We start from the raw sequence: 115,343 nt of genomic DNA, 5'->3' as shown, positions 1-115,343 counted from the left end.
GCTGATCCTCGTGAAGTCGGTGCTCGCGCTGCTGCAGCAGTGGTTCGCGACACGTCGGTTCGCATCCTTCGAACTCGAGATCGGCCGTCAGCTGTTCGATTCGTACATCAAGTCGCCCTGGACCCACCGGCTCGCCCGCAACACGTCGCAGATCGTCCGGATCGCGGACGTCGGGATCGCCAACGCCACAACCGGCTTCCTCCTGCCGATCATCCAGCTGCCCGCGCTCATCGTGAGCTTCGTCCTGATCCTCGCCATCATCGTCGTGGCGCAGCCGCTGACCGCTCTCATCACGGTCGCGTACCTCGGTGGCATCATGGCGCTCCTCTACTGGGTCGTGTCTGCGCGGTCCGTGCAGGCCGGTCGCGTCTCGCGCGACTACTCCCTCAAGACGGTCGCACTCATGACCGAGATGATGCAGGCCCTCAAAGAGATCACCCTCCGCAACAAGATCTCCGAGGTCGCCGACGTCATCCAGTACAACCGGTCCTTCAGCACGCGCGCCCGCGCGAACATGAACTTCCTCGGATCGCTGCCGTCGTTCGTGCTCAACGCCGCCCTCGTCGGCGGATTCCTCCTCGTCGGCGCCCTCGGCTATCTCACGGGCGGCATGCAGTCGGCCATCGCCTCGGTCGCGCTGTTCGCCGTCGCCGGATTCCGGCTCGTCCCGTCGCTCACGGGCTTCCAGTCGATCGTCGTGACGACGACCGCCAACGTCCCGCATGTGCAGGCCGTGATCTTCGACATCAAGGCCTCGCAGATCCACATCGCGGCGGCCGAGAAGCTCGGGCGCGAGCCCATCGTCGGTGAGCCCACGCACCTGCGCCTGCGCGATGTATCGTTCGGCTACCCCGGGCACGAGGACACCCCGGCCGTGCACGGCATCGATCTCGACATCCCCATCGGAACCTCGCTCGCGCTCGTGGGGTCCTCGGGCGCCGGCAAGTCCACGCTCGTCGACGTCCTCCTCGGGCTTCTCGTCCCCCAGCGCGGCACGATGCGCGTCGACGACCAGGACCTCGTCGACGTCCTCGCTGCGTGGCGCGCGCGGGTCGGCTATGTTCCGCAGGAGGTCGCCCTCTTCGACGGCACGATCGCGCAGAACGTCGCGCTGTCGTGGGAGGACGACGACATCGACTTCGACAAAGTCCGCGCTGCTCTCGAGAAGGCTCAGCTGTGGGGCACCGTGGAAGCGCGCGACGGCGGCATGCGCGGTCGGATCGGCGAACGCGGACTCGCTCTGTCGGGCGGTCAGCGGCAGCGGCTCGGGATCGCCCGCGCCCTCTACAGCGACCCGCTCATCCTCGTCCTCGACGAGGCCACGAGCGCCCTCGACACCAAGACCGAGTCGCTGGTCACGGCATCCATCCGCGGACTCAAGGGCGAGGTCACGATCATCTCCGTCGCGCACCGCCTCTCGACGATCCGCGACAGCGACCAGATCTGCTTCCTCCAGGACGGCACGATCGCGGCGCGGGGGACATTCGAAGAGCTCGTGGCCGCGGTGCCGAACTTCGCCGAGCAGGCCCAGCTGGCCGGGCTCACGTGATGCCGTTCGTCGATGTCGTGATCGCGTGCCACGACCCCTCGCGTCCGCTCGAGCGCGCGGTGCGATCCGTGCTGGCCGACCCCGACGTGCGTGACGACGTGCGGGTCACGGTCGTCGCGCACGGGATTCCGGGGGAGCCCCTCGCCGAGCGACTCGCGGGCATCGACGGTGCCTGGCGCGTCGAGGAGTTCTCCGACGGCATCCGCAGCCCGGCCGGCCCATTCAACCGCGGGCTCGACCTCGTCGATGCGGAGTACTGCTCGGTGATGGGGTCGGACGACTTCCTCGAGGCGGGGACGATGTCGCGATGGGTCGCCCACGCGCGTCGAGAGAGTCCGGATGCGCTCATCGGGGCGATCCGCATCGACGGTCTGCCCGTCATGCCGAACCCGCTCGCACGACTGCGACGCCGTCGCCGCCTGGACGCCGCGAAAGACCGGCTGTTCTACCGCACGGCCCCGCTCGGCCTCATCCGCACGGCGACCATGCGCGCGATGGGGCTCCGGATGACGGAGGGCGTGCGCGTCGGCGAGGACTTCGAATTCGGGATCCGCCTCTTCGCGCAGTCGTCGAGGGTCGATCGTGCACCCGGATCGCCGTGCTACGTGATCGGCGTGGACGCTGCCGAGCGCACGACCCACGCGCGGCTGACGATCGAGGAGACGTTCGCACCGATCAGCCGACTGCTCGACGAGGGCGTCGCCGCGAGCCTCGGGGCCGCGCATCGCCGCGCGCTCGCCGTGAAGCTGATCAGGGTGAGCGTCATCGGCTACGCGCGTGCCCGACCGAAGCCCGAGGACTGGGACGGGGATGCCGAGGTGCGCTCCCTTGCAGACCTGCTCGCGCGGCTGCAGGCGCTTGCGCCGCGGACGCTCGCCCCGTTCAACATCCAGGACCGCGGCATCCTCGACACTCTTCGCGACCACCCCGACGTCGTCGGGGTGGTGGATGCTGTCGCCCACGCCGCCCGCGCGGGCCGGCGTGAGCGCTGGTTGACGCCCGACCTGATCCACAGCTTCGCGCGCGAGTCCACGCTGCGCCGCTATGTTCTCTACGTTCTGAATCGCGAACGAAAGGCCACCCGTCCATGACGCGACGACCGACGATGCTGATTCTGTCCTACTCGCCGATCGCGCGCGATGCCCGCCTGCTCAAGCAAGTCGCCCGCTTCACGCAGGACTACGACGTCACGACGTGCGGGTACGGTCCGGCTCCCGAAGGCGTCGTGGAGCACATCGAGATTCCGATCGAAGAACGCTACAACGACCTCGACGGCAAGCTCATCACGCTGAAGCGGTACCGGAAGGTCTATTGGAAGCTCTCGGCGGTGGTGTGGTCCAAAGCCCACCTCAAAGGGCGCAGATTCGACGTCGCGATCGCCAACGACGTCGAGGCCGTCCCGGTCGCGGTGAAACTCCGGCCGCGGCACGGCGTGCTCGCGGATCTGCACGAGTACAGCCCCCGCCTGCACGATGACAATCCGGCCTGGTTCGAGCGGATCACGCCGTGGTTCGAATGGGTCGTGCGGCGATACGTCACGAAGGCCGACGCGTGGTCGACGGTGAGCCGCGGGATCGTCGACGAGTACGAGAAGAACTTCGGCTTCCGCGCCGAACTCGTCACCAACGCCGCGCCGGGGCACGACTACACGCCGGGATCGGTGAACGAGCCGATCCGCATCGTGCACAGCGGTGCGTGCCTGCGCAACCGCAACCTGCACATCATGGCCGAAGCCGTCGAGGCCGCCGCCAACGACGTCACGCTGGACTTCTACCTCACGGCGAACGACCCGCCCTACCTGCAGGAGCTGAAGGACTTCGCCGCCCGTTCGCGCCGCGTGACCGTGCACGATCCCGTGCCGTATGCCGAGTTGGCCGACACGCTCAATGAGTACGACATGGGCATCCACGTCCTGCCGCCGATCAACTTCAACAACAAGCTGGCGCTCCCGAACAAGCTGTTCGACTACGTGCAGTCGCGCCTCGGAGTCATCATCGGGCCCTCGGTCGAGATGGAGTACTACGTCGATCAGTACGGCATCGGCGAGGTCGCAGCGGACTTCACGCTCGAGGCGACGACGGCGGCGATCGAGCGGCTGAGCGTCGAGTCCGTCACGCGGTTCAAGGCGAACGCGAACGACTGTGCGCCGGAGCTCGCCGGCGAACGGCAGGTCGACGTGTGGGAGCGCCTCATCGACGGGCTCATGGCACGCAAGCGATGACGTCGCGGCTCCTGCTCTTCACGAACGATTACCCGTATGCCTCGGGTGATGCCGTTTTCGTCGAGAAGGAGATCCGAGATCTCGCGGCGACGTTCGACGACGTCGTCGTCTTCTGCCACGCTCGCGACACCTCGGCGGGCGTCGTCGAGATGCCGGGCAACGTCGCCCTGGGCGGCAACCTCTTCGTCCCCGTACCGGAGGACCGGATCTGGACGCCGCTGACGCCGCGCTACCTGGGTCTCATCGCACGTGCGGCCTGGGCGGAGCTGCGCGCGGGGCGACTGCTGCGCCACGCACGGCTCTTCCTCATGGCGGCGCGCGTCGGCGTGACGCAGGCGAATCGGCGCGCCGTGCGCGATGCGGTCGCCGGCGCCGACCGCATCGTCGCGTACGGCTTCTGGGGGATGGGCGGCGGTCTGGCCGTGCCCTGGGTGCGGGGGGTGGATGCCCGTGTGGTGCGCGTCCACGGGTACGACCTGTACGAGTACCGATCGGCGAGCGGGTACCTGCCGTTCCGCCCTTTCCTGTTCGACCGGGCGGATCGCATCCTGACGATCTCGCAGGACGGCGCGCGCTATGTCGCCGAGCGCCACCCGCAGCGCGGCGTCGCGGCGAAGATCCGCGTGAGCCGCCTCGGTGTGCCCGGACCGCGCGTGCTCGAGCGGTCGCCGCGAGCGGGGGAGCGGCTCGTCGTCTCCTGCTCCGCCGTGTCGGACCTCAAACGTGTCGGACTCATCCTCTCGGCGCTCAAGGTGCTTCCGGGGCTCTCAGCCGACCGACCCGTGCGGTGGGTGCACTTCGGTGACGGGCCGCTTGCGGACGAGCTCGCCGCGGCGGCCGCAGAGCTCCCCGAGGGACTGACCGTCGAGCTGGCGGGCCGTACGCCGAACGCCGCCGTCACCGACTTCTATGACACGACCCGCGTCGACGTGTTCGTCAACGCCAGCACGACCGAGGGCGTCCCGGTGAGCATCATGGAGGCGATCGCCCGCGGCATCCCGATCGTCGCGACGTCGGTCGGGGGGACGCCCGAGATCGTCGGACCGGACCTGGGAACCGGAGAGCTCGTGCCCCGCGAGGTGTCCGCCCGCGCTCTTGCGGAAGTGATCCGTGCGGTGCTGGATGCCCCGGACGACGCGTACCGACCGCGGCGCCTGTGGGAGCGCGAGTTCGACGTGCAGGTGACGGGACCCCGCGCGGCGGAGCTCGTGCGGACGGCGGGAGAAGCATCGTGACGATCGCGCGCTGGTAGCGTCGGACGGTGCCCAGTCCCGACGCGCGCTCGCGAGTGCTGATCCTCTCCTTCTCGCCGATCGCGTCGGATGCCCGCGTCCTCAAGCAGGTCGCGCTGCTGCGGGACGAGTACGAGGTCACGACGTGCGGGTACGGCGAGGCGCCCACGGGCGTCGCCGACCACGTCCGCATTCCGGACGAGTTCGCGATCTGGCGATATCCGCGCCTCGCGGTCGTGCTGCGCCAGTACCGCTGGGCATATCGCAAGAATCAGGCGATCGCGTCTGCAGCCGGGCAGCTCGCCGGGCGCCGGTTCGACGTCGTGCTGGCCGACGATGTGGATGCCGTCCCCCTCGCGCTGTCGCTGGCACCCGTCAAGGGCGTGCACGCCGATCTGCACGAGTACTCGCCGCGGCAGCATGACGAGTCGCCGCGCTTCCGCTGGTTCGTGCGTCCGTTCATCGAGTGGATGACGCGACGATACGTCGCGCGCGCGGCTTCCTGGACCACGGTCAGCAGCGGGATCGCGCGGGAGTACGAGCGAAGGTTCGGGTTCCTCCCCGAGATCGTGACGAACGCGGCGCCGTACGCGGATGCCGAGCCGACGCCGGTCGGCGAGCCGCTGCGTCTCGTGCATTCCGGTGCGGCGCTTCGCAATCGCCATCTGGGCACCCTCATCGACGGGGTCGTCGGCGCGGCGTCGGGCGCCACTCTGGATCTGTATCTCACGCCGAACGACGAGGTGTATCTCGCCGAGCTGCGGGAGTCCGCCGCGCGGGCGGGCGGTCGCATTCGGCTCAACGCGCCCGTGCCGTACGCCGAACTGGCTGAGACTCTGCGGCGATTCGACGTCGGTGTGCACGTCCTGCCGCCCGTCAACTTCAACAACCGGTGGGCGCTCCCGAACAAGATCTTCGACTACGTGCAGGCGCGGCTGGCGGTGCTCGTCGGACCATCGCCCGAGATGGCCGACTACGTCCGCCGCTACGGCATCGGCGCCGTGGCGTCGGACTTCACGGCGCCTGCGCTGAGCGAGGCGATCGACGCGCTGACGGCCGCGTCCGTCGCGGCGATGAAGGCAGCGTCGCACGCGTCGGCGCGCGAGCTGTCCAGCGAGAGCCAGGTGGCCGTCTGGAAGCGGGCGATCGACGCCCTCGCGGCTGCCTGAACGCGCTCAGCTCATCTGCAGCGCCGATGCCGCGGCGAACCGCACGGGGCCTTCCCGATGCAGCAGCCGCGACAGCGATCGGGGGACGAGCGACCCCAGGTGCGCGAACTGCCGTCGCAGGGTCGCCGCACGGATGAGCCGCTCCGCGGGGATCGAGGGATCGAGCGCGGCGTCGAGCAGATCGCGGTCGCGCCGCGACAGCACCCGCTCGATGCCTTCGCCCGCGGCGAGCATCGCCACCGCGGTGGCACGCAGCGTCGTCCGCTCCGACGGTGTCCACGCGGCGGGATCGAGGCGCTGCGTGATGGCGCCGAAGAGATGGATGCGGATGAACTTCACGATCACGGACTGCCGGGACGCTGTGGGCAGTTCACCGAACCACGGATCGTCCAGCACCGCGGGGAGGAACGCGAAGGTCTCGGCGAGCGGACGGGGAGCGAAGGTCGTCCGCCCCGCGGCGTCGTCGTGGATCAGGTAGGCCGGCCCGGTGCGGTCGTACGAGATTCCCGCCCCCGAGAACCACAGTCGCGTCACGTAGGGCAGATCTTCGCCGACGGGGATGCCGGCGGCGAAGCGCAGCCCACCGAATCGGGCGCGTGAGACGAGTCCGAGCGGTGCGGAGCGATAGCTCAGGCGATCCCGCACGGGATCGAGGGCCGCGCGCGACCGCGGTCGGGTCGGCGGGGTCGGGACAGCGGCACCCGCCGCGTGGCGCAGTCGCGAGATCACGACGTCGGCGCGGTCGCGCTCGGCGCGCCGCAGCCACGAATCGATCGCTCCCGGCGCGAGGGTGTCATCGGAGCCCATGACCGATGTGAACCGGGCGGTCGCGGCATCCAATCCCGCGTTGAAGGGGCCGGCGGGGCTCGGGATGCCGTCCGCGAAGCCCAGCACGCGGACGTCCGGCCGCGCTGCGAGAGAGCCGAGAGCGCCCTCGACATCGCCGGGTTCCAGGCCATGGGCGACGACGCTCACCCGCACGTCGGCGCCCGTCGACAGCACCACCGACCCGACGGCGCGCGCGACGGGACGCGAGAGGTCGTGCACGGGGATGACGACGTCGACGGCCGGATCGCTCATGCCGGAACCCCGATCGAGCGATAGACGCGTTCGATGCCTTCGCGCACCGTGGTCGGAGTGAAGGCATCCGCCACGGTCGCCGAGACGTCGTGCGGAGTCATCGCTGACGTGGCGGTCAGAAGGTCCTCGATCGCGTCGGCGTACGCCCGCGGCGTCTGCACATCGACGAACCTGCTCACGGAGGGATGCGAATAGTCGACCGCTCCCGTCGCTGCGCCACTGACGATCGGGCGCCCGTGGGTGAGCGCCTCGGCCGTGGCGACGCAGAAGTTGTCGCCCTGCGTCGGGAGCACGAACAGACGCGCTTCCGCGAAGGCGCGCTCGACGTCGGCGGACGGCAGAGCGCCGGTGAGGCGCAGGGCACCGGAGACGCCGAGCCGCTCCGCCTCGGCGTGCGCGCTCTCGCGCTCGGGGCCTTCGCCGATCCACGTCAGGGTCGCCGGACGCCCGCGGGCGATGAGCGCGGCGAGCGCGCCGACGGCGAGCAGCGGTCCCTTGCGGGGGATGAGGCCGCCCACGGCGAGCAGGCGGTCGCCCTGCGGCCACGCGACGGCGGGCGCGGCGGGGACGACGCACGGAACGATCTCGACGGTGCCGTGCCGGTGCGGGCGGATCGCCGCGGCGAGGCGTCGGCTCTCGGCGATCACGGCCTCGGGGCGAGCGAGCACGCGTCGAAGGGGGCGCAGCAGCATCCGCTCCCCGACGCCGAGCGTCTCGGGGGCTGTGAGGCCCGACCAGTGCTCGGAGTGCACCCACGGGCGGTCGGCGGGCCTCCCGCGGAGCCAGGGCAGCAGACCCGTGAGAGCGTGGGTGTGCACGACGTCCGCTCCCGCAGCCGCCTCGCGCACGAGTCGCCGCGCGCGCGCGAAGTCGGCCGGGCGGGTGCGACGCAGGGAGACGCGCGACACATCGAGACCCACGGCAGCGGTCTCGGCGTCGGAGGCCCCGGTCCAGTCGAGGTGGAGGACGTGGACGTCGTGCGCCTCGGCGAGCGCGTGCGCTTCGCGGGCGACGAAGAGCCCGGACGCGGGTGACCGATCCGTCGGGAACCACGGAGTCACGACGAGGATGCGCACCGGTTCACGTTATCAATCGGGATGCGGGCGGCCGACTACCATGGTGCCTCGTGTCCACTCCTCGCACGAGCGCCGACTCTCCGGCCGTCGCGCGTCAGCCGTCGCTCGACGTCCTGCGCATCCTGGCGGTGCTCGGCGTCGTCGCGATCCACGTCTTCGGCGCGATCGTCACGAACGACGCCGTGCGCGGCGGCAAGACGTGGTGGACGGCGGTCGCGATCGACCTCGGATTCGTCTGGGTCGTGCCGGCGTTCGTGATGGTCAGCGGCGCCCTGGTCCTCGCGCCACGCCTGCAGGCTGCGGGGCCGGGGCAGTTCTACCGTCGTCGCGTGCTCCGACTCGGCCCGGCGGTCGTGTTCTGGCCGATCTTCTACATCCTCGTCGTGAGGATCATCCTGAGCGGACACGACCTCGGTCCGACGCAGATCGCGGCGCTTCTGCTTCAAGGGCACCCGTACACGCACCTGTACTTCCTGTGGCTCATCGTCGGGCTCTATGTGGTGGCCCCTGTGCTCGCGGCCTTCCTCGCTCAAGGCGGCCAGCGGCGGGCGCTGATCTTCGCCGGGGTGGTCCTCGCGGCATCCGTTCTCGCTTACAGCACATCGGGGCTGCTCGCGTTGGCAGGGCAACCGCGCCCGATCGCGCTCAACGCGTTCACCCAGTGGGTGCCCTACGTCGGGTACTTCCTCGCCGGCTGGGCGCTGAAGGACGTCGTCCTGCGCCGCCGCGGTGTCGTGATCGCGGCGCTCGTGGCGGTGCTGTGCCTGGCCGAGGTCGTCGTGCAGTACGGCCTGACGCCGGCGTTCCCGCTCCTGCGCGCGGTCGCCCCCGCCGGTTACCTGGGGCCGTTCACGGCGATCGCGACACTGTGCATCTTCGTCGTGGTGCGCTCCGCCCTCGCCGCGTGGACGCCGCGTCCGCGCACATCGCGGTTCCTGCAGACGATCTCGGACGCGGCTTTCGGGGTCTTCCTCGTGCACTTCGCCTTCATCGTCGTCCTGCGCATGGTCTTCCCCGCATTCGCCGAGGCGGCGAGCAGCACCCTGTGGGGCGCGGGAGCGATGTGGGCGGCCGTCGTCGTGCTGTCCTTCGTCGTGACGGTCCTCGCGCGACGTGTCCCGTTCGTGCGGCGCGTCTTCTGACACGGCGGGCCGCGGTCGCGAACGTAGACTGGGGTCCCGTGAAGATCGTCAGCGTCGTCGGCGCGCGCCCCCAGTTCGTCAAGCTCGCTCCGATCGCACATGCGGCGGCCGCGGCTGGTGTGAAGCACGTCATCGTCCACACGGGCCAGCACTACGACGCGATGCTGTCGGATGTGTTCTTCGAGGACCTCGGCATCCCCGCGCCCGACGTGCACCTCGGGGTGGGCAGCGGCAGTCACGGCGTTCAGACGGGCTCGATGCTCGCGGCCCTCGACGCGGTGTTCGACGAGCATCAGCCGGATTGGGTGCTCGTGTACGGCGACACGAACTCGACCGTCGCCGCGGCACTGAGCGCGGTCAAGCTCCACTTCCCCGTCGCGCACCTCGAGGCGGGACTGCGTTCCTTCAATCGCCGGATGCCCGAGGAGCACAACCGCGTGCTCACCGACCATGCGGCCGACCTGCTGCTCGCCCCGACGCAGGTCGCGGTCGACCATCTCGCGCATGAGGGTCTCGCGGAGCGGACGATCCTCGTGGGCGACGTCATGACCGACGTCCTCTTCGACGTGCGGGACGGCCTCGCCGGCGCCCCGTCGGTGCTGGTGGAAGAGCTCGGGCTCGAGCCCGAAGGCTTCTACGTCGCGACGATCCACCGCGCCGAGAACACCGACGATCCGGAGCGCCTGCGTGCGGTCGTCGAGGGTCTCGCAGGTCTCGACCGCCCGGTCATCCTCCTCGCTCATCCGCGCGTCGTCGCGAAGGCCGCTGCGCACGGAATCGATCTGACGCAGGGTTCGCTCCACGCGCATGCGCCGCTCGCGTATCCCGATCTCATCGCCGCCGTGCAGGCGAGTGCCGGCGTCGTCACCGACTCGGGCGGCCTGCAGAAGGAGGCCTTCCTGCTGCGCGTGCCGTGCACGACGGTGCGCACCGAGACCGAGTGGGTCGAGACGATCGAGCTGGGGTGGAACGTTCTGGCCGACACCGCGGCGGAGATCGCGGCGGGCGTCTCGCGTCCGCGTCCCGCCGACACGGACGAGACGCCCTACGGCGACGGACACGCGGCGGAGCGCGTCATCGAGGCTTTGACAGCGGGCTAGCTCTTGACGGGCGCATCGGCGCCGACTACCTTCTGCGCAACGGCATTGCTGGGGCAGCCGCGATCAGGGGGTGGGGATCCTCATGAATCGTACGTCGGTGCGGGTGCGGTTCCTGGTCTTCGGTGTCCTCCTCGCGCTCGTGCTCGCATTGGTCCCTGTGGTCCCGCCGGCCGCTGAGGCGGCGTTCAACCATCCGCAGCCGGCGAACGGTGCGGGCGAGCTCGTCGACAGCTTCAACCAGGACGACGCGATCTTCGTCATCGGACTGTCCGACCTGGGCGGCGGGCGGGTGTGCATCATCCCGGCGGGTGGGGCGGCCGATTGCGACGATCCCGCGAACATGGGGCCGCCGAACGTCCTGATCGGGATCGGCACCGTGTACTCGCTCATCGCGGGGCCACGGCTCCTGCCGGGGGACTGGCAGCTGCTGAGCGAGTCCGGCTCGTCGGGCAACTGGAGTCCGAACCACGTATCGGACGTCTTCACGGTCTTCCCGTGCGAACCCGGCGCGTGCCCCCCGTCGACGGGCGCGGAGGACGCGGAACGGTTCAAAGCCGCGTCCCGCGAGGCGACCCGGGGCGCGAGCGCCGTATGCACCGCCTTCAACGTGCGCGACGTGGCGACGGCCGGGCGCGACTACGTCAAGAAGTCGACCGTCCGGAACGGCGTGACACTCATCGAGACGGTCCGGACCGCTCTCGGCGACGATTCCGGTGGCTCGTCCGGGGATTTCGGCGTCGACATCCCACCGCCGCCGCTGTGGGAATGGATGCTCCGGGGAATCGCGTGCAACGTGCAGCAGATGCACAAGGACATCGAGCTCGACCCGCCCGACCCGAACTTCACCTCGGTCGAGCAGCCGCAGTTCCAGACCGTGCCCGCTGGGCTCGGCAGCCCGGCGCTCCAGGAGTATGTCGAGGCGATGGAGGAGCAGCGTGCCTATGGCCGGGCGATCCTGCGCGCATACGAGCGGTATCAGGGGGCTCAGGCTGCGAACTCACTCGAGTACGAGGCTATGCAGATCCGCGCTGTCTCCGACTTCAGTCGCGACTTCGAGCGGGCCCTCGTACGGTCGGCGGATGCCTCGGCGGCGCTCGCCGGTGATGGTGACGCCGCGTCGCGCGCGTGGACCGATCCCGTCGTCTTCCCGACGACCGAGGGCCGCGACGGGTATGCGGCGTTCGCGCGCCGCGTCGCGGCATCGGGCTATACACCTGCCGAGGAATCGCTCGCGCTCGCCGCCGGGTGGACCGAGGAGCAGATCGCCGAAGTCGAGCGCAGCTACCTCGACTTCGAAGAGGTCGCTCATGCCCCCGGCGCCTCGAGCGCGGCGACGCTTCGCTATCAGGCGGAGCAGTTCCGCGAAGCCGCGATCGGCGTGGACCAGTTCGGTCGCGACACCGACGCGGTCGCGAACGGACTCGAGGGTGCGCTCGCGCCGCCGCTGGACGCGAGCGTCGCGTCGATCGATCTCACAGCGTCTGACGAGACCGCCCGTACGGGTGACGAGGTGTGTCTGGAGGCGGTCCCGCGCAGAGCAGACGGCAGTGCGATCGGCGGCGGGCCGATGACAGTGCGGCTGGACAGCACAGGCGATCTCGACTTCGACCAGACACGACCCAACATGTACAACCACTATGGGACGGTCATGACGGAGTGCTTCACCTTCGGTCATGAAGTCGACGTCACGTTCCGCGTTCGCGTGGGATCGGCTGCCGATTCGGTCACGGTGACGTGGCGTGACCCGGCCGCAGGCGATCACGCACCGTGGACGCAGCGAACGAGCGTCGAGGTGAAGCCGGGGGAGTCGACGCCCATCATCCTCTCCGGCGGCGACGATGAGGGTCATCCGCTGACGTGGCAGGTGACGTCGTCACCGCAGTTGGGCACGCTCTCGGGTGAGGCGCCGAACCTCGTCTACACGGCCGACGCCGAGCCTGAACGCAACGGCGAGGTGATCCGCTTCCGTGTGTCCGACGGCACGCGCACGGTCGACGGCGACGTTCAGGTCTATGTCGGTGCGGATGCCGTGGCGCCGGGCCTGCCGGTCGTCTCGGTCGACGCCAAGGGCGCGACGACGGGGAGGCTCCCCTACCGGCAGCCGGCACCGGAATCACTGCGCGACGAGGACATCATCGATGTCGCCGGTGGCGGCCAGAGCGGCTCCTTCGCGCTCGATGCCGACGGCGACGTGCACGCGTGGGGCGGCTACGACTGGATGAGCGGCCCCGGGGTGACTCCTGAAGTGATCGCAAGGAACTGGGTCGTGCCCGAGCGCATCGCCGCCCTCGACGTCGCGGCGATCCGATCGGATGGCAGCGGCTACAACGTCGCGATCGCCGACGACGGCACGCTGCACGCATGGGGCGACTGCCTCAACGACATCCCTCGCTCGCTGCTGGGCGTACCGGTCGACGACGTCGAGGTGAGTGTCTCGAACGGCATCGCGCTCCTGACCGACGGTTCGCTCAGCGTGTGGAATCGCGGCTGGTACGGCGGCCACGGAGACCCCGACAGCACGTGTGCGCTGGGCGAAGTGCCCGTGCCGCCGCGCTTCGCGACGAGCGACTTCGTCGCCGTGGACTCCGGCGGGCTGCAGGCGACGGCCCTTCGTGGCGATGGCGAGATCGTGTCGTGGTTCGTCCAGCACGGCGACTACGCCTATCCGTGGGCGACGATGACCTCGACCGACCCGTTCGTCACGGTCGACGCGGATCTCTACGAGGTGTGGGCGACGACGGCGTCGGGGTCGTTCTTCGGCTGGGCGGGAAACCTCAGCGGCACGCACAACTTCGCCGGCAGTCGGCGGCTCGCCGGCGACGCGGTCGCGCGCATCGAGTCGGGTTTCGGGCACGCTGCGCCGCTCTTCGGGTTGGCGGAGGACGGGTCCCTGCGCACCCTGCGATTCGAGAGCCCGGCGGGCGTCTACTATCCCGACAACTCGGGGGGACTCCCGCAGGAGCTGCTCGGACGGCGCGTGACCGACATGAGCTCCGCCCAACTGGGCGGGCTGGCTCTCGCCCCCGCGATGACCGTCGAGCGCCATGCGGGGCGCGATCGCTATGCGACGGGCGTCGAGATCTCCAAGGAGGGTTTCGGTCCCGGCGTGCCGGTCGTCTACCTCGCGACGGGCGCGAACTACCCCGACGCACTCTCGGCCGCGCCCGCGGCGGCGATAGAAGGCGGGCCGCTGCTGCTGACGGCACCGACCGCACTCCCTGCCGCGGTCGCCGCCGAGCTCGATCGACTCGAACCCGACCGCATCGTCGTGGTCGGCGGCTTCGGCGCGGTCTCTCGCGCTGTCGAATCGAGGCTCGAAGAGTATGCGCCCGTGGTCGACCGCATCGCCGGAGCCGACCGTTACGCGACATCCCGCGCGCTCGTGTCCTCCGTCTTCGACGACGTCGACGATGTCTTCCTCGCGACCGGGCGCGACTTCCCGGACGCGCTGTCGGCGAGCTCTGCGGCCGCCACCGCCGGCGCGCCCGTCCTGCTGGTCGACGGCAAAGGTGCAGGGGTGCCCGAGCCGCTCGGCGCGCTGGTCGAAGAGCTCGGGGCTCAGCGCGTGCTGATCACGGGCGGCACGGGTGCCGTGAGCGAGATGGTGGCGGATGCCGCGGCCGAGATCCCGGGCATCCAGACGGTCACGCGCCTCGCCGGAGCGAGCCGCTACGCGACCTCCGTCGCGATCAACCGGCATGCGTTCGCCGACTCCGAAGAGCTCTTCCTCGCGACGGGGACGGGCTTCGCCGACGCCCTCGCGGGCGCGGCGCTCGCAGGAGCCCGACAGGCGCCGCTGTACGTCATCCCGAAGACGTGCGTGCCGGCCGACGTCGCGGGCGAGGCGCTGAGGCTCCGCGTCCTGACGTCGCGCGTGCTGGGCGGAACGGGAGCGCTCGCCGCGCCGGTCGAGGAATGGCAGATGTGCCCGGGGTGAGGTCGGCGCGGATGGCCCGGCGGCCCTCGTAGACTGGAATCCATGCGCATCGCCGTCGTGGCCCTCGGAAAGATCGGGCTCCCGCTCGCAGTCCAGTTCGCCGACTCCGGGCACGAGGTGATCGGCGTCGACGTCAATCCCGCAACGGTCGACAGCGTGAATCGGGGGGTCGAGCCCTTCCCCGGCGAGGACCACCTGCAGGACAAGCTCACCGAGCTCGTGCCGACGGGGCGCCTGCGCGCGACGACCGATTACGCCGAGGCGATCCCCGGCGCCGACGCGGTCGTCCTCGTCGTCCCGCTCTTCGTCGACGACGCGACCTGGGAGCCCGACTTCGCGTGGATGGATGCCGCGACCCGCTCGCTCGCGCAGCACCTCACGCCCGGAACCCTCGTCTCGTACGAGACGACTCTGCCGGTCGGCACGACCCGCGGTCGCTGGAAGCCGATGATCGAAGAGGTCTCGGGCTTGGTCGAAGGTCGCGACTTCCACGTCGTGTTCTCACCCGAGCGCGTGCTCACCGGCCGTGTGTTCGCCGACCTGCGCAAGTACCCGAAGCTCATCGGCGGGCTCTCCGAAGAGGGCGCGCGCCGCGCCCGCGAGTTCTACGAGGCAGTGCTGCAGTTCGACGAGCGCGACGACCTCGCGCGCCCGAACGGCGTGTGGGACCTCGGCAGCGCCGAGGCATCCGAGATGGCCAAGCTCGCCGAGACGACCTATCGCGACGTCAACATCGGACTCGCGAACCAGTTCGGCCTGTTCGCCGCGGAGCACGGCATCGATGTCTACCAGGTCATCGAAGCGTGCAACTCGCAGCCGTACAGCCACATCCACAGGCCCGGAATCGCCGTCGGCGGACACTGCATCCCGGTCTACCCGCGGCTGTACCTCTCGACCGATCCCGACGCCGACATCGTCCGCACCGCGCGACTGCTGAACGCGTCGATGCCCGAGCGGCTCGTCGCCCAGGCCGCCGGCATCCTCGGCTCGCTCGAAGGGCTTCGTGTCGTGATCCTCGGGGCGGCGTACCGCGGGGGAGTCAAGGAGACCGCCTTCTCGGGCGTGTTCCCGACCGCCGCCGCGCTGCGCGAACGCGGGGCCGAGGTCTTCGTCCACGACCCGCTGTACAGCGATGACGAACTGCGCAGCCTCGGCTTCGAGCCCTACGCGCTCGGCGAGCCCGCCGATGTCGCTGTTCTCCAGACCGACCACGCTCTGTACCGCACCCTCGCGCCGACGGATGTGCCGGGCATCCGTCTCCTCGTCGACGGACGGAACGCGTCGGATGCCGCGGCCTGGGCCGGCACGCCGAGGATCGTCGTCGGCGCCGCCTGACACCATTCCGCCGCGCTCGCGGTGCACGTCGGCACGAACATGTCGTTGCGCGCATGCGCGCGCATACAATACGTTCGCTTCTACGGCTGTGTGCCGAGTCCGACTGTGCTCCGTGGGGGAGGCCGGGGGCGCGGATCTGGGAGTTGTCGATGAGCGTTACTCGTCGTGTGTGTTGGGGACGATGGACTGCGGGGGTTGCGATCGCGACGCTCGCTCTGAGCGCGCTGGTGGCCCCGGCAGCCGCGGCGAGCCCGCAGTACGACCTGTGGCAGGGGCAGCCCTACCACACGAACCCCTCGGCCTTCGTCGAGGTTCCCGTCAACGACATTCTCGAGCTGAATGCGAGCAACCCGCTGGAGCATGCCGTCGTCTTCGTCGTGCACACCACGATCGGCGGCGCCGCGTCGGAGCACCCGGTCGAAGTCCCCGCGTACTCGTATCGCAACGACGTGTTCCTTGACATCGACGGCGTCCACACGCCGGGCACGACGATCGTCGTCCTGCTCGAGACGACGTCGGGCACAGGCCTGGGGTATGCCGACCTGCCGAGCTTCACGGTGTCGTCCACGGTCCGATCGGGCGGGACCACCATCGGCATCGGTGGCACGATCTTCCAGCAGGCCGGCGTTCAAGCGCTGGGCGACATCGCCAGCATCACGGTCAACTTCCGCGATCTCAACGGGGGAAGCTCGATGCTCGCGAGGCCGCAGATCTACAGCATCCTCCTCGGTGCCGATGAAGAGATTCCGGGCGACATCATGGATCCCCGCCTCGTCGAGTTGCGTGAGGACACCTCGCTGGGGTCGCCGGCGACCGGGCAGGTCACCGCGGAGGTCCAGATGACGGGGGATGCCGGCAAGATCGCGATCCTCACGCCCAGCATGTACGCGTGCGACTGCATGCCGGCGCTGCGGCCCTTGTACGTCACGGGTTACGACAAGCTCGATGTGCCGAGCGCCGTCGAGCGGCTCTCCGGCGCGGGCCGGTACCACACGTCCGCCGCGATCAGCCGTGACACGTTTTCGCCCGGAGTCCCCGTCGCGTACATCGCCAACGGGATGAACTTCCCCGACGCGCTGTCGGGCGCCGCGGCCGCAGGCTTCGAAGGTGGTCCGGTGCTGCTGACGGCGACCGCCGAGATCCCACAGGTGATCAAGGACGAACTGACACGCCTGCAGCCCGCGAAGATCGTCGTCCTCGGCGGCAAGGGCGCCGTGAGCGACGCCTTGATCCCGACGCTGCAGTCCTACATCGTGGGATCGGGCACAGTCGAGCGGCTCTCCGGTCCGGGGCGTTTCGACACCTCCGCAGCCATCAGCGCAGCGACGTTCGCACCAGGAGTGCCCATCGCGTACGTCGCGAACGGGATGAACTTCCCGGACGCGCTGTCCGGCGGCCCGGCTGCGGGATACACCGGCGGCCCCGTGCTGCTGGTGACCCCCACCGAGATCCCGGCGGCCATCCGCGAAGAGCTCGAGAGGCTGAACCCGCAGAAGATCTTCGTCCTCGGCGGCAAGGGAGCGGTGAGCCTCGACGTCCTCAAGGAACTCGGCACCTTCGTGCCGTCGACATCGGCCGTGTCCGTGCCGAGTGAGGCGACGAGCGACGACGGCACCGTGCGGACGTACGACACGACGGCCGAGCCGATCACCGCGTGGTGGGGCGACAGCATCACCGTCACGGCGGCGCCCGGGTTCTTCACAACCGGACCCGACGGGGACTGGACGGGTGATCGCGGGTTCGAGTACTCGTTCATCCGCGAGAACATGTGCCCGATCGGCGATACCGAGGGCTTCGGGTTCCAAGAGGGGCCGCAGTCGACGACCGTGTCGCCGGACGGCTCGACCCTGACGTTCGAGCTGCCCGACCAGCCGTTTATGGAGGCGGTGTGGAACCTCGCTCGCACACCCTCGATCACGATCGTCGGCTACGCGCAAGCGCCCGCGAGCCCGCCGTTCCCGTGCCAGCTGACGGGTGAGCGGTTCGAAGTCGTCATCGATCTCGACATGGCGGCCGGGCGTCTCTCCGGACAGGGGCGCTACGACACGTCGGCGGTCATCTCGGCCGAGACGTTCACGCCGCCCGTCGACGTGGTCTACATCGCGAACGGCCTCACCTTCCCCGACGCACTCTCGGCCGCTCCGGCCGGAGGAGTGAACGCGGGGCCGGTGCTGCTGACCGACAAGGCCGCGCTCCCGCAGGCGACGAAGGATGAGCTGACGCGTCTGCAGCCGCGGTCGATCCGCGTTCTCGGCGGAACGGGCGCCGTGAGCGCGGCCGTCATGGCGGAGCTCGAGGAGTACGTGGTCGTTTCGGCAGATCAGTAGGCAACCGCTGACGTCGGCGGGCGCGTGTCGTGCGCGCCCGCCGACGTAAGCTGGTCGTCATGCCCACGCCCGACGACACAGCGCTGTCGCCTGCGTCGGGCACGGAGCCCGAAGCGCCGCCCGCGAAGCCCTCGCGTCACAACACGTTCCGGATCGCGAGCCTCGATTGGGCGCGCGGATGGATGCTGATCGCGAGCGTGTCGGTCAACAGTCTCCTCCTCACGCCGTCGTGGTTCGGCCACGCTCCGTGGGAGGGCGTCAACCCGATCGACGTCATCTTCCCCGTCTTCGTCACCCTCTCGGGCTGCGGTCTCGCCTTCGCGATGGCGCGCACCGTGAAGGTCGGCCCCCTGTTGCGGCGGGTTGCGGTCCTGTTCGCCCTGGGCCTCGTCTACAACGCGATCGTCGAGTGGTCGCTCGACGTCTTCACGTGGCGCGTGACGGGCGTCCTCCAGCTCTATGCGGTACTCGTCGCACTCATCGGGCTGCTCCATCTCGTCACCAAGACCTGGCGCGGATGGGCGATCATCACCGTCCTGCTCGCCTTCGTGCACACGACGATCCTGACCGTCTTCGCGACACGCTGCACCGCCGGCATCCTGACCAAGGAGTGCAATCCGTCGGGTGCTCTCGACAGCCTCGTCTTCGGTGCCCACATGTATGCGGGTGGCATCGCAGGGCACGATCCCGAGGGCATCGTCGCGATTCTCGGCGCGATGATCTCGGCCTCGGCGGGGGCGACGCTCGGACACCTCATGCTCGCCACACGCAGACGGTCGCTCGCGACGGGACGCGGACCCGAGGTCGCGATCGTCCCGATGCTCGCGGCGTGCGTCTCGTTCGTCGCGCTCGCGGCGCTCACGTTCCTCACGCTCCCGATCCTGCTCGGCGTCGAGCTGCCGATCATGAAGCGGCTGTGGACGGCGCCGTTCGCACTCGGAATCGCGGCGATCACGGGTGTCGTCCTGCTGATCGGGCATCTGCTTCTCGATCGGGCTCACCCGTGGCGTCCGATCGAGGTCGCGTCCTATCCGCTGCTAGCGCTCGGACGCAACAGCCTCCTGGTCTACTTCGGCTCGCACATCCTCACGAGCCTCCTCCATCACCCCGGCCCGTCGGGTGTGCCGCTCTCGCATTCGATCGCCGAGGCGATCCCCTTCCCCGGCCCGCCCCAGCTCGTGTGGACGATCCTGCTGCTCGTGTTCTGGACGGGCCTGGCGATGATCCTGCATCGACACCGGATCTACGTGCGCCCGTGACCGCCGGCATCCCTCCCCTCACGCGCGGGATCATCGCGTGGTCGATCCTGCTCGCCGTCGTCGCCGGAGGCACGGTTGCGCTGCTGGCCATCGCGATCGCCCGGACTCCGGTCGAGCACACCGCCTCGATCGTCGTGGTGCCGCATCCGGACGACGAGTTCCAGACATGGTCGCTCGTCGAGGACACCCCCGACGAGTACAAGATCTTCGTCTCGCTCACTCGCGGCGACGAGACGGGCTTCTGCGAACCCGACATCCGCGAGACGTCTCTGCAGGCAGACCTCGGCGAGCGGGCGCCCGACCCCGATCCGCCGGGCCGCTGGACGCCCGAATGCATGGAGGCGCGGCAGAACTCGCTGCTCGGCTACCTCACGCAGATGTCGGAATCCGATCCGACGATCCCGGGCGACTTCGGCGCGATGACGGAGTACACCGACCTCCCGGCCGAGGGCGTCGAGATCTGTCACGACGACGACGGTGTGCGCGACTGCGACGCGTCCCTGCGGACGGCGAGGGTGTGGAAGGATGCCGCGGGCCGCGGCGCGGTGGTGTTCTTCGACCTCGGCGACGGCGACCTCACGCAGGACGAAGCGGCGTGGGCGCTGCAGACGCTCATCGCGAATCGCGACACGTGGGGGCTCGACCCGGCGCGGGTCGGCGCGATGATCGGCGCCTTCGCCAATGAAGGGCATTCCTGCTACTCGTATCCGCATCCGGATCACGTCGCGGTGCACCAGGTCCTGTGGAACGTGGACTTCGGCGTCGGCCCCCAGGTCGGTGCGACCTGCTTCCTCGATCCTCGCCAGCGGATGTCGGCCTTCGTGAGCCCGGAGTCCGCCGCCGCGGCGTTCGCGCTCGGTCCGAACGGCGAGCGTCTCGGCGCACACGGCAGGAACTACGGCTGGCTCCACGACGATGCGTTCCCGCTCGCCGGCATCCGTCAGAACGACCTCTTCATGAGCTTTCAGTCGTTCTGGGTCCGCTTCAACTGAACTTTCCACAGGAGGTCAGAAAACTCCCAGGAAATGCTTAGGATGAACCAGCACCGCTGGGGATGCTGGTGCTCTGGGACGCCGGGAGGCAAGGATGCACGCTGGTCGAGCACGCACGTGGCGAGGAGTTGCCGGCGTCGTCGCCGCATCCGCGCTCATCATCACCACGATGGCGGCAAGCCCCGCCGTCGGCGAGGTCGGGGCGACCGCAGCGCCGACGCAGGTCGAGCTGACGGGTGTGCTGCGGGTCATCCCCGCCGAAGCGCGCCCGGTGCACATGTCAGCGCACGACCACGCGGCAGCTGAACCCGAGATCCACCACGAGGGCTCTGTGGCGCTGCTCACCGACGACGGGGCGATGGTCGAACTCACCGACGTGGATGCTGCGGGCCTGGCGAGCGGGCAGGAATACACAGCGACGGTCGACGTCCCCGCCGACGTGCAGGTCGCGGTCGAGCAAAGAGTGGACGACCTCGCAGAGCTGAGTTCCGCCGAGGTCGCGACGGCAGTCGCGCTGGCAGCCGAGGGCGAAGGCGTCGCACTTCCTGTTGTCAGCGCGTTCGCTGAGCCTGTCGTTGCTGCGGCGGTGTCGCCACGGGCGCACACGCTGGACATCATCGCGTACACGGAGAACGGCAGTGGATCGGTTGCTCCCTCGGCTAGCGAGATCAGCGCGGCAGTAGGCCGTTTGAGCGAGTTCTGGGGAAGCCAGTCTGCCGGTCAGATCTCGTCCATCACGGCGACCTCCGTACGGTCGCAGACCGTCTCGTGGGACGTGTGCGATGAGCGCACCGCCTGGAACAATGGCGCGGCAGCGTTCGGCATGGGGTCGATCGATAACGGTGCGTACTGGTACGGCCAGACGAGCCGGCACCTCGTTGTGCTCGTGGACGAGAATTGGTGCGGCGGCGGTGGCCTGGGCACGCTCGGTACGACCCTCTACGACGGCGGTCTGATCCACGCTCAGATCCCTATCGCGAGCCCCGCCGACTGGGACCAGGTTCTGTTCCATGAGTTCGGCCACAACATCACGCTCAACCACTCCAACGTCCGCGAGTGCACGGCGCCCAAGGTCGACAGCGCGCGCAAATCCGCAACGCGGCAGCCCGCCGACCCCGCCTGCGAGGACTACGAGTACTGGGACACGTTCGACGTCATGGGCGGAGGGTTCATCTCGCCGAGCGGCAGCCTCGCCACGACCCGCAACATCGCCGCGCTGAGCGCGACCCAGAAGGTCAAGCTGGGCGCGCTCTCCGTGGCGAACGGACTTCAGGAGGTGAAGACTTCGGGCGGCCTGCTGCAGACCTACACAGTGGAGGCGATCAGCGCGACGGCGGGCACCCGCGCGCTGCAGGTCACTGACCCGACCAACGGTGAGAAGCTCTTCGTCGAGTATCGTTCGGCCACCGGGCGTGACGCCAATGCGATGTACGCGCTGTGGTCCAGTAATGAGGCCAACGACGACTACGGCCCGGGCGTGCGCGTCATGCGCCTCTACGAAGACGAGTGCATCGGCAATTGCGACTACTACTGGCCCGGCTACTCGCTCGCTCTCTCGCGTCACGTCACTTCCGGTGTCGGTCACACTCACGCGATGCATTTCCGTGCCGGCGAGCAGATCAAGACGTACACCAACAACGTGACGGTGCGGGTCGTGTCGACCACCGCGACGACGGCGACGGTCGAAGTGGGCTTCTACACGCCGTACACGACCGTGCCGACGGCATCGAGCGTTTCGGTCAACGGCGGCGGCGACCCGTATGTCGGCAAGACGCTCACGGTGAACGGCGTCGGGACTTCGGCATGGGCACCTGTGCCGACCTCGGTGAACTACCAGTGGCTGCGGAACGGGTCGGCCATCGCGGGAGCCACGAAGTCCACGTACCAGCTGCAGGGCGCCGACAAGGGTGCCTCGATCTCGGTCCGTGCGACGCCTGTTCGTCCGGGGTACCGCAACATCGCGGTGGTCTCGCCGGTGGTCTCGCCCGCACCCGGGGGTCCCGCGCCGACCGAGCGCATCAGCGGAGCATCACGCTACGACACAGCGGTGAAGGTATCCGAGCGCGCCTTCCCCGGAGAAGAGGACGCCGCCGAGATCGTGTACATCGCAACGGGGCTCAATTACCCCGACGCGCTCGGCGCGGCGCCGTCTGCGGCCTACCTCAACGGGCCTCTTCTCCTCGTGCCCCCGACGGGAGCGCTTCCGGCATCCGTCGCCGCCGAACTCGCGCGGCTGAGCCCGGAGCGCGTCGTCATCGTCGGCGGCCTCGGCGCCGTCTCCGAAGCGATGGCCGACCAGGTCGCCGACGCCGCGACGGTCGAGGAGGGCATGCCGCCCGAGGTCGATCGCAAGCGCGGTGCCAGTCGCTACCACACGGCCCGCGCTCTGGTCGAGGATGCCTTCGCGGCGGGCTCGGTGTCGCAGGTCTACATCGCGACGGGGCGCAACTACCCCGACGCGCTGTCCGCGTCGGCGGTCGCGGGTGGAAAGGGCGCGCCCGTCGTGCTCGTGGACGGGGCCCTCGCGACCCTCGACGCCGACACGATCGCGCTGCTCGCCGAGCTGAAGGCCGACGCGGGTATGAAGGCGTGGGTCATCGGCGGCACGGGTGCTGTCAGCGCCGGCATCATGAGTCAGCTCTCGACCCTCGGCTACACGCCTGAGCGTCTGTCGGGCACGAGCCGCTACGAGACGAGCGCCAAGATCAACGAGCAGGTCACGGGCGCCGTGTCCGAGGTGTTCCTCGCCACGGGGACCGGATACGCCGACGCCCTCGCGGGTGCCGTGCTCGCGGGGGTGAACGGCGCACCCCTGCATGTGACGCCGCCCACGTGCGTCTCGGCGGGAGCGGGTGCGCAGATCGGCGCGAACGCCACCGGTACGGTCACACTGATCGGCGGGTCCGGCGCGCTCAACGCCAACGTCGCCGCCCTCGGGATGTGCCCGTAGCCACGCGCTCGTCGCGGCCCTGCGCTGTCTGCGTCAGCAGCGGCGCAGGGCCGCGACGTCCGCAGAGAGGGCGCCGGTGCCGCCGAGCAGCGTCACGGTCGTCGGCCGCAGCCGGGTGATGGCCGCGTCGGTCTCGGCGACGAGGCACGAGGACGCCGTGGTGAACAGCGGGATGCCGGACGCCCCGGCGATCGCGGCCCCCGAAAGCGCATCGGCGAAGCTCGTCCCCGCAGCCAGATAGACGGTGCTCTCGGACGCGAACGCCTGCGCGTTGATCGCCGCAGCGGTGCCGTAGCGCGACGTGCCCGACAGTCGTTGGACCGGTGCTCCCGCCGACGCCAGACTCCGGGCGACGGCCTCGCTCACGGCACCGGTGCCGCCGACGACCCGGATCGACGTCGTCCCCAGTCCGCGCAGAAGGCTGAGGGTGTCGGGCGACACGTCGGACGCACGTCCGTCGACGAGGAGCACCGGAGCGCCAAGGGCACCCGCAGCGGCTCCGGCGGTGAGAGCGTCGGGGAAGTCGGTGCCGGTCGCCACGTACGCGGTCGATGATCCCGTGAAGAACGCGTCCACCAGCGCGCGGGATGTCGCATACCGGTCGCCGCCGCCGATCCTCGACGTCGGCGCGATGTCGCCGAGGGCGTCTTCGACCTCGGGTGAGACGGCACCCGTGCCGCCGACGACGACGATCCGCTCCGGTGCGAGGGCCTCGAGCGCGGCGCGCGTCGCGTCGCCGAGCCGATCGGGATCCGTCAGCAGCACCGGGGCATCCGCTGCTGCTGCGGCCGGCGCGGCGCTCAGCGCGTCCGGGAAAGCCGTTCCGGACGCGACGAAGACGGTGTCAGCTCCTGACGGATAGCCCGCCCGAGCGATGGCGGCCGACGTCGCGTATCGGTCCCCGCCCGACATCCGCGTCGTCGTGGCGCCGCCGGTCACCGGCCGCGTTGCGGCGGAGGTGGATGACGCGGGGAAGTACGACGGATGCGAGCCCGTCACGCGGGCGCTGATGCGCTTGCCGCTGTCCGAGATCGTCGGCGAGTAGCGCGACGCCGTCGCGCCGCTGATCGCGCGGCCGTCGGAGAGCCACTGCCACGCCAGGGACGTGCCCGCCGGCCACCCGCTCGAAGACGCCGTGAGCGTCGCGCCGATCGCGTTCGTGCCGCTGACGGCCGCGGGCCGTGTCGCGAGCGCCGGCTTGGCGATTCCGAAGATCTGCACCCAGTAGGTGCGGTAGCAGGTGCCGGTCGCGTAGCCCACGCCGAGACCCGTATAGCTGCGATTGAGGATGTTCGCGGCATGCCCGGGCGACGCCATCCATCCGCCCATGACATCGGCCGGAGTGAGGTAGCCGGCCGCGATGTTCTCGCCCGACGCAGCCCACCCGGCCACGTCGATCCGCGAACTGCGCCACTCGGACGAGCTGTGCGTGAACGTGCAGCTCTTCGCGAGATAGCGAGCCCATTCGCCGGCTGCCGCGTCGAGGGCGGGGTCGCTGACAAGCGCCGGAAGACCCGCGCTCGCGCGCTGGGCGTTCGTGCGATCGAAGACCTCCGCCGCGGCCCCCGTGGCCGCCGACCCGGGGGCGGGTGCGGCGGCGAGCGCGAGCGATGCGATCAGGGTTGTGACGACAAGCAGGCCGACGGGGCGGACGAGTCGATGGATGACGCTCTGGGGGGCGAGTGGCACTCTCGAGACGATATCGATGTGAGGGGTGTCCCCGCCAATCGACAGCGGGCGCCCCCGTGTGCGCGCCGCTAGGATCATGATCGTCTCCTCGATCAGCGGAGGCGACGAGGGAGACATCATGAACCAGCCCGCTCCGGCGCGCATCGTCGACTCCGCCGATGTCTCACCGCAGGCATCCGTCGGCGACGGATCGTCGATCTGGCACTTGGCCCAGGTGCGCGAGAACGCCTCGCTGGGTCAGAACTGCATCATCGGCCGCGGTGCGTACATCGGCCCGGGAGTGGTCCTCGGCGACAACTGCAAGGTCCAGAACTACGCCCTCGTCTATGAGCCGGCACGGCTCGCCGACGGCGTCTTCATCGGGCCGGCGGTCGTTCTGACCAACGACACCTACCCCCGTGCGGTGAATCCCGACAGCACGCTCAAGAGTGCGCATGACTGGGAGCCGGTCGGGGTTCAGATCCGCGAAGGGGCTTCGATCGGCGCCCGGGCGACGTGCGTCGCCCCCGTCACGATCGGCGCCTGGGCGACGGTCGCCGCCGGCGCGGTCGTCGTGAAGGATGTCCCCGACTTCGCGCTCGTCGTGGGGGTCCCCGCACGCCGCATCGCCTGGGTGGGCAAGGCGGGCGTTCCTCTGACAGAGACCGGGCCCGGTTCGTGGGAGTGCCCGCAGACGGGGGCGCTCTATCGCGAATCCGACGGGGTGCTCTCCGAGGCCTGAGCACGAAGGCTCGTGACGTAGCGAGCGAGCGAAGCCGCGGCATCCCGCGGTTCGAATCCCGCAGCCTCGATCTTCGTGAGATCCAGCACGCTGTTGCGGGGTCGGGGGGCTACCGGTCCAGGCGCGCCCGCGAAGTACTCGTCCGTGGAGACGCCCGTCACTCGCGCTGAATCGTGTCCGGAGAGGGCGAACACCTGCCGCGCGATCTCCGCCCACGACGTGGGCGCTCCCGCGCCGGTGAGGTTGTAGGTCCCCGCGGGGGCGTCGTCCGCGAGCAGATGCAGGATGCCGCGGGCGATGTCCTCGGTGAAGGTCAGGCGGCCGATCTGATCGTCGACCACCTTCGGATCGATGCCGCGTTCGGCGAGGGACACCATGGTGCCGACGAAGTTCTTGCCCTCGCCGATGACCCACGACGTGCGCACGATGTAGTGCCGCGGCACCGTCGCGGCGATCGCGTCCGCCGCCGCCTTGGTCTGGCCGTAGACACCGAGCGGGCAGACCACCGCGTCTTCGGCGTAGGAGCCCTCGGCGCTGCCGTCGAAGACGTAGTCGCTCGAGACGTGCACGAGGGTGAGGCCGTGCGCTGCGGCGATCTGCGACAGTCGGCTCACTCCCGTGACGTTGGCGGCCCAGGCATCCACCCGTCCGTCCGCCGTCTCGGCGAGATCGACCGCGGTGTACGCCGCGGCGTTGATGATCGTGCCGTAGTCGCGCCAGCGCCGCGCCGTCGCGAGGTCGCTCGACATCAGATCCAGATCCTCGCGCGCTGCGTACTCGACGTGTGCGGCGTCGCCGAACTCCGCTCGCAGGGCGCGACCGAGCTGTCCGTTCGCGCCCAGAACGAGTGTCTTGCGCGGCGCCATCGGCACGACGTCCGCGAGGCGCGGGTGTGCGAGGTCCTTCGCCGAGATCTCGACATGGGCGAGCGGGATCGGCCACGCGATCGCAGCGGTCTCGTCGGCGAGGTTGAGGAAGGTGTACGCGGCGTCGGGGGACCAGTGGTCGTTGACGAGATAGGTGTACGCGGTGTCGGGCTCGAGGGTCTGATAGGCGTTTCCGACGCCACGGGGGACGAGGATCGCACGCGAAGGATCGATCTCGGCCGTGAACACTGCGCCGAAGCTCGGGCCCTTGCGCAGATCGACCCATGCGCCGAAGATGCGGCCTGTGGCGACCGAGACCCACTTGTCCCACGGCTCGGCGTGGATGCCACGGGTCGTTCCGACGGCGTCGTTGAACGACACGTTGTTCTGGACGGGGCCGAAGTCGGGGAGCCCTGCGGCGAGCATCTTCTCGCGCTGCCAGTTCTCTTTGAACCATCCGCGGTTGTCACCGTGGACGGGCAGCTCCCAGAGCACGAGACCGGGGATGGGCGTCTCGATCCGCTCGAGTGCCTTGCCGAACGTCGTCATCACTGGCCCTTGGACGCGTAGAACGCCTCGACGCCGTCCTTGGACGGTGCCCACCACGACTCGTTGTCGCGGTACCACTGGATCGTCGCCGCGAGACCCGCCTCGAAGTCGCCGTAGGTGGGCGCCCACCCGAGCTCGGTGCGCAGCTTCGTCGAGTCGATCGCGTAGCGCAGGTCGTGACCGGCGCGGTCCGTGACGTGGTCGTAGGCGTCGGCCGGCTCGCCCATGAGCTCGAGGATCAGCTCGACGACATCCTTGTTGTTCTTCTCGCCGTCGGCGCCGATGAGATAGGTCTCTCCGATCTCGCCCCGGTCGAGGATCGTGAGCACGGCCGACGAGTGGTCGTCGGCGTGGATCCAGTCGCGCACGTTCTCGCCTGCGCCGTAGAGCTTGGGGCGGATGCCGCGGATCACGTTCGTGATCTGGCGGGGGATGAACTTCTCGACGTGCTGATACGGCCCGTAGTTGTTCGAGCAGTTCGAGATCGTCGCGCGGACCCCGAACGAGCGCACCCAGGCGCGCACGAGCAGGTCGGAGCCGGCCTTCGTGGACGAGTACGGGCTGGACGGGTTGTACGGAGTGGACTCGGTGAACCGGGCCGGATCGTCGAGCTCGAGATCGCCGTACACTTCGTCGGTCGAGATGTGGTGGAGCCGGCGGTCGTGGCGGCGTGCCGCCTCGAGCAGCGTGTACGTGCCGATGATGTTCGTGTCCAGGAACGGCCGCGGGTCGTGCAGCGAGTTGTCGTTGTGCGACTCGGCGGCGTAGTGCACGACCGCGTCGACCTGCGAGAACAGCGAATCCACGAGCTCGGCATCCGTGATGTCGCCCTTCACGAACGTCACGCGGTCCTCGGGCAGCCCTGCGAGCGAGTCGAGGTTGCCGGCGTAGGTCAGGGCGTCGAGCACCGTCACGTGGTGATCGGTGTGCGCGACGACATGGTGCACGAAGTTCGAGCCGATGAAGCCGGCGCCCCCCGTCACGAGCAGCTTCGACATCAGAGACCTCTCTCCAGGACTTCGAGCAGATAGCTTCCGTACCCGGACTTGACGAGCTTCTCGGCGCGGGCACGCAGCTCGTCGTCCGAGATGAAGCCCTGACGCCAGGCCACCTCTTCGGGGACGCCGATGCTCAGGCCCGTGCGGCGCTGGATCGTGCGCACGTACTCTGCGGCATCCGTCATCTGATCGAACGTCCCGGTGTCGAGCCACGCCGTGCCGCGGGGGAGGACCTCGACCTGCAGCGCGCCCCGCTCGAGGTACTCGCGGTTGACGTCGGTGATCTCGTACTCCCCGCGCGCGCTCGGCGCCAGGTTGCGCGCGATCTCGATGACGTCGTTGTCGTAGAAGTACAGACCCGGCACGGCGTAATTGCTCTTGGGCGCGGCCGGCTTCTCTTCGAGCGAGATAGCGGCGCCGTTCGCGTCGAACTCGACGACGCCGTACGCCGCCGGCTCGGCGACCCAGTAGGCGAAGATCGCGCCGCCCTCGATGGCCCGGAACCGCGTGAGCTGCGAGCCGAGGCCGGGCCCGTAGAGGAGGTTGTCGCCCAGCACGAGGGCGACGCTGTCGTCGCCGATGAACTCGGCACCGATCGTGAACGCCTGCGCCAAGCCGTCGGGCGAGGGCTGCTGTGCGAAGGACAGACGGATGCCGAACTGCGATCCGTCACCGAGGAGGCGCTCGAAGAACGGCGCGTCGTGCGGCGTCGTGATGACGAGGATCTCGTCGATCCCCGCGAGCATGAGCGTCGACAGCGGGTAGTAGACCATCGGCTTGTCGTAGACCGGGATCAGCTGCTTCGACACGCCCAGCGTGATGGGGTGGAGGCGTGTTCCCGATCCGCCCGCGAGGATGATGCCTTTCACGACCCCATCCTGTCACGGCTGCGGGCCGGGCCGAGATCAGGCACGTGCGGCGAGGAAGTCCTCGATCGACCGACGCCAGCCGATCGTCGGCTGCCAGCCGAACTCGCTGCGAAGCCGTGATGCATCTCCGACGATGCGCGCCGGGTCGTTCGGTCGCAGGCGGGCCGGATCGACCTCGAGCGGGGGAACGTCGCGACCGAGCCCGCGCGCGATCTCCTCCAGGATCTCGCGACCGGAGTGCGCCTCGCCCGACGCGACGTTGTACACGTGGTGGCGATGGTCGTCCGCGAAGGCGAGGAGGAGATACGCCCGCGCGACGTCCCGGACGTCGGTGAAGTCGCGTGCCGCGTCGATGTTGCCCACCTGGACGGCCGTGCCCGACGGCGCGGACTCGATCGCCAGTGCCAGGTCGGGCACGAGGAAGCCCGGCGACTGGCCAGGGCCGATGTGGTTGAACGGGCGTGCGACGACGGTGTCGAGGCCCCGGCGGGCGTAGTAGTCCGCCTGAGTCTCGACGAGGATCTTCGCCACGGCGTACGGCGAGCCCGGCACGAGGGGGTCGTCCTCGGAGACACCGCCCTCGCCGTCGGGCGGCGAGTAGACGGCGCCCGTGGACACCACGACGACCCGCGGCGCAGTGGTCGCGGTGCGCAGCGATTCGCTCATCGTGGTCATGATCGCGCTGTTGACGGTGAGGTACTCCTGCGGACGGTCGAACGACGGACCGACGGCCGCCAGCCCGGCGAGGTGGACGACTGCCGTGGGGCCCTCGGGTGCGGGCCATTCCTCAGCCAGATCCGCCTGGTAGTAGCGCGAGGCGTACGGAGCCAGTTCCGGGCGCGGCGCGTCCTCGCGCGCGATCGCCCACACTTCGGCACCCGCCTCGGCGGCGAGCGCCGCGACGTGTGCGCCGACGAAGCCGTTCGCGCCGGTGACGGCGAGGACGCGACGGCTCACGCGGACGGCAGGCTGAGCTGACGGGACTGGACGGCCAGATCGTGCGCCACCATGAGGCTCACGAGACCCGGGAAGTCGACCTCGCGACGCCAGCCCAACTCGTTCTCGGCCTTCGTCGGGTCGCCCAAGAGGATGTCGACCTCGGCGGGGCGCATGTACGCGGGGTTCTGGACGACGTAGGGCTTCCAGTCGTCGATGCCGATCTCGGCGAACGCGAGGGTCAGGAACTCCTCGATGGAGTGCGTCTCGCCCGTCGCCAGGACGAAGTCGTCGGGGACGTCGTGCTGCAGCATCCGCCACATCCCGTCGACGAAGTCACCCGCGTATCCCCAGTCGCGCTTGGGCCACAGGTCGCCGAGTTCGATGTGCGGCTGAAGGCCGAGCTTGATGCGGGCGACGGCGTGGGTGATCTTGCGCGTGACGAACTCGACGCCGCGGCGCTCGCCTTCGTGGTTGAAGAGGATCCCGCACGAGACGAACATGTCGTAGCTCTCGCGGTAGTTCTTGGCGATCCAGTGGCCGTAGAGCTTCGCGACGCCGTAGGGACTGCGCGGGTGGAACAGCGAGTTCTCGTTGTAGCCGGCACCGGGGCGGTTGTAGTCGAGGCCGCCGAACATCTCGGAGGTGGATGCCTGATAGATGCGGGTCGTCTGAGCTCGGCCCGTGACGCGCACGGCCTCGAGCACGTTCAGGACGCCCTTGGCGGTCACGTCGGCGGTGAGCGTCGGGTTCTTGAACGAGTAGCCGACGTGGCTGATCGCCGCGAGGTTGTAGAGCTCGTGGGGATCCGAGGTCTCGACCGCCCGCACGAGGGAGGTGGGGTCGGTGAGGTCGCCCTCGATGAGGGTGACGTAGGGCATGTCGGTCTCGACCTCGACCCGGCGCGGGTTGTTCTGACCGCGGATGAGGCCGAAGACCTCGTACCCCTTCTCGTGGAGCTGCTCGGCGAGATGCCCGCCGTCCTGCCCCGTGATTCCAGTGATCAGTGCGCGTCGACGTTCCGTCATGAGTTCCTCCAGCACGTTGCTTCGTTCATTCTCTGCCGCCTGATGCGGGATCTCAGGCGGCGAGGACCCCTCGGAAGTACTCGATCGTGCGCTCGAGCCCGGCACGGAGCGCGACGCGGGGTTCCCAGTCCAGGTTCTGCTTCGCCAGGGTGATGTCGGGCTGACGCTGCTTGGGGTCGTCCTGGGGGAGCGGGCGGTGCTCGATCTTCGAGTCGCTCCCCGTCAGCTCCAGGACGGCGGTGGCGAGCTCGAGCATCGTGAACTCGCCGGGGTTGCCGACGTTGATGGGACCCGTCACCGCGTGGTCGGTGTTCATGAGGCGCACCATGCCGTCGACGAGGTCGTCCACGTAGCAGAACGAACGCGTCTGCGAGCCGGTGCCGTAGATCGTGATGGGCTCACCGCGCAGCGCCTGGACGATGAAGTTCGAGACGACCCGGCCGTCGTTCGGGTGCATGCGCGGACCGTAGGTGTTGAAGATCCGGATGACCTTGATCGAGAGGTCGTGCTGCCGGCGGTAATCGAAGAAGAGCGTCTCGGCCGCGCGCTTGCCCTCGTCGTAGCAGGACCGGGGGCCGATCGGGTTGACGTTGCCCCAGTAGTCCTCGGTCTGCGGGTGCACGGAGGGATCGCCGTAGACCTCGGACGTCGAGGCCTGCAGGATCGGTACGCGAAGGCGCTTCGCGAGACCGAGCATGTTGATCGAGCCGACGACGCTCGTCTTCGTGGTCTGCACGGGATCGTGCTGATAGTGCACGGGCGAGGCGGGGCAGGCGAGGTTGTAGATCTGATCGACCTCGACGTAGAGCGGGAAGGTGACGTCGTGGCGGATCAGTTCGAAGCGCGGATTGTCGAACAGGTGCTCCACGTTGCGTCGACTGCCGGTGAAGTAGTTGTCGACGCAGACCACTTCGTTGCCCTCTGCGAGAAGCCGCTCCGAGAGATGCGAGCCGATGAAGCCGGCGCCGCCGGTGATCAGAATCCTGTGTGACACCGAGCAATCATAGCCGAGCGACTCGTTCGCCCCCGTCCTGGCGGGAGGTCAGCGGACAGCCGAGAGCAGCTGCCGATCGCCGAACGTGCGGCCGAGCATCCCTTCGAGGCGTCCCACGAACATCGGCCATCCGTCGGCGAGCGTGATCGGCGCCGCATTTCGCACACCGTACAGCAGGCCCGCGCCCGTGAAGGCCAGCCGCCACCACAGCGGATAGCCGTGCGTCGCCATCGCTCGTCCGGTCCCGCGGCCGTAGGCGCGCATCTTGCGACGGCGCTCCGCCGTCGTCAGCCCGAACGCCGTCGAGATGCCGTCGACGCGCACGTCGTGCGGCAGCCAGACGAAGGCGGCGGCTGCGTTGGGATGCCGCGCCACGACTCGAAGCAGGAGGTCGGTGCCTTCGGCGACCTGCCAGGGGGTCGTGGCTCCCGGTCCGAGGTTCTCGTCGAACCCGCCCACCTCGTCGAACGCCGTGCGGCGCAGGAGGATGCCCATCTCGATCACGGACCAGACGTTCCACCGGTCCAGCGGCGTGCCGGGTGCGGGAAGGACGGTCTTGGCGCCCTTCTCGTCCCAGCAGGAGAACCCGCCGGCGACGAACGCGGGATCCGCGACAGCTGCGCGGAGCGCCGCGATCGTCTCGGCGGGGAACACAGAGGTGTCATTGGGGAAGTTGACGACGAAGTCTCCCGGCGGCAGCGCCGCGACGCCGGCGTTGCGACCGCGGGAGGCGCCTCGGGCCGAGGTCGTGGCGATGACGGGCAGGCCCCGATCCGCGAACTCCTCTGCGAGCAGCTCGACGGCATCCTCCTGCCCCTGCGCGACGAGGACGATGCGATCGCCCTCGGCCATCTGCCCCTCGAGCGAGGTCAGCAGCGCGCGCAGCGGATCGATCCGACCCAGAGTCGTGACCACGAGTCCGAGATTCACCATGTCATTGTCTCCCGTCATCCGTTCCGCGTCTGTCACGCCAGCTCGTCGAACGCGACCCACGCCGGTGAGGGCGCATCGCGTCCGATCCGCCATCCGGCCAGGACGTACTTCGCGCCGCGGATGTCGCCCTTGAGCGCGGTGAGGACCACCTTCAGCAGCAGACGCGCATAGCCGAGGACCCGCGTCGAGCCCCCGTGCAGCCGCAGGAGATGACGGAAGCCTTCACTCGAGTAGGCGAGGATGCGGGAGCCGGCACGGGAGTGCGACGACGAGACGGCGTGCACGAGGCGCGCCGAAGCGACCTCGGTGAAGGAGATCCGGTGCGCCGTGAGCCGTAGCCCGAACTCGACGTCCTCCCAGTACATGAAGAACCGCTCGTCCAAGAGGCCGGCCGACTCGAAGACCGACGGGCGCGCCAGGATGCAGGCCCAGGTCAGGAAGTCGGGCTGCTCGCCCTCGCGAGGTTGGCGCAGACTCCACGTGAACCGATTGAGCATCCCGCCGGCCGAGAAGTGCGCGCCCTCGGGCGTGACGATGCGGGGCCCCACCGCGCCGAGCGACTCATCGTCCACGAGCCTCGCGACGAGCACGTCGAGGTCGGCGGGCGTGAGGGTCGCGTCGTTGTTGATGATGAGGAGCTGGTCGATGTCGGGGTCGTCCAGCAGATCCCGGATGCCGGTGTTGACGCCGACGGCGAAGCCGGTGTTGTGAGCGAGTTCGCGGAATCCGATGCGCGGCTCCGGCTCGAAGGCATCGGCGATCGTGCCGTCGGCCTCGTTGTCGACCACGATGACGCGCGTGATGAGCGGACTCGCGAGCAGGTGCTCGACGCAGGCGACGGTCTGGACGCGGTCGCGCCACGTGAGCACGACCGCGCCGACGCGCGGCGCGGGAGGTACCTGTTCAGGCATGGGGATCTCGATCCTCGGGGGTGATGGAAATGGGGACGGTTTCGGCGACGGCGCGCAGCGCCGATACGCACGGCCGCCACAGCAGGAGCGTCGCGGCGCCTTCGGTGAGCGCATAGCCGATCGCGGCGCCGAGCGGACCGATCAGGATTGCGAGTGCGATCATCACGGGGACGCCGACGGCGGTCGCGACGAGGGTGGCGCGCATGACGACGGCCGTGCGTCCGGCCGGGAACATGACGTGGCGGGTCATCGACGTGCGCAGCGACAGGAAGGCGAAGACGACGCCCATCGCGACCAGGAGGTCGAAGCCCGCTGCCGCTTCGTCGCCGAACATGACCCGGCTCACCCACGGCCCGAACACCGCGAGGACGATCCCACCCAGGACGCCGAAGCCCGCGTGCGCGGCGAGGGCCATCCGCATCCGCCGAGCCCGTGCCGTGGCGGTCACTTCCGCGATCCAGCTCTGCAGGGCGTTGGCGAGGGTGAAGGGGAGGACCGCGCCGAGTTTGAACAGCTTGTCCGCCGAGGCGAACCCGGCGGCCGCGAGCGGCGGCGCGGTGACGTTCACGAGCGGCGCGGGGACGCTCGAGTACGCGCTGAGTGCCGCGTCGTTGAGGGCCACGGGCAGGCCGCGACGGAAGAGGCCGCCGATCGAGGAGCGCGTCGGCCAGGGGCCGGGGTTCCGGCGCAGGAGCCGCAGCGAGAAGATCCCCGTTCCGATGAGAGTGACGGCGATGCCGCTGAGCGGGAAGATCTCCACGATGCCGGTCGCCGCGATCGCGATCGCCGACGCTGCGGCGGCCAGCAGCCGCGGGATCGCGTCGTACACCACGATCGTGCTGGGGCGTCCGACGCCGGCGCTGTACCACGTGAAGGAGAGCGCGATGAGGGCGCCCTGGACGCCCATCAGCACCGTGAGCCATTCGGCCCCGGGGCTCGCGACGAACCAGCAGGCGACCGCGAGCACGGGGAGCGTCGCGGCGGCGATGAGCAGTCGTACGACCAGTGACTCCCGGTAGAGGCGCGCGCGTTCCGCGCCGTCGGCTGCGATGGAGACGAGCGCCGGCCCGATGGCCACCCATCCGTAGCCGACGACGATCGCCGCGAACGTGCCGATCGACTCGCCGGCGATCGCACTCGCCCATCCGCCGGGGCCTGCCGAGCGTGCCACGAGGGGGAGGACGAGCAGCGGCGACACCGCGGCGAGCGCCGGCAGCAGCATGAAGCCCAGCAGGCGGCGGTGCAGGCTCCGATCTCTCATCCCGCTCCCTGCGACGCCGCGCCCGCGAGCACGGATGCGGTGCGTTCCGCGGAGCGTTCCCACGTGAATTGCGAGGACCACGCGAGGCCCTCGGCGCGGCGCTCGTCGCGCATCGGATCGGCGAGCGCGCTTTCGATGGCCTCGGCGAGGATCGAGGGGTCGCGCGCATCCGCGTAGCGCGCCGCGTCGCCGCCGACTTCGCGCAGGACCGGGATGTCATTGGCCAGCATGAGGCAGCCGCGGCGCATCGCATCGACGACGGGCAGCCCGAACCCCTCGGACAATGACGTGCACACGTACAGGTCCGCAGCGCCGTAGAGGGCCTCCAGCTGCGCCGAAGTGACCCACCCCGGAAGGAGCACATCGGCGTCCAGGCCGAGTTCCTTGCGCAGGCCGATGAGCGGGTCCTCGGGTCCGCCGCCGGGGATGACGGTGAGCGGTCTGCGATCTGCCGGCATCCGGGCCACCGCACGCAGCAGGCCCTCGAAGTTCTTGTGCGGCAGCCGGTTCCCCGTGCTCAGGACGAGCGGGCGGTCGAGCTCGTCGATGCCGATCTCGCGCAGCGCCGCTGCGGGGTCTGCGGGAGGCCGCGGGTCGGTCGTGCCGTGCGGGATGACGGTGAGCCGCTCGGGGTCGAGCGCGATGTAGCGGAGGATGTCGTCGCGCGCGGCCTCCGAGCCGGTGATCGCAGCGCGCGAGCCGAGCGCGGTGCGCTCCATGAGCCACGCCGTGAGGCGGGCGACGAAGCCGCGACCCGTGGAGTGGTAGATCACGTCGTGGACCGTCGTCACGCGGGGCGCGCGGCGGCCGATGGGACCGAAGTTGGCGGGGCACCAGATGACGTCCGCACCGACGCGTCGGCGGACGCGCTCCGCCGCGAGGAGTTCACCGGCGGCCCAGGATGTGCGGCCCGAGCCCACCCACGACACCGTCACGACATCGCCGGGGAAGAACGCGCGCACGCTCTCGGCGCCCGCCCGACCGGTCAGGGCGACCAGCCTCGAGCCGGGCGGAAGGAATCGGGGGAGTCGCACGCTGATCTGGCGGGCGTAGGTCTCGGTCCCCCCGCGTCCGCCGGTGTACGACAGCAGATCGATCAGGATCGTGGGTGGCATGCTCACGCCTCGATGACGGCCTCGGCCTTGGTCTCGCGCCGGGGGATCGTGAGGACGCCCGAGAAGACGCTCATCATCATGGTCTGGAAGCCGAGCATGATCGCGAGCGCGCTGGGCACGGCGATGCGCACGGCTTCGGCCGCGTTCTGCTCGCCGAAGTCGAGGTTGCCCCACCGGAAGACCTGGACGATCGCGATCACGATTCCCAGCACGAACAGTCCGAGGCCGATGAGGAGTCCGCGCTCGGCCGTCCATTTCGCGACGATCGAGCGATAGCGCGGGCTCGTGGGCAGGAAGCCTTCCTGCGTGGCGTAGAGCTTCGTGAGCCAGAAGAAGAGGAGCGACTGGTACCCGATGACGCACAGGGCGCTCGCGTAGACCATGGTGGTCACGTCGAAGCCGACGGCGCCGATCTGGATGCCGCCGAACGCGAGGACGCCGACTCCCAGAGCCCCGAGGACGAACGCGAAGATGCCGGGGTAGACGAACAGCCAGCGCGGGGCGAACAGGAACAGGAATCGCAGGTGACGCCAGCCGTCGTGCCAGCTGCGCAGGTGCGGGGGCCGGGACCGGCCGTCCTTCTTGAGCGTCGTCGGCACCTCCTCGATGCGGTAGCGGGCGAGCGACGCCTTGACGACCATCTCCGAGGCGAACTCCATCCCCGTCGTCTGAAGACCCAGTTCGCGGATGCGGGCGGCGTTGAAGCCGCGCAGGCCGCAGTGGAAGTCGCGCACGCCGGGCTTGAAGAACAGCTGGCCGATCGCCGAGAGCACGGGGTTGCCCAGGTACTTGTGGAGGGGCGGCATCGCTCCGGGGGCGATGCCGCCCTGGAAGCGGTTGCCCATGACCAGGTCGGCGCCGGCGCGCAGGCGCTCCACGAACGGCTCGAGGTTCTCGAAGTCGTAGCTGTCATCGGCGTCGGCCATGATGATGTACTTGCCGCGCGCCACCTCGATGCCGTTGATCAGGGCGGCGCCGTAGCCGCGCTGCGGAGCGTGGGACACGCGCGCCCCGAGGCTCGTCGCGATCTCCTGCGAGCCGTCCGTGCTGCCGTTGTCCGAGATGAGGACCTCGCCGACGACGCCCGAGCGGGCCAGGAAGCCCTGGGCCTTCGTGATGCACACGGCGAGTGTCTCGGCCTCGTTGAGGCAGGGCATGAGGATCGTCAGTTCGACGGACTCCTGCGGTTCGGAAGCGTTCACGAGTGTCCTTCTCTCGACCTGCTGCGGCGAGCGGTGTCGCCGGAATCGTTCTGTTCGTCGAGCGCGGCGAGGATGCCCTCGACGGTGCGCTCCACGGTCCGTGTCGTGACCGCCTCGTCGTACCACGCGCGCGTCTTCGCACGCAGAGCGGGGCCGCCGCGGACGGCGCGGACGATGGCGTCCGCGAGGTCGTCGGGGCGCTCGGATGCCGCGATGAAGCCGTTCACGCCCGGCTCGACCAGTTCTGTCGCGGCGTTCTCGTCGTGGTCGACGAGGACGACGGGGGTTCCATGGGCGGACGCTTCGACCACGACCAGACCGTACCCCTCGCGCCGGGAGGGATTGACGAGGCAGGCCGCATGAGCCATCAGCCCGTCGAGCTCCTCCTGCGACACGAAGCCGGGACGCTGGGTCCACTCCTGGCCCGAGACCTCCGCGACGGCACGCAGCACGTCATCGGTCGACGGCCCGCTGCCGAGTACGACCAGCCGGAGGCCGGGGACGCTCTCTCTCGCGCGAGCGACCGCCGCGGGGAGGACCTCGACCTGCTTGTCGGGGATGTGGCGTCCGGCGTACAGCACATAGGGAGGTTCGGCGGCCGAGGCCGTGGCGGCGTGCTCACTGCGGCCTTCGATGAGCCCCGGGCTCACGAGCAGGCGTCCGCGGAGTCCCTCCGCGCGAAGCTGGCGAGCCGTCAGTTGGGAGTGGCAGGTCGCGATCGGTGTCAGTGCGACGGCGAGACGCTGCAGCATCCATGCGATCGTCCCCGTCACCACGCCGGCGTAGCGCACCCACTGGTCTCGTCCCCACACCTCGAGATAGTCGACGACGAGAGGTGTGCCCGACCCTGCGAGCGCGGCGCGCGCGGCGAACACGTTGAGCACCGGAAGCCCGCTTACGAGCACCGCGTCATACGCGCCTCGTCGCCGCGCGAGCCCGCGGAAGAGCGACCATGCGAACGCGAGTGCAGCGGGTGTGCGCCGTACTCCCTCACGGTCGTAGAGGCGGAGTCGTCCGCTGATCGCCGCGATCGTGAACGGCTCGCGAGCGGGCCGCTCCTCCCACTGGACGGCGGTGAGGTAGTCCACGGCCGCGCCGCGGCGCGCGAGGATCTCGGCGTACGACCGGTACAGTCGCTCGCCCCCGCCCGTCGAGTACGGGTAGAGGCAGTCGTAGGCGATCGCCATGCGTCGTCGCGTCACGTCAGCAGCCCTCGATGCGGAAGAGCCGTGCCGAGGGGCCCTCGGAATCGACGAGGACGAGGTGCTCGGAAGGCACGAGGTTGTTGAGTCCCGCCTGGAGCGCGGTCGCGTCACTGGCGAAGACGGCCTGGTCGCCGAAGTCGAGGACGTGTGTGACGCCGATCCGGTCGACGGCGGCGCACACCTCGGGGTCGCTGTCGATGTCGCGCAGGTGCAGGTCGAGGAACGTCTCGTCCTCGTCGCGTGCGACGTAGACGTGCTTCTGCACGACATCCCGCTCGCTCAGCGCGTACGCGAGCGATGTGCCCGTCCAGGGGTTGCCGAGGATCAGGGCGTCGTCGGGCGTGTTCTCGTCGAGGCGGGACAGCAGAGCGGATTCGTCCGTCGACAGGAGCCAGCCGGTCGAGAACTGATAGGACGATCGCCACTGTTCGGCCGTGGCGGTGACGTTCGGACCGAAGCCCACCAGGAAGAGGGCGACCGCGGCGACGGCGCCGATCGCGGTCGCGAAGGAGGAACGCACGCTCCACCGGCGCAGGAGGCCGCGCGCGGCATCCACGATCGTCACCGCACCGAGCGTGGCGAGCGGGATCCCGGCGATCGGCAGGAGCGCGGCCAGCCGGAAGGAGTCGTTATACCAGGGATTCGTGATCGCGTCGCGCCAGAAGGTCCCTGCCGGTACGCCGGAGGCGACGACGAACAGCAGGCCCGCGACGGCGAACGGGATCGCGATGACGATGAGGCGCGGACGGCGGGCGATCGCGACCACCCCGACCAGCAGCAGGACAGCGGTCACGATCGTCACGGGCTTGGCGCCCGGAGAGATGAGGAGCGCTTCCCCGAAGGCCTGCGCGCCGCTCTGCCAGGCCGCCCACTGCGACATCCCCGAGCCGGTGCGCCAGAAGGCCCACAGCAGGGCGCCGACGACGAGCAGGACACCGACCACCGCCGCGTTCACGACCCATACCCGTCGTGACTTCGCCCGCAGGGACTGGTCGAGCAGGATCGCCGCCGTGAGGAAGGACCCGAAGGCGAAGAGCGACAGGAAGGCGTTCGGATGCCCGAGCAGAACGCCCACGGCGATGACGACGAGCAGGACGCCCTGCCGGACGCGGGTGGCGGGAGTCGTCGCGCGAAGGAGCAGGATGACGGCGGCGACGCCGGCCGCGACGATCGAATAGCCCATCGTGTTCGGGTAGAGCACGCCGAAGGACAGCAGCAGGATGGGGAACGCGCCGAACGCCGTCGAGATCGCGGCGGAGGAGAGCAGCGCCGCAGCGCGTTCGCGGAAGAGCGTCGCAGCGAGCGCCATGGCCGACAGCGGCCATACGACGGCGCCCACGGCGAGATTCGTCGCGTTCACCGCGAGCGGGACGCTCACACCCGTCAGCTGCGCCGTCAGGGTCGTGAAGCTGTGCCACGCATTGGGGTAGAAGCCGATGTCGGACGTGCGCCCGATGCCGACCGCGGACGCATCGGCGTTGTCGAGGGCGAAGCGGATCGAGTTGAGGTGGACGATGTTGTCGAAGGTCTGCGAGATGTTCTCGGGGGCGCCGAAGAGGTGGGTGAGCTGGATGAGCAGCACGACCATCGCCAGCAGGAAACCGCCGACGGCGGCCGCGATGCGCCGCGCAGACGGGCGCGGGACGTCTTCTCCACCGACCCAGCGCCGCAGCCCCCACGCGGCGACGGCCGCGATCACGGTGACGACCGCGACGGGGACAGGCGACCAACTCACGCCGACGATCCCGGCGACGTTGGATGAGACCGCGACGATGGCCACCGACACGGCGGGGACGAGGAAGTACGGGGTGAGCGAGCGGGCGCTCCACCCCGCCAGTCGGACGATGAGCCCCGGTACGACGAAGAAGGCGGTGGCGACGAGGAACGGCGGCACAGCGATGAGCCATTCGCCGTTCATGCAGGGTCCCGTCTCTCGCTAGGCAACAGCATGCCATCGTAACCGAGGCACCTGGGGGAATGCCGCGGCGGGGGCGGGCCCGAGAGAGGGCCGCCGGTAGACTGTCGAGGGCGATCGGATCCTCGTACGGGTGGGATCCCGCCCCGATACCTAAGGATCTCGCAGCACATGGATCTCCTCATCGTCGGCTCCGGATTCTTCGGCCTCACGATCGCCGAGCGCGCAGCGTCCGCCGGTCGCAAGGTCGTCGTCATCGACCGCCGTCACCACATCGGCGGCAATGCGTACAGCGAGGACGAGCCCGAGACGGGCATCGAGGTCCACCGCTACGGGGCCCACCTCTTCCACACGTCCAACCCGACGGTGTGGGAGTACGTCAACCGCTTCACGACCTTCACGGACTACGTCCACCGCGTGTACACGAACCACAAGGGAGTCGTGTTCCCGCTGCCGATCAACCTCGGCACGATCAACCAGTTCTTCCAGAGCGCCTACTCGCCCGACGAAGCCCGTGCCCTCGTGCACGAGCTCGCCGGCGAGTTCGACCCCAAGACGGCGCAGAACCTCGAGGAGCGCGGGATCGGGCTCATCGGGCGCCCGCTCTACGAGGCGTTCATCCGCGACTACACGGGCAAGCAGTGGCAGACGGATCCGAAGGACCTCCCGGCCGAGATCATCAGCCGCCTGCCCGTGCGCTACACGTACGACAACCGCTACTTCAACGACACGTGGGAGGGCCTGCCCACCGACGGCTACACCGCGTGGATCGAACGGATGGCCGACCACCCGAACATCGAGGTCAGGCTCTCGACCGACTTCTTCGACGAGTCGCAGCCCTTCAACAAGACGGCGACCGTCGGGCAGGTGCCGATCGTCTACACCGGCCCCGTGGACCGCTACTTCGACTACGCAGAGGGAGCCCTCAGCTGGCGCACGATCGACCTCGAGCAGGAGGTCCTGCCGGTCGGCGACTTCCAGGGCACGTCGGTCATGAACTACGCAGACGCGGACGTCCCGTACACGCGCATCCACGAGTTCCGTCACTTCCACCCCGAGCGCGAAGACCGCTACCCGAAGGACAAGACGGTCATCATGCGCGAGTTCTCGCGCTTCGCGGACCGCGACGACGAGCCGTACTACCCGATCAACACCGCCGAGGACCGCAACGGTCTGCTCGCGTACCGCGAGCTCGGCAAGGGCGAGAAGGACGTCCACTTCGGCGGTCGCCTCGGCACGTACCAGTACCTCGACATGCACATGGCGATCGGCTCGGCGCTGTCGATGTGGAACAACCAGCTCGCCTGAGCACCGCGACCCTAGACTCGACCTCGTGACCACAGCCACCGTCGGCGCGCCGGGCTCCCCGCAGCGCTACCTCCACTCGCTGTGGCTGCTCTCGGCACGCGATCTGCGGGTGCGCTATGCGACGAGCGCGCTGGGGTACCTGTGGTCGATCCTCGACCCGCTCGTCATGAGCCTCATCTACTGGTTCGTCTTCACGCAGGTGTTCCAGCGCACGGTGGGTCACGAACCGTACATCGTGTTCCTCATCACCGCGCTGCTGCCGTGGGTGTGGTTCAACGCCTGCGTGTCGGACTTCACGAGAGCGTTCAACAAGGATGCCCGGCTCGTGCGCTCGACGGCGATCCCGCGGTCGATCTGGGTCAATCGCATCGTGCTGAGCAAGGGGATCGAGTTCCTCTGCTCCCTGCCCGTGCTCGCCGGCTTCGTCCTCGTCGCGGTGTTCACGAGCTCGACTCCCGTCACGATCGGCTGGGGGTTGCTCCTGTTCCCCGTCGCACTCCTGCTGCAGACGATCCTGCTCGTCGGGCTGGGCCTGCTCGTCGCGCCCCTGTGCGTCCTGTACTCCGACCTCGAGCGCACGACGAAGCTCATCCTCCGAGTGCTCTTCTACGCGTCGCCCATCATCTACTCGGTCTCGGATCTGCCGAGCTGGGCCGAGCCGATCGCCGCCTTCAACCCGCTGTCGGGCATCTTCACCCTCTACCGCGTCGGGTTCTTCCCCGAGGTGTGGGACACCCCGAGCGTCGTGATCGGTGCCGTCATGAGCATCCTCTTCCTCGTCGCCGGCGTCCTCGTCTTCCGCAGGCTCGAGCGCCCCGTGCTGAAGGAGCTGTGATGACTGCGGGTGACCTGGCGATCGAGGTGCGCGATCTCGGCGTGCGGTTCCGCCGCAACCGGCGCGGGCGACGCAGCATCAAGGACCTCTTCGCGGACTCGTCGCGCCGCAGTCGTCCGGGGGAGTTCTGGCCCCTGCGCGACGTGACGTTCGACGTGCGACCCGGCGAGTCGATCGGCGTCGTCGGCCGCAACGGCCAGGGCAAGTCGACGCTCCTCAAGCTCGTGGCCGGGGTGCTGCTCTCCGACGAGGGCTCCGTCACGGTGCACGGGGGCGTCGCTCCGCTCATCGAGATCACCGGCGGATTCGTGGGCGACCTCACGGTGCGCGAGAACGTCCGCCTCACATCGGGACTGCACGGGATGCCGAAGGCCGAGGTCGCTCGCCGGTTCGACGGCATCATCGCCTTCGCCGAGCTCGAGGACTTCGTCGACACGCCCTACAAGCACCTCTCCAACGGCATGAAGGTGCGCCTGGCGTTCTCGGTCGTGTCGCAGCTCGAGGAGCCGATCCTGCTCGTCGACGAAGTCCTCGCCGTCGGCGACAAGGCCTTCCGCGAGAAGTGCTACACCCGCATCGACGAGCTCCTCGCCGAAGGGCGGACGCTCTTCTTCGTCTCGCACAGCGAACGCGACCTGCGTCGGTTCTGCACGCGCGGCCTGTACCTCGACAAGGGACGCCTGCAGATGGACGCCCCCATCGGCGAGGTCCTGGACCGCTACAACGCCGACTACAACGGCGGCTGACCGCGTTCCGTCTCGCTGGGCTCGCTCAACGACCGGGCGCAGACTCCGCGAGCGGCGCCATCGGCCGCCACGAGGCATCCCGCGCGATCTTGCCTCCGTCACGGAGACCGCGGAAGAGGTTCGACGTGCCGCGCACCTTGCGCTCGACGAAGAGCAGCCGGATGAGCTCCTTCACGAACGTCAGCGACGTGCCGATGCCGAACAGCACGGGGTTGTAGACGCCCAGCGAGCGGTAGTACTGCTTGATGTGCGCGCGGTTGCGCATGATGTAGTACCGGTAGGCGTCGCTCGAGGCGTTCATGTGGCGGATGCCCATGTCCCACTGCTTGATCTCGCGGGTGCGACGCAGCACGAACTCGTCGACGATGACCGACGTCGTCTTGCGCGACGCGAGCCAGCCGTAGGTCTGGTCGTCCCAGTAGATGAAGAACCGGGGGTCGGGCAGGCCGATCTGGGTCACGATGTCGCGGTGGATGAACATGCCCTCGAAGCATCCCGAGTTCATCTCTTTGAAGCCGGTGGAGTCGAAACCCGACGGGGCGAAGGGGATGGGGATGCCGAGGGGCTCGGCGATCCGGTACTGCCAGTAGAACTCGCTGCCGTCGAAGTCGTAGCGCCGGCCCTGGATGCTCTTGAAGCGCGGAGCCCACTTGCCCATCTTGGCGAGGCCGTCGGGCATCACCTCGACGTCGTCGTCCATGAGCCAGATCCAGTCCGAGCCGAGGTCGTACGCGACGCGCATGCCCTCGCTGAAGCCGCCCGAGCCGCCCGTGTTGGTCTCCAGCCGGCGGTAGACCAGCTCGGTTCCCACCCGATCGCGGAATGAATCGACGACAGCGGTCGTGTCATCCGTCGACGCGTTGTCGACGATGACGACATGGCCGGGCTTGGGATCCATCTTCTCGATGCTCTCGAGGAGTCTCGTCAAGAGTCCCGACCGATTGAAGGTCACGACGGCGATCGTCGCGGTGCCCGGTTCGAAGGGGACTGCCGTGGAGGTGGTCTCGGGCGCGGCCATCGTCACTTCGACTCCTCGAACGTCGTCTGCCACGCCTCGAGCGACACCAGGTCGGGCAGCGCCCTGCGGTACTGCTGCGACAGCCGCGGCCATTCGCGCTTCAGGCGGCGGTGCAGGCGCACGGTGTCCAGCAGCATCCTTCGATACTTCGCCCGGTCGCGCGTGTAGATGTTCTTGCCCGAGCCGTCTGCTGCGCTCACCAGAGCGCTGTCGTACAGCGGCAGACGCCACCAATGCGCGTCGTTCTTGCCGAACTCGACCTCGGGGTGCGCGACGTTCTCGGGTCGGGGCTTGTGCAGCCAGTGGGCGACGAGCGTCGTGGCGGTGAAGAGGCGCAGCCGCAGCCCTTGTGGGCTGTCGAAGTCGTGCATCTTGCGCTGCTTGAAGACCTGGCGCCCGCGACGAGACCGCAGCGGCACCCCGGAATCCTTGTGCACGACGGTCTCGGGGAACTGCTTCTGCAGAGCCCGCGCGGCAGGCATCGCGGTCGCGAGGTTGCGGCGCATGTGGTCGGGTCCCGAGAGCACGTCCTGCAGCGCGCGGTGCCGCAGCGCGACGGGGTAGTACTGCATCATCATCAGGTGCTTGAGGTCGACGCGTCGGCTGTGCCGCAGCAGTGTGCCTCCGCCCGCGTGCTCCGAGTGCAGCAGGCCCGCCACGATGCGGTTGCGGGCATGGAAGTACGCCTGCCAGTCGATCGTGTCGTCCTTGCCCACCCAGGACACGTGCCAGAGCGCGACGCCCGGCATCGAGACGGTGGGGACGCCCGCTGTGCGCGCTCGCAGACTGTACTCCGCGTCATCCCACTTGATGAACGCCGGCAGCGAGAGTCCGACGGCGCGGATCGCCTCGACAGGGATGAGGCACATCCACCAGCCGTTGTAGTCGGCGTCGAGTCGCATGTGGAGCATCTTGGTCTGGCGCAGGTTCGAGGCGCTGAAGTCGTGAGGCAGCTTCTCCTGGTACAGCGTGCGCCACATGAACGGCACGTCGTCGACGACTTCGGCCCAGCCGTGGAGCTTCGGGCGATCCAACAGATCGAACATGTGCGCGCCGACGATCGTGGGAACCGAGGCGTACCGGCCGAAGACGATCGACCGCCGGATCGACTCGGGCTCGATGCGCACGTCGTCGTCGAGCAGCTGCACGAAACCGCTCTCGGGCCGCTCGAGCGTCTCGGCCATCGCCCGGGCGAAACCGCCAGAGCCGCCGAGGTTCGGCTGGGTGATGATCTGGAGCGTCTCGCCGAGCTGCTGCGCCACTTCGGGGAAGAGCTCTTCGGCGTCTACGCGCTTGTCGCCCTGGTCGACGATGAAGATGCGGTCGAGCAGTTCGAGGACCTCGGGAGCATCCGCGAGGTTCTTGAGCGTCCACACGCAGTAGTCGGGCTTGTTGTACGTCGTGATGCCGATGGATGCCTTGCCTTCGCGCACGGGCGCCTGCTCGGTCGTCCACTCGGCGCCTTCGAAGGTGGCGTTCTTCTCGTCGGCGACGATGTCGAACCAGATCCACCCGCCGTCGCTGTACTGATCGAGCACGACGTCGAAACGGCTCTCGGTCGAACCGTCCACTTCGCGGGTCTCGAGTCGCTGGCGCACGCCGTTGCCGTTCGAGCGGTAGACGAGGATCGTCGCGGGGCCTTCGGTCCGCACGGTGAGCCGGACGTCCCGCACCGGCGTCCAGTGCTGCCAGTAGGACGCGGGGAAGGCGTTGAAGTAGGTGCCGAAGGACACGCGGCGTCCTGCGACGATGCGCGCGCGGTGGCGGTCGAGGATGTTGCCCAGTTGCGCCCGGCTCGACACCCGCACGGGCTCCTCGTCGATGACGGACCAGGTCTCGGGGTCGACGTACAGGGGGAGCAGGTCGGGGTCTCGATCGAGGGGGAAGACGACGTTCTGCAGGACGTGGGTCACGTGTGGATTCTCCGGAGGTCTGACGGCGGGCGCGATGCGTCGGGCCGCAGGGAATCCTACCGTGCGCTCGTCGGCGAATCCTGGGTGCCGCGGCGGGGCATCCGGGCAGGCGTCGTCAGCGCCGGCCCATCCCGTAGTACTCCCAGCCCGCGGCGCGCCACGCGGGTGCGTCGAGGGCATTGCGGCCGTCGACGACGAGACGTCGCTCCACCAGCGCGGCGGCGTGATCGGGGCTGAGTTCGCGTCGGTACTCGTCCCACTCGGTCACGAGCACGACGGCCTCGGCGCCGCGGAGCGCCTCGTCACGATCGGCGACGTAGTTCAGGGTCGGGTGCGTGCGCTCGGCGTTCGCGAGGGCTTCGGGATCGGTGACGGTCACGATCGCGCCGAGGTCCTGGAGCCTGACGGCGATGTCGAGCGCGGGGGAGTCACGGATATCGTCGCTGTGCGGCTTGAACGCCGCCCCGAGCATCGTCACGCGCGCACCCGTGATCGCGTCGCCCAGTGCGTCGGCGACGAGCGACACCGCGCGGTCACGGCGACGCAGGTTGATCGCGTCGACTTCGCGGAGGAACGCGACCGACTCGCCGCGCCCGAGCTCCTCGGCACGCGCCGTGAAGGCGCGGATGTCCTTCGGCAGGCACCCGCCACCGAAACCCACACCCGCTCCGAGGAACCGGCGGCCGATCCGCTCATCGTGCCCGATCGCATCGGCGAGCTGCAGGACGTCGGCGCCGGTCGCTTCGGCGATCTCGGCCATCGCGTTGATGAACGAGATCTTCGTGGCGAGGAAGGCGTTCGCGGCGACCTTGACGAGCTCCGCCGTCGCGAAGTCGGTCACGATGACGGCGGTGCCCTTCGCAACCGAGGGGTGGTAGACGGACCGCAGGATGTCGGCTGCCGGGGCGTTCTCGTCGCCGTCCTGCACGCCGATGACGATGCGATCGGGATCGATCGTGTCGTGCACCGCGAAGCCCTCGCGGAGGAACTCGGGATTCCACGTGAGAGTCGCGCCCGTGGCTTCGACATCCGCGGCGAGGCTCTCGGCGGTGCCGACGGGGACGGTCGACTTGCCGACGACGATGTCGCCGCTGCGCAGGTGCGGGATGATCGCGGCGAACGCTGCGCGGACGGCGGTGAGGTCGGCCGCGTTGCTCCCGGCCTGCTGTGGGGTCCCGACGGCGATGAAGTGCACGTCGGCACCGCGGGCCTGAGCGATGTCGTCGGTGAAGGCCAGGGTGCCGGCGGCGAGTCCCGACGAGATGAGCTCGGGCAGACCCGGCTCGAAGAACGGAGCCTTGCCCGACGCCAGCAGCGCGATCTTGTGCGGGTCGACATCGATTCCGATCACATCGTGGCCGATGGATGCCATGGCGGCGGCGTGCACGGCGCCGAGGTAGCCGCAGCCGATCACGGAGAGGCGCATGCGTGTTCCTACTTTCCTGCGCTTTCCTGCGCTGACGGCACCGACTCAGTCGACGGCACGACCTCGAAATCCTACCGTGCGTCCGGTCGCGGATCCTCGACCCGCGGCAGGCTCGGCCCGCTCCGGCCATCGAGTCGCTCACGCCAGCCCCGCGACTGCCCGGCCCGCACGGCACACAGCACGAGCAGCATCCATCCCACTCCGGCGAGCGTGAAGCTCTCGAACATCGAGTCCACGAGGAGGGTGACGAGGATGAGCGGCGTCCACGCGTACACGACGGATCGCCGCTCGCTCGCGTCGAGCCAGGAGCGCACGAGCGCGACGCCGACGAAGGCGACGAAGAGGATGAGGCCGACCCAGCCCACCTGCAGCAGCACGTCGAAGTAGGCGTTGAGTCCCGTCGCGTGCGAGGCCCGCAGCCGGTAGTTGATGATCGAGAACGGCGTGCCGCCGTCGACCCACGGCCCATACCAGCCCCATCCCTGGACGGGGCGAAGCGTCACGTAGTCCACCATCAGGTTCCACAGGTTGACCCGCATCGAGAAGTCGGTGCCCGCGCCCAGCCACGCGATGATGGGATGCCGCGCCGCGTACCCGACGGCGATGCCCACGACGACGAGAGCGCCGAGGATCCACTGCAGCGGCCCACGCCGATCCGGGTCGGTGTGACGAACCAAGGCGAGGGCGGCGACGGCCGCCCCGACCGCGACGGCCAGAACGAGCACGGTGGGGGAATCGGAGAACGCCGCGAGCGACCCGGCCAGCACCACGGAGAAGATCGACAGGCCCGGCTTCACCGACTGCGTGCGGTACTCGATCAGGAATGTGATGAGGGCGAGCACCGCGATGAAGCCGAGCATGTTGCGCGTGCCGAAGATGCCCTGGATCGGCCCGAACTGGGCGATGTTGCCCTGCACGCCGAGGAAGCGGAACGGGATGTCGAGGATGACGCCGGAGAGGATCTCGACGCCGATGGAGATGCTCAGCAGCAGTCGCAGCACGTCGCCGACGGCACGGGCGGTCTGCAGTGTGTCGCGGATGTGCCCGATGACGACGGCGAGGAACGCGAGCGCGGCCGTCGACACCCAGCTCCACCACGAGTCCGCGCGGTCCCAGGCCCAGAAGCCGCTGATGAGCGTCCAGCCGAGGAAGGCGACGAGCGTCGTCGGCACGAGCCGCAGGAGTGACACCTCGCTCCGGCGCACGATGAGCACGCCTGCGCCGAGGATGCAGAGGCAGACGACGATCGTGATGTAGGTCGTGCGCCCGGCGATGCGCTCGATCGCGAACGAGGCGAAGACCGTTCCGAGGACGACGAGCGTGAACGCGCGGGCGAAGGATGCCGAGCCCACCAGCGTCGTGACCCACCCCGGATGGGGTCGGCGTCCGGCTGTCACGGAGCCTGCTTGATCGGCTCGCCGCGCTCGATGGCGGCACCCTGCTCGGCGGGCCCCACGCCGATGTGCGGCGACTGCTTGATCTTGAACCCGAACATGATCAGGAACATCCATCCCCACAGCAGGAGGGGGCTGGACTCGGCGAAGCCCTGCACGAGCAGGATCGCCCCGACGAGCGTCGGCAGCAGGGTGAGCGGCGAGTAGGGGCGGTCGGCGCGCAGATCCCACCGGGGTCTGTCGACGGCGAAGAACCACGTGCGCCAGACGTACGCGAGGAAGAGGAGCGAGAACAGGACGAGCCCGACGATTCCGAGCTGCAGATAGACGTCCAGCCACATGTTGTGCGCCTGCTGCACCGAGACGCCGTGGTCGACGATCCACCCGTCGAACATCGGGTCGTTCGTCACCCACGGGGTCGCGAACCCCCAACCGGCGACGGGGCGCTGGTTCGCACGCTCGAGCACTTCCGCCCAGATCACCGTCTCGCGGCCGGTGAGGTCGGAGCCGCGGCCGAGCATCGTGAAGATCGGCTCGCGGAAGAAGAACAGCGCGAGCGCGCCGCCGATGCCGATGACGGCGTACCCGATGTAGTACTTCGTGCGCTCGCCGGGTCTGCGGGCCCTGCGCATGAGCAGCACGGTGATGAGCACGAGCACGGCTCCCGCTGCCGCGAGGTAGGCGGTCGCCGACGAGGCGCGCACGAACAGGAAGGCCGCCAGCGCGATCCAGCCGTAGAGCAGCACGCGTCGGGGCGCGCCCGCCGCGATCCGGATCGCGAAGACGATGATCGCGAGCAGCGCGACGGGGGCGAGCAGGTTGGAGTTGCCCATGATGCCCTGGATGCGCTTGTCCCACTCGAACAGGTTGTTGCGCGACCAGTACTCGATCGGGTCGTCCGCTTTGCCGACGATGAACCCGGGCAGGAGCGGCGCCTTCACGAACACCGCGACCCACAGTTCGAACACAAGGGACAGCGCCATGACCCACTTGAGCGCCGAGGCGATCGCGCGCACGAGCTCGCGCCACGTGAGCACGGCGGCGACGAAGGCCGCTTGGATCGTCGTGAGGTACAGCAGCAGGAGCGTCACGGCGGTCGCCCCGAGCCACGCGGACCACGCGAGCGACAGCGTCGCCCACGCGATGTACGACACGGCGAACCAGGGGAGGCGTCGCCACTGCACCGAGGGACGGATGACGGACCACAGCACGAGCGACACGACCGCACCCGCGATCACGATGGCCGCCGTCACGGGTTCGCCGAAGGCGTGCACCCACGCCGTGCCGGACAGCGCCATGAAGAGCACGAAGATGCACCAGCCGCGGAGCATCAAGTGCCCCGTCTTCTCTCGGACCGGTGCGGAGGGCGGTTCCGAGGCCGGGTGCTTCGTATAGACGGCCATCGCCTCACAGGGTACTCGTTCGCGCTATTACGCTCGAAGAATGCTCGTGCCGATCGCCAACCGTCCGCTCGACTACGCGTGGGGCTCCACCACGCTCCTCGCCGAACTCGAGGGCCGGGTGCCGACCGGGAGGATCGAGGCCGAGGTGTGGTTCGGCGATCACCCCGCGAATCCCGCCGTCACGGCCGAGGGCGCGCGTCTGGACGCGTGGCTCGCGGAGCACGGCGAGCAGTCGCTGCCGTACCTGCTGAAGCTGCTGGCCGCGGCATCCACCCTCTCGATCCAGGCGCACCCCTCACAGGCGCAGGCCGCGGCGGGATTCGCGCGCGAGGAGGCCGCCGGGATCCCGCGGGATGCCCCGGCGCGCACGTACCGCGACGCCAACCACAAACCCGAGCTCATCGTCGCACTCAGTCCCCGGTTCCGCGCGCTCGCAGGACTGCGCCCGATCGCGCGCACGCGCGTGCTCCTGAGCGGTCTCGGGGCCCCGGGCGCGGAGCTGGCCGCGCGACTCGACGACCCGCTCGACGCGATCGCATGGGTGCTGTCGGACGAGGCGCACGAGGTCGTGCGCGCGCTCATCGCCACGGCACGCTCGGCGACGTCGCCGGAGTTCGACGCGGAGCTCGCGCTCGTCGCCGACCTGGACGACCTCCGTCCCGGCGATCCCGGCATCGTCGTGGCGCTGCTGATGAACCTCGTGACGCTGCGGGCAGGCGAGGGGCTCTTCGTGCCGGCGGGCGTGCTGCACGCCTATCTCGAGGGGCTGGGCGTCGAGATCATGGCGGCGAGCGACAACGTCCTGCGCGGAGGTCTCACACCCAAGCACATCGATGTCGCCGAACTGGTCTCGGTGCTCGACGCGAGCGACGCCGACGTGCCGATCCTCGAACCCGTCGCCGATGCCCCGGGCGTCGAACGGTACGACGTGCCGGTGGATGACTTCTCGTTGCGACGCGTGCGAGGTGGGGATGCCGGATCCGTCGCCGTCGACGGCCTGACGATCGCTCTGGCGACGCGCGGACGCGTGACCGTCCGGGGCGGAGCATCGGGGGAGACCGTGACCCTGGACCCGGGGCAGGCGCTGCTCGTCACGACCGATGAGCGCGTCGTGCACGTCGACGGCGACGGCGAGCTCTTCCTCGCGTCGCCCGGTCGATGAACGCTTCGATACCGCATCGCGACACGCCGACGGCGCGTCGTAAAGGTTCACGTCGAGGTTGAGGCTTTAGTATCCGCGACTTGACCCGGGCGAACTACACGGGTGTAATTAGGGCAACGCGAAGTTGGTGGGGCCACTCGCGGGTCCAGCGTTAATCGGGGGGATAGCAGGGGGAGGACGAGCATGACCGGGTCACAGTACCGTTCAGGCGTTCCCGACAATTGGTTCGTCGATCCGGTCAATCTCGGGGTTCCCGGCGTTCGCCGGCCGGCTCCGGTCGAGGACGACAATCCGCTCTCATGGCAGACGGATGCGCTGTGCTCGCAGACGGATCCGGAGGCGTTCTTCCCCGAAAAGGGTGGATCGACCCGCGATGCGAAGCGGATCTGCACGACCTGCGATGTACGCGATCAGTGCCTCGAGTACGCGCTCCAGAACGATGAGCGCTTCGGGATCTGGGGCGGTCTGAGCGAGCGCGAACGTCGCAAGCTCAAGCGGCGCGCAGGCTGATCGCACCGATCTCGGCCACGCGGCGAGTGCGCACGCGGTCTGCCGCCGCGCCCGCTTAGGCTGACCAGGTCATGCCCGCCCGCGTTCACGCCCTCGTCGTCGTTCGTCCCGACGGTCGCACCCCCGCCGCGCATCACCTGCGACGGACGATCGCGGCGCTCGCGCTCCAGACGCGCGCCGTCGATCGGCTCACCATCGTGCTGTGCGGCCGCGAGCCGGGCGTCCTGACCGCAGCCGAGGAATCGCCGGCCAGCGCGGTCGTCGAGCTTCCGGCATCCACGTCCTTCGCCGAAGCACTCGCCGCGGTCGCACCTGACGCCGATCCCGACACAGATGCCGTCTGGCTGCTCGCGCAGGACACCTCACCCCTTCCCGAAGCCCTCGCGCGCCTCGTGGCGGCGCTCGAACTCTCGCCTTCCGTCGCGATCGTCGCGCCCAAGCTCGTCCGCGCCGACGATCACGGTGAGATCGTCTCGCTCGGCGCATCGATGACGCGGTTCGGCCGCGCCGTGGGTCTTGCCGACGGCGAACTCGACCAGGGCCAGCACGACGATGCCTCGGACGTGCTCGGTGCCGACGTGCGCGCGATTCTCGTGCGGAAGGATGCGTGGGCCGCGCTCGGCGGGCTCGATCGCGGCCTGTCGGGGGCGGACGAGGGACTCGATCTCGGCGTGCGCGCGCGCCTCGCGGGTGCCCGCGTCGCGCTCGCCCCGACGGCCCTCGTCGCGGTCTCGGGCGACGGCGTCGCGGGGCTTCCCCTCCCCGCGACGGCTGCGCATCGGCGTCGCATCGCGTTCGCGCGACGCACGGCCGGGCTGCACCGTCGTCTCGTCTACGCGCGTGCGTGGGCGGTGCCGCTCCTGTGGCTCGCGGTGCTCCCGCTCGCGGTGTGGCGCACGGCGCTGCAGCTCGTGCGCAAGCAACCCGGTGTCATCGCGCCCGAGTGGGCTGCCGCGGTCGTCGCGATGGTGCGGTTCGGGGCGGTCGTCCGCGCGCGCCGCGGCATCTCTCGCACCCGCCGGGCTTCGTGGGCGCAGCTCGCGCCCTTGCGCGTGACCGGCGCCCAGCTGCGGTCACGCCTCGAGGACGACCCCGTGTCCGCGGACGGGCGCGTGCGCAACGACCTGCGATTCTTCGCCGGCGGCGGTGCGTGGCTCGTCCTGGGTGCGCTCGTGGTCGGGATCGCCGCGTTCCCCGCTCTCCTGGCGTGGCCCGTCCTCGGCGGCGGCGGTCTCGAACCCCTCCGGGCGACGGTCGCGCAGCTGTGGGGCGATACCGCGTTCGGGCTGCGGGCCTCCGGCCTCCAGACGATCGGGCCGGCGGACCCCTTCGCCGTCGTCATCGCGATCGTCGGATCCCTCTGGCCCGTCGAACCGTCCCGGGCCCTGGTCGTGCTGTGGGTCCTCGCCCTGCCGCTCGCGGCGCTCGGCGGGTGGTTCGCCGCGACGCGCGTGACCGAGCGTTCCGGGCTGCGACTGCTCGCGGGTGTGGTGTGGGCGCTGAGCCCCACGTTCCTCACGGCGCTCACGCAGGGGCGCCCCGCCGCCGTCATGGTGCACCTGCTGCTGCCGTGGCTCTTCTACGCCGGCTCCGTCGCGCACCGCTCCTGGTCGGCGGCGGGGGCGGCATCCCTCCTCCTGGCGGCCGTCGTCGTGTGCGCGCCGTCGCTCGCACCCGCGCTCGGGCTGATCTGGGTCGGCGCCGTCGTCCTCGCGATCGCGGTGCGCGCGGGTCGCGGCGTGACACGGCTGATCTGGGTCGTCGTTCCCGCACTCGCCCTCGCGCTGCCGTTCGCCTGGCGGGCGATCGCGACGGGCGACGGATGGTGGATGCTGGCGGACCCCGGGGTCACGTGGCTCGGCCCGCAGGTGGCCGCGGACGCGGCCGGTCGTTCGCTGCTCGCGATGGGTTTCCCTTCGCCGGATCTCGCGGGGTGGGCGGAGTTCGTCTCGGCGCCCGTCTGGTGGGTGCCGCTGCTGGTCGCTCCGCTCGCGGTGCTCGCGCTCGTCGCGCCGCTCACGCCGCGGTGGTCGGCCGGCGTCGCCCTGCTCGTGATCACCGCGCTCGGCATCGGCACGGCGCTGGGCGTCGTGGGCATCTCGGTCGCCTTCGCGGAGTCGATCGCGGTGCCGCTGTGGCCGGGCACCGCGCTGAGCCTCGCGTGGCTCGGAGTGCTCGGCGGCGCGCTCGTCGCGCTCGATGCGGGCCTCGATGATCGTCTCTCACTCGTGCGTGGCGCGGTGGGTGCGCTCGTCGCGGCGGGCGTGCTCGTCCTCGCGGTCCCGTCGCTCACCGCCGTGGCGCGCGACGCGGCGCTGCTGACCAACGGGCCGGCCAGCACCTTGCCGGCGTACGTCGCCGCGCGCGGCGCGGGCGATCCGAACGTCGGCACGCTCGTGCTGACGCCCCAGCGTGAGGACGCGGCGGCCGCGCAGGTCGTATGGGGCGGCAGTGAGACGCTCGGATCCCAGAGCACGGTCGTCCAGACGGCGACCGTCGTGACGGCCCAGGACGAGCAGGTGGCGAACCTGGCCGCCGGGCTCATGGCGGGGTCTGCCGAAGACCTCGCGTCAGAGCTCGCAGACGCCGGCATCGCTTTCGTGCTCTTGGCGCACGCCGACGCGGACGAGGCGGATGCCACGCGCGCGGTGCGGATCGCGGCCGAGACCGCGATCGACCAGCGCGAAGGCCTCGAGGCCGTCGGCTCCACGGCACGGGGCGTGCTGTGGCGCGTCGTGACGGAGGTAGCGCCACGCGCGGAGGCTCCGGCATCCGTCCACCGCGTGGCCGGATGGATCACGGCTCTGAACCTCGTCATCGCGGGCATCGCCGTGCTCCTGGCGGTCCCGACGGCCGCGACGCGGCGTGAGGCTCGGCGCACGCCGCGCGTCGTGGGCCCCGATCCGCGGGAGCGGCGCGATCCCCGGCCGGTACGCCGCGCCGATGCGGACGTCGCTGCGCCCACCGCGGAGGAAGGGCAGTCATGAGCGATCGGCGCATCTTCCGGTGGGCGACGACCAGCGCACGGCTCCTGGTCGGCGCGGCCGTCGCGGTGGGCGTGGTCTTCGCCGTCGTGACCGCCGTGCACGTGCCGTGGCCGACTCTCGTGCGCGAGCCCGTCGCGATCGCCGCAACGCCCCCGCCGGCTGCGACGACCCTCGTCTGCGCGGGCGGCGTGCTCGTGCAGGGCCGGGACGCCGCCGACGCCGCGAGACTCGAGGTGGCCGCCCCGCAGAGCGTCACGGTCGGTGTGCCGCCGGGGAGCCCCGAACCCGAGGCCACGCGTCTTGCGGCACCCGACGTCGCTCAGGGCGAGGGACCTGCTGCCTACACGCTGCTGCCGGAGGCCGGTTCGATGATGGATGCGGCGGCCGCCGGATCCGCGACGGTGACCGACGACGACCTCACGGGCTTCGCCGCGACCGCATGCCGCCCCGCGCTCACCGAGTCGTGGTTGGTGACCGGCTCCGCGTCGGTCGGTGCGGCCGACTTCGTCGTGCTCGCCAATCCGGGCACGTCCACCGCGACGGTGCAGCTGACCGTCTACGGCGCGAACGGTCCGGTCGTCCCGCCCGGCGGAGCCGATGTCGTCGTGGCGGCGGGCGCCCAGCGGGTCGTGCCGCTGTCGGGGCTCGCGCTGGGCGAGTCGAGTCCCGTCATCCGCGTGAATGCCGAGGGTGCACCCGTGCAGGCGTTCGTGCAGTCGAGTCTGACGCGCGTCCTCGTGCCGGGTGGCATCGATCAGGCGGGTGCGATCGCCTCGGCCGACGAGATCCTCACGATCGCGGGGGTGTCGATCGTGGCCGGTGCCGACGATACGGGAACGACGGGCGAGGCGCCGACCGTCGTGCGCGTTCTCTCGCCGACGGAAGCCGCCCAGGCGACCCTCACGGTACGGCGCGTCGGAGACGACGAGCCCGCGATCGATCCGCAGACGGTGCCGCTCGAGGCGGGCCTGCCGACCGAGGTCGGCATCGGGAGCCTGCCCGTCGGCCAGTACATCGTCGACGTCATCGCCGAGGCGCCCGTCGTCGCGGGCGTGTGGCAGGCGACCGGGTTCGGCGAGGACAGCGACTTCGGCTGGTATCTGCCGTCGCCGGCGCTCACGGTGCCCTCGCTCGTCTCGGTGCCGTCGGGGCCGTCGGCCACCCTCACGCTCGTGAACGCCGACGAGAGTCCCGCCCTGGTCACCGTGAGCGACGCGGGCGGAGAGGAGATCGAGACGCTCGATCTCGCGCCCGGTGCGAGCGACTCCGTGCGGGTGCGCAGCGGTCGGTCCTACGTCGTCGACGGTGGCGGGGCGAAGGTGCTCGCCGGCGTCAGCATGACCGCCACCAACGCGCTCGCCGGATTCCCCGTGTGGCCGGCGGATGCCGCAGCCCCGCCGATCACGATCTACCCCTAGAAGTATCGGAAGCGCTCGGGGCCGAGGTCCCACGGGTCGCGGTCGAGGTACTCGGCGGCGGCGCGGAAGACGCTGCCCTCGACCATCATCCGGCGATGCAGCTCGTCGTCACGGTGCAGATGGCTCAACCGCTCGATGGGCAGCCGGAAGAGGATGATGCGCTTCTCGTCGGCGAGGACCCGCCAGCGGGGGATGCCCTGCTCGTCGGCGGCGAGGGGCATGTCGGCGATCTCGAAGCTCACGTCGCGCAGTTCCGGCCACGCGGAGCGCAGGAACTCGGCCGCCGTGCCGACCGCGAGGTCGAAGCGATCGATGCGCGTGTCCAGGGGCGGAAGCGGAGGCCGCACGACCGGGCTGCGTCCGACGCGGCCGTGACGGCCGTGGCGTGCGGGCCGTCGACGGGGCGCGGGCGCGCTGTTCGATGCCTTCCGCCACGCCATGCGCCCATCCTACGGCGGGCAGGCCTCGGTCAGGCGGCGCGGCATCCCGATCCATCTCGTCGGCGGCATTAGTGTCGAGGCGATGCGCGAGAGACTCTGCTCCAAAGTGGGATGCGCCCGAGAGGCCGTGTCGACCCTCACCTACGACTACGGCGATCAGATGGCCGCGGTCGGGCCGCTCGGCGCGGGCGGCGATCCGCACGCCCACGACCTGTGCGCGATCCACACCGAGCGCCTCTCGGTTCCCAAGGGATGGGTCGTCGTGCGGCACGAGACGCTGCGCGTCTGACACCCGTGCGCGCCGCGCGCGCCGTGGGATGATCGGGTCATGTCCACACCGGGTCTCATGACGGATGCCGCGGCCGCGGCATCCGGTCGTCCTTTCGACTTCGTCGTCGCCGATCTGTCGCTCGCCGAAGCGGGGCGCCACCAGCTGCGCCTCGCCGAACACGAGATGCCGGGCCTCATGGCGCTGCGCGAGGAGTTCGGTCCGTCGCAGCCGCTACGCGGGGCCCGCATCGCGGGGTCCCTCCACATGACCGTGCAGACGGGCGTGCTCATCGAGACGCTCACGGCGCTCGGCGCACAGGTGCGCTGGGCGAGCTGCAACATCTTCTCGACGCAGGACGAAGCGGCCGCGGCGGTCGTCGTGGGGCCGACCGGCACCGTAGACGCCCCGGCCGGCGTGCCGGTCTTCGCCTTCAAGGGCGAGACGCTCGAGGAGTACTGGGCGCTCGCGGATCGCATCTTCGACTGGTCGGCCGAAGGGTTCGACGGCCCGAACCTCATCCTCGACGACGGCGGGGATGCGACGCTGCTCGTGCATCGCGGCGTCGCGTTCGAGGCGGCGGGCGCAGTGCCCGTGGTGAGCACCTCGGACTCGCACGAGTACGGCATCGTGCTCGAGACCCTTCGGCGCAGCCTGGAGCAGGATCCGCAGCGGTTCACGCGCATGGCCGCGGGCATCGTCGGGGTGACGGAGGAGACCACGACGGGAGTCCACCGGCTGTACGAGCTCGCAGCCGCCGGGTCGCTCCTGTTCCCCGCCATCAACGTCAACGACTCGGTGACGAAGTCCAAGTTCGACAACACGTACGGCATCCGTCATTCGCTGCCCGACGGCATCAACCGGGCGACGGATGTGCTCATCGGCGGCAAGACCGCGTTCGTCGTCGGTTACGGCGACGTCGGCAAGGGGGCGTCCGAGGCTCTGCGCGGCCAGGGCGCCCGCGTCATCGTGGGCGAGATCGATCCGATCTGCGCGCTGCAGGCAGCGATGGACGGGTTCGAGGTCGCACGGCTGGAGTCGGTGCTGGACCGCATCGACATCCTCATCACGGGCACGGGCAACACCCGTGTCGTGACCCCCGAGCACCTGCTCGGGCTCAAGCACCTTGCGATCGTCGGCAACGTCGGGCACTTCGACGACGAGATCGACATGGCGGGCCTCGCCGCGATCCCCGGGGCCGAGCGCATCGAGATCAAACCGCAGGTGCACGAATGGCGCTTGCCGAACGGGCGCAGCGTGCTCGTGCTGAGCGAGGGCCGTCTGATGAACCTCGGGAACGCGACAGGGCATCCGTCGTTCGTCATGAGCGCGTCGTTCACGAACCAGGTGCTCGCCCAGATCGAGCTCTTCACGAAACCGGGCGACTATCCGGTCGGCGTCTACACGCTGCCCAAGACGCTCGACGAGAAGGTCGCACGCCTGCACCTCGCGGCGCTCGGCGTCGAACTGACCGAACTCACCCCCGAGCAGGCGGCGTACATCGGCGTTCCGATCGAGGGCCCCTACAAACTGGACCACTACCGGTACTGAGCGTCTCCCGACGTCAGCGCGGCCACGCGCTCGTCCTCGAGCCGGAGTGCCCGCAGCTCACGGTCACGGCGCACGGCGGCGGCGCCGCGCAGGAACGTCTCGGGGTCGACGGCGGGAACGGGCGAGACGAAGGGCGCGGCCTCGGCGGCGAGGGATGCTGCTGCCCGCGCGCGTGCGGAGGGCTCCATGCCGGGCGCGCTCTGCGCGAACTGCGCGATGCGGCGCGACAGGCGATCGGGCAGACGCACGACGTCGGCCACCTGAGCCCACGCCTCGAGGGGCTCGGGGACGTCCGGCGCCGGCGGCGGCAGCGGAGGAGTGCGGGTGCGCTCGCTGTACGTGCCGGCGAGCAGATCGCCCAAGCGCTGCGAGCGGGGCGTGAACGCGCCCACGATCGCGGCGACCGCGCCGAGCGTGAACCACAGCTCGAACACGCCCACGAGCGCGCGGATGAAGGCCTGACGGAAGCCGCTCGCCCCGCCGTCGCTGCGGACGATGCGGCCTCCGACGGCGAGTTTTCCGAGGCTGCGACCGCGGGTGGCGGTCTCGACGGCCGTCGGCACGACGACCATGACGAGCACGAGCATCACGATCGTCACGATGCGTCCCGCGGACGCGTCGAGGATGCTCATGCCGAACAGGTAGGTCGCGACGACCGTGTAGAGGAGGAAGAGCGCGACACCGGCGAGCATGTCGATGAAGGTCCCGAGCCCGCGCAGGAAGAAGCCGATCGGCTGCACATCGAGCGCGACCGCTTCTCCAGTGAGGACCTCGTCCTGGTGGATCGTCGCGGATCGGCTGGCAGCGGGCACGGTTACAGTAAAGCAAATGGACCTCGACGCCCTCACCGCAGCCCGCCGCGAGGAATGGGCGCGTCTGGACGAGCTGAGCCGCGCGCGACACCTCAGCGGAGCCGAGGCCGACGAACTGGTGACGCGCTATCAGGCGGCTTCGGCCGACCTGGCCGATCTCAAGACCTCCGCGGGGCGCACGCGACAGGGCGACCACGTTTCGACGATGCTCGCCCGCGCGCGGCTGCGTCTGACGGGCGCGCCCGAGAACGTGCTCCGCCAGATCCCGCGGTTCTTCGCCCTGCAGCTGCCAGCCGCGCTCTACCGCGTCCGGTGGACGACCCTCGTGATCGCCGTCGGCTTCCTCATCACAGGCACGATCGTCGCGTTGTGGATCTCGAGCGATCCGGTGCTGCTGGCGACACTCGGGTCGCAGGCAGAGCTCGACTACTACGCCGAGAACTCGTTCACCGACTACTACAGCGAGAACCCCGCGGCCGTCTTCGCCGGCACCGTCTGGACGAACAACGCGTGGATCGCCGCGCAGTGCGTCCTCTTCGGCATCACGGGCGTCTGGCCGCTCATGGTCGTCGTGCAGAACGCCGTCGGCGTCGGCACGGCCGCCGCGGTCATGATCTCGGCTGATCGCGCCGACGTCTTCCTGCTCTTCATCGCGCCCCATGGTCTGCTCGAACTCACGTGCATCTTCGTCGCGTGCGCCGCGGGCCTCCACATCTTCTGGGCGTGGGTGGCCCCCGGCCCCCGGCCTCGCGGTGAGGCGCTCGCCGCCGCGGGCAGATCGTTGGCGACGATCGCGATCGGACTCGTCATCGCGCTGGGCGTCTCGGGTCTCATCGAGGGATTCGTCACGGCGCAGCCGTGGCCCTGGCCCGTCAAGATCGGCATCGGCGCGGCGGCGCTCGCGCTCTTCCTCCTCTACATGCTCGTTGTCGGCGGTCGCGCCGTGCGGCAGGGCGAGACGGGCGACCTCACGGAGTACGAAGCGGGCACTCCGACCCTCGTCGCAGGGTGAGCGTCACTCCTCCTCCGCGCCGCCGAACATCGCTCGGTACGCGTAGCCCGCGATGAGGGCGCCGAGGATCGGGAAGACGAGGAACACCCACAGCTGGGCGAGTGCGTCGAATCCGCCGTAGATCGCGGTGGCGATCGAGCGCGCGGGGTTGATCGACGTGTTGTCGATGGGGATCGTCGCGAGATGGATGACGGCGAGTGTCAACCCGATGATCAGTCCCGCGACGGCTCGCGAACCGCGCTGAGCATGGGTGACGCCCAGGATCACGAGGACGAACACCGCCGTGAAGAGTGCTTCGACCAGGATCGCGGCGCCCATCTCGAACCCGCCGGGGGAGCGGGAGCCGAAGCCGTTGGATGCGAACCCGCCGTCCTGGACCGTGGAGAGCCACCCTGTGGGTCCGAAGAGTCCGATGAGCACGATGAGTGTCGTCGCGACCGCGCCGCCGATGACCTGGGCGATCACGTAGCCGAGCACGCCGCGCCAGGGGAAGCGTCCGGCGGCCGCGAGCCCGACCGTCACCGCAGGGTTGAAGTGACCGCCCGAGACGGGCCCGAACGCGTAGATGCCCGCTGCGAGTGCGAGACCGACGGCGAACGAGACGCCGATGAAGCCCACTCCCTTGTTCGCGGATTCCGTTCCCTCGCCGAATCCGGCGGCGAAGAGCGCTGTCGATATGACGGCCAGCACCAGGATGAAGGTGCCGAGCGCCTCCGCGACCAGCGGGGCCCTCGAAGAGCGGGCCGGCGTGGGGGAGTCGTTCATGGAGCCGTCCTTCGGAGTTCACGCCGCTCGGCGCTCATTACCTGTGAATTCGCTGATGGTGGACTAGTGTCAGCGTCGGTGACGCGCATCGTCCGCGTTCATTTCTACAGGAGGAGCACACTTCATGTCGGGCACACTTCGCAGTGCGCTGGCCGAACTGGTCGGCACGTTCATCTTCGTCTTCGCCATCATCGCGGCCGTCAGCAGCGGCAGCCCCTTCGCGCCTCTCGCGATCGGCTTCGCGCTCATGATCATGGTCTACGCCACGGGACACATCTCGGGTGCGCACCTCAACCCCGCCGTCTCGGTCGGCGTGTGGCTGCGCGGTGCGATCGACGCCGTGGGCATGGTGGCCTACATCGTCGCGCAGCTCGTCGGCGGCGTGCTGGCCGCGCTCGTCGCATTCGCCCTCTTCCCGGCGCCGGATGCGGCGCTCGAGGTCGAGGTCGGCCCCGCGTTCCTCGTCGAGGCGCTGTGGACCTTCGTGCTGGTCTATGTCGTCCTGAACGTCGCGACGTCGAAGGACCACCCGAACAACTCGTTCTACGGCCTCGCGATCGGTTCGACGGTCTTCGTCGGCGCGGTCGGCTTCGGCAGCGTCTCGGGAGGCGGCTTCAACCCCGCCGTCGCGCTCGGCCTCGCCGTTCACGGCAACTTCGCGTGGGGCTCCTACTGGCTGTACTTCGTCGCTCCGATCGTGGGCGGCGCGATCGCCGCGCTCGTCTTCCGCGTGTTCAACGCGCACGACAAGCTGCCCGCCAAGTCCTGATCCTCGGATCCTCGACAGCCCCGGCGTTTCGCCGGGGCTGTCGTCGTTTCCGTGAGCACGCGCGAGTCCACACCGCGGGGACAGGGCGTCGCTAGAGGCGGCCGGCGGCCTTGAGCGCCAGGTAGCGGTCGGCGATCCGCGGCGGCAGGTCGTCCGCCGTGTCGGTGACGGCCTCGGCGTGCGCGCGCCCGATCGCGGCCGCGACGCGACCCGCGTCCGCCGCGGCGCGGGCGGCGGCCGCCTCGCGATAGACCTCGTCGACGTCGGGGCGCTCCGCCGTCGGCGCGGGTGCGTCCGCCACGGTCCCGACGAGAACGTGTGCGCGAGCAGTCAGGGCGGGGAGCGACCCGAGGAATCCCCGCGAGCTCTCGACGGAGTCCTGAGCGGTCAGCAGAACCACGAGGGACGGACGCGACGTGAGGGCGCGCACTTCGGCGAACGCGGCATCCCAGTCGGTGTCGATCAGGGTCGCCTCGACGGTCGCCATCGCGTCGACCATCGCGGGGAGCAGGCCCGGTCCGTCGTGCCGGGTCACGCGTGCGCGCACGACGCGGTCGAACATCAGCAGGTGCACGTGGTCCCCGGCGCGCTGCGCGAGCGCCGCGAGCAGCAGCGCGGCCTCCATCGCGGCATCCAGTCGCACGCCGTCGCCGACGCGAGCGGCGGCCGTGCGCCCCGTGTCGATCACGATCACGACGTGACGGTCGCGCTCGGGCCGCCACGTGCGGAGCATCGTCGTGGACGATCTCGCCGTGGCGCGCCAGTCGATCGATCGCACGTCGTCGCCGCGGACGTACTCGCGCAGACTGTCGAACTCGGTGCCCGGCCCGCGCACCTGGATGCTCGTCGCGCCGTCGAGCTCGCGCAGCCGGGCGAGGCGCGACGGCAAGTGGCGGCGCGAGGTGAACGGCGGAAGGACGCGGATCGCCCCGACGTCGTCGATGCGCGCCTGCCGCCCCGCGAGACGCAGCGGCCCGACCGACCGCAGGGCGACGAACATGCTGCGCAGCTCGCCGCGCCGGCGCGGCGCGAGCGGCGTGCGCACGACGCGACTCTCGCCGGGCGGGATCACGATCGATGGATGCTGGGGCGGCGCGCCCGCCGTCGGCTGCCACGCGTCGCGCACGCGGCCGCGGAACGTCCGTCCGCCCGTGTTGCGCAGCCGGGTGCTGACCTCCACGACCTCGCCGAGTCGCGCGCGCACCGGCGCCGACCGCTCGACCCGGACCAGACGCGGATCGGGGGCCGCCGCGGCATCCACCAGCGCCAGCACGACGCACAGGACGATCCAGCCCGCCGCCGCCAGCCAGGCGTCGGTCCCGGCGAGCGAGAGCAGCACGACGGGCACGGCGCCGACCGCGACGAGCACGGGGAGTCGGGAGGTCAGGTACATCCCTAGATCGGCACCCTCGTCTGCTGCACGACCGAACCGAGCACGGCATCCACCGACACGCCCTCGAGCTCTGCCTCGGGTCGCAAGCGGATGCGGTGCCGCCACGTCGGCACGAGCATCGTCTGCACGTGATCGGGCGTGATCGCGGGGTAGCCGCCGAGCCACGCCCACGCCTTGGCCGACGCCAGCAGCGCCGTGGACGCGCGCGGCGAGACCCCGAGCTGCACCGAGGGGCTCTCGCGGGTCGCGCGCGCGAGGTCGACGACGTAGCCGAGGACGGCGTCCGAGACGGCGACGGATGCCGCGGCCCGCTGCGCCGCGCGCAGTTCGTCGGCGGTCGCGGCGCGCTGGACACCCGCGGCGGCGAGATTCCGCGGATCGAAGCCGCCCGCGTGCCGGCGCAGGACTTCGAGCTCGGCCTCCCGGACAGGCAGATCGACGATGAGCTTCAGCAGGAAACGGTCCAGCTGCGCTTCGGGCAGCGTGTACGTCCCCTCGTGTTCGATGGGGTTCTGCGTCGCGGCGACGAGGAACGGGAAGGGCAGGGGGCGGGTCACGCCGTCGGTCGAGACCTGACGCTCCTCCATCGCCTCCAGGAGGGCCGACTGCGTCTTGGGCGGCGTCCGATTGATCTCGTCGGCGAGCAGAACGTTCGTGAAGACCGGGCCCTCGCGGAACTCGAACTCGCCCGTCTTGGCGTCGTAGACCAGCGAGCCCGAGACGTCTCCGGGCATGAGGTCGGGGGTGAATTGGATGCGCTTCGTGTCGAGCCCGAGCGTCGTGGCGAACGCGCGCACGAGGAGTGTCTTCGCGACGCCCGGCACGCCCTCGAGGAGCACGTGCCCCCCCGCGAGCAGTCCGATCAGCAGGCCCGTGACGGTGCCGTCCTGACCGACGACGGCTTTGCCCACCTCGGCGCGCACCCGGTTCATCGCATCGCGCAGAGCGGCGTCGTCGGCGGGGGTGTCGATGTCGGTCATCGGCTGTTCCTTTCGGGGCGGAGGGCGGCGTCGACGGCCCCCTCGATGTCGCGGAGGCGCGTGCGCAGGCTCAGGAGCTCGGCTCCCGACGCGGGGATGTCGTCGATGAGGATGCCGCGCACCGTCTGTCGGTCGATGCCCGTGCGCGTCGCGGCGGCATCCGCGATCTGGTCGGGCCGCGCGGCCGGGCCGATCGCGAGCTTTCGCGCGAGGCGCCGCAGCGTCGCCCCGCGCAGCTGTGCAGCCGCGTGCCCGGCGTCGCCGGCACGGGCGTAGAGGCGGGCTCGCCCCTCGGTCGTCTCGCCGACGCGCACCGTCACCGGCAGGCGCTCCCGCACGAGCGGACCGAACCGGCGTCCGCGCCAGATCCCGGCAGCGGCGCCGGCGACGAGCAGCAGGACGATGACAGGGCTCACCCACGGCGGGGTCAGCTCGCCGAGCGTCGGCGTGGTCTCAAGATCCGTGTCGAACAGGGCGGGCATGTACCAGACCACGACGGGATGACGGCCCATGAGGTTGATCGCCAGCGCGGCGTTGCCGTCGGCGGCCAGCGCCTCGTTGACGAACAACGGAGCCGCGTCGATCGCCGCGACCCGGCGCCCGCCGTCGTCGTGCACGAGGAGTCCCCATCCGTCCCCGGCCGGGTAGCAGGCGGTCACCGAGTCGTCGCCCGGGGCCAGCAGCAGACCGGGCGAGACGTCGCCCGAGCGCGTCGCCTCAGCCAGATCGCAATCCGGGGCGACCGCACCCTCGGGGGCGGCGCCCGCGAGCGACGAGCCGTCGAGGAAGAGACGCAGGTCGCGCGAGCGGGGCTGGATCAGGACGAGGTCGGCGGCGGCGGCGCCGAGCTCTTCGAGCGCGGCGTCCGTGAGCGCCGGGGCGTCGGGCATCACAAGGGTCGCCTCGTGTTCCGCGAGGGCCGCGGATGCCGTCGCGCGGTCGCGCGCCACGATGACGTCGACCCCGTGGTCGCGGAGGATCTCGGCGAGGGCCCGTGTGCCCAGCGGGGCGGGGGACTCGGGGTCGAGGGCTTCGCGCTCCGACCACGCGCCGAGTCCCGACATCAGCGAGCCGACGATCCCGATCACCACCACGCCGACGCCGAGCGCCATCCATCCGCCGATGCGTCGCCCGCGTGACGTCGTCCGCACCTCGACATCGGTCACGCGGGGACGCCTTCGGTGACGAGCGGGCGATCGGCGGCGATCGCGTCATCCACCGACGCGACGCGCGCGTAGAGCGCGGCCGTGCCCGGTCGGCGCAGGTAGCGCACGTCGTCGAACGCCTGCGCCGCCGACTCGAGGTCGTCCGTATGCGGGGGGAAGGCGCCGGCCGCCGCGCGCGCGAACGCATGCACGGTGGCGCCCGGGGGCGTGTCGACGATGCCGCGCTCCGCGAGACCTCGGGCGAGGGCACGGAAGCGCAGCACGACGGCGTCGGCCCATTCGCCGCGGTCGGCGTGGGATGCCGCGGCCCGCCGCAGCTCCTCGGCCGTGCGTTCGTCGGCGTCGCCGAAAAGAGCCGCGTGCGGCGCCGGCGCGCGCCTCGTCGAGCGTGGCCGCCCCCAGATCAGGAACGCGACGACGATCAGTACGACGACCGCGATCGCACCGACGATCGCGAGCAGGGTGCCCCAGTCCTGCGACACTTCGGCGCCGAACAGCCCACGGACGAAGTCCCAGACCGCCCGCGCCGCCTGATCGAAGAAGGTCGGCTCGGTGATGCGATAGGCGGGATCCGAAAGCTCTTGCTCGGCCCAGCGGCGTGCGTCGTCGCCGTCGGGGATGAGGGGTGTCGCCGCGAGAGGGATCACGCCCACGGCGACTCTCGGTCGGTGGGCGGGGCCGGTGCGCCGGGCGCGGTCCAGGTCGTCGGTGACGCGGGCGGCTGCGGTGCCGGCGCGGGCGCGGCGGGCTGCGGTGACGCGGGCGGCTGTGGTGGTGCCCCGGCGGGTGTTCCGTACGCCGATGGTGGGGCGACCGGGTACGCGGGCTGGTAAGCCGCTGTGGCCGGGAATCGCGGCGCGATCACGCGGCCGATGTGCTGCACGTAGGGATCGGGGAGGTCGGAGGCACCGCCGCCGGCGCCGAGCGAGGACGCGGGCGAAGCGTCCCGTCGCTCGACATAGGCGAGCAGATCGAGATCGAGACCCTCATGGCGCATGCGGCAGTCGACGTAGATGAGCGTCGTCGCCGTCGCCTGCACGACGAGTGCGATCGACTGGATGACGAACAGCACCGCGTAGGTCAGCAGCATCCCGGCGACGATCGAGACGATCCCCGAGGCGTTCGGGTCGCCCGTCGGAGCGATGATCGTGCCGAGCCCCGCCGACAGGAACGAGAACGGGAGCGCGATGACCTGCCCGATGGCAGAGAAGGTGACGACGATGAGCAGGATGACGCCGAGCGACGACCAGAACCGGCCGCGGGTCAGAACCCAGGATCGTGCGACCGCCTGCGCGATCGTCGCACGCTCGACGAGGATGACGGACGGCGCGAGGAGCAACTTGATCGTGAGCCACCACACCACGACGACCGCGCCGAGGAGAGCCAGGATGCCCAGCCCGATCGCGACCGGCAGGGCCACCGTGCCGAGCGCGAACAGTGCGCCGCCGACGATCACCACGCCCGCGGCCAGGGCGAGCGCGAGCAGCAGCGAATAGCCGATGAGCCGCCACGCGACGGGCTTCACACGTTGCCAGATGGCGCGCAGGGTCAGCTTCTCGGCGACGACGGCGTGCGTCACCTCGATGACGACGACGCCCTGCACGATGACCGACATCGCCTGCGCCGCGAGTCCGAGGACGAAGCTCGCGATGATCAGGATCGCGAACGATCCCACGGTCACCGTCTCGAAATCCTCGGTGCCGGGGCGCAGCGTCGACAATCGCGTATAGGTCGCCCACCCGATCGCCGCGATCGCGCCGAGGACGACGACGTACGTCAGCGTCTGCACGACGAGCGCGAACCCGAGCAGCACCTTCGGGTTCTGCCGGAGGGCGACGAAGGAGCGCCCGAGGATGGTCCCGAAGGAGAGGGGATGCAGGGGCACGATGCCGGGGCGTGACGCAGGCGTCCAGGCAGGGTACGCGGTCACGTGAGCCTCCTCGTGCATCGGCGCCCCGCGGGCGGGACTCCATCGTGTCACACGCGGGCGACGCGTCCGCCGCAGTGCGCGCGGCACTCGCCGGGGCGTTCTCAGCGCTCGCCCGGTGGGCCTCCGGCCCGCGCTCAGGCGCCGTCGACTAATGTGTGGGGAGCGCCCGAGCGCCGCTGGGGCGGCGGTGGCCCGACATAGAGGACGAATCGCGTAGATGACTTCACGCATCCTGGTGGTCGACGATGACACCGCACTCGCCGAGATGATCGGCATCGTGCTGCGCACCGAGGGCTTCGACACGGTGTTCTGCGCCGATGGATCTCAGGCCGTCGACGTGTGGCGTGCCGAGCGACCCGACCTGATCCTGCTCGATCTCATGCTCCCCGGCATGGACGGCATCGAGATCTGCACGCGCGTGCGGGCGGAATCCGGCATCCCGATCATCATGCTAACGGCCCGCACCGACACCGCGGACGTCGTACGCGGGCTCGAAGTGGGCGCCGATGACTACATCGTGAAGCCCTTCAACCCGAAGGAGCTCGTCGCGCGCATCCGCACGCGCCTGCGCCCCGTGGCGCAGCCGGTGAGCGAGATGCTGCGGATCGGCGATCTGACCGTCGACGTGTCGGCCCACGAGGTGCGCCGCGCCGACGTCGTCATCGCGCTCACGCCGCTCGAGTTCGAGCTGCTCGTCGCCCTCGCCTCCAAGCCGCAGCAGGTGTTCTCGCGCGAGATGCTGCTCGAGCAGGTCTGGGGCTATCACTACAAGGCCGACACGCGTCTCGTGAACGTGCACGTGCAGCGCCTGCGCGCCAAGGTCGAGCTCGACCCCGACAACCCGAAGATCGTCACGACCGTGCGCGGTGTCGGCTATCGCGCCGGCGCCATCGTCTGAGGCGTACATGACGAGCGCGGGTGCCGGAAGCGCCGTGACCCGCGATCCGTGGGCCTGGCTGCGCTCGTGGCGCGCGTGGCCCGAAGACCTCGCGAGCCTGTGGCGCCGGTCGCTGCGTTTCCGCACGATTCTCGTGACGCTCGCGCTGACGGCGCTCGCCGTCGTGATCGCGTGTCTGTGGATGGCGGTGCAGATCCAGAACGATCTGTTCGTCTCGCGACGCGACCAGGTGCTCGAGTCGGCCCAGCGGGCGACCGCGATCGCCCAGGAGACCCTCGACTCGGCCGTCGAAGGCGATTCGTCGCAGCTGCAGGCGCTCATGCAGACCGTGAGCGGCAGCCTCGCACAGCAGTCCTCGAGCGATGCGATCGCGGTCTTCCGCATCGACAGCACGCCGTCCGCGGTCGCGCCGCAGGATTTCACGCGCGGCCCCGCCTTCGACGAGGCGATCACGCCCGAGCTCGCCGCGCAGGTCGAAGACAACCCCGGCCAGCAGTACTGGCAGTCCGTCGCCCTGCCGGGTGCGGACGGCTCGACCGTGCCGGGGATCGTCGTCGGACAGCAGCTGACGATCCCCGTCGCGGGCGTCGGTGCGTACGCGCTCTTCCTCGCGTACGACCTGAGCGCGGCATCCCAGACCCTCGGCTTCATCCAGGGCACGCTGTGGGTCGTGGGCATCGCGCTCGTGCTGCTCATCAGCGGCATCGCGTGGTTCGTCCTGCGCTCGGTGACGACGCCGATCGGCGAAGCCGCCGAGACGAGCGCGAAGCTCGCGGCGGGTGAGCTCGACGTGCGCCTGCCCGTGCGCGGCGAGGATGAGCTCGCGACCCTCGGTCGCTCGTTCAACGCGATGGCCGACAGCATCGAATCCCAGATCAAGGAGCTCGCCGACCTCTCGCTCGTGCAGCAGAGGTTCGTGTCGGATGTCTCGCACGAGCTGCGCACGCCGCTCACGACGATCCGGCTCGCGGCCGACATGATCAACGACCAGCGCGACGACTTCGATCCCGCGACGGCCCGCGCCGCAGAGCTGCTCAACGCGCAGGTGCAGCGCTTCGAGACGCTGCTGACCGACCTCCTCGAGATCAGCCGCTACGACGCCGGATCGGTGCAGCTCGAGCTCGAGCCGACGAGCCTCGCCCACCTCGCCGAGGACGTCATCGAGTCGATGGCTCAGCTCGCCGAACAGCATGGGACGGATGTGCGGCTCGTGGCTCCGGGGGGATATTCCCCCGTCGACATGGATCCCCGCCGTGTGCGCCGGATCGTGCGCAACCTGCTCGGCAACGCGATCGAGCACGGGGAGGGGCGGCCCATCGTCGTCACGGTCGACAGCAATCAGCAGGCGGTGGCGATCGGAGTGCGCGACTACGGCTTGGGCATGAAGCCCGATGACGTCGAGCGCGTCTTCGACCGATTCTGGCGGGCCGACCCCTCGCGCACGCGCACGATCGGCGGCACGGGCCTGGGTCTGTCGATCGCCCTCGGCGATGCCCGCCTGCACGGCGGGGAGCTCGCCGTGTGGTCGGAGCTCGGTCGCGGAACGAACTTCGTGCTGACGCTGCCCCGGCACGGTGCGCGGCTCGCGGCGCCGTCGCCGCTTCCCGTCGACCCGGGCGACGACTCCGTGGCGGCCGTCGACGACCTCGGTCTCACGCAGCCGATCCCTGTGCTGCGCGACGCGCCCCGAGGAGGCGCGGCATGAGGCGCGGCATCCTCTCGTCGATCCTCGTGACCTTCGCGGTGATCGCGCTCACGGCGTGCGCGGGCCTGCCCACAGGCGGAGCCGTTCAGGAGGGCCTGCCGGCCGGAAGCGACGACGGCCCGCCCGACATCTCGTTCCGTCCGACCGGTCCGCAGCCCGGCGCGACGCCGGAGCAGATCGTCGACGGATTCCTGCTCGCGGGGTCGGGCCCTGCCGCGACGGGCGGATCGGAATGGTCCACGGCGCGCGAGTTCCTCGGAGCGTCGTTCCGCGACCAGTGGAACCCGTCCGCCCAGGTGACCGTCGACATCCTCGCCGACCGTGAGCCGGTCCTCATCGACGACGACACGGTCGAGGTCACCGTCACCCCCGTCGCGACGGTCGACGAGAAGGGCGTCTACGAGCGGGCCGACGTCGGCACGATCCCGCTCACCTTCGAACTCGGCAAGAACGGGGCGGGCGAATGGCGCATCACGCAGGCGCCCGACGGCATCGTGCTCGACCGCACGACGTTCGCGCAGGTCTTCCGGCCGTACCCGCTCGCCTACTTCGACGTGACGTGGACGTATCTCGTGCCCGATGTGCGGTGGTTCCCGCAGACGAACACGGCCAGCCGCATCGCGGACGCGCTCGTCAACAAGCCGCGCAGCGACTGGCTCGCGGGCGCCACCAAGACGGCGTTCACCGAGGGGGTGACCTCGCAGATCGGTGTGCCCGTCGTGTCGGGAGTCGCGGGCGTCACCCTCGAGAACGCGCTCGGGCTGGACCAGACCACGCTCGACCGGATGCAGGCGCAGCTCGAGGCGAGCCTGGGCGCCGCGGGCGTCAGTGAGGTCGAGATGCTCGCCGACAACACCGTGCTCCCGGCGCAGGCGGCGCCGACGCGGCGCACCACCGTCACGGGCCCAGCGCTCGCGCGGATCGAGCAGGGCTTCGGATTCCTCACGGGAGACGAACTCACCGAGATCCCCGGGCTGTCGGATGCCGTGGAGCAGGTGGATGCCGCGGCGATCCAGGTCGGCGTGGATCGCGATTCGGCGGCCGTCCGCACGGCCGACGGTGCGGTGATACGGGTGACGGCGGAGGGCGACGCAGCGGTCCTCGATGCCCGCTCGGGCCTCGTCGACCCCTCGATCGATCCGTCGGGCGTGATCTGGTCGGTGCCGAGGGATGCACCGCAGGCGGTCCGGGCGTACCTGCCCGGCAGCACCGAACCCGTGCAGATCGAGGCCGCCTGGCCGGGTGCGAGCCGCATCACGGCTATGGCCGTCTCGCGCGACGGAGCGCGCATCGCGGCGCTGGTCAGCTCGGGCGGACGCACGTCGGTGTGGGGGGCGGGGATCATCCACGATCAGGAGCAGGTGCCGAGGAGCCTCAGCGCCCCGATCGAACTGGGCATCGCGGATGGCGCCGGCGTCGGTCTCGCGTGGCTGGACGACACCACGGTCGGCGTGCTCGCCGTCGGCGAGTCCACCGTGCGTGTGCTGGAGCAGCTCGTGGGCGGCCCCGGCGTCGTGACACCCGGGCCGGAGGGCGCGGCATCAATCTCCGGTGCCAACTCGATCTCGAGCGTGCGCCTCCGCGGCGCCGACGGCACGCTCTACATCAAGCGCGGAGCCAACTGGCAGCAGTCCGCGTCGGGCATCCTCGTCCTGGCGACACAGCAGGGCACGCCCGAATAGCTCCTCCCCAGCCGAGCCCTCGCGCCGCTCTTCCACGGGTCGTCCGATCGTGCGCGGCGGCCCGTGCCCGCGGCGCGATGGTGGTGTGATGGATGCTTCGACCGACCTGCGCGGCGCGCTGCAAGACGCGCTCGCGCTCGTGTTCCCCGTCCGCTGCGCGGGCTGCGACGCCGACGACGTGGCGCTCTGCGAGGCCTGCGCTCTCGCGCTGCGGCCGCAGGTGACCCGGCGGATCGTCGCCGGTGTCGAAGTCGTGAGTGGATTGACGTTCGACGGTGTGCCGGCCCGCGTCATCCGGAGCCTCAAACACGACGGCCGCACGGGGCTGGCTCGCGCCCTCGCGCCCGCGCTGAGGGCCGCCGCCGATGATGCCCGGTCCGCGATCCTGGTGCCGGTGCCGACGTCGCGCGCCTCGTTCCGTCGGCGCGGATTCCACGTCGCGGAGCTCGTCGCCCGCCGTTGCGGACTCCGTGTCGAGCGTCTGCTCCGCGCGACGCGGGCCACGGCGGATCAGCGCGGGCTCGATCAGGGCGCGCGCCGACGCAACGTCGAGGGGAGCCTCGTGGCGCGTCGCGCGGCGGGTCGGCGCGTGCTGGTGCTCGACGACGTCGTCACGACGGGGGCGACGCTCGCCGAGGCGGTTCGCGCGCTGCGCGCCGGGGGAGCCGATGTCATCGGGGCGGTCTGTATCGCCGCCACACCACGCAAACGTGACGCAATCGAAACTCCCAGGTGACAGTCCGGTGACGCAGGGCTAGCGTGGACAGGACAAGGCGACTGAAGGTCCGCCCTTGACCGGGTGGACCGGAACAAGGAGGTCAGGGATGGAAACCAGCATCGTCGGCGTGGGTGTGAGCGTGTCGGATCGCTTCCGCGGCGTGGTTGACGAAAAGGTCCCCCGCATCGAACAACTCGCGCCACGCGCGCAGCGGCTCGATATCAAGGTGACGCACCGCGCCTATCACAACGGTCGGGTCGAAGACGAGACCGTCGAGCTCACCCTCACCGGCAAGGGCCCCATCGTGCGGGCCGAGGCCGTCGACGGCGACAAGTTCGCCGCCCTCGACATGGCCGTCGACAAACTCGCCGAGCAGTTGCGTCGTGCCAAGGACAAGCGCATCGACGCGCGCAAGCACCCACGGGGTGCCAAGCTCGACAAAGAGAGCGGCTCGCTCCAGGGCGTCGACGTGCAGCCGGCATCCGCCGAGGTGCTCCACGCCGTCCGGACGGGTGAGATCCCGATCATCACGGGCAACGAGGACGAGGAGGACTACACGCCCGTCGTCATCCGCACGAAGGAGTTCGGTCCCGAGTGGATGACGGTCGAAGACGCCGTCGACCGCATGGAACTGGTCGGACACGACTTCTTCCTCTTCATCGACGCCCGCACGGATCACCCGAGCGTCGTCTACCGCCGCAAGGGCTGGGACTACGGTGTGATCTCGCTGACGACGCAGGCCGCACCCGAGGTCGGCGCCGCGTAGGCGGAACGACACAGGGATGCCGCGGGCCTTCGGGCTCGCGGCATCCGTCGTCTCGCACCGACTCCGAGCTCGGGGTGCCGCCGGACCGGGGGTGTCAGTCGAACATGCCGTCCAGCAGGCTGCCGATCACGAGGCCGCCGAGGATGCCGCCCATGAGGCCGTCGCCGCCACCGCCGCGACGGCCGCCGCCGTAGCCGCCGCCCCACTGGTCGGGGCCCTGCTGCGGGCGGGACTGATCGATGTCGCGCTGCGCGAGCTGCAGTGCCTCGCCCGCGAGGGTCGCCGCGCGCCGGGCCATCGCCATCGCCTGCTCGCGGTGGTCTTCGTCGATCTGCGTCGCGGCCGCTGCGGACGTGCCCAGGAACCGGTCGAGATCCAGTCGCACCCGCTCGGCCTCGGCCAGGCGGGTGCGCGCGTCGGCGCCGATCCAGCCGCGGTGGCCCGCGATGACGTCGCGCGCGACCGCGAGCTGCCGGTCGGCGTCGTCGATCGCATGGCGGACGTGTTCCAGCGGCGGGATGACGCGGGCCGCGCGCTCGCGGGCGGCGGCGATCGCGGCATCCAGCCCGGAGTTCGCCTCGCGCAGGCGCGTGAGCTGCGTGAACGGGTCGGTGTTGACGCCCGCGGCGGGGAGGGCCGACAGTGCTGCCTGCAGCTTCGTGATCGCGTCGCTGACGGCGGGGGAGTGCGGCTCCTTGAGTGCCACCGCGATGTCCTCGCGCGAGTCCTCGACGATCGCGGCGAGGGTCGATTCGGCGCGCAGCGCCTCGACCTCGAACGTCTCGACGGCGTCGAGCAGTGTCGCGGCGCGGCGCACCGACTCGGTCGCCGCCTCGAGGGCCATGTTGGCCTGCTCGCGCTGGCCTGCCTCGCGGCGGCGCTCGGCGACGCCGGCTCCGTGCTCGGCGAAGCCGAGGAGCTGCTCGGCTTCGGACGGGTTGGCGTCGACCTGCGCGAGCGCCTCGTCGGAGTAGCGCGCGGCGAGGCGCTGCACGGTCTCGCGGGCACCGGGGACGCGGGTGCGCAGGCGCTGTGCGTCGGCGCGCACGCCCTCGATGATCTCGGGCGCCCGGCGTGCCCGCGCGATGCGTGCCGACAGGGCTTCGGTGCGGTCGTCGAGCAGTTCTTCGGCCCACTCGCACAGCTGCACGATGCGGGCGTTGCGCGTGCGCAGCTCTTCCGGGGTGTCGGGGATCTCGTCGTGGTTGAGCTGGTGCAGGTGGAACGCCTCGCCGAGGTGCTGCTTGACGGCCGCGAGGGCCTCGCGGAGCTCTTTCGTCGAGTCGGGACCGAGCTCGGCCTCGGCGAAGACGAGTTCATCGCTCGTGACGCGAATCCGCTCGTCGGCTGCGACGAGAGACGTCTGTGCGCGCTTCGCGAGATCGGCGTCCTGGGCCGCCAGTTCTTCACGTTCGCGTTTGCGGTTGCCCCAGAATCCAGCCATGCCCTCGATCCTATGTCGGCTCTCACCCGGCGAGAGTGATGTGCTCCCAGGGCGAACAGCGGGACGCTGGTGCCCTCGTTCGACACGGAGGATGCATGGCTCTCCCGAAAGCACTCGTCCCGGTCTCGCTGCGCGGCTACAAGGCGGCCTGGTTCGCCCCCGACGTCCTCGCCGGCGTGACGCTGGCCGCCATCGCGATCCCCGAAGTCATGGGGTACACCTCGATCGCGCAGACGCCGGTCGTCACAGGGCTCTACACGATCCTCCTGCCACTGCTCGCCTTCGCGCTGCTCGGCTCGTCGAAGCTCCTCGTCGTCGGCGGCGACTCCGCGACGGCGGCGATCCTGGCGTCCGGTCTCATCGGTGCGGGGATCGCGGGCCTCACCCCGGGTTCCGCCGACTGGGTCGCGCTGTGCGGGCTGACCGCCATCGTGTGCGGGGTGATGCTCTTCGTCGCGCGCCTGCTGCGCCTGGGATTCATCGGCGACTTCCTCTCGGCATCCGTCCTCATCGGTTTCCTCACGGGCATCGGCATCCAGGTAGCCGCGAGTCAGATCCCGGACCTCCTGGGGGTGCCCAAGGGCTCGGGCAACTGGTTCCAGCAGCAGTGGGCGTGGATTTCATCGCTCGGCGACGTCTCGTGGCCGACGATCGCGTATGGCGCCGCGACGATCGGCATCATCGCGGGGTTCAAGATCTTCCTGCCCAGGATCCCCGGCGCGATCATCGCGGTCGTCGGCCTGCTCACCTTGTCGGCGGTGACGGATGCCTCGGCCTCGGGCGTGGCCGTCGTCGGCGCGATCCAGGGCGGACTGCCGCCGATCGGCTTCCCGACCGGGATCACGTGGGATGACATCCCCGCCGTCATGTCGACGGCGTTCGCCTGCTTCGTCATCATCATCGCCCAGAGCGCGGCGACGTCACGGAGCTTCGCCATGAAGCACGGCGATCGCGCCGACGTCAACCGCGACATCGTGGGGCTCGCCGCGGCGAACCTCGCCGCGGGGTTCAGCGGCACGTTCGTCGTCAACGGCTCGCCGACCAAGACGCAGATCCTCGACAGTCAGCGCGGGCGCACCCAGGTCGCCAACATCACAGTCGTCATCGTGACGCTCATCGTGCTGCTGTTCCTCACGGGGCTGCTGACCGACCTGCCCAAGGCGGTGCTCGGCGGAGTCGTCTTCATGATCGGCCTGGAACTCATCGACATCCGGGGCCTCGTGCGCATCGCGCGCGAGCGCTGGATCGAGTTCGTCATCGCGCTGGCGACGGCGCTCACGGTGTTCATCGTGGGTGTCGGCGCCGGTGTCGTCCTCGCACTGGCACTCTCGCTCGTCGACGTGCTGCAGCGGCAGTACAAGGCGCGCGCGTTCGTGCTCTCCGCTGCCGCGTCGGGAGGCTATGTCTACAACGACGCCGCGCCCGGGCAGCAGACGTCACCCGGGCTCGTCGTCTTCCGCTACGGCGCGGACCTCTTCTACGCCAACGCGTCGCGCTTCGTCGACCGCGTGCAGGACGTCGTGGACCACGCACCGAACCCCGTGCAGTGGCTCGTGCTGGACTGCTCGGGCATCTCGAACATCGACTACTCGGCGGGCCGGAACCTCGCGTCGCTTCTCGATTGGCTCAAGGCCCGCGGCATCCGTCTCGTCCTCGCCCGCCCGGAGCCGTCGCTGCTCACCGCGCTCGGCCATTACCGCCTGCGCGACCGCATCGCCGACGACGAGATCTACGACGACCTGGATGCCGCGGTGCAGGCCTTCCCGGTCGCCTGACCTGCGGGCCCGTGGTCAGTGGCGGGGCTTGCGGAACGGCTTCTCGTCGTCGTGGCGCGGGCGCCGACCCGTGTCGGGGCGCAGCTCGATGAGCTTGCCCGAGATGCGCGTCTCGGCGAGGCGATCGAGCGTCTGGCGGGGGAGGTCCGCGGGCAGTTCCACGAGCGAGAAGTCCGGCCGGATCTGGATCATGCCGAAGTCGTCGCGCTTGAGACCGCCCTCGTTCGCGAGCGCGCCGACGATCTGGCGCGGTTCGATGCGGTGCCGCTTGCCCACGGCGATGCGGTAGGTCGCCATGCCGGGACGAGGAGTCCGCTCCTTGCGGGGGCCGCGCTCGTCGCCGTCGCGCTCGAACCGGTTCGGCCGCTCGGGTCGGTCGCGTTCGAAGCGCGCAGGGCGTTCGGGCTCGGCCTCGAGCAGCAGAGGCGACTCGCCCTGCGCGACGACGGCGAGGGCGGCGGCGACATCCACCTCCGGCACGTCGTTGTGGCGCACGTAGTGGGCGATGATGTCGCGGAAGCGCTCGATCCGCTCCGTCTCTCCGAGAGCCGCGGTGATGCGATCGTCGAAGCGAGCGAGCCGAGTGACGTTGACCTCGTCGACGCTCGGCAGCGGCATCTCGGTGAGCTCCTGGCGGGTCGCGCGCTCGATCGCGCGGACGAGCCCGCGCTCGCGCGGCGTCACGAAGCTGATCGCGTCACCCGTGCGGCCCGCCCGACCCGTGCGGCCGATGCGGTGCACGTACGATTCGGTGTCGGTCGGGATGTCGAAGTTCACGACGTGCGAGATGCGCTCGACGTCGAGTCCGCGCGCGGCGACGTCGGTCGCGACGAGGATGTCGAGCTTGCCCGACTTGAGCTGGTTGACGGTCTTCTCGCGGACGGGCTGGGCCACGTCGCCGTTGATCGCGGCGGCGGAGTACCCGCGGGCGCGCAGCTTCTCGGCGATCTCCTCGGTCACGCTCTTGGTGCGGCCGAACACGATCATGCCGTCGAAGTTCTCGGTCTCGAGGATCCGCGTCAGGGCATCCATCTTCTGCGGGAACGACACCATCAGGTAGCGCTGCGTGATCGTCGACGAGGTCGTCGTCTTGGTTTTGACCGTGATCTCTTCGGGATCGTGCAGGTACTGCTGGGACATGCGGCGGATGGATGCCGGCATCGTCGCCGAGAAGAGGGCGACCTGCTTCGTGTCGGGGGTGTCGGCGAGGATCGTCTCGACGTCCTCGGCGAAGCCCATCTTGAGCATCTCGTCGGCTTCGTCGAGAACGAGGTACTTGAGCTCCGAGAGGTCGAGCGTGCCCTTGGCGAGATGGTCCATGATGCGGCCAGGGGTGCCGACGATGACGTGGACGCCGCGGCGGAGCGCCGAGAGCTGCACGCCATAGCCCTGACCGCCGTAGATCGGGAGCACGTGCACGCCCTTGACATGCGAAGCGTACTTCTCGAACGCCTCGCACACCTGCAGCGCGAGTTCGCGCGTCGGAGCCAGTACGAGCGCCTGCGGCGTCTTCTGCGAAACGTCGAGCCGATCGAGGATCGGCAGCGCGAACGCGGCGGTCTTGCCGGTGCCGGTCTGGGCGAGACCGACGACGTCGCGGCCCTCGAGCAGGACGGGGATCGTCGCGGCCTGGATCGCGGACGGGGTCTCGTACCCGACGTCCCGCAGCGCGGCGAGCACCTTGTCGCCGAGGCCGAGGTCGGCGAACGTGGTGGTGTCGGGCGTGGTCTCTTCGGTCTCGGTCACGCTTCAGGTTAGTGCGTGGCGCCTGGGAGGCGACAGGATGCCGGTGCCCCGGCATCCATCGCACCCGATCTCGCCGACGCGAACGTCGGAGAATGTCGCCTGCGTCGGAGGATTGCGCGCGAATCCTCCGACTTTCACGCGATTCTCCGACCGAGACGGCCGCTGATGGAGTGAGGCGCGGATCAGCGAGGATGGACGCTCGCCCAGGCGAGCTCGGTGATGTCGACGGGCTGCGTCGGCGGCAGTGCGAGCGCCGCGGGGTCGAGGGGCGGAACGATCGAGGTCATGGGGGAGTCCTCTCTGTGGGTTCACTGTGTAATGTCCGGCAGAGCCCGATTCGTCTCAGATCACGCTCACGCGATCGCGTCGCGCGCCGGGCGCCCGCGCTTCGGACGCTCGGTCGCGAGCTCGAGGGTGAGAGCGTGCTCGGGATGCAGGGCCAGCCGCTGCTCGGTGTGGTCGAGCCAGCGGACCTCGGCCTCGGCGGCGAAGATCATGGAGTCGACGACGAGCGACCAGGCGAGCTCCTCCGGTCCGTCGGGGCTGGATCCCGCGTACTTCGCGCGGTTCAGTTCCTGCAGCTGCGCGAGGGAGGCGCGGCGCTGCGTCTGGATGATCGCCGTCACATCGACACCGGGGAGGGTCGCTGCGACGGCGAGCTTGATCGCGAGCTCGTCGCGCGTCCCCTGTCCGCGCGCGACGGGTGCGGACAGCCAGTCGCGGACTTCGGCTGTTCCGGCGTCCGTGATCCGCCAGTAGACGTGGCCCTGCTCGTCGACGTCGTCCTTCTCGACCAGCCCGTCGCGCTCGAGGCGGTCGAGCGTGTTGTAGATCTGGCCGACGTTGAGGGGCCAGGTCGAACCCGTGCGTCGGTCGAACTCCGCCCGCAGCTGATAGCCGTAGCACGGCCCCTGATCGAGGATCGCGAGCAGGCTCTGACGTACCGACATGGGGCTCCTTTGTAGATACCGGGTATCTAGTTACCGAGTATATACATACCCGGCATCCACAATCCAGAACCCGTCAGAACCTCAGCGCGTCGATCACCTTCGCGCGCACCGCCACGAGTGCGGGGATGAAGCCCGCGAGCGCGCCGATCGCGACCGCCGAGACGAGACCGATGACCGCCGCGCGGAGCGGGAACGGGGGCACGTCCTGCAGCCCCTGGAACATCTGCAGCACGAACGGCGCGCGCATGATCGCGATCGCGATGGCGATGCCGACGATTCCGGCGACGGCCGTCGCGACGACGGATTCGAGCAGGACCGACGTGAAGATGCGACCGCCCGTCGCGCCGAACGACCGGCGCACACCGATCTCGCGGATGCGCTGACGCATCGCGACGAGCTGGATGTTGACCAGCCCGAGTCCGCCCAGCAGCAGCACGAGCCCCGCGATCGAGCCCGTGATGATCTCGAACAGCGCGAACGACGCCTGCATCTCGGGCCGCGACCCCCAGTCGGTGCGCATGACCCCGACCTCGACGCCGTCCAGGCCCGCGCGAAGGTCCATCGCGAGCACGGGACCGAGCTCGGCGACGAGGTCGTCGGGCACCCACATCTCCCACATGACGTACGCCTCGACGGGGAACGTGTCGACCCCGGCGGCGTAGCTGTCGAAGAGAGCCGTGACGAGCTTCTCCTCGTCGCCGAGGTACTGCCGTGGTGTCACGCCGACGACGGGATGCGTTCCCGCGAGGGCGCCGTCGAGGCGGATCGCGAAGCCGTCCAGAGCCGGCCGCCCGAAGGCATCCCACAGCGCCTCCGTCACGACCACGGGCGACGCGAGCAGTTCGCTGTCGGCATCCCGCAGCCATCGGCCCTCGAGCAGGGGAGTGCGATGGATGACGGGATGCGCCGGATCGACGAGCTTGAGCGGTGTCGCCTGCAGCTGATCGGGCGTCTGGACGCCGACCGAGAGCCCGTCGACGACCCGCGTGCGGTGCGAGAACTCGTAGCGCTCGCTCACGCGATCGACGCGCTCGTCGAACGCGATCCAGTCCATCGGGGACCCGTCGGTCGTGAACGCCGTCACCTGCACCGTCGCGAGGCGGCCGCCGTAGCGGTCGGACTGCTCGGTCTGGATCTGCCGCTGGTACTCGCCGAGGCAGACGACGGCGGCGATCGCGCCGACCGACACCGCGATGCCGATGAGGCTCAGCATGACGCGCAGCTTGTGGTGGCGCAGCTCCGACCAGGCGTCGACGAGCGCTCCGACGAAGCCGCTCATGCGCCCGCCTCCGCTTCGGCGATCGCGCCGAGCGCGGTCTCGCGGAACGCCAGATCCAGCTCGACCGGCGAGAGCACGCCGTGCTCGAGCCGGTAGTGGCGCCGGGCACGGGCCGCGACATGCACGTCGTGCGTGATCGTCACGAGCGCGGCATCCGCCTCCGACGCGATGTCATCCAGGAGCGTCATGACGGCGCCCCCGGTCTCGACGTCGAGTGCACCGGTCGGTTCGTCGGCGAGGATGAGCGCGGGCCGGCGCACGAGAGCGCGGGCGATCGCGACGCGCTGCTGCTCACCGCCCGAGAGCTGCTCCGGTGGCGACTCGATGCGGTGCGAGAGGCCGACGCGATCGAGCATCTCTGCGGCGACCCGGTTGCGCGACCAGTACTCGCGCCCCTTCGCATAGCTCAGCGGCATCGCGACGTTCTCGAGCGCCGAGCGCCCCGAGAGCAGATTGAACTGCTGGAAGACGAAGCCGACGTTGCGTCCGCGCAGCCGGTCGAGCTTCGCCGGGCCCATTCTCTGGACGAGGTCGCCGCGAAAGGACACGGAACCGGATGACGGTGCGTCGAGCATTCCGAGGATGTTGAGCAGCGTCGACTTGCCCGATCCGCTGCGCCCGACGATCGAGACGTGATCGCCGGCGGCGACGGCGAGGTCGATGCCTCTGAGGATCTCGAGACGACTGTCGTCGGGGAGCAGGACGTTCTTGGTGACGCCGTCGAGTTCGACGAGCGTCACCAGCTCCATCCCTGCTCTTCGCAGTACTCGCCGCCCATGCCGTCGTCGTAGCAGACGGGCTCGTTCGCGGCGGCGATGCCGGGCACGAACTGACGGATCATCTCGCCCTGCTCGAGACCCTCGGTCACTTCGACCATCGTGCCGTCGCTCACGCCGAGCGCGACCTCGCGCTCCTCGAGCTCGCTGCCGTCGCCCGCGTCGACCCACACGACGCCCGAGCCCGAGCCGCCCTTGACGGCCGTCGTCGGCACGATGAGGGCATCCGTCACCGTCCCGATGTCGATGCCGAGCTCGGCCTGCAGGCCTGCGAACACGACCTGATCGCCGGGGATCGCGCAGCGGACGCTCGTCGTGCCGTCTTCGGCCACCTGCACCTTGAGACCCGTGCAGGTGAACGGCGCGGGCCCGCCCTGGATGGTGACGGATGCCTCGGTCGGCGCGCCGATGAGACGGTAGAGCTGCACGGGCTCGACGGTGGACAGCACGTGGTACCTGGCCGGCGTGAGCTTCATGAGGTCGGCGCCGACGGATGTCGCCTGCCCCGCGACGACCGCGAGTTCGGAGACATCGCCCGCCTCGGGCGCGGTGATGTCGATGTTCTTGACGGGGTAGCCCTGCTTGATCGTGACGAGGACCTGGCCGGCCGCGACCGACTGGCCTTCGCCCACGTGTACGGCCGTCACGGTGCCGTCGACGGTCGACTTGATCGGGAAGGCGGCATCGCGCGCGACCGTGCCGGGGAGGGTGAGCGCGTTCACGACCTCGCCCTGCTCGACGGTGACGACCGTGTCGGAGATCTGGGCCGACGGCTCGACCACCGCTTCGGTGCTGTCGGGGAAGAAGGCGATCTTCACGAGTGCGGCGGCGATCAGCGCGAACACGACCACCATGAGGATCGGGAAGACCCAGCGGCGCCAGACGACCATGACATCCTCTCCGGCGCGGCGGCGCCGAGATCTCGGGGCGCCGGGGCGCCGGGGTGGGGCTGCTCCGATGCATACCCCGTATGTAGTTTCCGAGCATACATATATCGCGGTGACGCGCGCTCGTCCCTCTTCTGGTGTCCGGCACGCACCGGTCGTCTCACGCTCGGCCCCCGGCATCCACAGCCCACTCCAAGATCACGGACGGGTAACATGGGCAGGTATGCCTGGGCGCCATCGCGCCCGGCGGCACAGGCGCCCTTCCGGCGCCCCACCCGAAAGATGGAGACGTCCGTGGCAAACCCTCTCGAGAAACTGCTCCGTGCCGGCGAGGGCCGCATCCTCCGCCGCCTGCAGCAGGTCGTGAAGGCCGTCAACGCCCTCGAAGAGGACTACGCGCAGCTGACCGATGAGGAGCTCCGCAGCGAGACCGCCGAGCTGCGCGCCCGCCACGAGGCCGGCGAGACGCTCGACCAGCTCATGCCCGAGGCGTTCGCCGCGGTCCGCGAGGCGGCCAAGCGCACGCTCGGCCAGCGCCCCTACGACGTCCAGATCATGGGCGGCGCAGCGCTGCACCTCGGCAACATCGCCGAGATGAAGACCGGTGAGGGCAAGACCCTGACCGGTGCCTTCCCGGTGTACCTCAACGCGATCGCCGGCAAGGGCGTGCACGTCATCACGGTCAACGACTTCCTCGCGTCGTACCAGTCCGAGCTCATGGGCCGCATCTACCGGGCCCTCGGCATGACGACCGGCACGATCGTCGCGGGTCAGACCCCCGAAGTGCGTCGTGAGCAGTACAACGCCGACATCACCTACGGCACGAACAACGAGTTCGGCTTCGACTACCTGCGCGACAACATGGCGTGGCGCAAGGAGGACCTCGTTCAGCGGGGCCACTTCTACGCCATCGTCGACGAGGTCGACTCGATCCTCATCGACGAAGCGCGCACGCCGCTCATCATCTCGGGTCCGTCGTCGGGCGAGGCCAACCGCTGGTTCGTCGAGTTCGCGCGCATCGCGAAGACCCTCGAGCCGGGCGTCGACTACGAGGTCGACGAGAAGAAGCGCACGATCGGCGTGCTCGAGCCCGGCATCGAGAAGGTCGAGGACTACCTCGGCATCGACAACCTCTACGAGTCGGCGAACACGCCGCTCATCTCGTTCCTCAACAACTCGATCAAGGCGCTGGCCCTCTTCAAGCGCGACAGCGACTACGTCGTCATGAACGAAGAGGTCATGATCGTCGACGAGCACACGGGTCGCATCCTCGTCGGGCGCCGGTACAACGAGGGCATCCACCAGGCGATCGAGGCGAAAGAGGCGGTGCCGGTCAAGGCCGAGAACCAGACTCTGGCGACGGTGACGCTGCAGAACTACTTCCGCCTATACGAGAAGCTCGCGGGCATGACCGGTACCGCCGAGACCGAGGCGGCGGAGTTCATGTCGACGTACCAGCTCGGCGTCGTGCCGATCCCGACGAACAAGCCGATGATCCGCAAGGATCAGTCCGACCTCGTCTACAAGAACGAGACGGCCAAGTTCGCGCAGGTCGTCGAAGACATCGCGCGCCGCCACGAGACCGGCCAGCCGGTCCTGGTGGGCACGGTCAGCGTCGAGAAGAGCGAGTACCTCTCGCGCCTCCTCGCCAAGAAGGGCATCAAGCACGAGGTCCTCAACGCCAAGAACCACGCGCGCGAGGCCGAGATCGTCGCCCGCGCGGGCCGCTTGGGCGCCGTCACGGTCGCCACGAACATGGCCGGTCGTGGCACCGACATCATGCTCGGCGGCAACGCAGAGTTCCTCGCCGTGCAGGAGATGAAGGCGAAGGGCCTCGACCCCGTCGAGACGCCCGACGAGTACGAGGCGGCCTGGGATGACGCGTACTCCGCCACGAAGGAGGCCGTCGGCGCCGAGGCCGAGAAGGTCGTGGAGGCCGGTGGCCTGTACGTCCTCGGCACCGAGCGTCACGAGTCCCGCCGGATCGACAACCAGCTTCGCGGCCGTTCGGGCCGTCAGGGCGACCCGGGCGAGAGCCGGTTCTACCTGTCGCTCACCGATGACCTCATGCGCCTGTTCCAGTCCGGGGCCGCCGAGGCGATCCTCGCGCGCACGAACTTCCCTGACGACGTCGCGATCGAGTCCGGCATGGTCTCACGCGCCATCAAGAGTGCCCAGAGCCAGGTCGAGGCGCGCAACGCCGAGATCCGCAAGAACGTGCTCAAGTACGACGACGTGCTCAACCGCCAGCGCGAGGCGATCTACTCCGACCGCCGTCACATCCTCGAAGGGGATGACATCGCCGGCCGCGTGCAGCACTTCATCGAAGACGCCGTCAACGCCGTGATCGATGACCACACCGGCTCGGGTCACACCGAGAGCTGGGACTTCGACGCGCTGTGGACCGAGCTCAAGACGCTCTACCCGGTCAGTGTCACGATCGACGAGGTCGTCGCCGAAGCCGCCGGCCGTCGCGGCGGCATCGACGCGAACGGTCTCAAGCGCGAGATCCTCTCCGATGCGACGATCGCCTACGGCAACCGCGAGGAGTCGCTCGGCGAGCCCGCCACGCGCGAGCTCGAGCGCCGTGTCGTGCTCCAGGTGCTCGACCGCCGCTGGCGCGATCACCTCTACGAGATGGACTACCTCAAGGACGGCATCGGCCTGCGGGCCATGGCCCAGCGCGACCCGCTCATCGAGTACCAGCGCGAGGGGTACCAGATGTTCCAGTCGATGATGGGGCAGATCAAGGAGGAGTCCGTCGGCTACCTCTACAACCTCGAGGTCGAGGTCCGCAAGCAGGGCGAGGGCGAAGCGGTGACGCAGGTCGAGGCGAAGGGTCTCGGGGCCGCGCCGGTCGACGGGCAGCGTCTGCAGTACTCGGCCGCGAACGACGCGGGCGAAGTCGAAGTGCGAAACGACCGCGGTCAGGTGCAGCAGGCGGCGACCTCGCGTCTGCGCCAGGCCGCCGCCGCGGCATCGGCGGCTCCCGCCCCGGCCGCACCGGCGGCGGAGCCGGCCCGCGGGGCCTTCGGACAGCGGACGGATGCTGCGGCTCCCGCGCCGCAGCAGGCTCCCCTGAACCGTGCCCAGCGCCGCGCGCAGGAGAAGAACAAGTAGCGGCGGTCTCGTCGTCTCGTCTCGTCGCTGCGCTCCTCGCTCAGTTCGCTGAGCGAGCGCAGCGAGACGAAGCGACGAGCCACCTGCGGTCGATTGGCACCTTCCGGCCGCCGGTAGTCTGATCCGATGAGTCCCCTGCGTCCTCTCGACCAGTCGAGCAAGCTGAAGAACGTCCTGTACGAGATCCGCGGACAGGCGCTCGTCGAGGCGGACCGGCTCGAGGCCGAAGGTCACACGATCCTCAAGCTCAACACGGGGAATCCCGCCGTGTTCGGCTTCGAGGCGCCGTTCCAGATCGTGCGCGACATGATCGACTCGATCCCGCACGCGCACGGCTACAGCGACAGCCGCGGCATCATGGCCGCGCGGCGTGCGGTCGTCTACCGCTACGAGCAGGACCCGACGTTCCCGCCCTTCGGGCCCGACGACGTCTACCTCGGCAACGGGGTATCCGAACTCATCACGATGACCATGCAGGCGCTTCTCGACGAGGGCGACGAGGTCCTCATCCCCGCGCCGGACTACCCGCTGTGGACGGCCATGACGAGCCTCGGCGGCGGCACGCCGGTGCACTACGTGTGCGACGAGTCGAACGAGTGGCAGCCCGATCTCGAGGACATCCGGTCGAAGGTCACGCCGCGCACGAAGGCGATCGTCGTCATCAACCCGAACAATCCGACCGGCGCCGTCTACTCTCGCGAGGTTCTCGAGGGCATCGCCGAGATCGCGCGCGAGCACTCGCTGCTCCTGCTCGCCGACGAGATCTACGACCGCATCCTCTTCGACGACGCCGTCCACATCCCCCTGGCCTCGGTCGCTCCCGACCTGCTGTGCATCACGTTCAACGGGCTGTCCAAGACCTATCGCGTCGCGGGTTACCGCTCTGGCTGGCTCGTCATCACGGGGCCCAAACACCACGCATCGGGCTTCATCGAGGGGATCACGCTCCTGGCATCCACTCGTCTCTGCCCGAACGTCCCCGCGCAGCACGCCGTCCAGGCGGCGCTGTCGGGGGTCCAGTCGATCGACGCTCTCATCGCGCCGACGGGTCGTCTGCACGAGCAGCGGGATGCCGCGTGGGAGGGCCTCGAGGCGATCCCGGGCGTCACGTGCGTCATGCCGCGCGGAGCGCTCTACGCGTTCCCGCGCCTGGATCCCGAGGTGCACGAGATCCGCGACGACGCGAAGCTCGTGCTCGACTTCCTCGTCGCCGAACACGTCCTGCTCGTCCAGGGGACGGGGTTCAACTGGGCGACTCCGGATCACGTGCGCATCGTGACCCTCCCGGAGTCGCGGGTGCTGAGCGAGGCGATCGAGCGCTTCGGCAACTTCCTGTCGTCCTACCGCCAGTGACGTCAACCCCCTCGCGCCGTCGGGTGCTCGTGCCTATCGTCGTGGCATGGCGATCGAACTGAACAATCCCGCTCTCGCCCAGGCGCGGGCGCTCGTGAGCGACGGCAAGGTGGTGCGCGACGGTCAGGGCGACTGGACGGATGCCGCGCCGACGCCCGACGAGGAGAACTCCTTCATCGAGCGCGACGGCTGGACGGAGTATGCGCACTGGCACCTCGGGGTCGACAAGACGGCGGATCGCGAGACCAAGGAGGCGTGGTCGTTCCCCATCGGCGACTTCCGGAAAGTCCATCGTTCGGGAGTCATCGCGGCGCAGAGCCGTGCGGCGCAGTTCGGGCATGACGACATCAAGGACGCATGTCACCGACTGCTGGAGCTCATCGACGCCGAATGACGGTCGGACCGGCTGCGTCGTCGAAGCCGATCCGAACGCCGGCCTCGCTACAGGATCGCGAGCGACGTCGCGCGCCAGCGACCGTCCATGCCCTCGAGCCGGATCGCGACGGCGCGCGTGCGTGCCGGACCCTGCACGACGGCGACCGCCTCGACGACGCCGTCGGCGGGGGACTGCTGCCGAAGCGAGAGGATCGCGTGCACAGGGCGTTTCGCGGGGACGCCCCGGGCGGAGCGAGCGCGGGTCGCCAGATTGGCGCGCGTCACGAGCCGACGGAACGCGTCCTCGGTGAGCCACCGTGCGAGCTGATCGACTTCGCGCACACCCGCGAGCGCTTCGAGCACTCCGCGCGTGAGGTTGCGAACAAACGGCTCAGGATCCGGCAGCGCCGCCGCCGACGTGCGCTGCGGTGCGAAGAAGTGGTTCAGCTCGAACGGCTCACGGAAGCCGACGCTTGCGCGTGCTGAACCCGAGGGCATCGTTGCCAATGGGTGCCTATCTCGACAGGGGGGATGTCTTGTCGAGAAGTACAGCACATGAGGAACTCCCCGGAAGAATCATGCTGCCTGCTGTGGAGAACTTGTGACAGCTTCGTGATGATTCGCCTACTCTGCCCGAGTGCGCTGGGACCGATTCTTCGACGACCTCGAGGATCAGCTCGCCTCCGAGTGGGAGGCCGAGCGCGCGGCCCTGGACACCGAGGCGGAGCGGCTGCGATTGTCGCGGGTCTCACTCCGCGACCGGCTTCAGGCGCTCGCGGGGTCGGATCGTCCGGCGGCGACGTTCGAGACCGCCGACGGCTCCCGGCACGTCGCGACGGTCACGGGGGTCGGCGCCGATTGGGTGGGGCTCGCATCCGCCGAGGGTCGAGCGCGAGGCATGATCGTGCCGCTCACCTCGATCGAAGCGGTGGGCATGCCACACGCGGAGCTCTTGCACTCCGCGCGTCCGGCGCCGGCGACGTCCTCGATCGTCGAGCGGATGACGCTCGGGTTCGTCCTGCGTGATCTCGCACGCCGCCGCAGCGCCGTGGTCGTCCACCTCATGCGGGGCCGCAGCCTCGCGGGGACGATCGATCGAGCCGGCGCGGACCATCTCGACCTCGCGCTGCACGAGCCGGGCACTCCTCGCCGGGCGGACGTCGTCACGGGGCATCGGGTCGTCGCGTTCGGGGCGATCGCGTGGCTCGCGACGGATGCCGCGGCCGTCCCGTAGTCAGTCGCTGTGACGGACGGGGCCGGTGCCCCACAGCTCGGGGAAGCTCGCCTCCTGCGACTGGTTCCACAGAGCCATGCGCCGGGCGATCTCGGCGCGCGAGTCGAGGTAGTCGGCGATGCTCGCCTCATCGATGCGCCACCGTGCGGGTGCACCGACGCGCGCGCCGCGCAGCTCGCCGGCCTGCACGAGGGACATCACTTCGTCGACCGACACCGCGAGGATCTCGGCCGCCTGCGCGGGCGCGAGCATACGCACGGCGGAGGTCGGGACGTGGGGCATCCCCCCATTATCGTCGCGACCCGGCGAGAGCGCAGAGGTGCACTCGCGGGTGTGGATAACGGCACGGCGCTTTCCGGCGGGTCGTTCACGATGGAGGCATGACCGCACCCGATCCCTCGAGAACGCGCCGCCCCGCGATCTGGTCCGATGCCCGTTTCCTTCTCGGCATCGCGCTGGTCGTGGCATCCATCGCCGGCGTCTGGTTCGTCGTCACGAGCGCGCGCCAGACGACCCCGGTCGTCGCCGTCATCCGCACGATCGCACCGGGCGAGACCGTCACGGCCGACGACGTCCGGCTCGTGGAGGTCGCGCTCGGTCCGGTGGACGGGGTCTATGCGACGCAGGCGGACCTTGCGGAAGGTGTCGTCGCGACGCGCACGATCAGCTCGGGCGAGCTGCTTCCGGCGGAGGCGATCGGCTCGGCGGACGACACGCGCACGACGAGTGTCGTGCTGCGCAGCGCCGCAGACGTGCCGTCGTCGGTCGCGGCCGGCACCGTCGTCGAGGTGTGGGCGGCGCCGCTCGTGGAGCGCGGCGTCTACGATGCTCCGCGCATCCTCGTGGCGGATGCGACGGTCGTCGCCGTCACCCGCGACGATTCGGTCATGGGCGGGGGTGCCGCGGCGCTCGAGGTCGTCATCGCGCGGTCCGAGGTCTCGGACGTGCTGTCCGCTATCGCGGGGGAGTCCGCGCTCTCGGTCGTGCCGACGTCGGGCGCGCGTCGATGAAGGTCGTGGTGGCGATGGATGCCGCGCACGGCGACGATCTCGCGAGCGCACTTGGCCACGAGGGGATCGACGTGCTCGCCGTGATGACGGCATCCGAACCCTCGTGGTTCTTCGATGACGCGGCGCTCGGTGACGCGGCCGGCGCCACCGCCCGCGCTCTCGCGGGTGCGGATGCGCTCATCCTCGAGCTCACACGCGAGGCGGCCTCGGCCGGGCTCGTCTCGGGCTGCGATCGCGCGGGCGTGCGGATCGTACCGCTCGGGAGCGGGAGGGATGCCGAGCGTCTCGCCGCGACGTACGGGCTCGAGCCGCCGCACGATCTCGAGATCGAGGCCTGGCGTCTCGCGGATCTGCTGCGGACACGGCCCCGCGACGCCGACGCCCCTTCGGGCGCTGAGACGGACGGGCCGCGCGGACCGCGGACGATCGCGGTCTGGGGCGCGGCGGGTGCGCCGGGCCGCTCGACGGTCGCGATCGAACTGGCCGTGGAACTCGCGCGCGGGGGGAAGCATGTCGCCCTCGTCGACGCCGACGCGCACGCTCCCTCGATCGCTCTCACGCTCGGCCTCGCCGATGAGGGGCCGGGCTTCGCGGCGGCGTGCCGGCAGGCGGAGCTCGGGCGCCTGGACGCGCGCGAGCTGACGCGCATCAGTGTGCCGCTCGGGCGCACCGGGGTGGACGTGCTGACGGGCCTCAACCGCCCGTCGCGCTGGCCGGAGCTGTCCGATACCCGCGTGTGCGCAGCCCTGGCGGAGTGCGCCCGATGGACGGATCACACCGTCGTGGACGTCGCTTCGTCACTCGAGCGCGATGAGGAGATCGTGAGCGACCTCGAGGGTCCGCGGCGGAACGCGGCGACGCTCGCCGCGCTCGACGCCGCCGACCTCGTGGTCGCCGTCGTCGGGGCCGACCCGGTGGGCATCTCGCGCTTCCTGCGCGCGTACCCCGACCTGCGCGCGGCGATCGGCGCGACGCCCGTCGTGGTCGTGGCCAATCGCCTTCGTCCCGGGACGATGGGGATGGATGCCCGTGGCCAGGTGCGCCGTGCGCTCGATCGGTTCGGCGGTGTCGACGAGATCTGGTTCCTGCCCCAGGATCCGCGATCGGTCGACGCGGCGCTGCTCGCGGGACAGGCGATCGGCGAGGCCGCGCCCAAGTCGCCCTTCACGCTCGCCGTTCGCCGCTTCGTGGGCGAGGCGATCGTCCCGACGCCCGTCGCAGCGCAGCGGAAGCGGCCGCTCCGGCCGGCGGCGAAGGGCCGTCGCGCCGCGTAGCGAGCCGAACGGCCCTACGCTGGAAGGGTGTCGACCCTCAGCGATCTCGTCTATGCCCAGGGCCGTTCGAGTGAGGACGACGTGGAGTGGCTCCACCGCCTCGCGGGTGACGGACAGCTCCTCGCCGACCTCGCTTTCGCGGACATCGTCATCTGGGTGCCGACCGCCGACGACGGCTTCACGGCCGTCGCGCACACGCGCCCGAGCGGTGCTGCGACGCTCTTCTATCGCGACATCGTCGGCGATCGCGTGCGCCCGCAGTGGCGGACGCAGGTGCGGGACGCCTTCCAGACCGGCCGCATCGTCGACTCGGCCTCTCCGGACTGGTTCGAAGAGACCCCGACGCGCGTGCGCGCCGTCCCGATCGTGCGTTCGCGGGGAGCCGAGCCGGCCGTCACGATCGGCGTGCTGACGCGGCACACCAACCTCGGCGAGACCCGGACCCCGAGTCGGCAGCAGATCACGTTCAACGACTGCGCCGACGACCTCTTCGGCATGGTCGCATCGGGTGAGTTCCCCGACCTGTCGGCCCCGACGGCTCCCCGGCGCGGGGCTCCTCGTGCCTCGGACGGCCTCATCCGGCTCGACGTCGACGGCGTCACGACCTTCGCCAGCCCGAACGCCCTGTCGGCGTTCAACCGCATGGGATTCGACGACGAGCTCGAGGGGGAGTCCCTCGTCGAGGTGACCACCAGCATCCTTCCCGAGAAGCGGCAGTTCGATGAGTCGCTTCCGCTCGTCGTGACGGGCCGCGCTCCTTGGCGCACCGACATCGAGGCGCGAGGGGTCACCGTGTCACTGCGGACGATCCCGCTGCGCGACCACGGCACCCGCATCGGAGCGATCGTGCTGTGCCGCGACGTGTCCGAACTCCGCCATCAGGAGCAGGAGCTCATCACGAAGGACGCGACGATCCGTGAGATCCACCACCGCGTCAAGAACAACCTGCAGACCGTCGCGTCCCTCCTGCGGATCCAGGCGCGCCGCTCGCATTCCGAGGAGGCGAAGGATGCCCTGACCCAGGCGATGCGGCGCGTGTCGGCCATCGCCGTCGTGCACGACACGCTCTCCGAGGGGCTCGCACAGAACGTCGACTTCGACGACGTCTTCGATCGCGCTCTCAAGCTCATCGCCGAGGTCGCCGCTGCCCCCTCGACCCGCGCCGTCACTCGCACGACGGGACGCTTCGGCACGCTGCCGAGCGAATACGCGACGCCGCTCGCCCTCGCGCTGACCGAGCTCGTGACGAACGCCGTCGAGCACGGGCTCGCCGGCACCGAGGGCGAGGTCGAGATCATCGCCGAGCGGTCCGACGAGCGGCTCGAGGTCACCGTCCGCGACAACGGCGTGGGTCTGCCCGAAGGTCAGGTCGGCCGCGGCCTCGGCACGCAGATCGTGCGCACACTGATCCAGGGCGAGCTCGGGGGAACGATCGACTGGCACACCGCCACGGGGGCGGGCACCGAGGTCACGATCGACATCCCGCTGCGCTACATCGCCCGCCCGAGGGGCTGAGGCGTTCGTCTCGCGACGTCAGCTCAACGGACGATCCCGCCGATTCAGCTCGCGCGGCGGGCGCGTGCGGCGCGGCGCTTGAGCGCGCGGCGCTCGTCCTCGGAGAGGCCACCCCACACGCCCGAGTCCTGACCGGTCTCGAGGGCGTACTGCAAGCACACTTCGGTGACGGTGCACCGGGCGCAGACCGACTTCGCCTTCTCGATCTGCTCGACGGCCGGACCGGTGTTCCCCACGGGGAAGAACAGCTCGGGGTCGACGGTGAGGCAGGCGGACTTGTCGCGCCAATCCATGGTGGTGCTCCTTGTTGCGGGATGTCGGTTTGCGGGGGCGCCCGATTCGGGTCGGGTACCCTGTGGGAGTGCGAGCGGATCGCTCGCCCCACGTCGCTGTGGGAGCACACGGCTTCATCTATCGTCCCATAGCACATGGGTGCGATCAAGAGATGAACGGGCCGTTTCTGTGCATCTTGCTGTGCATTGCCTCACAGTGCTGGAGGGTTCGCACAATCGGCGGCGCATCGAACGAAGGATTCTGAGGAATGCGAACAAAGGTCGTCCGCGCGCTCGCCGCGCTGATCGTCGGGCTCGAGGGCGTCGCGCTCGTCGCGCTCACGATCTGGCAGGTCGCAGCCGTCGTCGCCGGCGATACCGTCGCGATCGACAGCGCCCTCGCGCTCATCGTCCTCACCGCCGTCGGCGCCGTGATCGTGATCGCGTTCGCCTTCGCGCTCCTGCGCGGGCGCTCGTGGGGGCGCTCGGGCGGCATCGTGACCCAGGCGCTCATCCTCGCGGTCGCGATCGGAGCCACGACAGGGGCCTACGCGCACCCCATCCTGGGGGTGGAGATCGCGATCCCCGCCGTCATCGCGCTCGTGCTGCTCGTGCTCGACGCGCGCGACGCGGGGCGCGAGGCATCCATCCGCTCCGCGGACGAGCCCTCCTAGACGCCCAGCAGCGTCCGCAGTCGGGCGACGTGGCCTGTCGCCTTGATGTTGTAGAGCGCCTGCGTCACGCGGCCCTCGGCGTCCAGGACGAACGTCGAGCGGATGACGCCCTGCACGACCTTGCCGTAGTTGAGCTTGTCGCCCCAGACGCCGTACGCCTCGTGCACCGCGTGGTCGGGATCGGAGAGGAGGTCGTAGTCCAGGCCGTCGCGCTCGCGGAAGCGGCGGAGCTTCTCGGGGGCGTCGCGCGAGATGCCGAGGACCGTGTAGCCCGCGGCCTGCAGGGGAGCCAGGCTGTCACGGAAGTCGCACGCCTCTTTCGTGCAACCCGGCGTCATGGCTTCGGGATAGAAGAAGAGGATGACGGGGCCACCCCGCAGGCTCTCGAGCGAGACGGGACGCTCGTCCTGGTCGACGAGCGTGAAGGCGGGGGCGAGGTCACCGGGTTCGAGGCGTTCAGTCACACCCTCCACGATAGTCAGGCCTGTGACCGAACTTCTCGCCGAAGGTCTCCAGCAGGCGCTGAAGGGAGTCGAGTCGCCCGGCGCCGTTGGGCCCGAGGCGGCCCTCGGCGAGCGCTTCGTTGAGCGCGCAGTCGGGCGCGTCGGGCAGGTGCGTGCAGCCGCGGGGGCATTCCTCGGCGATGACGGCGAGGTCGGTGAAGGCCTTGAGGATGTTGGCCGTATCGACGTGGCCGAGGCCGAACGACCGCACGCCCGGGGTGTCGATGACCCAGCCCGACCCGCCCTCGCCGCGGTAGCGCAGAGAAACGGTCGAGCTCGACGTGTGCCGACCGCGGCCGGTGACGACGTTGACGTGTCCCGTCGCGCGCTTCGCGTCGGGCACCAGCGCGTTCACGAGGGTCGACTTGCCGACACCGGAGTGCCCGACGAAGACGGTCGAATGGCCGACGAGCGCTGCGCCGACGCGCTCGAGCGGCATCTCGTCCTGCGCGCTCGTGAAGACCTCGAGATCGAGCCCGTCGAAGTGCGAGAGGAACTCCGACGGGTCGGCGAGGTCGGTCTTCGTCACCACGAGCAGGGGACGGATGCCGGCGTCCAGCGCCGCGACGAGGTAGCGGTCCACGAGCCGCTCACGGGGCTCGGGGTCGGCCGCGGCGACGACGACGAGCATCTGGTCGGCGTTGGCGACGATGATGCGCTCGACCTGGTCCGTGTCGTCCGCGCTCCGCCGCAGCAGGGACGTGCGCTCCTCGATCCCGACGATGCGCGCGAGGGTTCCCTCGTCGCCCGAGCGGTCCCCGACGACGCGGGCCCGGTCACCCGTGACGATCGGTGTCTTGCGCAGCTCCCGCGCCCGGACGGCGAGGATCGTGCGCTCGTCGGGACGATCCTCGTCGACGAGGACCGTGTAGCGCCCGCGATCGACGCCGAGCACTCGCGCGATCTCGGCGTCGGCGTGCGCGGGTCGACGCTTCGTGCGGGGACGGTTGGCCTTCGGGTTGGGGCGGACGCGGATGTCGGCTTCGTCGAAGTCGTCCTCGTCGTCGTCCTCGCCCTGATCGAGCCAGCTCACGATGCCTGCATCGCCCCCGCATCGACGCCGACACCCGCGAGCATCCCCGCCCACAGCTCGGGGAACTGCGGCATCGTCTTGGCGGTCGTGCCGATGTCGTCGACCTCGACGCCGGGGACGGCGAGCCCGATCATGGCTCCCGTCGTGGCGAGCCGGTGGTCGTGGTGCGCGCGCCACACCCCGCCGTGGAGCGGACGCGGAACGATGCGGATGCCGTCCTCGAGCTCTTCGGCCTCACCGCCGAGCGCGCGGAGGTTGCCGATGAGGGCGGCGATGCGGTCGGTCTCATGGCCGCGGATGTGCCCGATGCCGTAGAGCGTCGTGGGCGCATCGGCGAAGGCGGCGAGCGCGAAGATCGTGGGCGTGAGCTCGCCGGCGGCCGAGAGGTCGAGATCGACGCCCTGGATGCCGGATCCCGCCGACACGGTGAGGACACCGCCCCGTCGCGCCGTGCGGGCGCCCATCACCGAGAGGATGTCGGCGAGCATGTGTCCGGGCTGGGTCGAATGCGCGGGCCAGCCGGTGACGCCGACCGACCCGCCGGCGATCATCGCGGCCGCGAGGAACGGCGCGGCGTTGGAGAGGTCGGGCTCGATCGCGACGTCCTTGCCGCGGATGGCTCCGGCGGGGACGATCCATTCGTCGGGTGCCGGGCGCTCGACGTGCACACCGCGGTGCGCGAGCGACTCGACCGTCATGTCGATGTGCGGGATGCTGGGCAGACGCTCGCCGACGTGGTGCAGGTGCAGACCGACGTCGAATCGCGGTGCGGCCAGCAGCAGTCCCGAGACGAACTGGCTCGACGCGCTCGCATCGATCGACACCTCGCCGCCGCGCACGTGCCCGTGGCCGCGCACCGTGAACGGAAGCGCCCAGTGGCCGCCGTCGTCGATGTCCACCCCGACGTCGCGCAGCGTCTTGATCATGGCGCCCATCGGGCGGTGCAGTGCGCTCTCGTGCGCCGTGAGCGTCACATCGCCCTTCGCGAAGCCGCCGAGAGGGGCCGCGAACCGCATGACGGTGCCGGCCTGACCCGAGTCGACCGTCGAGCCGCCCGTGAACGGCCAGGTCGGCGTCACGACGAGGTCGTCGCCGAATGGACCGTCGCCCGAGACGGACTCGATGCCCACGCCCAGCGCCCGAAGAGCCTCGACCATCCGCGCCGAGTCGTCGGAGTGCAGGGGAGAGGTGAGCGTGCTCGGTCCGTCGGCCAGCGCCGCGAGGATCAGCTCGCGATTGGTCAAGGATTTCGAGCCCGGCACGGTCACCGTCGCCGCGAGGGGTCCTGCGGCCATGGGCGCGCGCCAGGCGCCGCGCGGACGCGGTGCGGGAGTGGGGGAATACCCGTCGGCTGTCATCGGGTTCTACCCTACTGAACCGCTTCCTCCGGGCCGCGGAATCGACACCGACCGTTACCACTCGAAAGGGCATTGTGACCGCGATCCTCGATCGAACGCCGCCGCCGGCATCCGTCGACGACCTCGAAGGGCTCTGGCAGGCGTCCGCCGTAGACTTGGCCGCGATGACCGATCAGGCAGAACAGACGCAGGACGCGAGCGCGCAGTTCGAAGAGCAGGCACTGCCCTTCATGGATCAGCTGTACGCCGCGGCCATGCGCATGACCCGCAACCCCGCCGACGCTGCGGACCTCGTGCAGGAGACGTTCGTCAAGGCGTTCGCGTCGTGGCGCACCTTCACGCAGGGCACGAACCTCAAGGCGTGGCTGTACCGCATTCTGACGAACACGTACATCAATACGTATCGCAAGAAGCAGCGCGAGCCGTACCAGGGCACGATCGATGAGCTCGAGGACTGGCAGCTCGGCGGCGCGGAATCGACGACGGCGACGACGAGCCGCTCGGCCGAGGCCGAAGCGATCGACCACATGCCGGCATCCGTCGTCAAAGACGCGCTGCAGGCGATCCCGGAGGACTTCCGGTTGGCGGTGTACCTCGCGGACGTCGAGGGCTTCGCCTACCAGGAGATCGCCGACATCATGAAAACCCCCATCGGCACGGTCATGAGCCGTCTGCACCGTGGCAGGCGAATGCTCCGTGAACTGCTGGCCGACTATGCGAAGGAGCGCGGCATCGACGTGGCCGCGACGGGAGCGAAGAAATGACCGACTGCGGCTGCGACAAGGCGAAGCGGGACCTCGAGGAATACCTGCGCAACGAGGTCTGCAAGACCCAGCACTCCGACATCAAGGAGCACCTGGCGTCGTGCCCGGACTGCGCTCAGGAGGCCCTCGTGGCGACGACCCTGACCGAGGTCGTCGCGCGCGCGTGCAAGGAGACCGCTCCCGAAGAGCTCCGCGACCAGGTGCTCGCTCAACTGCGCGCCGTCCAGGCCACGCACTAGACCGACGGCACGCAACGCGACGCACCGGCCGTTGCGATCCGGGTTCCTGGTCGCTCGAGCCCGTGATCTCGATTCGCGCGTTGCGCGCGCTACTCGATCGCCGGGGCGCTGGGGGCGCTGTTTGATCGCACCCAAACGACTCGATGCTCGTTGCCGCCGGCACTTCTGCGATCGGCCGCGTGCGCGCGGAATGTTGTCAGAACGGGGGTGGGTCGCCGTCGGTGGTGAATGCGATGCCGGGTGGGGCGGGTGATTCGGGGTATTCGCGTCCGGTCGGGCTTCGCCATGTCATGGTGCGGTCGGCGGTGAGGGTGACGGTCCAGGCGGAGTGGTGTTTGAGCGTGTGGTGTCGTCGGCAGACGTGGGCGAGGTTGTCGTGCGCGGTCGCTCCGCCGTGGGCGTGGTCGTGGACGTGGTCGATGTCGCAGTGCGCGGCCGTGACGCGGCAGCCGGGGAATCGGCACCGCTGATCGCGTGCTCTCAGCGTGCGCCGCAGGTCGGCTGACGGCCGGTACCGGTCGACAGCGAGGACTGTGCCGGTGACGGGATGCGTGAGGACCCGCTCCCAGCCTGGGGCGCCGGCGCACAGCACTCGGGCGGTGTCGGGGTCGATCGGCGCGGACCCCTCGATCACCGCCGGGGCACTGTCGACTCCTGCGAGCGAGAGGACGGGGACGGTGACGTGCACCTCGGCGCGGATCGCACCCAGCTGCCCGTCGGCGTCGTGACCGGAAGGCTCACCCGCCAACAGCAGATCGGACAGCAGATCGGCGCGGAGCTGATCATGCGAGCGGGACTCGGCCGGATCGGCATCCTTCACCGCGGTCGCCATCGCGGACAGTCGGGCGCGGATCCCGTGCGCGAGCGCCGCGGGCAGGACCGCGAGCAGCTGCGCCATGCCGTCGTCGAGATCCTGCACCTCGACCCGGCGCTCCTCCCGCGCACTCTCGTGCCGCTCGGTCAGGGTGGTCGGCATCACCCGCTCGGCCAGCAGGAGCGCAACCGGCCGGAGTCGGCTCGCACTCTCGCGCTCGGCGACCACGAGCACTGCCTGCTCGAAGACCGCCCGCGCCCCGGCATCCTCGATCCGCTCCCCCGCCGCGACGATCACATCGACATGCGCCCGCGAAACGCGCCCGTCGGTCAACGCGATGAGCGTCGCCGGAAAACGCGTCGCGAGGCGCTGTGCTTCGACCAGCCGACGCTCGACGGTGCGATCGGACACCCGCAACGCCGCCGCGATCTCGGCCGCGATCTCACGCACCGGCATGTCGCCGTCACCCCGCGACCCGTCCGCACGCGAGACACCCAGCGCCATCGCAGACGCCAGCAGACTCGCCTCCAACGCCTGGAACGCCGCGATCCCCCGACGCGCCTCGACCAACGCCGTCACGACACCGTCGAGCACCGCCGCCTCGTCAGGGGTGAGAAGATCCATACCTCCAGCATCCCACCCACCCCCGACATTCGAACACAACTACGCACCGCTGCCGGACGGTGGTGATTTCGGTTGGCCGGCGCTTTTTGCTCGCTCGGCGGGTCGACTGGCGGTTCGTCGGCGGCGCGATCGAGCCCGGTGAGCAACCGGCCGACGCTGCGCACACAGAGGTTCGTGAAGATCTCGGCGCTGGCATCCGGATCGTCTCGATCGTGTGCGCGTACGGAGGCGATTCCCTCGTGGTCGACCATCGCCAACGGTGATCGAGTCGCCTACGTGACGACGGTGTATCACTGCCGACCAATGGACCTTTCCTCGCCATCGCTGGACCGATCGGACCCTCGAAGACTTGTCAGCACGAGTCCGCGTCGATCACACAGCCGCTCGACCTTCAGGCGCCCGTCGGTACGAGCACCTTCAGCGCCGCCGGCACCACGTCGACCGTCACCGGCAGGGCCGCTATCGGGTCGCCGTCGGCGTAGGCGGTGATGCCGGTGGCATCGAGCCGGATGCTGCGGCCCCGATAGGTCTCGACCTCGGGGCGCTCCACATGCGTGCCCTTGTAGACCGTCGGCAGCAGCTTCAGCAGCTTCAGGCGCCCTGCGGGACGCACGACCGTCACGTCGAGCAGCCCGTCGGACGCGTCGGCGTTCGGACAGATCGGGATGCGGCCGCCGTAGGAACGGGTGTTGCCGACGCTCGCCATCACGAAGGGGCCGTCGATGCGCTCGCCGTCGACCTCGATCGCGTACCGGCTCGCCTTGAGGAAGAGGAACTCGACGAGGATCGCGATGTTGTAGCGCATGTCGCCCCGCGGCCACGTCATGCGGTTCGCGCGGTCGTTGACGTACGAGTCGAACCCGCTCGCGAGCACCGTCGCATACAGCCGCTCGGCGCCGCCGTCGTCGGTCACCCGCGCGAGATCGACGTCGATCGCGTTGCCGGCGGCGATGACGTCCGCCGCCGTCGCGGGATCGAGTTCGGGGATGCCGAGGTGGGCCGCGAAGTCGTTGCCCGTTCCGGCGGGCACGATCCCGAGCGGGATGCCGGTGCCTACGAGGTGGGGGAGGGCGAGGTTGATCGTGCCGTCGCCGCCCGCGACGACCAGGGCGTCCGTGCCGAGTTCGACGGCCGTGCGGATGAGCTCGGACGATTCCTCGGCGCTGCCGCCGCTGATGACGGTGACCGTGTGGCCGAGCTCGCGCAATCGCTCGGTCGTGCGCGTCGCGGCGTGCGTGTGCGCGCCGGCGCGGGCGGCGGGGTTGACGACGAGGGCGATGTTCACAGCGGTGTGAGCCTATCGGGAGGAACTACGGAACCAGTGCGCCGGGGTTCATGATGCCCCGGGGGTCGAGCTCGGCCTTGACGGCTCGCAGCACGGCGATTCCGAGCGGCCCGATCTCGGCCTCGAGGAACGGCTTGTGGTCGCGCCCGACGGCGTGGTGGTGCGTGATCGTGCCGCCGGCATCGCCGATCGCGCGGGACGCGGCATCCTTCGCCCTCCTCCACTGCGCCTCGGGATCGGTCGTCAACGTCGCGATGACCGTGAAATAGAGCGAGGCGCCGGCCGGATAGACGTGCGAGATGTGGCACAGCACGATCGGCTTCGTGCCGTCGGCGGCGAGGCTGTCGGTCAGCGCCGATGTCACGGCGGCCTTGAGCTCGGCGAGCCGCGCCCACGTCGTCGCGGTCTCGAGCGTTTCGGCGAGGATGCCGGAGTCCAGGAGCGTATCGCGCAGGGCGGGTGAGGCGTAGCGGCCGCGCTCCCATGAGCGGGCGGGGTCCTCGCCGCGGGAGCGCGTGCCATGCCGTGCGAACACCGCGCCGAGCGCAGCCCGTGTCGCCCCGGCCTCGGCATCGTCGGTGCCCTCGAAGGTCGCGATGGCGAGGCATCCCTTTAGCCGCGTGAAGTGGCCGCCGAGGGTCGCGTTGACCTTCGTCTCGGTCTCGTCGCTGAGGCGCAGGACGGTGGGGCGGATGCCGCGTTGCGTCGCGTCGCGGAAGGCCGCGGCGCCCGCGGCGAAGTCGGGGAACGTCCATGCCTCGTACTGCGTCGCGGCGGGCACGGGCTTGATGCGCACGGTGACCTCGGTGAGCACGCCGAACGCGCCCTCCGAGCCGAGGAAGAGCTGGCGCAGGTCGGGGCCGGCGGCGCTCGCCGGGGCGCGGCCGAGGTCGAGCTCGCCCACCGGCGTCGCGACGCGCAGCGCGTGCACGACGTCGTCGAACCGGCCGTAGCCGCGCGACGCCTGCCCGCTCGAGCGCGTCGCGGCGAAGCCCCCGAGCGAGGCGTAGAGGAAGCTCTGCGGGAAGTGGCCCAGCGTGTACCCGTGCGCGGCGAGGAGCTCCTCGGCCTGGGGGCCCGTCGTGCCGGCGCCGAAGGTCGCGAGGAGCGACGCGCCGTCGAGGTCGAGCAGCGCCGCCGTGCGCACGAGATCGAGCGCGACGACGGCTCTGTGGGCTCCGGCGTCCGGATCCACACCGCCGACGACCGATGTGCCCCCGCCGAACGGGACGACGGCGATCCCGGCCTCGTCGCATACGCGCAGGACCGCGAGCACGTCGCCGTGCGACGCGGGTGACACGACCGCGTCGGGGGCGGACTGGGGCTCGGCCGAGCGTCGGTGCAGAAGGTCGGGCGTGCTCTTGCCGCCGAGGTGCAGCGCGCGCACGGCATCGTCGCACGTCACGTGCTCGGCGCCGACCGCCGCGCGCAGGGCTGCGAGGTCGGCGTCGTCGAGACGGCTGGGCGTGAGGATGGGGATCTCGACGCGGGGGACGGGATGCGCCTTGCCGGGCAGCAGCGTCGCGATGAGCGCCTTCGCCGCGGCGGGGAGGCGGGCGGACTCGGTGCCCCACGCGTCCCAGTCGGAGCGAGCGCGCGGAGCGGGGAACGACGGCGACGTCAGCGGCATGGCGACAGTATGACACATTGTGTATGTTTGTCACATGGCCGACGGAGTGACCGACACCGAGAACGCGATCCTCGACGCCGCGCGAGACGAAGTGCTCGCCTACGGCATCCGCAAGACGACGGCGTCCGACATCGCGAAGCGCGCCGGCATCGCACGCCAGACGCTCTACCGGTACTACCCCGACGCGCAGGCCGTCTTCGCCGCGCTCGTGACGCGTGAGCTCGTCGCGGTCCTGCCGGTCGCCGCGCCGTCCGCGGGCACCCTCGACGAGCTCGTCGCGATGCTCGTGTCCACGGCAGGCGCCATCCGCCGCATGCCCCTCGTCGACCGGCTGCGCGAGACCGACCCCGAGCTGTTCGGCCGGTATCTGCTCGAGCGTCTCGGCACGACGCAGCGCGTCATCGTCGCCGAGACCGCACGCCGTGTGGCCGAGGCGCAGCGGCAGGGTGCCGTGCGCGCGGGCGACCCCGAACGCCTGGCGGCGATGGTGCTGCTCATCGCGCAGTCGGCCGTCCTCTCGGCGCCGCTCGTGGCGGAATGGATCGCGGGGGATGACTGGGGGGCCGAGCTGTCCGTCGCCCTGCGCGGATACCTCGGGGCGTGAGCATGCGCATCCTGGGGCGGACGCCGCATCCCTCCGCCCTCAGCGCGGCTCGACGCGCGCGCGAGCTCGACGCTCTCGCCGACGATCCGAGCGTCGACGTGCTCGTCGTCGGCGGCGGGATCACGGGCACCGGAATCGCGTTGGATGCGGCATCCCGAGGCCTTCGGACACTGCTCGTGGAGCGCCACGACCTCGCGCACGGCACCAGCAGATGGAGCTCGAAGCTCGCCCACGGCGGCCTGCGATACCTCGCATCGGGACAGTTCGGCATCGCGCACGAGAGCGCCGCCGAGCGGCATCTGCTGCTGACGCGGCTCGCGCCGCACCTCACGCGTCCGCTCGGTCAGGTCCTGCCGCTCTACGCGCCCGGTCACGTCGCCCGAGGAGTGTGGGTGGGCCTGGGCTACGGGCTCGGCGACGGACTCCGCCGCGTCGTGGGGACTCCCGACGCCGTCCTGCACGCCCCGAGCGCGATCGGCCGCGACGAGGCGCTGGCGCTCGCTCCTGCGATCAGCGACGAGCACCTCCGCGGCGGCATGCGCGGCTGGGACGGGCAGCTCATCGACGACGCCCGCCTCGTGATCGCCGTCGCGCGCACGGCCGCGGGGCACGGGGCATCCATCCTCACGCGCGTCTCGGCTGTCTCGGCGACCGGCGACTCGGCACTCCTGCGCGACGAGCTCACGGGGCACGAGCTCGACGTGCGCGCCCGTGCCGTCATCTCGGCGACCGGAGTGTGGGCGGGCGGGCTCGACCCCGCCGTGCGCCTGCGGCCCAGCCGCGGGACGCACCTCGTCGTCGACTCGGGGCGACTCGGCGGGTCGGAGGCGTCCCTCACCGTTCCCGTGCCCGGCTCATCGAGCCGCTTCGTCTTCACCGTCCCCGCGATCCACGGGCGAACCTACATCGGTCTGACCGACGTGCCGGCGAGTCTGCCGATCCCGGACGTCCCGCACGCGACCGACGACGAGGTCGAGATGCTGCTGGGCGTCGTCAACACGGTGCTGCGCGAGCCGCTCGATCGGTCCGACGTCCTGGCGACCTTCGCGGGCCTTCGCCCGCTCATCGACACGGACGACGGCGACACGAGCGACCTCTCGCGTCGGCACGCCGTGCTCACATCGGACGACGGAGTGCTGACGGTCGTCGGAGGCAAGCTCACGACGTATCGGCGCATGGCGCAGGACGGAGTGGATGCCGCGGTCCGCGCACGCTTCGCGGCCGCCGCGGTACCCGCATCGCGGACGCGGTCGATCCCCCTCGTGGGGGCCTGGCCACGTGATCGACTGGCTGAGATCCAGGCGCCTGCCCGCTTCGTGCGCCGCTACGGCGCCGAGGCGCCGTTCGCGTTCGCGCTCGCCGACGGGGCCGGCGCCGCGCGCGGTGTGACGGCGCAGGAGCTCCAGTGGGGCGTCGAGGTCGAGGGCGCATCGACGGTCGACGACCTGCTCGCGCGCCGCACGCGGCTCGGTCTCGTGCCGGCCGACGCGGAGGCGTCGATGGATGCCGCGGCCGCCGCGTTCGAGCGCGCCGGTGTCGCGCCGGTCGAGCTGGTCCTCGGCTGAGCTGGGCGTGATTGGCAGGATTCGACGGAACGACGTCCGATACCCGCGAGCGCGGTGTCGGAGCGCTCGGCGAGACTGGGGGCGTGAACCACAAGGGCGGCGGTCTCGGGCTCGTGCAGGGCACGGCGCTCTATGTCGCGTCGGTGCTCGGCACGGGGCTGCTCGTGCTGCCCGGGCTCGCCGCCGAGGTCGCCGGTCCCGCGAGCATCCTCGCGGTGATCGCCGTCATCGGCCTGTCGATTCCGCTCGCCGGCACGTTCGCTGCGCTGGCGGCCCGCTATCCCGATCCCGGCGGAGTCGCCAGCTACGCGCGCCGCGCGCTCGGCGGCACCATGGCGCGCATGACGGGGTACTGGTTCATGTTCGGGGTCGCCGCCGGAGCGCCCGTGGTCGCTGTGCTCGGCGCCGAGTACGTCGCGGCCATCGCGGCCATCGACCGGTCGATGGTGCCCGTGCTCGCGGCATCCTTCTTCCTCCCGCCCTTCGCCGCCAACGCGTTCGGCGTGCGTGTCGCGGGGTGGATGCAGTTCGTCCTCACCGCCCTGCTCCTCGCTGTGGTCGTGTCCGTGGTCGCCCTCGCGGCGCCCGCCGTGGAGCCGCAGAACTTCGAGCCGTTCCTGCCGCACGGATGGGCGGGCGTCGGCACCGCGATCAGTCTCTTCGTCTGGGCCTTCGCGGGGTGGGAGGTCGGCACGCACATCTCGGGCGAGTTCCGGGATCCGCGCCGGATCATCCCGCTCGCGACGGCGATCGCCCTCGTCATCACGGGGGCGTGCTACCTCGTGCTGCAGATCGTCACGGTCGGCGCACTCGGCCCGGCGGCAGGCGAGGGGCAGGTTCCGCTCCTCGATCTCGCGCGATTGGGTTCTCCGGTCGTGGGCGCGGCGGCCGTCGGTGCGATCGCGGGGATCGTCGCGCTCGGGGTGCTCAATGCCTACCTCGCGGCGTTCGCGAAGCTCGGGGCATCCCTCGCCGAGAACCGCGACCTGCCACGGTGGTTCGCGAAGGGAGCCGAGTCCGGCGGCGTCCCGCGGCGTGCGCTCGCTCTGACGGGCGGCGTCTTCGCGATCTGGTTCGCGCTCATGCTGGCGTCCGACCTCGATCTGACGGGTTTCATCCTCGTGCACACGAGTTGCATGGTCTCGATCTACGCCGTCGGGATGATCGCGGCGGTCCGACTCCTGCGTCGCGGTACCGCCGGCTGGTGGCTCGCGCTCGTCGCCGCCGTGCTGTGCCTCGCTCTCGTCGCCCTCGCGTGGGCGTCGCTCCTGCCCGCCGTCGCGCTCGCCCTCGCAGCGGTCGCCGTCACGGTCTGGCGTCGCATCCGCCCTCGGAAGACGCACGCGGGCCGGGCCGACATCGTCGAACCCGACCCGCGCGCAGCGTCGATCGAGAGCTGACTACTTCCCGATCGTCAGTGCCTTCTGCATGATGGTCGCCTGCTCTGCGGCGTGCTTCTTGGGCGAGCCGGTCGCCGTCGAGGCGGCCGCCGCGCGCGAGACGCGACGGATCGTGCGACCGTGCAGGTGCTTCACGACCTCGAGCGCGATGAACGGCCAGGCACCCTGGTTCTCGGGCTCGTCCTGCACCCAGACGAGCTCGGCGTTCGGGTAGCTGTCGATGACGGCGTTGAGCTCGTCGATCGGTGCCGGGTAGAACTGCTCGAGGCGCACGAGGGCGATCTCGGGGTTCGGGTTCTTCTCGAGCTCGGCACGCAGATCCCAGTGGATCTTGCCCGCGTGCAGCAGAACCCGCTTGACGGCGCTCTTGTCGATGCCGCGGTCGTCGTCGAGGACGGGCTCGAACTTGCCGGTGAGGAAGTCCTCGACGGGGCTCGTCGCGCCGCGCAGACGCAGCATCGCCTTGGGCGTGAACACGATGAGCGGGCGGCGCGGACGCGCGTAGGCCTGTCGGCGCAGCAGGTGGAAGTACGACGCGGGCGTCGAGGGGCGCGCGACGATCATGTTGTCCTGCGCGCACATCTGCAGGTAGCGCTCGATGCGTGCCGACGAATGGTCGGGGCCCTGGCCCTCGTAGCCGTGGGGGAGGAGCAGCGCGACGCTCGACTGCTGTCCCCACTTCTGGTCGGCGGACGAGAGGTACTCGTCGATGACCGACTGGGCGCCGTTCGCGAAGTCCCCGAACTGGGCCTCCCACAGCACGAGCGCGTCGGGGCGCTCGACCGAGTAGCCGTACTCGAACGCCATGGCGGCGTACTCGCTCAGAAGCGAGTCGTAGACCCAGAACCGGCCCTGGTCGGCGCTCAGATTGGTGAGCGGGATCCACTCCTGGCCGTTGGCCCGGTCGTGCAGCACCGAGTGGCGCTGGACGAAGGTGCCGCGGCGGGCGTCCTGGCCGACGAGGCGCACGTTGGTCTGCTCGAGCAGGAGCGATCCGAACGCGAGGAGCTCGCCGAACGCCCAGTCGATCTGCCCGTTGCGGCTCATGTCGAGGCGCTTGTCGAGCAGCTGCTGCAGCTTCGCGTGCACCGTGAAGCCCTCGGGCTTGTTGACGAACGTGTCGCCGATGAGCTGCACGACCTCGCGCGGGACGCCGGTGGTCTCGGGCTCGCCGGCGGGGGCCGCGGCATCCTCTTCCGCCACGACGACCGGCGTCGTGCCGGTCTCGGCGGCGTGCGTCTCGGTGAAGGCGACTTCGAGGCGGTCCTGGAAGTTCTGCTTCGCCTTCTCGTATTCCTCCTCGGTGATGTCGCCGCGACCGACGAGCGCCTCGGTGTAGAGGCGGCGGACGGAGCGCTTCGCCTCGATGAGGTTCGTCATGAGGGGCTGCGTCATCGAAGGGTCGTCGCCCTCGTTGTGACCGCGGCGGCGGTAGCTCACGATGTCGATCACGACGTCGCGGTGGAACCGCTCGCGGTAGGCGAACGCGAGCTGCGACACGCGGACGACGGCCTCGGGGTCATCGCCGTTGACGTGGAAGATCGGCGCCTGGATCGTCTTGGCGACGTCGGTCGCGTAGACCGACGTGCGGCCGTCCTGCGGCGTCGTGGTGAAGCCGACCTGGTTGTTGACCACGACGTGGATCGTGCCGCCCGTGCGGTAACCGCGCAGCTGCGACATCTGCAGCGTCTCGACGACGACGCCCTGACCCGCGAACGCGGCGTCACCGTGCACGAGGATCGGCAGCCACGAGAACGTGCCGAGCGGCTTGCGGTCCTGCTTGGCGCGGACGATGCCCTCCAGCACGCCGTCGACGGTCTCGAGGTGCGACGGGTTGGCCGCGAGGTAGACGGGCAGCTCCGCGCCGCCGTCGGCGACGAACGTGCCCTCGGTGCCGAGGTGGTACTTGACGTCGCCTGAGCCGCTCTTCGAGCCGATCGCGACCGACCCCTCGAATTCGCGGAACACCTGGCCGTACGTCTTGCCCGCGATGTTGGTGAGCACGTTGAGGCGCCCGCGGTGGGCCATGCCGATCGCCGCCCCGTCGAGGCCCGCCTGAGCCGCACCCTGCAGGATCTCGTCCAGGAGCGGGATGAGGGACTCCGAGCCCTCGAGGCTGAAGCGCTTCTGGCCGACGTACTTCGTCTGCAGGAACGTCTCGAAGGCCTCGGCCTGCTGCAGCTTGTCGAGGATGCGCAGCTGCTCGTCGTGGCCGGGCTTCTGGTACTTGACCTCGACGTTCTCCTGGAACCACGCGCGCTGCTCGGGGTCCTGGATGTGCATGTACTCGAGGCCGATCGTGCGGCAGTACGAGTCGCGCAGGACGCCGAGGATGTCGCGCAGCTTCAACATGCGCTTGCCGCCGAACCCGCCCGTCACGAACTCGCGGTCGAGGTCCCAGAACGTCAAGCCGTGGTTCTCGATCTCGAGGTCGGGGTGCGTGCGCTGCATGTACTCGAGCGGGTCGATGTCGGCCATGAGGTGGCCGCGCACGCGGAAGGAGTTGATGAGCTCCTGGACGCGGGCCTGCTTGTCGACGCGCTCGGCGAGGTCGACGTTGATGTCCGCGGCCCAGTGGATGGGTGCGTACGGGATGCGCAGCGCCGCGAAGATGTCTTCGTAGAAGTCGCGCTGCCCGATGAGCAGCTCGTGCACCTTCTTGAGGAACTCGCCCGAGCCCGCGCCCTGGATGACGCGGTGGTCGTACGTGCTCGTCAGGGTGATCGTCTTGCCGATCGCGAGCTCGTTGAGCGTCTTGGCGCTCGCGCCCTGGAACTCGGCCGGGTACTCGAGCGCACCGGCGCCGACGATGCAGCCCTGGCCCTTCATGAGGCGCGGAACGGAGTGCACCGTCCCGATGCCGCCCGGGTTGGTCAGCGAGATCGTCGTGCCCTGGAAATCGGCCGCCGTCAGCTTGTTGCCGCGCGCACGGGTGATGAGGTCCTCGTACGACGCGAGGTACTCGCCGAACGTGAGCGTGTCGGCGCGCTTGATGCTCGGGACGAGCAGGGCGCGCGTGCCGTCGGGCTTGGGGATGTCGACCGCGATACCCAGGTTGATGTGGGCCGGCGCGACGACCGACGGCTTGCCGTCGATCTCGGCGTAGAAGACGTTCTGGCTCGGGAACTCCTTGAGCGCCCGGATGATCGCCCACCCGATGAGGTGCGTGAAGCTCACCTTGCCGCCGCGCGTGCGGGACATGTGGTTGTTGATCACGATGCGGTTGTCGATCATGAGCTTCGCCGGCACCGTGCGCACACTCGTCGCGGTCGGCACCGTGAGCGACTCGTCCATATTGTGGGCGAGGGTCTTCGGCATGCCGCGGAGCGTCGTTACGGCATCCTCTTCGCCCTGCGCCTCTGCCGACGACGGCTCGGCCTTCGGCGCCTGCGCCGGGATCGGCTGGGGAGCTGCGGGGCGGGTCGTGGTGCGAGCGACCGGCTGCGCGCCGATGACGGGCACGGGTGCCGTCACCGGATGCGGGTCGGATGCCGCGGGCCTCGCCTCATCGGCGGCCGGCACCGTCGGTGCCGACGGCACACGCGGTGTGGCGCCTGCGGGGCGGTACGACTCGAGGATGGGCCACCACTCCTTGTCCACGGAGTTCCGGTCGACTGTGAACTGCTCGTACAGCTCCTCGACGAGCCACTCGTTCGCTCCGAACTCTCCTTCGTTCGAAACCCCGACGCCCGTCACCTGGCTCGACACGCTCGATCGCCTGCTTTCATCGGTGAAGATCTGAGATTCGTGGGGGACCGAGAGGCCCTCGCGCACGACTGTCAAGCGTAACCCAGTCTGGTGAATGGAACCCGGTTCTCAGCGACACTGCAGCGGAAAGTTCTGCAGCATCTGCCGCCCAGGAAGAATCACTACCCTTGACAGACATGGAGTTCTACGGCGCGCAACCCGAAGTCGACCTCACCTACTCGGACGTCTTCCTCGTCCCCCGACGCTCCGCCGTCACGAGCCGACTCGACGTCGACCTGTCTCCGGGCGACGGCTCGACGGCGACGATCCCGATCGTCTCGTCGAACATGAACTCCGTCACCGGCCCGCGCCTCGCGGCCACGCTCGCCCGTCGCGGCGGCCTCGGCGTCCTGCCTCAGGACATGCCGCTGCAGGATCTGGATGCCGCGATCCGCTGGGTCAAGGACCAGCCCGTGCCGTGGGACACCCCGCTCGTGCTCGGCCCCGACGCGACGGTCGCCGAGGCCGCGAAGCTCCTGCCCGCGACGGAGGGTCACGGCATCGTCGTCGTCGCCGATCCCGACGCGCCGCGCATCCACGTCGACGACATCCTCGGCGTCGTGGCCGCGACGCGGCTCGGCACCGCCCTGCCCGACGCGCGCCTGGGCGACCTGACGCGCGGGAGAACGGCATCCATCGACGCCGACGACGTCGAGAGCGCGCGCCACGCCTTCGACCTCATCGTCGCGGCCGACGCCGAGATCACGTGCGTCCTGCACCACGGCTACCTCGTCGGCACGCTCTCGCGCCGCAGCGCACTGCGCGCGACGCTGTACCGCCCTGCCGTCGACGCATCGGGCCGCCTGATCGTCGCGGCCGCGGTCGGCATCAACGGCGACGTCGCCTCCAAGGCCAAGGCGCTCGCGGCGGCCGGTGTCGACGTGCTCGTCGTCGACACGGCCCACGGTCACCAAGAGGGGATGCTGCGGGCCCTGCACACCGTCTCGCAGCTCGACCTCGGCATCCCCATCGCCGCCGGCAACATCGTCACGGCCGAAGGCGCGCACGACCTGGTCGCGGCAGGCGCCTCGATCCTCAAGGTCGGCGTCGGCCCCGGTGCGATGTGCACGACGCGCATGATGACCGCTGTCGGCCGCCCGCAGTTCTCGGCCGTGCTCGAGACCGCCGAGGCCGCCCGCGTCATGGGCGCGCACGTGTGGGCCGACGGGGGAGTGCGCTACCCGCGCGACGTCGCGCTCGCGCTCGCGGCGGGCGCGGCGTCCGTCATGATCGGCTCGTGGTTCGCCGGCACGATCGAGGCGCCGGGGCAGCTGCAGACGGATGCCTCGGGCCGCACGTACAAGGAATCCTGGGGCATGGCATCCACCAAGGCCGTGCACGAGCGCTTCGGCCGGCTCGACCCCTACGAGCTCGCCCGCAAGGAGCTCTTCGCCGAGGGCATCTCGTCGTCGAAGATCTACCTCGACCCGCTGCGCCCCGGCCTCGAGGACCTGCTCGACATGATCACGTCGGGTGTGCGGTCGTCCTTCACCTACGCGGGTGCCGCGTCGGTCGCCGAGTTCCACGATCGCGCGCGCGTCGGCCTGCAGTCGGCCGCGGGATACGAAGAGGGCAAGGCGCTCCCCGTCAGCTGGTAGGCCGCTTCCGGAGCCCCCCACGACGCGAACCCGAGTGATCTCGTCGAACCCGAAGTCGTGGCACGGGAGTTCGACAAGAACCGTCGGTTTCGCAGGCGGGGCCGACTGTCGCGGGAGACGGCGCCGCTCAGCTGGTAGGCCACTCGCGGCGCAGGACGCCCATCACGACCGAGTCGTAGCGCTCGCCGCGCACCTCGCGGGCATCGCGGAAGCGCGCCTCCTCGCTGAAGCCGAGCCTGTGGCCGACCGCGAGCATGCGTTCGTTGCCCGACCAGGTCGCGTAGTCCAACCGCACGACATCGGTCGTCGCGAACAGGTAGCCGGTCCAGATGCGCAGCGCCTCGGTGCCGATGCCGCGACCGCGCAGCGCGGGGTCGTAGACGGCGAGACCCATACGGCGCCAGTCGGACTCCTCGGCCTCCCAGTGCCACGACACCGTGCCGACGAGGTCGTCCGGCGCGTCGGCGGTGACGATCGCGGCGCGCTGCAACGGGGATGCAGCGGCGTATGTGCCGTCCTCGATCGAGCCGGCGAGCCGCGCGCACGCGGCATCCGCCTCCGCCGTCGTGATGACGTTCCCGTACGGCCCGTTCCACCGGTGCCACTCCTGATCGGGCTGGAGCCAGCGACGGTACGTCTCGACGTCGGCGAGCGTGTAGCGCCGGAGTCGGATGCCGCGGCTCTCGCCGATCCACTCGTGCTGCGTCATCCGCCCATTGTGCTCCCGTAGACTTGTCGGCACGATGGACGACCCTCCCAGTAGACCGACGCCCCACGACCCCTCCTCGATCTCGCTCGGGGGTGATGCTTGATGGATTACGTCATGCTGGGCGTGGGGCTCCTGCTCACAGTCGGTACCGGCTTGTTCGTCGCGAGCGAGTTCGCGCTCGTCAATCTCGACCGCGCCGACCTCGAAGCGCGTCGCGCGGCGGGCGAGACCCGCCTGTCGATGACGATCAACGCTCTGAAGATCACGTCGACGCACCTCTCGAGCGCGCAGCTCGGCATCACGCTGACGACGCTCCTCACGGGTTACACGATGGAGCCCGCGATCTCGAACCTCTTGCGGCCCGTCTTCACGTCGTGGGGCTGGCCCGACGGGCTCGTGAGTCCGCTCGCGGTCGTCATCGCGATCACGGTCGCCACGATCTTCTCGATGATCATCGGCGAGCTCGTGCCCAAGAACTTCGCGCTCGCGGTGCCGCGCCAGACGGCGAAGCTCGTCATCCCGTTCCAGACGCTCTTCACGACGGTCTTCAAGCCCGCGATCTACGTGCTCAACGGCAGTGCGAACGGGTTCCTGCGACTGCTCGGCGTCGAGCCGAAGGAGGAGCTCTCGGGCGCCCGCACGGCCGAAGAGCTCTCGAGCCTCGTGCGCCGCTCGGCGAGCGCGGGCCTGCTCGAAGAAGACACGGCATCCCTCCTCGATCGCACGCTCACGTTCTCGCGATTGACCGCGGCGGATGTCATGACCCCGCGTCCGAGCGTGCACGCGATCGCGGCCGACGACTCGGTCGAGGACGTCATCCAGCTCGCACGCCGCACGGGCCACAGCCGATTCCCGGTCTACGACGACTCGATGGACGACATCACGGGGATCGTGCACCTCAAGGCCGCCGTGGCCGTTCCTCGCGAACGCCGCAGCGACGTGCCCGCGGCGGCGCTCGCGACCGAGCCCCTGCGCGTGCCGGAGGCCGTGCACCTCGACGCCCTCATGTCCGAGCTCCGCGCCCGCGGGTACCAGATGGCGATCGTCGTCGACGAGTACGGCGGAACGGCCGGCGTCGTCACGCTCGAAGACCTCGTCGAGGAGATCGTGGGCGAGGTGCTCGACGAGCACGATCGCCGCGTCGCGGGCATCACCCGCACGGCCGACGGGGTCGTCTTCCCCGGCGAGCTGCGACCCGACGAGCTGCTCGACCGCACCGGCATCCGCATCCCCGAAGGAGACGTGTACGACACCGTGGGCGGCTTCATCATGAGCGTCCTGGAGCGCATCCCCGTCCCGGGCGACACGCTCGAGATCGAGGACGGCACGATCGACGTCCAGCGCATGGACGGCCGGCGCGTCGACCGCGTGCGGTTCGTCGCCACCCCGATGCCCGTCGAAGCCGCGACCGCCGAGGGTGGTGAGCGTCGATGAACGATTGGGCCGGAATCGCCTGGCTGTTCGTGCTCCTCATCGCGAACGCCTTCTTCGTCGGCGCCGAGTTCGCCGTCATCTCGGCCAAGCGCTCGCAGATCGAGCCGCTCGCCGAGAAGGGCTCGCGCTCCGCGAAGACCGCGCTCTACGCGATGGAGCACGCGACGCTCATGCTCGCGACGAGCCAGCTCGGCATCACGATCTGCTCGCTGCTCATCCTGAACGTGTCCGAACCCGCGATCCACCACCTGCTCGCCGAGCCGCTGGGTCTCACGGGTCTCGCCGAAGGCACGGTCGATGTCATCGCGTTCGTCATCGCGCTGCTGGTCGTGTCGTATCTGCACGTCGTGTTCGGCGAGATGGTGCCGAAGAACCTCGCGTTCTCGGTGCCCGATCGCGCCGTGCTGATGCTCGCGACCCCGCTCGTGTGGGTGTCGCGCGTCTTCCACCCCGTGATCTTCACGCTCAACTGGACCGCGAACCACATCCTGCGCCTGTTCCGTGTCGAGCCGAAGGACGAAGCGGCATCCACCTTCACGCTCGAAGAGGTCACCACGATCGTCAATCAGTCGCGGATCGAGGGAGTGCTGGATGACGCGTCCGGCGCGGTCACGGCGGCCCTCGAGTTCACCGACAAGCAGGCGAAGGATGTCGCGGTTCCGCTCGCGGACCTCGTGACCCTGCCGCAGGCGACGACTCCGGACGAGATCGAGCGCGCCGTCGCCAAACACGGCTTCTCGCGCTACGTGATCGTGGACCCTGCCGGCATCCCGGTCGGGTACGTGCACCTGAAGGACGTGCTGCGTGCCGCAGAGGGTCCGGATGCCGCGGCCGACGTCGTCCAGCCCCTGCCGTCGAAGCGCATCCACCACATGGTGCCGGTGCTCGAGACGACCGATCTCGAAGACGCCCTCGCGCTCATGCGGCGTGCGGGCAGGCACCTGGCGCAGGTGCGGGATGCCTCGGGCACGACGACCGCGGTGCTCTTCCTCGAAGACGTCCTCGAAGAGCTCGTGGGCGAGGTGCAGGACGCCACGCGCCGCCGCGGCTACTGAGCACGCACCTTCCCGGCCTGTCATGTCCCACTTCACCCTGAATGCAGCATCCATTCCGAGGAGAAGTGGGACATGCAGCGGACGGGCCGGCCGATAGGGTCGTGCCATGGACGACACCTGGTCGCCGCGCGACGTCGCCGGAGTGCTGCGACCGCCGTCCGCCGAGGACGACAAGTACTCGCGCGGCGTGCTCGGCGTCCGCACGGGCTCGGTCGAATACCCCGGGGCGGCGGTGCTCGGAGTCGAGGCCGCGTGGCGCACGGGTCTCGGAATGGTCCGGTATCTGGGCACGGCGCGCGATGCGGTACTCGCCCGGCGGCCCGAGACGGTGGCGGCGGACGGACGCGTGCAGGCGTGGCTGATCGGCTCGGGCACGGATGCCGCATCCCGCCCAGACGACGAGACCACAGCGCTGCGCGGCATCCTCTCCGGAGATCTGCCCGTCGTCGTCGACGCGGGCTCGCTCGATCTCGCGCCCGACGCGCGCGCCCCGATCGTCGTGACGCCGCACGATCGCGAGCATGAGCGCCTGCGCACAGCGCTCGGGCTCGGGGAGATGGAAGACCGCTCCGAGGCCGCCGCCGACACCGCGCGCGCGCTGGGGAACGTCGTGCTGCTCAAGGGATCGGTCACGATCGTCGCCGATCCGGGCGGTCGCGTCATCCTCGTCGACGCGGCGACGCCGTGGCTCGCGACGGCGGGGACCGGCGACGTGCTCGGCGGAGTCCTCGGCGCTCTGCTGGCCGGAGCTCCCGAGGGCGCCGACCTCGCAGCGATCGCGGCGTCGGCCGCCTGGCTGCACGGTCGGGCGGGGGCGCTTGCGGCGGCCGCACACGCCCCGGCGCGCTCGCTCGCTGCCGCGCGATCCGGGGTGGCGGGCGGACCGATCACGGCGCTCGACGTCGCCGAGGCCCTGCCGCGGGCCGTCGCGGAGGTGCTCGCGGGCTGACGAGGGGTCGAAGCCGCCCGCCTACGATGGAGACCGTGTCGAGGCGAGCGTGGTTGTGGATCGCGTTCGTGCTCGTCCATCTCGCGGTCGCCGCCTCGGGGTTCGTCTGGCCGACGCAGCCGATGGGAGACCTGTCGATCGCATACGGGCCGTGGGCGCGGCAGGCGCTGACCGGCGGCGGCATCCCGGGCATCGCGGCGGACTGGGTCTATCCGCAGCTCGCGATCGTCCCGATGGTGGTCGTGCAGACGTGGGCGGACCTCTTCGGCGGCTACGAGATCGCCTGGGCGATCCTGGTGACCCTGTGCGACGCCCTCGCCTTCGCTCTGCTGATCGGCTCGGCGCGGTCGAAGGGCCGCGTGCTCGCCGCGTGGTTCTGGCTCGCGTTCGCCGTAGCACTCGGCCCCGTCGGCATGTACCGCATCGACGCGCTCACCGTCCCGCTCGCGATCGCCGGATGCCTGTGGCTCGTCGGGCGGCCGGTGCTGGCATCCGCTCTCCTGGCGATCGGCACGTGGATCAAGGTCTGGCCGGCCGCGCTCCTGCTGACCGCCCTCATCGTCGTCCGTCGCCGGCTCGCCGTCTTCACGGGTGCCGCGGTCACGACGGCCGTCGTGCTGTTCGGCATCCTCGCGCTCGGCGGAATCACGCACGCGCTCGGCTTCGTCGGCGGACAGACCGGCCGCGGACTGCAGCTCGAGGCGCCCGTGAGCGCGTACCTGCTGTGGCGCGTCGTGTTCCGGATGCCGGACTCTGCCATCGTCTACGACCAGGCGCTCAACACCCTGCAGGTGCAGGGGCCGGGCGCCGAG

95 protein-coding genes and 1 pseudogene (2 of these 96 running past the window's edge) are annotated in these 115,343 nt (G+C 70.1%); 50 read left to right on the top strand and 46 right to left on the bottom strand.

From position 1 onward, the window contains the following. The 5 genes in view from MA876_RS14155 to MA876_RS14135 are tightly spaced (at most 26 nt apart) and all read left to right on the top strand, a layout consistent with a single transcriptional unit that may run on beyond the window. A protein-coding gene (locus MA876_RS14155; protein WP_248150662.1) for an ABC transporter ATP-binding protein crosses the window boundary here: on the top strand, window positions 1-1,549 show its 3' portion. It extends 236 nt beyond the left edge of the window; the window shows 1,549 of its 1,785 coding nt (coding positions 237-1,785); its start codon lies off the left edge, out of view; it ends in the stop codon at window positions 1,547-1,549. Beyond that, window positions 1,549-2,640, top strand: coding sequence for a glycosyltransferase family protein (locus MA876_RS14150; protein WP_248150660.1), 1,092 nt, complete (start codon window positions 1,549-1,551; stop codon window positions 2,638-2,640). Before MA876_RS14155 ends, MA876_RS14150 begins: the two co-directional genes overlap by 1 nt. A 14-nt stretch (window positions 2,641-2,654) precedes the next feature. Next, window positions 2,655-3,770 carry a glycosyltransferase family protein gene (locus MA876_RS14145; protein WP_248150657.1) on the top strand — a complete coding sequence of 372 codons (1,116 nt, stop codon included), beginning with the start codon at window positions 2,655-2,657 and terminating at the stop codon, window positions 3,768-3,770. Further along, the gene (locus MA876_RS14140) at window positions 3,767-5,005 is read left to right on the top strand and encodes a glycosyltransferase (protein ID WP_248150654.1); all 1,239 of its coding nucleotides are present in this window, start codon (window positions 3,767-3,769) and stop codon (window positions 5,003-5,005) included. Before MA876_RS14145 ends, MA876_RS14140 begins: the two co-directional genes overlap by 4 nt. A 26-nt stretch (window positions 5,006-5,031) precedes the next feature. Further along, complete coding sequence (locus MA876_RS14135) at window positions 5,032-6,171, top strand: glycosyltransferase family protein (RefSeq protein ID WP_248150650.1); 1,140 nt, start codon at window positions 5,032-5,034, stop codon at window positions 6,169-6,171. A 6-nt stretch (window positions 6,172-6,177) separates the two neighbouring features. On the opposite strand, the gene MA876_RS14130 is transcribed toward MA876_RS14135, so the two are convergent. Continuing rightward, window positions 6,178-7,251 (bottom strand): glycosyltransferase, encoded by a 1,074-nt coding sequence (locus MA876_RS14130; RefSeq protein ID WP_248150647.1) that lies wholly within the window; start codon window positions 7,249-7,251, stop codon window positions 6,178-6,180. Then, window positions 7,248-8,327 (bottom strand): glycosyltransferase family 4 protein, encoded by a 1,080-nt coding sequence (locus MA876_RS19335; RefSeq protein WP_248150644.1) that lies wholly within the window; start codon window positions 8,325-8,327, stop codon window positions 7,248-7,250. Before MA876_RS19335 ends, MA876_RS14130 begins: the two co-directional genes overlap by 4 nt. A 50-nt stretch (window positions 8,328-8,377) precedes the next feature. Here MA876_RS19335 and MA876_RS14120 point away from each other — a divergent pair, with 50 nt between their 5' ends. The 8 genes from MA876_RS14120 (at window position 8,378) to MA876_RS14085 (ending at window position 23,369) form a co-directional block, all read left to right on the top strand. After that, the gene (locus MA876_RS14120) at window positions 8,378-9,469 is read left to right on the top strand and encodes an acyltransferase (RefSeq protein ID WP_248150641.1); all 1,092 of its coding nucleotides are present in this window, start codon (window positions 8,378-8,380) and stop codon (window positions 9,467-9,469) included. Window positions 9,470-9,507: 38 nt separating this feature from the next. Beyond that, a complete protein-coding gene (wecB, locus tag MA876_RS14115) occupies window positions 9,508-10,569 on the top strand; it encodes a non-hydrolyzing UDP-N-acetylglucosamine 2-epimerase (RefSeq protein WP_248150638.1) in 1,062 nt (353 codons plus the stop codon). Window positions 10,570-10,651: 82 nt separating this feature from the next. Continuing rightward, window positions 10,652-14,506 carry a cell wall-binding repeat-containing protein gene (locus tag MA876_RS14110; RefSeq protein WP_248150624.1) on the top strand — a complete coding sequence of 1,285 codons (3,855 nt, stop codon included), beginning with the start codon at window positions 10,652-10,654 and terminating at the stop codon, window positions 14,504-14,506. Between the two features lie 42 nt (window positions 14,507-14,548). Beyond that, window positions 14,549-15,841 (top strand): nucleotide sugar dehydrogenase, encoded by a 1,293-nt coding sequence (locus MA876_RS14105; RefSeq protein WP_248150619.1) that lies wholly within the window; start codon window positions 14,549-14,551, stop codon window positions 15,839-15,841. Between the two features lie 167 nt (window positions 15,842-16,008). Continuing rightward, window positions 16,009-18,168 carry a cell wall-binding repeat-containing protein gene (locus MA876_RS14100; protein WP_248150616.1) on the top strand — a complete coding sequence of 720 codons (2,160 nt, stop codon included), beginning with the start codon at window positions 16,009-16,011 and terminating at the stop codon, window positions 18,166-18,168. Between the two features lie 59 nt (window positions 18,169-18,227). Next, window positions 18,228-19,427: a heparan-alpha-glucosaminide N-acetyltransferase domain-containing protein gene (locus MA876_RS14095; RefSeq protein ID WP_248150613.1), complete on the top strand. Its 1,200-nt coding sequence runs from the start codon at window positions 18,228-18,230 to the stop codon at window positions 19,425-19,427. Continuing rightward, window positions 19,424-20,419 (top strand): hypothetical protein, encoded by a 996-nt coding sequence (locus tag MA876_RS14090; RefSeq protein WP_248150611.1) that lies wholly within the window; start codon window positions 19,424-19,426, stop codon window positions 20,417-20,419. Before MA876_RS14095 ends, MA876_RS14090 begins: the two co-directional genes overlap by 4 nt. Window positions 20,420-20,588: 169 nt before the next feature. Further along, entirely contained in the window at window positions 20,589-23,369 is a 2,781-nt protein-coding gene (locus tag MA876_RS14085; protein ID WP_248150609.1) for a cell wall-binding repeat-containing protein, read from the top strand. Between the two features lie 33 nt (window positions 23,370-23,402). Here MA876_RS14085 and MA876_RS14080 read toward each other — a convergent pair whose 3' ends face one another. Further along, on the bottom strand, window positions 23,403-25,058 hold the full coding sequence (locus MA876_RS14080) for a cell wall-binding repeat-containing protein (RefSeq protein ID WP_248150607.1): 1,656 nt from the start codon (window positions 25,056-25,058) through the stop codon (window positions 23,403-23,405). A gap of 118 nt (window positions 25,059-25,176) precedes the next feature. Between MA876_RS14080 and MA876_RS14075 the strand changes: the two genes are divergently transcribed. Beyond that, window positions 25,177-25,779, top strand: coding sequence for an acyltransferase (locus MA876_RS14075; RefSeq protein WP_248151130.1), 603 nt, complete (start codon window positions 25,177-25,179; stop codon window positions 25,777-25,779). Here MA876_RS14075 and MA876_RS14070 read toward each other — a convergent pair. From MA876_RS14070 to MA876_RS14010, 13 genes are read right to left on the bottom strand one after another with little or no spacing between them, the layout of a single operon-like run. After that, window positions 25,743-27,194, bottom strand: a complete 1,452-nt coding sequence (locus MA876_RS14070; RefSeq protein ID WP_248150605.1) for a sugar nucleotide-binding protein — start codon at window positions 27,192-27,194, stop codon at window positions 25,743-25,745. The genes MA876_RS14075 and MA876_RS14070 overlap by 37 nt on opposite strands. After that, window positions 27,194-28,192: a dTDP-glucose 4,6-dehydratase gene (gene rfbB / locus MA876_RS14065; protein ID WP_248150603.1), complete on the bottom strand. Its 999-nt coding sequence runs from the start codon at window positions 28,190-28,192 to the stop codon at window positions 27,194-27,196. The genes MA876_RS14070 and rfbB overlap by 1 nt, the downstream gene beginning before the upstream one ends. Further along, the gene (gene rfbA / locus MA876_RS14060; protein WP_248150601.1) at window positions 28,192-29,061 is read right to left on the bottom strand and encodes a glucose-1-phosphate thymidylyltransferase RfbA; all 870 of its coding nucleotides are present in this window, start codon (window positions 29,059-29,061) and stop codon (window positions 28,192-28,194) included. The genes rfbB and rfbA overlap by 1 nt, the downstream gene beginning before the upstream one ends. 36 nt (window positions 29,062-29,097) lie before the next feature. Next, window positions 29,098-30,018 carry an NAD-dependent epimerase/dehydratase family protein gene (locus MA876_RS14055; protein WP_248150600.1) on the bottom strand — a complete coding sequence of 307 codons (921 nt, stop codon included), beginning with the start codon at window positions 30,016-30,018 and terminating at the stop codon, window positions 29,098-29,100. Then, window positions 30,015-31,025 carry a GDP-mannose 4,6-dehydratase gene (locus tag MA876_RS14050; RefSeq protein WP_248150598.1) on the bottom strand — a complete coding sequence of 337 codons (1,011 nt, stop codon included), beginning with the start codon at window positions 31,023-31,025 and terminating at the stop codon, window positions 30,015-30,017. Before MA876_RS14050 ends, MA876_RS14055 begins: the two co-directional genes overlap by 4 nt. A gap of 52 nt (window positions 31,026-31,077) precedes the next feature. Next, entirely contained in the window at window positions 31,078-32,019 is a 942-nt protein-coding gene (locus MA876_RS14045) for a UDP-glucuronic acid decarboxylase family protein (protein ID WP_248150596.1), read from the bottom strand. A 48-nt stretch (window positions 32,020-32,067) separates the two neighbouring features. After that, on the bottom strand, window positions 32,068-32,970 hold the full coding sequence (locus MA876_RS14040; RefSeq protein ID WP_248150594.1) for a glycosyltransferase family 2 protein: 903 nt from the start codon (window positions 32,968-32,970) through the stop codon (window positions 32,068-32,070). 14 nt (window positions 32,971-32,984) lie between these two features. Beyond that, window positions 32,985-33,863 (bottom strand): glycosyltransferase, encoded by an 879-nt coding sequence (locus MA876_RS14035; RefSeq protein ID WP_248150592.1) that lies wholly within the window; start codon window positions 33,861-33,863, stop codon window positions 32,985-32,987. Next, window positions 33,856-35,124, bottom strand: a complete 1,269-nt coding sequence (locus tag MA876_RS14030; protein WP_248150590.1) for a lipopolysaccharide biosynthesis protein — start codon at window positions 35,122-35,124, stop codon at window positions 33,856-33,858. The genes MA876_RS14035 and MA876_RS14030 overlap by 8 nt, the downstream gene beginning before the upstream one ends. Then, window positions 35,121-36,239 carry a glycosyltransferase family 4 protein gene (locus tag MA876_RS14025; protein WP_248150588.1) on the bottom strand — a complete coding sequence of 373 codons (1,119 nt, stop codon included), beginning with the start codon at window positions 36,237-36,239 and terminating at the stop codon, window positions 35,121-35,123. Before MA876_RS14025 ends, MA876_RS14030 begins: the two co-directional genes overlap by 4 nt. Before the next feature lie 2 nt (window positions 36,240-36,241). Further along, a complete protein-coding gene (locus MA876_RS14020) occupies window positions 36,242-37,441 on the bottom strand; it encodes a glycosyltransferase family 2 protein (protein WP_248150586.1) in 1,200 nt (399 codons plus the stop codon). Then, on the bottom strand, window positions 37,438-38,643 hold the full coding sequence (locus tag MA876_RS19330) for a glycosyltransferase family 4 protein (RefSeq protein ID WP_248150584.1): 1,206 nt from the start codon (window positions 38,641-38,643) through the stop codon (window positions 37,438-37,440). Before MA876_RS19330 ends, MA876_RS14020 begins: the two co-directional genes overlap by 4 nt. Before the next feature lies 1 nt (window position 38,644). Next, window positions 38,645-40,564, bottom strand: coding sequence for a DUF6541 family protein (locus MA876_RS14010; RefSeq protein WP_248150582.1), 1,920 nt, complete (start codon window positions 40,562-40,564; stop codon window positions 38,645-38,647). Window positions 40,565-40,732: 168 nt separating this feature from the next. Between MA876_RS14010 and glf the strand changes: the two genes are divergently transcribed. The 3 genes from glf to MA876_RS13995 are packed head-to-tail and all read left to right on the top strand — an operon-like array spanning window position 40,733 to window position 43,450. Beyond that, window positions 40,733-41,869: a UDP-galactopyranose mutase gene (glf, locus tag MA876_RS14005; protein ID WP_248150580.1), complete on the top strand. Its 1,137-nt coding sequence runs from the start codon at window positions 40,733-40,735 to the stop codon at window positions 41,867-41,869. 25 nt (window positions 41,870-41,894) lie between these two features. After that, entirely contained in the window at window positions 41,895-42,704 is an 810-nt protein-coding gene (locus MA876_RS14000) for an ABC transporter permease (protein ID WP_248150578.1), read from the top strand. After that, window positions 42,704-43,450 (top strand): ABC transporter ATP-binding protein, encoded by a 747-nt coding sequence (locus MA876_RS13995; protein ID WP_248150576.1) that lies wholly within the window; start codon window positions 42,704-42,706, stop codon window positions 43,448-43,450. The genes MA876_RS14000 and MA876_RS13995 overlap by 1 nt, the downstream gene beginning before the upstream one ends. Window positions 43,451-43,475: 25 nt before the next feature. Here the strand turns inward: MA876_RS13995 and MA876_RS13990 are convergent, their stop codons facing one another. From MA876_RS13990 to MA876_RS13970, 5 genes are all read right to left on the bottom strand, one after another. Next, window positions 43,476-44,468 (bottom strand): glycosyltransferase family 2 protein, encoded by a 993-nt coding sequence (locus MA876_RS13990; protein WP_248151128.1) that lies wholly within the window; start codon window positions 44,466-44,468, stop codon window positions 43,476-43,478. Between the two features lie 2 nt (window positions 44,469-44,470). Next, window positions 44,471-46,381: a glycosyltransferase gene (locus MA876_RS13985; protein ID WP_248150574.1), complete on the bottom strand. Its 1,911-nt coding sequence runs from the start codon at window positions 46,379-46,381 to the stop codon at window positions 44,471-44,473. A 115-nt stretch (window positions 46,382-46,496) separates the two neighbouring features. Beyond that, entirely contained in the window at window positions 46,497-47,807 is a 1,311-nt protein-coding gene (locus tag MA876_RS13980) for a UDP-glucose dehydrogenase family protein (protein WP_248150572.1), read from the bottom strand. A 71-nt stretch (window positions 47,808-47,878) separates the two neighbouring features. Next, complete coding sequence (locus MA876_RS13975; protein ID WP_248150570.1) at window positions 47,879-49,204, bottom strand: O-antigen ligase family protein; 1,326 nt, start codon at window positions 49,202-49,204, stop codon at window positions 47,879-47,881. Next, window positions 49,201-50,604 carry an O-antigen ligase family protein gene (locus MA876_RS13970; protein ID WP_248150566.1) on the bottom strand — a complete coding sequence of 468 codons (1,404 nt, stop codon included), beginning with the start codon at window positions 50,602-50,604 and terminating at the stop codon, window positions 49,201-49,203. Before MA876_RS13970 ends, MA876_RS13975 begins: the two co-directional genes overlap by 4 nt. Window positions 50,605-50,644: 40 nt before the next feature. Here MA876_RS13970 and manA point away from each other — a divergent pair, with 40 nt between their 5' ends. The 4 genes from manA to MA876_RS13950 all read left to right on the top strand — a co-directional run bounded on the left by manA (window position 50,645) and on the right by MA876_RS13950 (window position 56,681). After that, the gene (gene manA / locus MA876_RS13965) at window positions 50,645-51,766 is read left to right on the top strand and encodes a mannose-6-phosphate isomerase, class I (RefSeq protein WP_248150562.1); all 1,122 of its coding nucleotides are present in this window, start codon (window positions 50,645-50,647) and stop codon (window positions 51,764-51,766) included. 183 nt (window positions 51,767-51,949) lie between these two features. Then, the gene (locus MA876_RS13960; RefSeq protein WP_248150559.1) at window positions 51,950-52,276 is read left to right on the top strand and encodes a WhiB family transcriptional regulator; all 327 of its coding nucleotides are present in this window, start codon (window positions 51,950-51,952) and stop codon (window positions 52,274-52,276) included. Window positions 52,277-52,347: 71 nt separating this feature from the next. Then, window positions 52,348-55,263 (top strand): glycosyltransferase, encoded by a 2,916-nt coding sequence (locus MA876_RS13955; protein ID WP_248150557.1) that lies wholly within the window; start codon window positions 52,348-52,350, stop codon window positions 55,261-55,263. Continuing rightward, on the top strand, window positions 55,260-56,681 hold the full coding sequence (locus MA876_RS13950; RefSeq protein ID WP_248150553.1) for a DUF5719 family protein: 1,422 nt from the start codon (window positions 55,260-55,262) through the stop codon (window positions 56,679-56,681). The genes MA876_RS13955 and MA876_RS13950 overlap by 4 nt, the downstream gene beginning before the upstream one ends. On the opposite strand, the gene MA876_RS13945 is transcribed toward MA876_RS13950, so the two are convergent. Beyond that, complete coding sequence (locus tag MA876_RS13945; protein ID WP_248150551.1) at window positions 56,678-57,121, bottom strand: metallopeptidase family protein; 444 nt, start codon at window positions 57,119-57,121, stop codon at window positions 56,678-56,680. The genes MA876_RS13950 and MA876_RS13945 overlap by 4 nt on opposite strands. Before the next feature lie 82 nt (window positions 57,122-57,203). Here MA876_RS13945 and MA876_RS13940 point away from each other — a divergent pair, with 82 nt between their 5' ends. Both MA876_RS13940 and ahcY read left to right on the top strand, forming a co-directional pair. Then, window positions 57,204-57,410 (top strand): DUF3499 family protein, encoded by a 207-nt coding sequence (locus MA876_RS13940; protein ID WP_248150548.1) that lies wholly within the window; start codon window positions 57,204-57,206, stop codon window positions 57,408-57,410. Between the two features lie 39 nt (window positions 57,411-57,449). Continuing rightward, window positions 57,450-58,940 (top strand): adenosylhomocysteinase, encoded by a 1,491-nt coding sequence (ahcY, locus tag MA876_RS13935; RefSeq protein WP_372491533.1) that lies wholly within the window; start codon window positions 57,450-57,452, stop codon window positions 58,938-58,940. On the opposite strand, the gene MA876_RS13930 is transcribed toward ahcY, so the two are convergent. Beyond that, the gene (locus MA876_RS13930; protein ID WP_248150545.1) at window positions 58,928-59,752 is read right to left on the bottom strand and encodes an RDD family protein; all 825 of its coding nucleotides are present in this window, start codon (window positions 59,750-59,752) and stop codon (window positions 58,928-58,930) included. The genes ahcY and MA876_RS13930 overlap by 13 nt on opposite strands. A gap of 16 nt (window positions 59,753-59,768) precedes the next feature. On the opposite strand from MA876_RS13930, the gene MA876_RS13925 reads away from it, so the two are divergent. Further along, window positions 59,769-60,764, top strand: a complete 996-nt coding sequence (locus tag MA876_RS13925) for a stage II sporulation protein M (RefSeq protein WP_248150541.1) — start codon at window positions 59,769-59,771, stop codon at window positions 60,762-60,764. Window positions 60,765-60,767: 3 nt separating this feature from the next. On the opposite strand, the gene MA876_RS13920 is transcribed toward MA876_RS13925, so the two are convergent. Then, window positions 60,768-61,529 carry an aquaporin gene (locus tag MA876_RS13920; RefSeq protein ID WP_248150538.1) on the bottom strand — a complete coding sequence of 254 codons (762 nt, stop codon included), beginning with the start codon at window positions 61,527-61,529 and terminating at the stop codon, window positions 60,768-60,770. A gap of 124 nt (window positions 61,530-61,653) precedes the next feature. Here MA876_RS13920 and MA876_RS13915 point away from each other — a divergent pair, with 124 nt between their 5' ends. Beyond that, a complete protein-coding gene (locus MA876_RS13915) occupies window positions 61,654-62,298 on the top strand; it encodes an MIP/aquaporin family protein (protein ID WP_248150531.1) in 645 nt (214 codons plus the stop codon). A gap of 91 nt (window positions 62,299-62,389) precedes the next feature. On the opposite strand, the gene MA876_RS13910 is transcribed toward MA876_RS13915, so the two are convergent. The 5 genes from MA876_RS13910 to MA876_RS13890 are packed head-to-tail and all read right to left on the bottom strand — an operon-like array spanning window position 62,390 to window position 67,767. Next, on the bottom strand, window positions 62,390-63,691 hold the full coding sequence (locus MA876_RS13910; protein ID WP_248150528.1) for a DUF58 domain-containing protein: 1,302 nt from the start codon (window positions 63,689-63,691) through the stop codon (window positions 62,390-62,392). A gap of 2 nt (window positions 63,692-63,693) precedes the next feature. Then, complete coding sequence (locus MA876_RS13905) at window positions 63,694-64,671, bottom strand: AAA family ATPase (protein WP_248150525.1); 978 nt, start codon at window positions 64,669-64,671, stop codon at window positions 63,694-63,696. Continuing rightward, window positions 64,668-65,837: a DUF4350 domain-containing protein gene (locus MA876_RS13900; protein ID WP_248150521.1), complete on the bottom strand. Its 1,170-nt coding sequence runs from the start codon at window positions 65,835-65,837 to the stop codon at window positions 64,668-64,670. Before MA876_RS13900 ends, MA876_RS13905 begins: the two co-directional genes overlap by 4 nt. Beyond that, window positions 65,834-66,490 carry a DUF4129 domain-containing protein gene (locus MA876_RS19325; protein ID WP_248150518.1) on the bottom strand — a complete coding sequence of 219 codons (657 nt, stop codon included), beginning with the start codon at window positions 66,488-66,490 and terminating at the stop codon, window positions 65,834-65,836. Before MA876_RS19325 ends, MA876_RS13900 begins: the two co-directional genes overlap by 4 nt. Then, the gene (locus MA876_RS13890; RefSeq protein ID WP_248150515.1) at window positions 66,481-67,767 is read right to left on the bottom strand and encodes a hypothetical protein; all 1,287 of its coding nucleotides are present in this window, start codon (window positions 67,765-67,767) and stop codon (window positions 66,481-66,483) included. Before MA876_RS13890 ends, MA876_RS19325 begins: the two co-directional genes overlap by 10 nt. A 217-nt stretch (window positions 67,768-67,984) precedes the next feature. On the opposite strand from MA876_RS13890, the gene mtrA reads away from it, so the two are divergent. From mtrA to hpf, 5 genes are all read left to right on the top strand, one after another. After that, the gene (gene mtrA, locus MA876_RS13885; protein ID WP_248150512.1) at window positions 67,985-68,665 is read left to right on the top strand and encodes an MtrAB system response regulator MtrA; all 681 of its coding nucleotides are present in this window, start codon (window positions 67,985-67,987) and stop codon (window positions 68,663-68,665) included. Window positions 68,666-68,672: 7 nt separating this feature from the next. Then, window positions 68,673-70,370 (top strand): MtrAB system histidine kinase MtrB, encoded by a 1,698-nt coding sequence (gene mtrB, locus MA876_RS13880; protein ID WP_248150486.1) that lies wholly within the window; start codon window positions 68,673-68,675, stop codon window positions 70,368-70,370. Continuing rightward, complete coding sequence (locus MA876_RS13875) at window positions 70,367-72,052, top strand: LpqB family beta-propeller domain-containing protein (RefSeq protein ID WP_248150469.1); 1,686 nt, start codon at window positions 70,367-70,369, stop codon at window positions 72,050-72,052. The genes mtrB and MA876_RS13875 overlap by 4 nt, the downstream gene beginning before the upstream one ends. An 88-nt stretch (window positions 72,053-72,140) precedes the next feature. Beyond that, window positions 72,141-72,788 carry a ComF family protein gene (locus MA876_RS13870; RefSeq protein WP_248150467.1) on the top strand — a complete coding sequence of 216 codons (648 nt, stop codon included), beginning with the start codon at window positions 72,141-72,143 and terminating at the stop codon, window positions 72,786-72,788. Between the two features lie 88 nt (window positions 72,789-72,876). Then, window positions 72,877-73,536 carry a ribosome hibernation-promoting factor, HPF/YfiA family gene (gene hpf / locus MA876_RS13865; RefSeq protein ID WP_248150465.1) on the top strand — a complete coding sequence of 220 codons (660 nt, stop codon included), beginning with the start codon at window positions 72,877-72,879 and terminating at the stop codon, window positions 73,534-73,536. 94 nt (window positions 73,537-73,630) lie between these two features. Here hpf and MA876_RS13860 read toward each other — a convergent pair whose 3' ends face one another. Beyond that, complete coding sequence (locus tag MA876_RS13860; RefSeq protein WP_248150463.1) at window positions 73,631-74,980, bottom strand: hypothetical protein; 1,350 nt, start codon at window positions 74,978-74,980, stop codon at window positions 73,631-73,633. 95 nt (window positions 74,981-75,075) lie between these two features. Here MA876_RS13860 and MA876_RS13855 point away from each other — a divergent pair, with 95 nt between their 5' ends. After that, window positions 75,076-76,755, top strand: a complete 1,680-nt coding sequence (locus MA876_RS13855) for a SulP family inorganic anion transporter (protein WP_248150460.1) — start codon at window positions 75,076-75,078, stop codon at window positions 76,753-76,755. A 15-nt stretch (window positions 76,756-76,770) separates the two neighbouring features. Here the strand turns inward: MA876_RS13855 and MA876_RS13850 are convergent, their stop codons facing one another. From MA876_RS13850 to MA876_RS13830, 5 genes are all read right to left on the bottom strand, one after another. Beyond that, complete coding sequence (locus MA876_RS13850; RefSeq protein WP_248150458.1) at window positions 76,771-78,501, bottom strand: DEAD/DEAH box helicase; 1,731 nt, start codon at window positions 78,499-78,501, stop codon at window positions 76,771-76,773. A gap of 353 nt (window positions 78,502-78,854) precedes the next feature. After that, window positions 78,855-79,451: a PadR family transcriptional regulator gene (locus MA876_RS13845; protein WP_248150455.1), complete on the bottom strand. Its 597-nt coding sequence runs from the start codon at window positions 79,449-79,451 to the stop codon at window positions 78,855-78,857. 73 nt (window positions 79,452-79,524) lie between these two features. Beyond that, window positions 79,525-80,730 carry an ABC transporter permease gene (locus MA876_RS13840; protein ID WP_248150453.1) on the bottom strand — a complete coding sequence of 402 codons (1,206 nt, stop codon included), beginning with the start codon at window positions 80,728-80,730 and terminating at the stop codon, window positions 79,525-79,527. Continuing rightward, a complete protein-coding gene (locus tag MA876_RS13835; RefSeq protein WP_248150451.1) occupies window positions 80,727-81,479 on the bottom strand; it encodes an ABC transporter ATP-binding protein in 753 nt (250 codons plus the stop codon). Before MA876_RS13835 ends, MA876_RS13840 begins: the two co-directional genes overlap by 4 nt. Next, window positions 81,467-82,396 carry an efflux RND transporter periplasmic adaptor subunit gene (locus MA876_RS13830; RefSeq protein WP_248150448.1) on the bottom strand — a complete coding sequence of 310 codons (930 nt, stop codon included), beginning with the start codon at window positions 82,394-82,396 and terminating at the stop codon, window positions 81,467-81,469. The genes MA876_RS13835 and MA876_RS13830 overlap by 13 nt, the downstream gene beginning before the upstream one ends. 291 nt (window positions 82,397-82,687) lie before the next feature. On the opposite strand from MA876_RS13830, the gene secA reads away from it, so the two are divergent. The 3 genes from secA to MA876_RS13815 all read left to right on the top strand — a co-directional run bounded on the left by secA (window position 82,688) and on the right by MA876_RS13815 (window position 87,260). Further along, window positions 82,688-85,513 (top strand): preprotein translocase subunit SecA, encoded by a 2,826-nt coding sequence (gene secA, locus MA876_RS13825; protein WP_248150445.1) that lies wholly within the window; start codon window positions 82,688-82,690, stop codon window positions 85,511-85,513. A 126-nt stretch (window positions 85,514-85,639) separates the two neighbouring features. Further along, window positions 85,640-86,866, top strand: coding sequence for a pyridoxal phosphate-dependent aminotransferase (locus tag MA876_RS13820; RefSeq protein ID WP_275563041.1), 1,227 nt, complete (start codon window positions 85,640-85,642; stop codon window positions 86,864-86,866). 46 nt (window positions 86,867-86,912) lie between these two features. Beyond that, window positions 86,913-87,260, top strand: a complete 348-nt coding sequence (locus MA876_RS13815; protein WP_248150436.1) for a hypothetical protein — start codon at window positions 86,913-86,915, stop codon at window positions 87,258-87,260. Between the two features lie 47 nt (window positions 87,261-87,307). Here the strand turns inward: MA876_RS13815 and MA876_RS13810 are convergent, their stop codons facing one another. Next, window positions 87,308-87,739, bottom strand: coding sequence for an Rv3235 family protein (locus tag MA876_RS13810; RefSeq protein WP_248151122.1), 432 nt, complete (start codon window positions 87,737-87,739; stop codon window positions 87,308-87,310). Between the two features lie 139 nt (window positions 87,740-87,878). Here MA876_RS13810 and MA876_RS13805 point away from each other — a divergent pair, with 139 nt between their 5' ends. Beyond that, a complete protein-coding gene (locus tag MA876_RS13805; RefSeq protein WP_248150433.1) occupies window positions 87,879-88,475 on the top strand; it encodes a hypothetical protein in 597 nt (198 codons plus the stop codon). On the opposite strand, the gene MA876_RS13800 is transcribed toward MA876_RS13805, so the two are convergent. Then, the gene (locus MA876_RS13800; RefSeq protein ID WP_248150430.1) at window positions 88,476-88,757 is read right to left on the bottom strand and encodes a helix-turn-helix domain-containing protein; all 282 of its coding nucleotides are present in this window, start codon (window positions 88,755-88,757) and stop codon (window positions 88,476-88,478) included. A 98-nt stretch (window positions 88,758-88,855) separates the two neighbouring features. Between MA876_RS13800 and MA876_RS13795 the strand changes: the two genes are divergently transcribed. From MA876_RS13795 to MA876_RS13785, 3 genes are read left to right on the top strand one after another with little or no spacing between them, the layout of a single operon-like run. Then, the gene (locus tag MA876_RS13795; RefSeq protein WP_248150427.1) at window positions 88,856-89,485 is read left to right on the top strand and encodes an SAF domain-containing protein; all 630 of its coding nucleotides are present in this window, start codon (window positions 88,856-88,858) and stop codon (window positions 89,483-89,485) included. After that, window positions 89,482-90,759, top strand: a complete 1,278-nt coding sequence (locus MA876_RS13790) for a CpaE/TadZ family protein (RefSeq protein WP_248150424.1) — start codon at window positions 89,482-89,484, stop codon at window positions 90,757-90,759. The genes MA876_RS13795 and MA876_RS13790 overlap by 4 nt, the downstream gene beginning before the upstream one ends. A 27-nt stretch (window positions 90,760-90,786) precedes the next feature. Continuing rightward, window positions 90,787-92,274: a sensor histidine kinase gene (locus MA876_RS13785; RefSeq protein ID WP_248150422.1), complete on the top strand. Its 1,488-nt coding sequence runs from the start codon at window positions 90,787-90,789 to the stop codon at window positions 92,272-92,274. 44 nt (window positions 92,275-92,318) lie between these two features. Here MA876_RS13785 and MA876_RS13780 read toward each other — a convergent pair whose 3' ends face one another. Continuing rightward, on the bottom strand, window positions 92,319-92,567 hold the full coding sequence (locus MA876_RS13780; RefSeq protein WP_091492034.1) for a WhiB family transcriptional regulator: 249 nt from the start codon (window positions 92,565-92,567) through the stop codon (window positions 92,319-92,321). 248 nt (window positions 92,568-92,815) lie between these two features. Between MA876_RS13780 and MA876_RS13775 the strand changes: the two genes are divergently transcribed. Further along, a complete protein-coding gene (locus MA876_RS13775) occupies window positions 92,816-93,220 on the top strand; it encodes a histidine kinase (protein WP_248150420.1) in 405 nt (134 codons plus the stop codon). Here MA876_RS13775 and bcp read toward each other — a convergent pair. From bcp to aroA, 3 genes are read right to left on the bottom strand one after another with little or no spacing between them, the layout of a single operon-like run. Next, window positions 93,217-93,684, bottom strand: coding sequence for a thioredoxin-dependent thiol peroxidase (gene bcp / locus MA876_RS13770; RefSeq protein ID WP_248150418.1), 468 nt, complete (start codon window positions 93,682-93,684; stop codon window positions 93,217-93,219). The genes MA876_RS13775 and bcp overlap by 4 nt on opposite strands. Beyond that, window positions 93,677-94,756 carry a ribosome small subunit-dependent GTPase A gene (gene rsgA / locus MA876_RS13765; protein ID WP_248150407.1) on the bottom strand — a complete coding sequence of 360 codons (1,080 nt, stop codon included), beginning with the start codon at window positions 94,754-94,756 and terminating at the stop codon, window positions 93,677-93,679. Before rsgA ends, bcp begins: the two co-directional genes overlap by 8 nt. Beyond that, window positions 94,753-96,114 carry a 3-phosphoshikimate 1-carboxyvinyltransferase gene (aroA, locus tag MA876_RS13760; protein ID WP_248150405.1) on the bottom strand — a complete coding sequence of 454 codons (1,362 nt, stop codon included), beginning with the start codon at window positions 96,112-96,114 and terminating at the stop codon, window positions 94,753-94,755. The genes rsgA and aroA overlap by 4 nt, the downstream gene beginning before the upstream one ends. A gap of 164 nt (window positions 96,115-96,278) precedes the next feature. On the opposite strand from aroA, the gene MA876_RS13755 reads away from it, so the two are divergent. Continuing rightward, complete coding sequence (locus tag MA876_RS13755) at window positions 96,279-96,878, top strand: sigma-70 family RNA polymerase sigma factor (protein ID WP_248150396.1); 600 nt, start codon at window positions 96,279-96,281, stop codon at window positions 96,876-96,878. Beyond that, window positions 96,875-97,117 carry a zf-HC2 domain-containing protein gene (locus tag MA876_RS13750; protein ID WP_248150393.1) on the top strand — a complete coding sequence of 81 codons (243 nt, stop codon included), beginning with the start codon at window positions 96,875-96,877 and terminating at the stop codon, window positions 97,115-97,117. The genes MA876_RS13755 and MA876_RS13750 overlap by 4 nt, the downstream gene beginning before the upstream one ends. 196 nt (window positions 97,118-97,313) lie before the next feature. Here the strand turns inward: MA876_RS13750 and MA876_RS13745 are convergent, their stop codons facing one another. Further along, window positions 97,314-98,555 (bottom strand): HNH endonuclease signature motif containing protein, encoded by a 1,242-nt coding sequence (locus MA876_RS13745; RefSeq protein WP_248150390.1) that lies wholly within the window; start codon window positions 98,553-98,555, stop codon window positions 97,314-97,316. Window positions 98,556-98,611: 56 nt separating this feature from the next. On the opposite strand from MA876_RS13745, the pseudogene MA876_RS19400 reads away from it, so the two are divergent. Further along, window positions 98,612-98,818, top strand: a pseudogene (locus tag MA876_RS19400) (NUDIX domain-containing protein); the annotation flags it as partial. A gap of 128 nt (window positions 98,819-98,946) precedes the next feature. Here MA876_RS19400 and MA876_RS13740 read toward each other — a convergent pair. Both MA876_RS13740 and MA876_RS13735 read right to left on the bottom strand, forming a co-directional pair. Then, window positions 98,947-99,840 carry a diacylglycerol kinase gene (locus MA876_RS13740; RefSeq protein WP_248150387.1) on the bottom strand — a complete coding sequence of 298 codons (894 nt, stop codon included), beginning with the start codon at window positions 99,838-99,840 and terminating at the stop codon, window positions 98,947-98,949. Window positions 99,841-99,865: 25 nt separating this feature from the next. Beyond that, window positions 99,866-101,470 carry an FAD-binding oxidoreductase gene (locus MA876_RS13735; RefSeq protein WP_248150384.1) on the bottom strand — a complete coding sequence of 535 codons (1,605 nt, stop codon included), beginning with the start codon at window positions 101,468-101,470 and terminating at the stop codon, window positions 99,866-99,868. Window positions 101,471-101,504: 34 nt separating this feature from the next. Here MA876_RS13735 and MA876_RS13730 point away from each other — a divergent pair, with 34 nt between their 5' ends. The 3 genes from MA876_RS13730 to MA876_RS13720 all read left to right on the top strand — a co-directional run bounded on the left by MA876_RS13730 (window position 101,505) and on the right by MA876_RS13720 (window position 105,039). Beyond that, on the top strand, window positions 101,505-102,074 hold the full coding sequence (locus MA876_RS13730) for a TetR/AcrR family transcriptional regulator (protein ID WP_248150381.1): 570 nt from the start codon (window positions 101,505-101,507) through the stop codon (window positions 102,072-102,074). Between the two features lie 2 nt (window positions 102,075-102,076). Then, window positions 102,077-103,639, top strand: coding sequence for a glycerol-3-phosphate dehydrogenase/oxidase (locus MA876_RS13725; RefSeq protein WP_248151120.1), 1,563 nt, complete (start codon window positions 102,077-102,079; stop codon window positions 103,637-103,639). Window positions 103,640-103,722: 83 nt separating this feature from the next. Then, a complete protein-coding gene (locus MA876_RS13720) occupies window positions 103,723-105,039 on the top strand; it encodes an APC family permease (protein WP_248150378.1) in 1,317 nt (438 codons plus the stop codon). Here the strand turns inward: MA876_RS13720 and MA876_RS13715 are convergent, their stop codons facing one another. Further along, window positions 105,040-108,747: a multifunctional oxoglutarate decarboxylase/oxoglutarate dehydrogenase thiamine pyrophosphate-binding subunit/dihydrolipoyllysine-residue succinyltransferase subunit gene (locus MA876_RS13715; protein ID WP_248150375.1), complete on the bottom strand. Its 3,708-nt coding sequence runs from the start codon at window positions 108,745-108,747 to the stop codon at window positions 105,040-105,042. Window positions 108,748-108,923: 176 nt separating this feature from the next. On the opposite strand from MA876_RS13715, the gene guaB1 reads away from it, so the two are divergent. After that, a complete protein-coding gene (gene guaB1, locus MA876_RS13710; protein ID WP_248150372.1) occupies window positions 108,924-110,384 on the top strand; it encodes a GMP reductase in 1,461 nt (486 codons plus the stop codon). A gap of 127 nt (window positions 110,385-110,511) precedes the next feature. On the opposite strand, the gene MA876_RS13705 is transcribed toward guaB1, so the two are convergent. After that, the gene (locus MA876_RS13705; RefSeq protein WP_248150371.1) at window positions 110,512-111,093 is read right to left on the bottom strand and encodes a GNAT family N-acetyltransferase; all 582 of its coding nucleotides are present in this window, start codon (window positions 111,091-111,093) and stop codon (window positions 110,512-110,514) included. A gap of 102 nt (window positions 111,094-111,195) precedes the next feature. Between MA876_RS13705 and MA876_RS13700 the strand changes: the two genes are divergently transcribed. The 4 genes from MA876_RS13700 to MA876_RS13685 all read left to right on the top strand — a co-directional run. Continuing rightward, window positions 111,196-112,527, top strand: coding sequence for a hemolysin family protein (locus tag MA876_RS13700; RefSeq protein WP_248150361.1), 1,332 nt, complete (start codon window positions 111,196-111,198; stop codon window positions 112,525-112,527). After that, entirely contained in the window at window positions 112,524-113,582 is a 1,059-nt protein-coding gene (locus tag MA876_RS13695; RefSeq protein WP_248150360.1) for a hemolysin family protein, read from the top strand. The genes MA876_RS13700 and MA876_RS13695 overlap by 4 nt, the downstream gene beginning before the upstream one ends. A 106-nt stretch (window positions 113,583-113,688) precedes the next feature. Beyond that, the gene (locus MA876_RS13690; RefSeq protein WP_248150359.1) at window positions 113,689-114,531 is read left to right on the top strand and encodes an ADP-dependent NAD(P)H-hydrate dehydratase; all 843 of its coding nucleotides are present in this window, start codon (window positions 113,689-113,691) and stop codon (window positions 114,529-114,531) included. 35 nt (window positions 114,532-114,566) lie between these two features. After that, on the top strand, window positions 114,567-115,343 hold the 5' portion of the coding sequence (locus MA876_RS13685) for a glycosyltransferase 87 family protein (RefSeq protein WP_248150357.1). The gene runs 423 nt beyond the window's last position; only the first 777 of its 1,200 coding nucleotides appear in the window; its start codon is at window positions 114,567-114,569; its stop codon lies off the right edge, out of view.

It is taken from the genome of Microbacterium aoyamense, assembly GCF_023155855.1.
GTDB lineage: Bacteria > Actinomycetota > Actinomycetes > Actinomycetales > Microbacteriaceae > Microbacterium > Microbacterium aoyamense.
The sequence above is the reverse complement of the archived record's forward strand: the minus strand, read 5'-3'. Positions and strand labels throughout refer to the sequence as shown.

What these genes read in the sequence shown, in the direction of transcription:
- MA876_RS14150 (WP_248150660.1), top strand. Translation starts at nt 1,549, where the DNA reads ATGCCGTTCGTCGATGTCGTGATCGCGTGCCACGACCCCTCGCGTCCG.
- MA876_RS14145 (WP_248150657.1), top strand. Translation starts at nt 2,655, where the DNA reads ATGCTGATTCTGTCCTACTCGCCGATCGCGCGCGATGCCCGCCTGCTC.
- MA876_RS14140 (WP_248150654.1), top strand. Translation starts at nt 3,767, where the DNA reads ATGACGTCGCGGCTCCTGCTCTTCACGAACGATTACCCGTATGCCTCG.
- MA876_RS14130 (WP_248150647.1), bottom strand. Translation starts at nt 7,251, where the DNA reads ATGAGCGATCCGGCCGTCGACGTCGTCATCCCCGTGCACGACCTCTCG.
- MA876_RS14110 (WP_248150624.1), top strand. Translation starts at nt 10,652, where the DNA reads ATGAATCGTACGTCGGTGCGGGTGCGGTTCCTGGTCTTCGGTGTCCTC.
- MA876_RS14105 (WP_248150619.1), top strand. Translation starts at nt 14,549, where the DNA reads ATGCGCATCGCCGTCGTGGCCCTCGGAAAGATCGGGCTCCCGCTCGCA.
- MA876_RS14095 (WP_248150613.1), top strand. Translation starts at nt 18,228, where the DNA reads ATGCCCACGCCCGACGACACAGCGCTGTCGCCTGCGTCGGGCACGGAG.
- MA876_RS14085 (WP_248150609.1), top strand. Translation starts at nt 20,589, where the DNA reads ATGGCGGCAAGCCCCGCCGTCGGCGAGGTCGGGGCGACCGCAGCGCCG.
- MA876_RS14075 (WP_248151130.1), top strand. Translation starts at nt 25,177, where the DNA reads ATGAACCAGCCCGCTCCGGCGCGCATCGTCGACTCCGCCGATGTCTCA.
- MA876_RS14070 (WP_248150605.1), bottom strand. Translation starts at nt 27,194, where the DNA reads ATGACGACGTTCGGCAAGGCACTCGAGCGGATCGAGACGCCCATCCCC.
- rfbB (WP_248150603.1), bottom strand. Translation starts at nt 28,192, where the DNA reads ATGTCGAAGCTGCTCGTGACGGGGGGCGCCGGCTTCATCGGCTCGAAC.
- MA876_RS14050 (WP_248150598.1), bottom strand. Translation starts at nt 31,025, where the DNA reads ATGACGGAACGTCGACGCGCACTGATCACTGGAATCACGGGGCAGGAC.
- MA876_RS14040 (WP_248150594.1), bottom strand. Translation starts at nt 32,970, where the DNA reads ATGACGGGAGACAATGACATGGTGAATCTCGGACTCGTGGTCACGACT.
- MA876_RS14035 (WP_248150592.1), bottom strand. Translation starts at nt 33,863, where the DNA reads ATGCCTGAACAGGTACCTCCCGCGCCGCGCGTCGGCGCGGTCGTGCTC.
- MA876_RS14030 (WP_248150590.1), bottom strand. Translation starts at nt 35,124, where the DNA reads ATGAGAGATCGGAGCCTGCACCGCCGCCTGCTGGGCTTCATGCTGCTG.
- MA876_RS14025 (WP_248150588.1), bottom strand. Translation starts at nt 36,239, where the DNA reads ATGCCACCCACGATCCTGATCGATCTGCTGTCGTACACCGGCGGACGC.
- MA876_RS14010 (WP_248150582.1), bottom strand. Translation starts at nt 40,564, where the DNA reads ATGAACGGCGAATGGCTCATCGCTGTGCCGCCGTTCCTCGTCGCCACC.
- glf (WP_248150580.1), top strand. Translation starts at nt 40,733, where the DNA reads ATGGATCTCCTCATCGTCGGCTCCGGATTCTTCGGCCTCACGATCGCC.
- MA876_RS13995 (WP_248150576.1), top strand. Translation starts at nt 42,704, where the DNA reads ATGACTGCGGGTGACCTGGCGATCGAGGTGCGCGATCTCGGCGTGCGG.
- MA876_RS13990 (WP_248151128.1), bottom strand. Translation starts at nt 44,468, where the DNA reads ATGGCCGCGCCCGAGACCACCTCCACGGCAGTCCCCTTCGAACCGGGC.
- MA876_RS13980 (WP_248150572.1), bottom strand. Translation starts at nt 47,807, where the DNA reads ATGCGCCTCTCCGTGATCGGCTGCGGCTACCTCGGCGCCGTGCACGCC.
- MA876_RS13970 (WP_248150566.1), bottom strand. Translation starts at nt 50,604, where the DNA reads ATGGCCGTCTATACGAAGCACCCGGCCTCGGAACCGCCCTCCGCACCG.
- manA (WP_248150562.1), top strand. Translation starts at nt 50,645, where the DNA reads ATGCTCGTGCCGATCGCCAACCGTCCGCTCGACTACGCGTGGGGCTCC.
- MA876_RS13960 (WP_248150559.1), top strand. Translation starts at nt 51,950, where the DNA reads ATGACCGGGTCACAGTACCGTTCAGGCGTTCCCGACAATTGGTTCGTC.
- MA876_RS13955 (WP_248150557.1), top strand. Translation starts at nt 52,348, where the DNA reads ATGCCCGCCCGCGTTCACGCCCTCGTCGTCGTTCGTCCCGACGGTCGC.
- MA876_RS13950 (WP_248150553.1), top strand. Translation starts at nt 55,260, where the DNA reads ATGAGCGATCGGCGCATCTTCCGGTGGGCGACGACCAGCGCACGGCTC.
- MA876_RS13945 (WP_248150551.1), bottom strand. Translation starts at nt 57,121, where the DNA reads ATGGCGTGGCGGAAGGCATCGAACAGCGCGCCCGCGCCCCGTCGACGG.
- MA876_RS13940 (WP_248150548.1), top strand. Translation starts at nt 57,204, where the DNA reads ATGCGCGAGAGACTCTGCTCCAAAGTGGGATGCGCCCGAGAGGCCGTG.
- ahcY (WP_372491533.1), top strand. Translation starts at nt 57,450, where the DNA reads ATGTCCACACCGGGTCTCATGACGGATGCCGCGGCCGCGGCATCCGGT.
- MA876_RS13925 (WP_248150541.1), top strand. Translation starts at nt 59,769, where the DNA reads ATGGACCTCGACGCCCTCACCGCAGCCCGCCGCGAGGAATGGGCGCGT.
- MA876_RS13920 (WP_248150538.1), bottom strand. Translation starts at nt 61,529, where the DNA reads ATGAACGACTCCCCCACGCCGGCCCGCTCTTCGAGGGCCCCGCTGGTC.
- MA876_RS13915 (WP_248150531.1), top strand. Translation starts at nt 61,654, where the DNA reads ATGTCGGGCACACTTCGCAGTGCGCTGGCCGAACTGGTCGGCACGTTC.
- MA876_RS13910 (WP_248150528.1), bottom strand. Translation starts at nt 63,691, where the DNA reads ATGTACCTGACCTCCCGACTCCCCGTGCTCGTCGCGGTCGGCGCCGTG.
- MA876_RS13905 (WP_248150525.1), bottom strand. Translation starts at nt 64,671, where the DNA reads ATGACCGACATCGACACCCCCGCCGACGACGCCGCTCTGCGCGATGCG.
- mtrA (WP_248150512.1), top strand. Translation starts at nt 67,985, where the DNA reads ATGACTTCACGCATCCTGGTGGTCGACGATGACACCGCACTCGCCGAG.
- mtrB (WP_248150486.1), top strand. Translation starts at nt 68,673, where the DNA reads ATGACGAGCGCGGGTGCCGGAAGCGCCGTGACCCGCGATCCGTGGGCC.
- MA876_RS13875 (WP_248150469.1), top strand. Translation starts at nt 70,367, where the DNA reads ATGAGGCGCGGCATCCTCTCGTCGATCCTCGTGACCTTCGCGGTGATC.
- MA876_RS13870 (WP_248150467.1), top strand. Translation starts at nt 72,141, where the DNA reads ATGGATGCTTCGACCGACCTGCGCGGCGCGCTGCAAGACGCGCTCGCG.
- hpf (WP_248150465.1), top strand. Translation starts at nt 72,877, where the DNA reads ATGGAAACCAGCATCGTCGGCGTGGGTGTGAGCGTGTCGGATCGCTTC.
- MA876_RS13860 (WP_248150463.1), bottom strand. Translation starts at nt 74,980, where the DNA reads ATGGCTGGATTCTGGGGCAACCGCAAACGCGAACGTGAAGAACTGGCG.
- MA876_RS13855 (WP_248150460.1), top strand. Translation starts at nt 75,076, where the DNA reads ATGGCTCTCCCGAAAGCACTCGTCCCGGTCTCGCTGCGCGGCTACAAG.
- MA876_RS13845 (WP_248150455.1), bottom strand. Translation starts at nt 79,451, where the DNA reads ATGTCGGTACGTCAGAGCCTGCTCGCGATCCTCGATCAGGGGCCGTGC.
- MA876_RS13840 (WP_248150453.1), bottom strand. Translation starts at nt 80,730, where the DNA reads ATGAGCGGCTTCGTCGGAGCGCTCGTCGACGCCTGGTCGGAGCTGCGC.
- MA876_RS13835 (WP_248150451.1), bottom strand. Translation starts at nt 81,479, where the DNA reads ATGGAGCTGGTGACGCTCGTCGAACTCGACGGCGTCACCAAGAACGTC.
- MA876_RS13830 (WP_248150448.1), bottom strand. Translation starts at nt 82,396, where the DNA reads ATGGTCGTCTGGCGCCGCTGGGTCTTCCCGATCCTCATGGTGGTCGTG.
- MA876_RS13820 (WP_275563041.1), top strand. Translation starts at nt 85,640, where the DNA reads ATGAGTCCCCTGCGTCCTCTCGACCAGTCGAGCAAGCTGAAGAACGTC.
- MA876_RS13815 (WP_248150436.1), top strand. Translation starts at nt 86,913, where the DNA reads ATGGCGATCGAACTGAACAATCCCGCTCTCGCCCAGGCGCGGGCGCTC.
- MA876_RS13810 (WP_248151122.1), bottom strand. Translation starts at nt 87,739, where the DNA reads ATGCCCTCGGGTTCAGCACGCGCAAGCGTCGGCTTCCGTGAGCCGTTC.
- MA876_RS13800 (WP_248150430.1), bottom strand. Translation starts at nt 88,757, where the DNA reads ATGCCCCACGTCCCGACCTCCGCCGTGCGTATGCTCGCGCCCGCGCAG.
- MA876_RS13795 (WP_248150427.1), top strand. Translation starts at nt 88,856, where the DNA reads ATGACCGCACCCGATCCCTCGAGAACGCGCCGCCCCGCGATCTGGTCC.
- MA876_RS13790 (WP_248150424.1), top strand. Translation starts at nt 89,482, where the DNA reads ATGAAGGTCGTGGTGGCGATGGATGCCGCGCACGGCGACGATCTCGCG.
- MA876_RS13780 (WP_091492034.1), bottom strand. Translation starts at nt 92,567, where the DNA reads ATGGATTGGCGCGACAAGTCCGCCTGCCTCACCGTCGACCCCGAGCTG.
- MA876_RS13775 (WP_248150420.1), top strand. Translation starts at nt 92,816, where the DNA reads ATGCGAACAAAGGTCGTCCGCGCGCTCGCCGCGCTGATCGTCGGGCTC.
- aroA (WP_248150405.1), bottom strand. Translation starts at nt 96,114, where the DNA reads ATGACAGCCGACGGGTATTCCCCCACTCCCGCACCGCGTCCGCGCGGC.
- MA876_RS13755 (WP_248150396.1), top strand. Translation starts at nt 96,279, where the DNA reads ATGACCGATCAGGCAGAACAGACGCAGGACGCGAGCGCGCAGTTCGAA.
- MA876_RS13750 (WP_248150393.1), top strand. Translation starts at nt 96,875, where the DNA reads ATGACCGACTGCGGCTGCGACAAGGCGAAGCGGGACCTCGAGGAATAC.
- MA876_RS13745 (WP_248150390.1), bottom strand. Translation starts at nt 98,555, where the DNA reads ATGGATCTTCTCACCCCTGACGAGGCGGCGGTGCTCGACGGTGTCGTG.
- MA876_RS13735 (WP_248150384.1), bottom strand. Translation starts at nt 101,470, where the DNA reads ATGCCGCTGACGTCGCCGTCGTTCCCCGCTCCGCGCGCTCGCTCCGAC.
- MA876_RS13730 (WP_248150381.1), top strand. Translation starts at nt 101,505, where the DNA reads ATGGCCGACGGAGTGACCGACACCGAGAACGCGATCCTCGACGCCGCG.
- MA876_RS13725 (WP_248151120.1), top strand. Translation starts at nt 102,077, where the DNA reads ATGCGCATCCTGGGGCGGACGCCGCATCCCTCCGCCCTCAGCGCGGCT.
- guaB1 (WP_248150372.1), top strand. Translation starts at nt 108,924, where the DNA reads ATGGAGTTCTACGGCGCGCAACCCGAAGTCGACCTCACCTACTCGGAC.
- MA876_RS13705 (WP_248150371.1), bottom strand. Translation starts at nt 111,093, where the DNA reads ATGACGCAGCACGAGTGGATCGGCGAGAGCCGCGGCATCCGACTCCGG.
- MA876_RS13700 (WP_248150361.1), top strand. Translation starts at nt 111,196, where the DNA reads ATGGATTACGTCATGCTGGGCGTGGGGCTCCTGCTCACAGTCGGTACC.
- MA876_RS13695 (WP_248150360.1), top strand. Translation starts at nt 112,524, where the DNA reads ATGAACGATTGGGCCGGAATCGCCTGGCTGTTCGTGCTCCTCATCGCG.
- MA876_RS13690 (WP_248150359.1), top strand. Translation starts at nt 113,689, where the DNA reads ATGGACGACACCTGGTCGCCGCGCGACGTCGCCGGAGTGCTGCGACCG.